Source organism: Lentzea sp. NPDC036955 (assembly GCF_055608005.1).
Window position 1 is genome coordinate 446478 of record NZ_JBVJRC010000005.1, and the last position, 115343, is coordinate 561820.

The window sequence follows — 115343 nt, forward strand, 5'->3', positions numbered from 1 at the left end:
TGGTGCCGGAGCTGATCGAGCGCCGCACCGCGTTCTCCAACGAGCTGTTCGTGCCGCTGCCACCGAGGCTCATGTTCACCACGGCCGGCTTCTTCGCGTTCTGCGTGACCCAGTCGATCGCGCGGATGATGCCGTCCCACGGGCCGCTGCCCGCGCAGTCGAGCACCCGCACGCCGACGAGCTTCACCTGCTTGGCAACGCCGTAGGACTTACCGCCGACGGTGCCCGCGACATGTGTTCCGTGGCCGTTGCAGTCCTGCGCCACTGAATCGTTGTCGATGAAGTCGTAACCGTCCGAGGCGCGGTTCTCGAAATCGACGTGCGTTTTGCGGATGCCGGTGTCGAGAATGTACGCCGTCACGTTCCCGGCGGTGTTCGGGTAGGTGTAGGAGCGGTTCAGCGGCAGGCTCGCCTGGTCGATCCGGTCGAGTCCCCAGGTCGGGTTGGCCTGGGTGCCCTGGATCGTCGCGAACGTGTTGCGCTCGACGAAGTCGACGGCGGGGTCGGCCGCCAGCCTGCGGGCCTGCTGCTCGGACAGACCGGCCACGGAGAAGCCGTTCAGCGCGGTCGTGAAGGTGTGCCGGACCGTGCCGCGGTAGCGGGAGGCCAGCGTCGCGGCAGGGGTGTGCGCGCCGTCCTTCAGCACCACGATGTAGCTGCCCTCGACGGCCTTCTCGCCGGCACCGGGCAGCACGGCCTGCTCAGCGACCGCGGTGGGCGCCCAGATCGCCGTGGAAGCGATGCCGAGTGCCGCCGCAACCGCCACACGACCTCGTTGTCGTGCCATTGGTTCCTCCTGGCAGGGAATGAACTTGGGGAACGTGACGAACTTAACCGCACCAACGGGTGAAATGGGAGGTTCGAAAATTCAGCCGGCAATACTGTCAAAACTGTGGCCGAGCTGTGGCGGCTGTGAAAGGCCGCGCCGGGCGCACCTGGAGCAGCTCCACGTGGCCAAGCACTGCCGGGAGGGGCAGGGTTGAGCCATGGACTACACGAACCTCGGCCGCAGCGGCCTCTCTGTCTCCCGCCTGTGCCTCGGCACCATGAACTTCGGCCCCGAGACGACCGAGGCCGACAGCCACGCGATCATGGACCGCGCCCACGAGCACGGCTTGAACTTCTTCGACACCGCCAACGTCTACGGCTGGAAGATGGGCGAGGGCGTCACCGAGCAGATCATCGGCCGGTGGTTCGCGCAGGGCGGTGGCCGGCGCGAGAAGACCGTCATCGCCACCAAGCTCTACGGCAGCATGGGCGAGTGGCCGAACGAGACGAAGCTGTCGGCGTTGAACATCCGCCGCGCCGCCGACGCCTCGTTGAAGCGCCTGCAGACCGACTACATCGACCTGTACCAGATGCACCACGTCGACCGGGACACGCCGTGGGACGAGATCTGGGAGGCCTTCTCGGTCCTGCGCCAGCAGGGCAAGGTCATCTACTTCGGCTCGTCGAACTTCGCCGGCTGGCACCTCGCCCAGGCGCAGGAGGCCGCGCGCACCCGCAGGTTCCTCGGCCTGGTGTCCGAGCAGTCGATCTACAACCTGATGACCCGCTGGATCGAGCTGGAGGTGCTGCCGGCCGCGCGCCACTACGGCCTCGGCGTCATCCCGTGGTCACCGCTGCACGGCGGCCTGCTCGGCGGCGTGCTGCGCAAGCAGCGCGAGGGCGGCGCCTCCCGCAGCGCCTCCGGCCGTTCCTCGGACGCGCTGGAGAAGCACCGCGACGCCATCGACGCCTACGAGAAGCTCTGCGCGGAGATCGGTGAGGACCCGGCGAACGTCGGTCTCGCGTGGCTGCTGCACCAGGAGGGCGTGACCGCGCCGATCATCGGCCCGCGCACCGGCGAGCAGCTCGACAGCTCACTGCGAGCGGCGGAGCTGAAGCTCGACGCGGACGTTCTCTCGAAGCTCGACGAACTCTTCCCCGCCCCCGCTCCCAACGGCTCCAAGCCGGCCCCAGAGGCCTACGCCTGGTGATGCCGATCAGTCAGTAGCCAGGAGGATCGTCTCGTTCGCGGGGAGCCTGCCGTCGGCGCGTCGTTGCATGACCGACACGCCGACGGCGATCCACCAGAAATCTGATTCGTTTCTAGCGGTTTCTTCCGACAGGCAGATCGCGGCGATCCGCAACTCGGCCGCTAGTGTCGGTGTGAGCGGAGTGGCTCGAGAGAGCGCCTTCTCCGCTACAGCGGCGAAGTTCATGACTGAGCGTTTTCCCCAACGGCTCATCGGTGCAGTCCGTACCGCTGTGATTGAGGCGGCTATCAAGCTGGGGATCGCCAGGTAGTTGCCGCTTCCCTTGCGACGGATCACGTCGACGAAAGCCCGTGGGAAACTTTCCGCGAAAGCGGCTCTTGATTGGGCGTCCGAGCGTTTGAGCGCTTCATTGATCGTGCGGCCCACCGCAGCTGCGTAGTCGGTGGTTGGAGGGTGTTCAAAATTCAGGGTTTCAAGCTCGAGGTAGGGGAGGTAAAGATTTTGGGCGCCGTCGTGCGCAATTCTTGCTCGGTATGCGCAATCTGTCACGTCAGGTAACAGGCTGAAATCTTTTTGTAAATCAGCATGTAGCTCTGCCAGTGTGATCCCGAACTGGGTGGACCGGCGAAGGACCCAATCTTCAGTTGTCGCCCCGTTGTCTTCTGCGGTCCATGGAAGCAGTGGACCTAGCTTTGTTGCCAGCGGTGACGACTTCAGCTCACTGTCGCTTGGCAGGCGAAAGGTCGTCTCGCTGGCGGTCTTGCTGTTGAGCCATGCGGCGAAGTCGAGTGCATCCTCAAGCCTTACTCCGCGAACGGGCTGGTCAGGAGCGTCCAAGGGCGCATCGGGCACGCATTGCGGGTGGGACTCGAGGAACAACTTGTAAATGTGCACGGGTACTGGACTGGCGCACAGGCGTGTTCCCTGCTCTGCGCGGACGAAGTTGTGCAAGTTCCGTTGCAATACGACAAAAATCATGAGCTCGCGTAGTTGGGTGTCGGCCTCCGGATCGGTCACGGTGTCCAGCATCCGGTCAAGTTCGGCTCGTAGTTCCGGTGCCAGTTCACTGCCTTGCTCGGCGCAGTCGAACGCCAGCGACAACGCGCGGATCGATCCCGAGTCCAAGCACGCCTGAACTATCGGATCGGCGCTCGTGCGCGCCACGTACAACAGAATCGTCTCACGCCACCACACGTCATCGACCTTGTCGACCAGTACACGGGTCAACTGCTTCTCCCGCACGTGATGAGCGGCAAGATATTCCTGAAAGGTCATGTGCGCGAAAGCGAAGGAATCCCGCTCACGTTCCAAAAGGAGTCCGTTGGACGTCATGTCGGCGAGGAAGCCGATCTCGTCCATGTCGCGTGCCATTCGCTTGAGGGACGTGCGGAACTCCGTCTCGATTTGTTCTCGGCTGATGTCGCGAAGCTTGCGGCTCATCATTGAAAAGGCGAGCCCGCTCAGGAGTGTCATCTTCTGTTCGCCATTCAGCTCTGACGAGAGCTTCTTGGCTTCCTGGCGCCGCCACAGCAGCACCTGGCAGATCTCACTGTAGAGATCAACGCGACTGCCGGGTAGCGCGCCCCGGAACTTGTGCACATTAGCGATCATGGTGAGCAACAAGGGGTTCACGGTCAGCTCGTAGAGTGCGGGGGTCTCGTGCAGTCGTTTAAGGAGGTCGGCCGCCTCGCTTTCGGCTCGGCGGGCCACCTCGGAGGACTTCTTGCCGGTGCTGCGCTGTTCGAACGCCAGGTACCAGCTCCGCGCGAACGTTGTGACTTGCTTGTCGGTGAAGCCGCGTACCTGCACGATGGCGGCGCCCGAGATTGGCGCCGATTGGTACCCGTGTGGACGAGACGTGATCACGAAGTCATTCGAGGGGTAGCGGTTTACCTGGCGCTCCACCCAGTCGGACACCTCGTGCCTGTTGTTCTGGTCCGCTACCTCGTCGAGCCCGTCGAGGAGAATTACGCATGAACCGGCGCGCAGCTTTCGCTCGAACCATCCAGTCGGGGCAGCCTTGTCGATCAGATCCGGTAGTGGAGTGCCATCTGTGATGGCCTGGAGGTGGTCGCGCAGGTAGAGCAGCACCGGAATCCTGCGGCGGCGGTGCCGTTGGCGGCACATGCGCAACGCGGTGTGGCGGAGCAACGTCGTCTTGCCGCAGCCGGGTGGGCCGATCACAGCGAGCACTGCAGGCTTCGACTGGTCAACAAGATCACCGATGAAATGCCTGTCCGGGTGGACTTGCGATCGTCCCAAGACGTCGGACGGGATCGTCGAGGGATCGCTGTACACGAGGCTTACGTCAACGAAGACCTCATCAAGTTCTGGCGTGTAGAAGCCTATTGTTGCAAGGCCTTTGAGGTCGATGTACCTCAAGTTGCCGAAGACGAAATCGCGGTAACGGCGCTCATAGCGCGACAGTCGTCGGCGAGCGCCCTCGTCGATCGTCTTCGCGAGGGGGTCTTTCCAGCGCTTGTTCAGCTCATCCGCAGTTCCGCCGACGAGCTTGCTCACGAAGCCGATACCGAGGATCACGGCCTCGTAGCCCACCAAAGCCGCGAGAGCCAGCGCTGGGTGCGTCTTCGCCCAAGTCTGCAGCGCTTGTAAGAAGGTGAACGCGGCGACCGGTGGAGCGATGGCCGCACCAAGCAGACCAAGGATCTTTCCCATGCCTTCTATTCGTTCTGAAGGCATGGGACGTCACCTTATTCGCCTCGGGTGGGACTAGTCCTCGAAGTCGTCGTCGTCGCGCGCCAGGAACGTGGCGAAGCGCTCGATCGGCGTCTCGAAGTCGGGGTTGGCGTCGACGAACTCCCGCAGCTTGTCGGCGAGCCACGCGAACGTGACCTCCTCCTCGCCGCGCCGCTTCTCGAGCTCCTCGATGCCGCGATCGGTGTGGTACATGGCCTGAACTCCTGTGAGGGCTGGAAAAACGAGCCGCCGGACCCAGTCGGATCCGGCGGCTCGTTCGGGCGTACCCGGGTTTACTCGAACGCGCGGTTGATGATCTCGCGCTGCTCGACCTCGTGCACCTTGCTCGAACCGGCCGACGGCGCGGCCATCGGGCGGCGCGACACCCGCTTCACACCGGACAGGTGCGCGGGCAGCAGCTCCGGCAGGGCGAGACCGTAGAACGGCCACGCACCCTGGTTCGCCGGCTCCTCCTGCACCCAGCGGATGTCCTTCGCGTTCGGGTAGCTCTCCAGGGTCTCGGTCAGCTTGCGGGCCGGGACCGGGTAGAGCTGCTCGACGCGCACGATCGCCACGTCGCTCGCCGCGCGCTTCTCCCGCTCCGAGTGGAGCTCGTAGGAGATCTTGCCGCTGCACAGCAGGACCTTCGTGACCGCGTTGCGGTCCTTGACGGTCGGGTCGTCCATCACCGACTGGAAGCGGTCGTTGATGAACTCGTCCGTGCCGCTGACGGCCGCCTTGAGGCGCAGCATCGACTTCGGCGTGAAGACGATCAGCGGCCGGTCGACGCCGTCGAGGGCGTGGCGGCGCAGCAGGTGGAAGTAGTTCGCCGGCGTCGACGGCACCGCGACGGTCATGGAGCCCTCGGCGCACAGCTGCAGCCAGCGCTCGATGCGGCCCGACGTGTGGTCGGGGCCCTGGCCCTCGTGGCCGTGCGGCAGCAGGATCACGACGTCGGAACGCTGACCCCACTTGGCCTCACCGGACGAGATGAACTCGTCGATGATCGGCTGCGCGCCGTTGACGAAGTCGCCGAACTGCGCCTCCCACAGCACCAGCGCCTGCGGGTTCGCCACCGAGTAGCCGTACTCGAAGCCGACCGCCGCGAACTCCGACAGCACCGAGTCGTAGACCATGAACTTGCCCTGGTCCGGCGACAGGTTCTGCAGCGGCGTGTACTCCTCGCCGGTCTTGCGGTCGATCAGGGTCGCGTGGCGCTGCACGAACGTGCCGCGGCGCGAGTCCTGGCCCGCCAGGCGGACCTTGCGGCCCTCCAGGGCGAGCGAGCCGAACGCGAGCAGCTCCGCGAACGCCCAGTCGATGCCGCCCTCGCGCGCCATCTTGGCGCGGCGGTCGAGCACCGGCTTGACGCGGGCGTGCGGCGTGAAGCCCTCCGGGAGGTTCACGTGCGCGTCGGCGATGTGCTCCAGCACCTCACGGGTGATGCCCGTGGGCAGCTTCGCCGGGACCTGCTGCTCGGACTCGACCGACGGGCTCGCGACGATCGGGTGCTTCTCGAGCTCGCGGACCTCGTTGAAGACGTGCTCCAGCTGGCTGGAGAAGTCCTGCAGCGCCTTCTCGGCCTCCTCGACCGTGATGTCGCCGCGGCCGATCAGGGACTCGGTGTAGGTCTTGCGCACCGAGCGCTTCTGGTCGATCACGTCGTACATCGCCGGCTGGGTCATCGAGGGGTCGTCGCCCTCGTTGTGACCGCGGCGGCGGTAGCAGACCATGTCGATCACGACGTCCTTGCGGAACCGCTGGCGGTAGTCGACAGCGAGCTTCGCGACCCAGTAGCAGGCCTCGGGGTCGTCACCGTTCACGTGGAAGATCGGCGAGCCGATCATCTTCGCGACGTCGGTCGAGTACTTCGACGACCGCGAGTGCTCCGGCGCGGTGGTGAAGCCGACCTGGTTGTTCACGACGATGTGGACCGTGCCACCGGTGCGGTAACCGCGCACCAGGGCCAGGTTCAGCGTCTCGGCCACGACGCCCTGACCGGCGAACGCCGCGTCACCGTGCATGGCGACCGGCAGCACCGGGAAGGTGTCGCCGCCGATGCCGATGAGGTCCTGCTTGGCGCGCACGATGCCCTCGAGCACCGGGTCGACCGCCTCCAGGTGCGACGGGTTCGCCGTCAGCGACACCTTGGTCTCGCCGTCGCCGAACATCCGGAAGTACTTGCCCTCGGCACCGAGGTGGTACTTCACGTCGCCGGAGCCGTGCGCCTGACCGGGGTCGAGGTTGCCCTCGAACTCGCGGAAGATCTGCGAGATCGGCTTGCCGACGATGTTCGCGAGGACGTTCAGGCGGCCGCGGTGCGGCATCGCGATGACGACCTCGTCGAGCTCGTGCTCGGCTGCCTTGTCCAGCACCGCGTCGAGCAGCGGGATGACGGTCTCGCCGCCCTCCAGCGAGAAGCGCTTCTGCCCGACGTACTTGGTCTGCAGGAACGTCTCGAACGCCTCAGCCGCGTTGAGCTTGCTGAGGATGTACTTCTGCACGGTGGCCGGGGGCTTCTCGTGCGGGACCTCGACGCGCTCCTGGATCCACTGCCGCTCCTCCGGCTCCAGGATGTGCATGTACTCGACGCCGACCGTGCGGCAGTACGAGTTGCGCAGCACACCGAGGATGTCGCGGAGCTTCATCCGCTCCTGGCCGGCGAACCCGCCGACCGGGAACTCCCGGTCGAGGTCCCACAGCGTCAGGCCGTGGCTCAGGACGTCGAGGTCCTGGTGGCTGCGCTGGCGGTAGTTCAACGGGTCCGTGTCGGCCATCAGGTGGCCGCGGGTGCGGAACGCGTCGATCAGCTCGATCACGCGGGCGGTCTTGTCGACGGCGCCCTCGGGGATGTCGGCGACCCAGCGGATGGGCTCGTACGGCAGCCGCAGCGACGCGAAGATGTCGTCGTAGAAGCCGTCCTCGCCGAGCAGCAGCTGGTGGATCCGCTTGAGGAACTCACCGGACTCCGCACCCTGGATGATGCGGTGGTCGTAGGTGCTGGTCAGCGTGATGATCTTGCTGACGCCCATGTCGGTGAGCGCCTGCTCGCTGGTGCCCTGGAAGTGCGCGGGGTACTCCATCGCGCCGACGCCGACGATCGTGCCCTGACCCGCGGTCAGCCGCGGCACCGAGTGGTTCGTGCCGATCGTGCCGGGGTTGGTCAGCGAGATCGTGGTGCCGGAGAAGTCCTCCGACGTGAGCGACCCACCGCGGGCCTTGCGGATCAGGTCCTCGTAGGCCTGCCAGAACTGCGTGAACGTCATGTTCTCGCAGCCCTTGACCGAGGCGACGACCAGCGTGCGCTGCCCGTCCTTGCCGGGCAGGTCGATCGCCAGGCCGAAGTTCACGTGCTCCGGCGTGACGACGAACGGCTTGCCGTCCACCTCGGCGTAGTGGCGGTTCATGTTCGGGAACGCCTGCAGCGCCCGCACGACCGCGTAGCCGATGACGTGGGTGAAGGAGACCTTCCCGCCACGCGTCCGCTTCAGGTGGTTGTTGATGACGATGCGGTTGTCGGCCAGCAGCTTGGCGGGCACGGCGCGCACGCTGGTCGCGGTCGGAACGGTGAGCGACAGCTCCATGTTCTTCGCGATGGCGGCGGCGGCACCGCGCAGCTGCTTCTGCTCGGGCTGCGCGCTCGGCGTGACCGGGGCGGCCTTCGCGGCCTGCTGCGGCGCCGGCTTGGCAGCCGCGGGCTTGGCGGCGGCGGCGGGCTTCGCGGCGGCGGGCTTGGCGGCCGCCGGCTTCGCGGCCGCGGGCTGCGGCGCGGCCTTGACCTCGGCCTTGGGTGCGGCCTGGGCTTTGCCGGTGTCAGCGGCAGGTGGCGTCACGGTCGTGGTGGTCGTCGTGCCACCCGCGCTCGCCGAGGCGGCGTTCCCGTTCCCGCCCGATCGCTTGTAGTCGGCAAAGAAGTCATGCCATGCCGGGTCTACGGATGACGGGTCCGCGAGGAACTGCTCGTACATCTCCTCGACGAGCCACTCGTTCGGCCCGAACTGTGACGCAGGACTGCTGCTGGACACGGCTGGCGCTCGCCTCTATCCATCTCGCTCTTGGTGGTGACTCATGCGGTAGTCAGGTTAGTCCCCTCAGCGTGGCCCTTCACACGCTGGAGGCACCTGGCAAGGAGTGCTCCGTCACAGGATCGATCAGGACGGCCTTCGCGTCACCCGCAGTTGAGCATCCCTTGAGGTGAAACTCGCTGTGAAGCATCCCATCGTGCTTTTCCACCGCGCTCCCGGACTGGGACGGGCACCGAACGCAGTGATCAGATCACGACGGGTACGACGACTTCGCTCAGAGGAATGATCCCGCTCTTCCGGTCAGCCGGCCGAACCGGTGATCGACTTGACCACGGCCTCGACGAACCGGTCCCTCGTCCGCTCAGGTACCCGGTCCAGCGACAGGTACGGGTTGAGGTCCTCCAGCTCGACCAGCAACAGCTCCCCGTCCCGCGTCCGGCACGCGTCGACCCGCTGGATGCCGTGCTCCAGCCCGTTCCACTCGACGAACCTCTCCGCGAACGCGAGGTCCGCACCGGTCGGCCGGTACTCGACCAGCTCCCAGCGCTGAGTGGGATCGGGTGCGTTCAACGCGTACTGGAACTCGCGGTCGACGTAGTAGAACGACACCTCGTATTCGAAGTCGACCTTCGGCTGGATCAGCATGTCGCTCTCGTCCCGGATTTTCTCGCGCGGGACGATTTCCAGCCCGTGAGAATCCGCTCCCGCTTTCGGCTTCACGACGTACAGCTCCGCCTCCGGCAACCGCCCGACGTCCGCGACCCGCTCCACCGTGGGAATGACCGGGAACCCCAGCGTGGTCAGGTCGACCAGGTACTGCTTGCCCGCCATGTCGCCCTTGCCGGTGAGCGGGTTGTAGACGGTGATGCCACTCGCCAGTGCCGCCTCCCTGAACTCCCGGTACGCCTCCGGGTAGTCGATCACCGGCCCGCTGTTGCGCACGACCACGACGTCGAACCCGCCACCGAGCAACGCGGCGGCGTCCCGGGGGTTGCACAGCGCGATGTCGAAGTGCTCGCGCAGGCGGGACGTCAGGTGGATGTCCTCGTCGCAGTACCGGCGGCCGCGGGCGGGGTAGGAGAGGTCGGTGACGTAGAGGACCTTGAGGCGACCGGGCACGGCGAGCTCCTGGGGGTGGGGGTGTTCGCTTTGTACGTGAGGACGGGGCCGATCACGAGGGTTTCGTGGGGGGCGCCACGGGCGGGGTTGGTGTTGTGGGGCGGGTGGCGGTCGGGGCGGAGGTTGCCGCGGAGCGGCGATGGACCCCGAACGCATGGTCCGTGGCTGTTCGACCTGGGTGCCGATGTGGCGGGCGACGTGCCCGGCCCGCATGCCGACGTGGCGGGTGACGTGGCCGACCGCTGTGCCGGCGTGACAGGCAACGTGCCCAGCCCGCGTGCCGGCACAGCGGTCGACGTGGCCGACCGCTGTGCCGACGTGACAGAGAACGTGCCTGGCCCCTGGCGCCAAGACTGCGGGCGACGTGCCCATTCGCGGTGCGAAGGCGCAAGCGAGCGCCTTGCGCGATCACCCCTCCCGAGGTGACCGGCAGCGTGCTCGCCTGAACCCGGTGCCGCCCGCATCCGGCGCGCGCCTACCTCACCGCGGTGCGAGGCGCAGGTGAACGCTTTGCGTGACCACCCCTCCCGAGGTGACCGGCAGCGTGCTCGCCTCAACCCGGTGCCGCCCGCATCCGGCGCGCGCCTACCTCACCGCGGTGCGAGGCGCAGGTGAACGCTTTGCGTGACCACCCCTCCCGAGGTGACCGGCAGCGTGTCCGGCTCAACCCGGTGCCGACCGCAAACGGCACGCGCCCGCCTACCGCGGTGCGAAGGCGCGGGCGAGTGCCTGCGCGGCCGACCTCGCGGGCGAGCGGCAGCGTGTACGCGTTGGCCGCCCCAAGCGGTGGGCGGCGGGAGCAGGGGCGAGGGGTCAGGGGGTTGAGGTGCCGTGGCGCCAGAGGCGGGCGTAGGCGCCGTTGGCGGCCAGGAGGGTGTCGTGTGTGCCGACTTCGGCGACGCGGCCTGCTTCCAGCACCACGATGCGGTCCGCGCGGGCCGCGGTGGCCAGGCGGTGGGCGACCACGAAGGTCGTGCGGGAGCCGGCCAGGTGGTCGCTGGCCGCGAGGACCGCGGACTCGGTGGCCGGGTCCAGGGCTGCGGTTGCCTCGTCCAGGAGCAGGAGGTCGGGGTGCACGAGCTCGGCGCGGGCGAGGGCGACCAGTTGGCGTTGGCCGGCGGACAGGCGGTTGCCGCGTTCGCCGACGGGCTGGTGGAAGCCCGAGGGGAGGGTGGCGACCATCGGCAGGGCGCCGACCGAGGTCACGGCCTGCTCGATCTCGTCGTGGGTGGCGGTCGGGCGGCCGTAGGCCACGTTCTCCGCCACGTCGCCGCCGAACAGGTGGGCTTCCTGCGGGACGACGCCGAGGCGTTGGCGGTAGGCCTGGAGGTCGTAGGTGCGGATGTCGACGCCATCGACCAGGACGGTGCCCGCGGTGGCGTCGTAGAAGCGGGCCACCAGCTTGACGAGGGTCGACTTGCCGGCGCCGGTCTCGCCGACCAGTGCCACGGTCTCGCCGGGGCGGACGTGCAGGGAGACGTCGGCGAGGGCCGGCTGGTCGGTGCCGGGGTAGGCGAAGGAGACGCCGCGCAGCTCCACCTCGCCGCGCAGGTGCGCCGGGACCGGCACCGGGGACGCCGGTGGGGAGACGGTGGTCGGGGTGCGCAGCAGGTCGCCGATGCGGCGCAGGCCCACGCGGGCCTGCTGGTAGCCGTCGAAGACACCGGACAGCTGCTGCAACGGGCTGAAGAACATGCCGAGGTACAGCAGGAACGCCAGCAGCACGCCGGGGCTGAGGCTGCCCGTGGCGACGCGGTGGGCGCCGGCGGCGAGGGCGATGGCCTGGGCCACGCCGGACAGCATGGCGACGAACGGGAAGTACGTCGCGATGTACCGCTGCGCGCGCAGGCGGGTGCGGCGGTAGGCGTCGCTGCGTTCGGCGAAGGCCTCCGCGGAACGGCGTTCGCGGGTGTAGGCCTGGGCGACGCGCAGGCCGGAGACGTTCTCCTGCAGGTCGGCGTTGACGGCGCTCACGCGTTCGCGGGCCTCCGCGTAGGCCGCCGAGGACAGGCGCTGGAAGACGATCGTCGCGACCACCAGCAGCGGCAGCACGGCCAGCGCGATCAGGGCCAGCGACGGGTCGGTCACCACCAGGGCGACGGTCACGCCGACGACGGTCAGCAGGCTGATCACGGCGGTGACCAGGCCGGTCTGCAGGAACGTCGACAGGGCGTCCACGTCCGTCGTCATCCTGGTCATGATCCGGCCGGCCATCTCGCGCTCGTAGTAGTCGAGCCCGAGCCGCTGCAGGTGGGCGTAGCTGCGGACGCGCAGCAGGTACAGCAGCCGCTCGCCGAGCCGGGCGGCGAGCACGGTGCTGCCGGCCGTCGTCAGCCAGCCGGCCACTACGAGCCCCACGCCCAGTGCGACCGCGAGCCACAGCGACGACGTCTCGCCGCCCACCACACCGCCGTCCACGCCGAGCCGGACCAGCGCGGGCAGACCCATGCCGACCAGCGCGTCCAGGACCACCAGCGCGCCCACGCCGAACAACGCCCACCGCACCGGCCGCACCAGGCGGGCCAGCCGGAAGCCGGGGTCGGGTGTGGTCGGGTCCTCGGTCAGCACCGGCTCCTCCGTCGCGGGCGGCAACGCGCGCACCTGTGCCAGCAGCTCCGGCGTCGGCGGGCCACCGGCCAGCGCGGACGCGGCGCCCCCGCCACCACCGCGGCGACCGGACAGCGCGGCGGCACCGGAGCCACCGGCCGGCCGGGCGTCCTCGACCAGGCGCTGGTCGAGCTCCTCCTGCGACACCTCCGGCCACAGGTCACCGGTGGGTGCCGGGGCCGCCGACTCGATCGCCTCGCCGGGACCGGCCAGCAGGTCGCGGTACAGCGCGCACCGCTCGGTCAGCTCCTCGTGCGTGCCCACGTCGACCACCCGGCCCGCGTCCAGCACGGCGATCCGGTCGGCCAGCGAGAGCGTGGAACGGCGGTGCGCCACCAGCAACGTCGTGCGGGAGGCCGTGACCGACGCCAGCGTCGCGTGGATCGCGGCCTCGGTCGCGTTGTCCACCGCCGACGTCGCGTCGTCCAGCACCAGGATCCGCGGGTCCGACAGCAGCGCCCGCGCCAGCGCCACCCGCTGGCGCTGACCACCGGACAACGTCAGCCCGCGTTCGCCGACCACCGTGTCGTACCCGTCCGGCAGCGCCTGGATGAAGTCGTGCGCCTCCGCGGCCTTCGCCGCCCGCTCGACCTCCTCGCGCGAGGCGTCGGGACTGCCGTAGGCGATGTTCGAGAACACGCTGGAGGAGAACAGGAAGGCCTCCTCGAACACCACGCCCACCGCGCCGCGCAACGACTCCAGCCGCAACGTCCGCACGTCCGCGCCGCCCACCGCGACCGCACCCGAGTGCACGTCGTAGAACCGGGGCAGCAGCAGCGACACCGTCGACTTGCCCGACCCGGCGGTGCCGACCAGCGCCAGCGTCTCGCCCGGCTCCACCGAGATCGAGAAGTCCGTCAGCACCGGCTCGCTGCGCGTGTAGCCGAACGTGACGCCCGAGAACGACACCCCGAGTGGACCCGGCGGCACCTCGTCGGGCCCGTCGGTGACGTCCGGCTGCGAGTCGATCAGCTCGTAGACCCGCTCCACGCCGGCCCGCGCGAGCTGCGCGGACACCACCAGGCTCGACAGCAGCCTGGTCGGTCCGACCAGGTTCGCCACGTACGCCGAGAACGCCAGGAACGTGCCCAGCGTGACCTGCCCGTGCAACGCGAGCCAGCCGCCCAGCCCGAGCACGCCGACCTGCCCCAGCAGCGGCAGCGCCGTGACGGTCGCCAGTGGCCGCGACGACAGCTTCGCGGCCCGCATCCGCTCGGCGAACAGCCACCGCGCGTGCTTCTCCAGCCGGGCGACCTCGCGCGCCTCCTGGCCGAAGCCCTTCACGACGCGCACGCCGGTGACGGTCTCCTCGACGTGCTGCGCGAGGTCGGCTGCGCGCTGCTGGGCCGACCAGGTGGCCGGGAACAGCGTGAGCCGGGTCCGCCCGGCCAGCCACGCCACCAGCGGCAGCACGACCAGCGCGACGATCGTGAGCGGCACCGACAGGTAGAGCATCGCGGCGAGCGCGGCCAGCGCGAACACGACGGTGCCCACCGCCAGCGGCACCATCATCAGCAGCGACTGCACCAGCTGCAGGTCGGTGATCGACCGGGACACGATCTGCCCGGTGCGCAGCTCGTCCTGCTTCGCGCCGTCCAGCCGCTGCACCGAGGAGAACACCGACCGCCGCAGGTCGTGCTGCACGTCGAGCGCCAGCCGTCCGCCGACGTAGCGCCGCACGAAGGCCGACGCGAACGTCAGCACCTCCAGCACGACCAGGGCGACGACCAGCATCACCAACCGGTCCGTGCGCCCCGCCGTCGAGTCGTCGACCGCGACCTTGAGCAGCAACGGCCCGGCCGCCTGCAGACCCACACCGAGGACGGCGGCGACCACCGACAGCACCACCAGCCGCGGGTGCTGCCAACACGCCGCCACCAGTCGGCGGACCCAGCCCTGTTTCACACGGATGAGGCTACGGACCGGGTCTGACAATCGTGATAACCGCAGGTCAGGTGATGTCCTTGGACTGGGTCGCCGCCCAGCCGCCCGCGAAGACCACGCCGGCCCACGCCACGAACACCAGTCCCGACCACCACCAGTCGAGCGCGCCGGACGCACCCGCGATGGCGCGCAGCACGTCCTCGATCTCCGGCGGCACGACACCGGCCGTGGACAGGAAGAGGTCGACCGCGACCGACCCGGTCAACCCGTTGATCGACCCGTTCGGCAGGAACCCGATCACCGACGGCACCTCGAGGTAGGCGAGCACGAAGTGCAGCACGTTCTCGATCACCAGGAAGTACAGGATCAGGATCACGACCGAGCCCGCGACGTTCGGGATCAACGCCCCGACGCCGACGCCGAACATCGTCATCAGGATCGACGACAGCACGCAGACCAGCGTGAGCATCGCCCAGCCACCCGCGTCCGGCAGCTGCCCGGAGTTCGAGGTGAGCACCACGCCCAGCGCGATGAAGGCCATGATCGCGAGGCCGTAGATCGCGCCCCACAGGACGTAGACCAGCATCTTGGCCAGCATCGCCTGCATCCGCGACGGCGCGGTCAGGAACGTCGTGGTGATCGTCCGCCGCTGGATCTCACCGGACACGGCCAGCGCACCGAAGATCAACGGGAAGATCGTCGACACGTTGATCGCCCGCGCGATGCCGAAGAGCGAGATCTTCCACTGGTCCGGCGTCACGCCGAGGAAGTCCGACACCTCGTCCACGTCCGACGACGACGCGAGGTCGACGAAGAACTGCCCGAGCAGACCGGTCGCGAGCCCCCAGCCCAGCGCCAGCACGGCGGTCGGGATCAGCAGCCCCCACCACAGCCCGGTCGTGGTCGTCTTGCGGAGCTCCGCCTGTACGAGGTTGCCCATCAGGCCCAACCACCCTGTTGCTGTTGCTGCTGCTGGTACGGCGCCGGCGCGTACCCGGCGTACTGGCCACTGGTGAGCTGGAAGAACAGCTGTTCGAGGTCGACCTGCTCCTCCTGGATGCCGTAGATCGACACGTTCGCCTGCAACGCCGTGTCCGCCACGTACTTGGCGTCCACACCGGACACCGCGAGCCGCCCGTCCGGCAGCTGCTCGACGTGCACGCCGGCCGTGCGCAGGGCGGTCGCCAGCGAGTTGACGTCCGACGGCTGCACGAGGACGCGCTTGCGCTGCGACTGCCGCAGCTGGTCCAGCGGGCCGTAGAACATCGTCTGCCCGCGCGAGATGATCACCACCTGGTCGACGGTCTGCTCGACCTCCGCCAGCAGGTGGCTGGAGATCAGCACCGTGCGCCCCATGCGCGCGTAGGACTGCAGGAACGTCCGCAGCCACGCGATGCCCTCGGGGTCCAGGCCGTTCGCGGGTTCGTCGAGCACGAGCACCTGCGGGTCGCCGAGCAGCGCGGTGGCCAGCGCCAGCCGCTGCTTCATGCCCAGCGAGAACCCGCCGACGTTGCGGTCCGCCGCGGACGCGAGGCCGACGAGTCCGAGGACCTGGTCGGCCTGCGCGTCCGGCACGCCGATCGCCGCCGCGTACACGCGCAGGTGGTTGCGGGCCGTGCGCGCCGGGTGGAAGCCCTGCGCCTCCAGCACCGCGCCCACCACGCGGCCGGGCTGGCCGAGCTGGTGGAACGGCCTGCCGTTGATCGTCGCGATGCCACTGGTCGGCTTCACCAGTCCCAGCAACATGCGCAGGGTCGTCGTCTTCCCCGCGCCGTTCGGGCCGAGGAAGCCCGTCACGCTGCCGGGTGACACGGTGAAGCTCAGGTTCTGCACCGCGGCGACCGAACCGAACTGCTTGGTCAGGTTCTGCACCGCGATGAGGCCGCTGCCGTCATGCATGCGGCCCATCCTGCCTGATGGTCAGTCGGGCAACGCGTGCTTTGGCCGCGACACGACCGGCGCGCGGTGCACCACCTGCGGTGCGTCGGTCAAGATCGGCAGCTCGGGCGTGGGCTCGGCGGGGGTCCGCGGGGGCACTTCGGCGATCGCACCGGATCGGGTGAACGGGTTGCGCAGCGGCCCGCGGCGTTCCCGGTGCGGCAGCCCCTCTCCGATCAGGTGCCGGTGTGCCGTGTTCCAGACCTGGCACGGCCAGCGCCGCCTCCACCGCAGCCGGCTCGGGCACGTCCGGCACCGGCCGTCCTCGTCGGGCTGGTGCAGCGTGAGCAGCAACCGCCAGCCGTCCGCCAGGCGGTGGATCTCGGTGCGGGCCAACGGGACCAGCGCCTCGGCCGCGCCCTGCTCGGCCACCTCCTCCAGCAGCGCCAACCGGTGCAGCACCGCGTCGCGCAGGACCTCGTCCATCACATCTTCGCCGAGGCCTGGTCGAGCAGGGAGCCGAGCCGGCGCGTCTGGGTGGCGGACATCACAGCGGCCTCGCCCGGTGGTGCGACCAGCAGAACCCGGTCGTTCTCCACCAGAACGGTCATCGACCTGTCTCGACCGAACGGGTCGTGGCAGTGGATCCAGCCCTGTGGTTCAGCCATGGAATCTCCCTTCGAGGGACACCCGACTCCTGCTTCATCGGCCGTCGGCCCTGCTCGGCGCACCGGCAGCGGGGGATTTCACTCGTTTGCCGGATGAGCGGGACACGGGCGGTGGTCTGGTCGAGGCAACTTTTGGGTCGCGTTTCGGCGGGGGTGCTGGGCGCCACCGCCGAAGAGCCGCTATATTTGGTCCCGGCGGCCCCGCTCCCAGTGACCCCCAGGCTGGTTGAGCGCGGCCGCCCTTTATTTTTCCCACTTCTTCCCTCTTGTTCAGAAAAACCCCCTTGCGCCCTGCAGTCTCGTACGCTGTAAGTTGATCGTACACCGTAAGGGGGAGGTTTTCATGAGTGCGACCACGACAGAAACCGTCGGCGTGCAGCCACATCCGCAGCGCTGGGCCGTGCTCGGCGTGCTCTGCCTGTCCGTGATGGTCGTGGTGCTGGACAACACCGTGCTGAACGTGGCGATCCCGTCCATCTCCACCGGTCTGGGCGCGAGCACCGCCGACATCCAGTGGATGATCAACGCCTACTCGCTGGCGCTGGCGGGCCTGCTGCTCACGACCGGCTCGCTGAGCGACCGGTTCGGCCGCAAGCGGGCGTTGCTGGGAGGGCTGGCGCTGTTCGGCGCGGGCAGTGCCGTGGCGGCCTGCGCGGACTCGTCCGAGGCGCTGATCGCGGCGCGGGGGTTCATGGGCGTCGGGGCGGCGTTGCTGATGCCCGGCACGCTGGCCGTGCTGATGCAGCTGTTCGACGAGGAGGAACGCCCGAAGGCCATCGGCATCTGGGCCGCGGTCACCAGCCTCGGCTTCGCGGCCGGTCCGGTGATCGGCGGCGCGCTGATCAAGCACTTCTGGTGGGGCTCGGTGTTCCTGATCAACGTGCCGGTGGCGCTGCTCGCGATCGCGGCGGTGGCGTTCCTGGTGCCGGAGTCGAAGGACCCGGCCGTGCGCAGGCCGGACGTGCTCGGCTCGGTCCTGTCGATCATCGGCATGGTCTCGCTCGTGTACGCGGTGATCTCGGTGCCGGAGAACGGGTTCGGCTCGCCGCAGTTCGGCGTGCCGCTCGCACTGGGGCTGGTCGCGATGGCCGTGTTCGCGTGGTGGGAGCGGCGCACCACCGACCCGATGCTCGACCTCGGGTTCTTCGCCGACCGCCGGTTCACCGGTGCCGTGGCGTCGGGCGTGCTGGCGGCGTTCGGCATGGCCGGCTCGCTCTTCCTGCTGACGCAACACCTCCAGGGCGTGCTCGGCTACAGCCCGCTGGAGGCGGGCCTGCGCGTCGCGCCGATGGCGATCGCGTTGCTCGTCACCAGCAACACCCTCGGTCAGCTCGTGCTGAAACTGGGTGCCGCCAAGGCGATGCTGCTCGGCATGACGGTCGTCGCGGGCGGCGTGGTGCTGCTCTCGATCGGCACCACCTACCCGCCGACGCTGGCCGGGCTGGTGCTGATCGGCGTCGGTGTCGGTGTGGCCCAACCGGTTGCCGTCAACGCACTGATGGGCGCGATCCCGCCGGAACGCGCCGGCATCGCCTCCGGCCTGTCGTCCACGCTGACCGAGCTGGGCTCGTCGTTCGGCATCGCGATCCTCGGCGCGCTGCTGTCCGCGCGGTTCGTCGCCGCGCTGCCCGACGGAGTGCCGGGACGGTCGCTGTCGGAGGCGCTGCACAGCGGCGCGGACCTGACCGTGGTGCGCGAGGCGTTCTCGTCGGGCATGAGCGTCAGCCTGGTGGCCGGCGCCGTGTCCGTGTTCCTGGGAGGTGTTGTGGCGAGCGTGCTGCTGCGGCGTGCCTAGTATCGAGCCGTGGACAGCGTGTGGTTCGGCAAACCCAGGCCGGCGAGCGGCCAGCACCTCGGCCTGAGCCGGGAGGCCATCGTCCGCAAGGCGATGGAGGTGCTGGACGAGCACGGCCTGGCGAAGCTGTCCATGCGCAAGCTCGCCGCCGAGCTGGGCGCGGCCCCGATGTCGCTGTACTGGCACGTGCCCACCAAGGACGCGCTCATCGAGCTGTGCCTCGACGAGATCTACGGCGAGTTCCCGCGCCCGGCCCCCGGCGCCGCGTGGGAACCTGCGCTGCGCGAGATGATGCACGCGTTCCGCCGCCTCGCGCTCGCACACCCGTGGTGGGTGCGCGGCATCGGCGAGTTCACCACCATCGGTCCCAACGCCGTCGCCATGGCCGACGCGATGCTCGAACCCATGCGGGCGGCCGGCCTGACGATGGTCCAGGCGTCGCAGGCGATGTCGGCGGTGTCGAGCTTCGTCGTCGGGTACACGACGGCGGAGGCGAACTTCCGCAGCCGCGGCGGCCACGACGAACCGCCACCGGACCTCGGCCGGATCGCGGACCTGTACCGGGAGAAGCACCCCCGCTACGTCGAGATGCTGGACCAGCAGGAGCTGTGGTCGCTGGAGGGGCAGTTCGAGTTCGGGCTGGACTGCGTGATCGACGGGGTCAAGGCGCGGGTGGCCGCGCTGCGGTGACCGCGAGGAGGCGCGCCCGTGAAAGGCGAAACCCCCGCAGCGTGCTCCGCGTGCGGGGGCTCCTCCATCCGACTGGCTCTCAGACCACGGACTCCAGCGGCGTGTGCACCAGGCCGGTCGCCTCGGCCACCGGGCCGTTGGTCAGCTGACCGGCGTGCGCGTTGAGGCCCAGGGCGAGCGAACGGTCGTCCTTCAGCGCCTTCTCCCAGCCCTTGCCGGCCAGCGCGACCGCGTAGGGCAGCGTCACGTTGGTGAGCGCGTAGGTGGAGGTGCGGGGGACGGCGCCGGGCATGTTGGCGACGCAGTAGAACACCGAGTTGTGGACCTCGTAGGTCGGCTCGGCGTGCGTGGTGGCGCGCGAGTCCTCGAAGCAGCCGCCCTGGTCGATGGCGATGTCGACGAGCACCGAACCCGGCTTCATCTCCGCGACCAGCGCGTTCGAGACGAGCTTCGGGGCCGCGGCACCCGGCACCAGGACGGCGCCGATGACCAGGTCGGCCTCGCGGACGGCCTGCTCGATCGCGAACGAGTTGGACGCGAGCGTGCGCAGGCGGCCCTGGAACTGGGCGTCGATCTGGCGCAGGCGGTCGACGTTGGTGTCGAGGATCTGCACGTCGGCGCCCATGCCGACGGCGATGGTGGCGGCGTTGACACCGGCCACACCGCCGCCGATCACGACAACGCGGGCAGGGGCGACACCGGGGACGCCGCCGGGCAGCACGCCGCGGCCACCGGAGGGCTTCATCAGGCTGAACGCGCCCACCTGCGGGGCGAGGCGGCCCGCGACCTCGGACATCGGGGCGAGCAGCGGCAGCGAGCGGTTCGGCAGCTGCACCGTCTCGTAGGCGATGGCCGTGGTGCCGGAGGCCAGCAGGGCCTCGGTCAGCGGCTTGTCGGCGGCGAGGTGCAGGTAGGTGAAGAGGGTCTGGCCGGAGCGCAGGCGGGGGTACTCCTCCGCGATCGGCTCCTTGACCTTGAGGACCAGGTCGCCCTCGGCCCAGACGTCGTCGGCGGTCGGGAGGACCTTCGCACCCGCGGCGAGGTACTCCTCGTCGGTGATCGCGGAGCCCAGACCGGCGCCCTGCTCGACGTACACGTCGTGGCCCCGGCTGGTCAGCTCGTGGGCCCCGGCCGGCGTGAGGGCGACGCGGTACTCGTGGTTCTTGATCTCGCGAGGAACGGCGATCCGCACGATGACTCCTCCGTTTCGGCTGGCTGCTATCTCACAATGTGGGGCAGCCGGGAGGTCATGTCACTGTGCGGGTTGCACTGTTCGGGACCAGGCCGGTTGTGCTGCTGGGACAAAGCGACCTGCGCCACGCCTGTACCGGTCCCGCGTTGACACCCGGTGGCGGGCCCACATAGCGTTCCCACCGGAACTGAATAACGGCCGCGGTGCCCCTGACGGGCACCAGAACCCGGGTGGGAGAGACCTCGACGAGCTGGTCGGGGCGCCGAAGGGGCAAGCTCCCGCACACTCTCAGGCAGCAAGACCACTCGGGGTAGGCAACTCTGCACGGCGGAGGGGGCGCACGTTTCCTGCCCGTCATCTGCCAGAGGAGTCGCCGTGGAGTTCCCCGAGAACCTGCTCTACACCGCCGAACACGAGTGGGTCGACTGGACGCCGGGCACCCAGGACCCGTTGACCTGCGGGATCACCGAGTACGCCGCGGACGCGCTGGGTGACATCGTCTTCGTCCAGCTCCCCGAGGTCGGGGCCGAGGTCGTCTCCAACCAGGTCTGCGGCGAGCTGGAGTCCACCAAGTCCGTCAGCGACCTGTTCTCCCCGGTCACCGGCGAGGTCCTCGAGGTCAACACCGCCGTCGTCGACGACCCGGCGATCATCAACACCGACCCGTACGGCGCCGGCTGGCTGTTCAAGGTGCGCGTGGACTCCGCGGAGGACCTGCTCACCGCGGCCAAGTACGCCGAGCTCACCTCGGACTGACCCGCTCGCACCCACCACGAAGGACTGATCAGTGGCGATCAGCGTTTTCGACCTGTTCTCCGTCGGCATCGGGCCGTCCAGCTCGCACACCGTCGGCCCGATGCGCGCCGCCGCCATGTTCGTCGAGAAGCTCGGCGCCCGCGCGTCCGAAGTGGACCGCGTGCACGTCGAGCTGTTCGGCTCGCTCGGCGCCACCGGGCACGGCCACGGCAGCCCCAAGGCCGTGTTCCTCGGCCTGGAGGGCAACCTCCCGGAGGAGGTGGACCCCGCGGCCGCCGCCCACCGCGTCGAGGAGATCGTCGCGAGTGGACGGCTGCGGCTCGGCGGCACGCACGAGATCGGCTTCGCGCACGACCGCGACCTCGTCATGCACCGCCGCAAGTCGCTCCCGTTGCACCCCAACGGCATGAGCTTCGAGGCGTTCCGCGGTGACGAGCCGGTCGAGCACGCCGTCTACTACTCGATCGGCGGCGGCTTCGTCGTCGACGAGAACGCGTCCGGCAGCGACCGCATCAAACCCGACTCGACCCCGCTGCCGCACCCGTTCCTGACCGGCGACGAGCTGCTCGCGCGCTGCCGAGAGACCGGCCTGTCGATCAGCGAGATCATGATGGCCAACGAGCTGTCGTGGCGCTCGGAGGAGGAGGTGCGGGCCGGGCTCCTGCACATCTGGCACGTGATGCAGGAGTGCGTCGAACGCGGCTGCACCGAGCAGGGCATCCTGCCCGGCGGTCTCAAGGTCCGCCGCCGCGCCGCCGAGATGCGCAAACGGCTGGAGGGCGAGCACTTCGTCACCGACCCGCTGCGCGTCATGGACTGGGTCACGCTCTTCGCGCTGGCCGTCAACGAGGAGAACGCGGCCGGCGGCCGGGTCGTCACCGCACCGACGAACGGCGCGGCCGGCATCGTGCCCGCGGTCCTGCACTACTACACCAGGTTCGTGCCCGGTGCGAACGACGACGGCGTGGTGAGGTTCCTGCTCACCGCAGGCGCCATCGGCGTGCTGTTCAAGGAGAACGCCTCGATCTCCGGCGCCGAGGTCGGCTGCCAGGGCGAGGTCGGCTCCGCGTGCTCGATGGCCGCCGGTGGTCTCGCCGAGGTCCTCGGCGGCACCCCGGAGCAGGTCGAGAACGCCGCCGAGATCGCCATGGAGCACAACCTCGGCCTCACGTGCGACCCGATCGGCGGCCTGGTGCAGATCCCGTGCATCGAACGCAACGCCGTCGCGTCCGTCAAGGCGATCACCGCGGTGCGCATGGCGTTGCGCGGCGACGGCTCGCACTTCGTGTCGCTGGACAAGGTCATCAAGACCATGCGGGACACCGGCAAGGACATGTCGGTGAAGTACAAGGAGACGGCGCGCGGCGGTCTCGCCGTCAACGTCATCGAGTGCTGAGGCCGGTCAGGGCCTGGCGTCGTACCGGCGCTGGGCCTCGATCACGTCCGGCATCCGCGACTCCAGCAGCACGATCAACGCCATCAGCTTCTCCGCCGTCTCGCGCCCGAGCGGCGTGAGGCTGTAGTCGACCCGCGGCGGGTTCGTCGGCTGCGCGTCGCGGTGCACGAGCCCGTCGCGCTCCAGCGCGTGCAACGTCTGGGACAGCATCTTCTCGCTGACGCCGTCGACCCGGCGGCGCAGCTCGTTGAACCGCAGCGACCCGTCGACCAGCGCGCTCAGCGTCAGGCTGCCCCACCGGCCGGTGACGTGCTCCAGCGTGGGACGTGACGGGCACGCCTTCGCGAACACGGTGAACTCCATGTCCGCGAGGGTACCCCATTGCACTTACGAAAAGTTAGTGCTCGCTCGGACGGCAGGCCCGCACACAGCGCGTGTGCGGGCCTGCCTGCTCAGAACGGCCAGTCGGCGTCGCGCCCCGCCTCGATCAGCGGAACCGCGCGGAACGTCGCGTCCGTCAGGCCGCCGAACTCGTGCCGGTTCCCCGTGCCCGACGCGAACGCCCCCTGCCGGTACCCGCCCAGGTTGAACCCGTAGACCGGCACGTGCCGCGGCACGACGTCGTCGACCCCGGCACCGCCCGGCCCGGCGACCGTCTGCATGTCCGAGATGATGAACACCCGGTCGTGCCCTCGGTACGAGCTCTTCAGCGCACCGATGACGTCGGTGCCGTGCCCGACCTCACCGACCCTGCCCAGGAACCGGTCGACCTCGCTGATGACCGACGCCCCTCGCCGCAGCTCGTGGCGGAACACGCCGGTCGCGAACCCGTGGACGTCGACCTGCTCGCCCTTGGCCCCGAGCGCCACGCCGAACACGGCCGCGGCCTTGGCCGGCGTGACCTTCGAACGCGCCGAGTAGCCCGTGCAGGTCATCGACCCCGAGGTGTCGATCAGCACGAGCGACCGGCCCGGCAGCGCCGGCAGGTTGCCCAGCGACGCCTGCAGCGCCCGGTCGAGCGCGTGGCCCCAGCGCAGGCTCGGCGCCGCCTCGTACGCCGAGAGGAAGCGGAACGGGAACTGCCGCGACCGCGCCACCTGGCCGGGGTCGGCCAGCCGGGCCGCGACCTGCGCCGCGACCTCGTCCGACACGCCCGCCTCGTCAAAATTCCTGAGGTTGCGGATCGCGGCCATGAAACCCATCGACGGTGCCAGTGCCTCCCACACCTGCGCCGTCATCGGACCCTGCAACCACCCGGCCACCGACTCCCACGTCATCCCGGCCCGCCGCAGCACGTCCGCCGCGTCCGGTCGCCCGAACAACGCCCGGCGCTGCTCGACCGGCCACGCCATCAGCTCCCGCCGTGCCGCGACGGTCCGCAGCGACTCGGGAACGGTGACGTCCGGGTCGCGGCGGCGGTCGAGCACGTACTGGAACAGGTCGCCCTGCCAGGCCGCGCTCGGCGACGGGTGCACGAGGTTCAGCACGTCGGCCACGCGGAAGCCGCGCGCCTCGCTGTCCCACTTGAGCACCGACCGCTCGTCGTAGAGCCGCCGCACCGCGTCCGCGATGCCGCGCTTGACGGGCTTCGGCACGGCCCGGCCGTGGACCGCGGTCCAGTAGGCCAGCAGCTCGCCCGGCTCGTCCGCGCGCTGCAGCACCGACGCCACGACCGCGCGGTTCGTCACGCCCGCGTCGGCACCGGCCTCGAGCCGCGCCTTCACGAACTCGGCGGCGCCGACCAGTGCCGCGGTCCGCATGTTCGCCTCGCCGCGCAGCCACGCCAGCATCCGCGCCGTCCACTCGGGATCCTGCAACGCCGCCGTGCGCACCAACTGCGCGTAGCGCTCGTCGCGGGTGCCGCCGCTCTCGTAGAACGTCTGCTCGCCGCCCATGTTCGACACGGCCAGCAGGAACAGCTCGCCCAGCGCGGTGCGCTCGTAGCCGGCGCCGCCCTCGTGGGTGCGGCCGGACCGCTTCGACCCGATGGGGCTCTTCCCGAACGGACGCGCCTTCAGGACGTTGAACTTCGACATGGCTCTTCCCCCTCGGGAGGCGAGACGGGGGAGCGCACAGCGGACAGGAATCCGGCTGACGGGATTCAAACCCGCGACCGCCCCATTTGCGGTGAAAGGTTTCGCACCGGGTGCACGTACAGACAACCACGCCACGCCACCGAATTGTTCTCAGGAACTCGGTGGCGTGGCAGAAGGGTGGCCCGAGGTCAAGGCGCAGAAGGTGACTGCCCACCGGGGTGGGCGAAGAGCCGGACTGGCCGGCCTTCAGGAGTCGAACCTGAGATACCGAAGTAACCCTCTGCTGCGCACCGGGCCTGACTACAGGAAACCACACCGCGCAAGCGGTTTACGGTGTTTTCACGAGACGCCGCAGGAGGTAGAACAACCCGGCGGTGGCCAGGAAACCGAATGCGCTGATCATGACGATCTGCTCGACGGTGTCCGCCCGTGACCCGGCAAAGACGTAGGCCGCGCAGATCGGGACGGTTCCCAGCAGGGTGGACGTCATGAAGGTTCCGAACGACACCCGCGACACCCCGGCCGACACGGACACCGTCTCCGCCATCATCGGGATTCCGCGTGCGACCCCGAAGAACCAGGGCCCGAACTGCCGTCCCCACCGCCGCATCTCCCGCAGCTCCTCGATGGTCACGACGCGCCGCACCAGCCACGGGCGTGCGAAGCGGCCCAGTGCGTAGCCCGCCGCGGAGGAGCCCAGGGAGCCCACGACCGCGAGCACCAGGCCGAACGGCAGGCCCAACGCGGTTCCGGCGAGGACGATGAGCGGAGTGGACGGCACGGGCAGGAGGACGTCGACGACGAGCAGGGCGAAGATCACGGCCGCGGCCCACACGGGGTCGATGCCGCGCACCCAGGTGACGACCCCCTCGAAGTCGATCAGGTTCAGCGCCTCGAACACGATCCAGCTCAGCAGCACGAAGCCGAGCACGACGAACGGTATCCACTTCCACCGCACGCCCGTCTCACAACTCATCGGGTGATGGTCGCCCACCGCGGTGCGCCGGACAATCCGCCAGTGGCGCGGGTTCAGCGACTGGAACCCGAACGTGTGTCGTCTCGACGCACCGGGTGCCGCTCCGGTGCTCAGCGCTCACGCCGTGGCTGGTGCACAAAGGACCTAGGCGCGGCGCGGGCGGAACACGGCCACGACGACGCGCAGGCCCAGCAGCACCGAGATGATCAGCAGGTTGTAGCCGAGCACCTGGTGCAGGCCCAGGTCCGGCACGACCTGCGGGCCGCCGTCGGCGCCGAGCAGCAGCACGGCCATCACGCCCGCGGTCGCGCCGAGGACGGTCAGCATCACCTGGTGCAGCAGGCCGGTCACGTAGGCGCGGTCGCGTTCGTCGGCGAACAGGCGCATCGACATGCTCAGGCGGCCCTGTTCCACGGCGCCGGTGATGCGGTCGACGCGCCGCGGCAGCCTGCGCAGCACGGGCAGGACGGCCTGCAGCTCCTCGGTGAGGGTGCGCTGGACCGACTCGGGGGTGAGGCGTTCGGAGATCTGCTCGGCGGCGAACGCGCGTGACTCCACGACGATGTCGAAACCTGGGGAGAGCACGCCGAGGGTGCCCTCCAGGGTCGCCAGGGCGCGGAACACGGCCGCGACCTCCGGCGGGATGCTCAGGCCGAAGCGGGACACGATCAGGAACAGGTCGCCGAACATCTCCACGTCCGGGCGCATGCCGGCGCCGAGGTGGCGGGCCATGAACTGGCCGAGCGAGCGTTCCAGGCGCTGTTCGTCGATGTCCTCGGGGCGGGAGGTCAGCTCCAGCACCGCGTCGGTGAGGCCGGCCGGGTCACCGCGGTCAATGGCGAGCAGCAGCCGTTGCAACGCCGAGCGCAGCGCCGAGTCGATGCGGCCGACCGAGCCGAAGTCGAGCAGGCCCAGGCGGCCGTCGGCGAGCAGCAGGACGTTGCCGGGGTGCGGGTCCGCGTGGAAGACGCCGTCGAGCACGACCTGGCGCAGCACGAACCGCAGCAACGTGCGCGCGAGGCCCTCGTCCGCCGCGGCACGGCGGACCGGCACGCCGTCGAGGCGGTCCATCACCAGCACGCGCTCGGTCGACAGGTGCACGTGCGGCAGGCCGACGGAGGCGTCCGCGACGGCGGAGACGGCCGCGATGTTGCGCGCCTCCACCCGGAAGTCCAGCTCCTCGCGCAACGCCGCCGCGAACCCGTTCGCGAGGTCCCGCACGCCCAGCGCCGCACCCCACCGCGTGCGCTGCAACGTCTCGGCCAGCCGGCCCACGATGTCCAGGTCGCCCTCGGCGACCGCCCGCACGTCCGGGCGCTGCACCTTCACCACGACCTCGGCACCGGTCCTCAGCACCGCCCGGTGCACCTGCGCGATGGACGCCGCCGCCAGCGGTTCGGGATCGACCGAGGTGAACGCGTCCACGCCCACCTCGGCGTCGAGCACCGCGCGCACCGACTCCCAGGACGCGGCGGACACCTCGTCCTGCAGCAGGCTGAGCTCGGCGACGAAGTCGGCGGGCAGCAGGTCGGAGCGGGTCGACAGCACCTGGCCGAGCTTCACGAACGTCACCCCGGCGTCCTGCAGCGCGAGCCGCAGCGACCGGGCGAGGCCGGTGGCGGTGCGTTCCCGGCCGCGCAGGTAGGGGCCGAGGCCGTGGCGGAACGCGATGGCGGTGATGCGCGAGTACCGGCGGGTGCGGGCGATCCGGCGGCGGAGCAGGCCCCACCACTCGGTGACCGGCGGGATCGAGCCGGTCGGCACCAGCACCTCGGCGAGCGCCAGCAGCCCGATCACGACGAGCAGCGACAGTCCGAGCTGGACGCTCACCAGCGCGGGCGAGGGCTCCGCGGTGGTGGTGCCGAAGAGGCCGGAGGCGATCGACATGGCCAGCAGGCACATGAGCGCGGTGCGGACCAGGCCGACGCGCAGGCCGAGGATGCGGCGCGCGGCCAGCGCCATTCCCAGCACCAGCAGCAGGAAGGTGGCCGGGAAGCCGACCGCGTAGACCAGGAAGTCCCCCATGGCCGCAGCCTAGGCGGAGCGAGCTGAACGCCACCGGTGCTCCAGCACGACGGCGGTGCGCTGGAACACCGGTGGCGCGGTCAGGGGGTCAGAAGTCGAAGACCTTGCCGGTGTGGGCGCGCACGGCGCACGGGTTCGAGTACACCTGCTGGAAGTCGATCCTCTTGCCGCGCCACTTGCCGCGCAGCATCGCCTTCGTCGGGTTCAGCTCCATCGTGCACATCGCGCCGGTGTCCTCCAGCCTGCGGAAGTCGCCGTCGACCGGCGTGAGCTGGTCGCACGCCTGCTGGGCGTGCTTGTGCAGCCCGCCGGCGGGGTCGCACTGCAGCTGCGTGGTGCTGAGGGCGCCCATCTCCGGCTGCACCGTCAGCACCAGGCCGGATGCGGGGAGGAAGGGCGCTGCCTGTGCGGTCGCGGGAACCAGGGGAACGGCGAGCGCGAGGCAGGCGAGCAGAAGTCGGGTCCTTGCCATGCCACCACCATGGCGTGGCGAGGACCCGGAACTCCATTCAACTCAGCGGTAACACCGGATCGTGTAAACCGCCCTCACGGCGTGCAACTAGACGCCCGCGAGCTCCGTCCCGGCGAGCGCGCCGGCGACCTGGTCACCGACCGCCGCCATGCCCTTGGCGTTCGGGTGAACGGGGAACGCGATGCTCGTCGGGATGATGCCCTCGACCCACTTGTCCCACGGAGCGGCGCACGTGTCGCGGCCCGCGCTGATGTCGTAGGGGTTCACGAACGTGGCACCGGCGGCCTGGGCCTGCGCGCCGAGCATGGCGTTGAGCTGCTGCTGCACGCCGTCGAGGTACGGCACGTCGCCGCGCGAGATCGGCACGACCGGCCAGCAGCCGCCGGAGGACGGCAGGATGCGCAGGTAGCCGACCACGACGACCTTCGCGGCGGGCGAGCGCTGCTTGATCCCGGCGAGCACGGCGGCCACCTCGGGGGCGGTCGCGGCGACGCGCTGGGCGAGCTGGTCGCCGTAGGTCGCCTTGCAGGGCGCGCCGTTCGGGTCGAGCACGCTCTTCGCGGCGCACGTGAGGATGATGTCGGAGAAGCCGATGTCGTTGCCGCCGATGGACACCGTGACGAGGTCGGTGGTGGCCTTGAGCGCGGAGAACTGCGGCACGGACTGGCCGGGGACGCCGGACTGCACGCCCAGCATGTCCTTGGTCTGCGCGCCACCGCAGGAGATGTCGGTGAAGCTCGCGACGTTCAGCCGCCGGGCCAGCACCGACGGATAGTTCTGCGTGGACTTGAAGCAGCTGAGCGGGTCGAGCCGTTGCAGCGGGATGAACGGTCCGGAGACGAACGAGTCGCCCAGCGAGACGTACTCGCGGTACTGCGGCGCGGCGGAGGCCGCGGGCGCCAGGAACGCGGCGACCAGGGCGGTGAGCACGGAGACAACAGTCACTCGGCGCGTCATTGCTACCTCGTTACTGAACAGTAGGAACGTAGGACGAAGGGTGACCGGGCCATTGCGCACTGTCAATCCCTCCACCAGGCTGGAACGATGACGGGGGTACGCAGGGCAGCGTTCGCATCGGCGGTCGGCAACACGATCGAGCTGTACGACTTCCTCTTGTACGGCACGGCTTCCGCGCTCGTGTTCGACAAGATCTTCTTCCCGCAGTTCGACCCGCGCATCGGCGTGCTGCTCGCCTTCGCCACGTTCGGCGCGGGCTTCCTCGCCCGGCCGCTGGGCGGCGCGGTGATCGGGCACCTCGGTGACCGCGTCGGGCGACGCTCGATGCTCGTGGTCACCCTCTCGGTGACAGGACTGTCGACGGCGTTGATCGGGCTGTTGCCGACCTACGCGCAGGTGGGCATTCTCGCGCCGTTGCTGCTCGTGCTGCTGCGGCTCGTGCAGGGCTTCTTCATGGGCGGTGAACAGGGCGGCGCGTCGCTGATGGCGGTCGAACACGCGCCGCCGGGCCGGTGGGGCTGGTACGGCAGCTGGGTGTTCATCGGGTCGCCTGCGGGTGTGCTGCTGGCGAACCTCGCGATGTACGCGTCGTCGAAGGCGTCCGGGACGGCGTTCCTGGAGTGGGGCTGGCGGTTGCCGTTCCTGTTCTCGGTCGTGCTGGTCGGGATCGGCCTGTACATCCGGCTGCGGGTGGCGGAGAGCCCGCGGTTCGAGCGCGCGGAGAAGTCGCGGCTGCCGATCGCCGAGGTGCTGCGGACGCGGTGGCGGGTCGTGCTGCTGGGCGCGGGCGTCAACCTGGGCTTCACGATCTTCATCTACCTGCTGAGCGTGTTCATGATCGGCTACGGCCGCACGGCGCTGAAGATCACGGCGGACGACCTGCTGGTGGCGACCGTGATCGGGTCGCTCGCGCAGGTGGTCGCGGTGCCGGCGTTCGCGCTGCTGTCGGACCGGATCGGCCGGCTGCCGGTGATGTTCGGCGGCGCGGTCTTCCAGGCCGCGTTCGCGTTCCCGCTGTTCTGGCTCACGGACGCGGGCTGGTTCACCTTCGCGATGGTGCTCGGGTTCATCGGCTCGGCGGCGTTGTTCGGCCCGTCCGCCGCCTACTTCGCCGAGCTGTTCCACACCCGCGTGCGCTACAGCGGTGTGGCGTTGAGCTTCCAGCTCGGTGCCGTGCTGGGCGGTGGTCTCGCACCGCTGGTCGCGCAGTCGTTGCTGCGCACCGGGACCTGGGCGATCTCGCTCTACCTGGTCGCCGGCGCGGTGCTGTCCGGGGTGTGCCTGCTGGTGATCGGCTCAGCGCACGAGGCGGAGCCGGCGGGCGGCGAGACCGACGGAAAGCCGCTGGCCCCAGCCGAGGCGTAGCGCGTCGCTCTCGATGCCGTCGCCGAACGCCACCAGCCCGTCGGACTCGACGTCGACGTGCAGCGGCCCGTCGGTGATCTCGCCCTCGGTGTGCTCGACACCGGTGCCCGGCGACGGCCACGCCTCGCGCACGAACCACACGAGCCTGCGTTCGGTGGGGGTGGGGAGGGTGAGGGTGCTCCCGCGTTCGCGGTGGGCGGAGGAGCACCAGCCCGTGGCGCCGGTGCCGCTGCCGACGAGGATGCCCGACGAGGCCTGACGTTCGCCGTGCACGCGGTAGCGGCTGGTCTGGTGGCCCGGGTGGCCGACGTAGACCTCGTTGAGCGCCAACAGGACCTGGCCGTCGTCCGACCGCGCCTCGACCATCGTGCGGTCCTCGGTGTTCCCGGTGCCGCGCAGGAGCTCCGCGGCGTCCTTCGGGGCGTGCGTGGCGAGCACGCCCCTGTCGGGGTTGATGCCGATCACGGGCTGGCCGTCGAGGTACTTCGCGACGTTCGCGACCAGCCCGTCCTGCCCGACGATGACGACTACGTCCTCGGGCGCGAACAGGAACCGCGACAGGTCTTCCCTCTCGACCACGCCGCGGCGCCAGTCCAGCGGGATCGCGGCGCCGACCTCTCCCAGCGCCCGCCGGGTCTGCTGGTCACGATCCACCACCTCGTCCAGGGTTCGGTTGCGGGACTTCAGGAAGAACTCGACCTGGCCCCGTGTGCCGTGTCGTGCCAGCAACTCTGTCAGCTCGGTGCGCCGGTGCACCACCACAATTCGGGGAGCGAGGCTCATCGCGCGAGCCGCTGCAGGATCGGCTGGACCAGGTCGGGGGTGAGGGTGATGCTGCCGATCTCGGGCAGGTTGCCGGCCAACTCCTTGGCGGCCAACGCGAACAGCGTCTCCTGCGGCACGTCGCGGTAGGCCTCCAGCCGCGCCTTCTCGCCGGCGGCCTCCGCCTCGGCGAGCTTGCGGATGCCCTCGGCCTTGACGTCGTCGGCGATCCGGGCGGCCCGCGCGTTGTCCTCCGCCTTCTTCAGCGCGTTGGCACCGCGCTGCACGACGAGCAGCTCCTCCCGCTTCGCGAGCTCGATCTGGTTCTGCAGCTCGTTCTCGCTGATCGCGCGCTCGCGCTCGACGGCCACCGCACGGCGCTGGTAGGTCGCCTTGTCCGCCTCCTGCTGCACCTGCTCGCGCACGGTGGTCTGCAGCGCCTTCTCCATGTCCGCGTCCGGCCGGATCGCCACGACGCGCACGTCGATGACCTCCAGGCCGATGTGGGCGGCGGTCAGGTTGGCGGCCACGGCCTGCTTGACGCGCTCCACGCCGGTGCGGATCGCGGTCTGCAGGTCGAGCGTGCCGAGGATCTTCAGCGCGTGCTGCTGGGTGCTCTCGGTGAGCGTGTTCGCGATCTGGCTCAACGGGTCCTGCCGCCAGGTGCCGGTGTCCGGGTCGATCGAGAAGTCGATGCGCGCGGTCGCCGTCTCCGGGTCGGTGCAGCGGTACGTGACGGTCAGCTGCACGGTCACGTCCTGGTAGTCCTGCGTGCGGGCGTGGAAGAGCATCGGCAGCTCGCGGTCGTCGACCGGGACCTCGCTCAGCACGGCGGTCCTGGGCCGGAACCAGAAGCTCAGCCCGGTGCCGTCGTGGACCAGCTCGCCGTTGCGGACGTGTCTGATGTGGACCGTCGGGGTGCCGCGCAGGTGGCGGAGTCCGGGGTAGCGGCTGATGTCGGCCATGGGTTCGTCTCCTTGTCGTCAATCTGACGATAACCCTATACTCGCTGTCGTGTACACGCCAAGTGATTTCCCTCCCTTCGCCGTCACGGTCGACCTGGTGGTGCTGACCGTGCGGTCGGACGCGCTGTGCGCCCTGCTGGTGCGGCGGGGAGAGGCACCGTTCCGGGGGCGGTGGGCGTTGCCGGGCGGGTTCGTGCGCGTGGCCGAGTCGGTGGACGCGGCGGCCGCGCGGGAGCTGCGGGAGGAGACCGGGGTGTCCGGGCTGCACCTGGAGCAGCTCGCGACCTACGGGGAACCCCGGCGGGACCCGCGGATGCGGGTGGTGTCCGTCGCCTACCTGGCCCTCGCACCGGACCTGCCGGTGCCCGTCGCGGGGACGGACGCCGCCGCCGCGTCCTGGGTGCCGGTGGCGGAGGTGTCGTCGCTGGCGTTCGACCACGCGCGGATCTTGGGCGACGGGGTGGAGCGGGCGCGGGCCAAGCTGGAGTACACGCCGCTGGGGACCGCGTTCTGCCCGGCCGAGTTCACGGTCGCCGAGCTGCGGCGGGTGTACGAGATCGTGTGGGGGGTGACGTTGGACCCGCGGAACTTCCACCGGAAGGTGACCGGGGTCCAGGGGATGCTGGAGGCGACGGGGGAGAGCACCGGGCGGGACGGGGGGAGGCCTGCGGCGTTGTTCCGGCGTGGGGTGGCGGAGGTGTTGTACCCGCCGTTGGTGCGGGGGTGAGGCCACGGGGTGAGCGCAGGCCTTCGGCCGGGAGGGACGGCCGGGCCTTCGGTCCTCGACATCGAGAACATCTGAGTCTGTGACCCCCGACATCGGGACAGCCGGACCTTCGCCCTCGATGCCGGGACTACCCACCGGCCTCCCTCCGGGAAGGACGGCTCGGGCCTTCGGCCCGCGGGTCAGAGGCGGACCGAGGTGCCCGTCGCCGCCGACTGCTTCGCAGCCTCGATGACCTCCAGGCCCGTCACGGCGTCGAGCGGCGACACAGGAGCGGTGCCGGCTGCGACGGCCGCGTAGAAGTCCTGGTACGCGCCGGGTTCCGTGCGGTGCGGGGTGCCGCCGAGCGTGCCCCACGCGGACTCCGGTTCCTCGCCCCAGCCGGGGCCGCCGGGGGTCTCGCCCGCCTTCAGGCGGTCCTCCTGGGGGTCCATGCCGTGCTTCACGTACGCGGCGTCGTGGCCGAGGACGCGGAAGCGCGGGCCGAGGTCCGCGGCGAGTGCGCTCATCCAGAGGTGCGAGTGGACGCCGCCCTCGTGGGTCAGTGCGAGGAACACGTCGTCGTCGGTGCGGGCGCCGGGGCGGACGGTCGCGATCTCCGCGTGGACCGAGGACGGGCGGCCGAACAGGGCCACGGACTGGTCGATCAGGTGGGTGCCCAGGTCGAAGAGGATGGAGCCGAGGTCGGCGGGGTCGCCGGACTCCTTCCAGGACGACTTGACCTCCGGGCGGTAGCGCTCGAAGCGCGACTCGAAGCGGTGCACCTTGCCGAGGGCGTCGGTGGCCAGCAGGGACTGGACGGTGCGGAAGTCGCCGTCCCAGCGGCGGTTGTGGAACGGGACCAGCAGCAGGCCGCGGGCCGCCGCGATGGAGGCCAGGGCGCGGGCCTCTGCCGCCGAGGCGGCGAAGGGCTTGTCGACGACCACGTTCAGGCCGTGGTCGAGGACCTGGCGGGCGTGGGTCGCGTGGAAGCGGTTCGGGGTGGTGATGACGACCAGGTCGAAGCCGCCGGACCACACCTCGTCGAGGGAGGACAGCACGCGGGTGGAGGGGTAGCGGGAGCGCACCTCGGACTGGCGGCGGGGGTTGGCGGTGACCACGGCCGAGAGCTCGAGACCGGGGGTCGTCGAGATGAACGGGGCGTGGAAGGCGGCCCCACCGAGTCCGTAGCCGACCAGAGCTGTGCGCATGTGATCAGAGTAAGCGGTCCCACCTGGTGGACGGGGTGTCCCTGCGGCTGTTCGGCCCCCTACGGTTTGCAACCATGACCGTGCTGCTCGTGAGCCGACGCCACGTGGACTACGTGCGCGTCACCAGCATGGCCTGTCGCAGCTCCCGTTGATCCCGACCCCCGTCAACACTCTTTCGGAGCACAGCCATGTCCTGGTCCTTTGAGACGACGCAGATCCACGCGGGCGCAGCGCCCGACCCGGCGACCGGTGCGCGCGCCACGCCTATCTACCAGACCACCTCCTACGTCTTCCGGGACACGCAGCACGGGGCGGACCTGTTCGCACTCGCTGAGCCCGGCAACATCTACACGCGCATCAACAACCCCACGCAGGACGTGCTGGAGCAGCGCGTCGCCGCGCTCGAAGGCGGGGTCGCGGCCGTCGCGTTCGCCTCGGGGCAGGCCGCGGAGACCGCCGCCATCCTCAACCTCGCCAAGGCCGGCGACCACCTCGTGTCCAGCGCGTCGCTCTACGGCGGCACGTACAACCTGTTCCGCTACACGCTGCCCAAGCTGGGCATCGAGGTGTCGTTCGTGCAGGACCCGGACGACCTCGACGAGTGGCGGGCGAAGGTCCAGCCGAACACCAAGCTGCTGTTCGGCGAGTCGCTGGCCAACCCGCGCAGCCACGTGCTCGACATCGAGGGCGTCGCCGCGGTCGCGCACGAGAACGGCATCCCGCTCGTCGTCGACAACACGGTGCCCACGCCGTACCTGCTCAAGCCGCTGGAGCACGGCGCCGACATCGTCGTCCACTCCGCGACCAAGTACCTGGGCGGACACGGCACGGCCATCGCCGGCGTCGTGGTCGACGGCGGGAAGTTCGAGTACGGGCCGGAGAAGTTCCCCGACTTCCACGAGCCGGACCCCAGCTACCACGGTCTGCGGTACTGGCCGGCGCTCGGGCACGGCGCGTTCGCGGCGAAGCTGCGGGTGCAGGGGCTGCGCGACACCGGAGCGGCCATCGCCCCGCTGACGAGCTTCCTGGTGATCCAGGGCATCGAGACGCTGTCGCTGCGGGTCGAGCGGCACGTCCAGAACGCGCAAGCGCTTGCCGAGTGGCTGGAGGGGCGCGACGAGGTGGCGAAGGTCCACTACGCGGGCCTGCCGTCGTCGCCGTTCCACGCCAACGCGCAGAAGTACCTGCCCGGGGGTGCCGGCGCGGTGGTGAGCTTCGAGCTGCGCGGCGGCGTCGAGGCGGGCCGGGCGTTCGTGGACGGGACGTCGTTGTTCAGCCAGCTGGTCAACATCGGTGACGTGCGGTCGCTGATCGTGCACCCGGCCTCCACGACGCACAGCCAGCTCACGCCGGAGGAGCAGCTCGTCGCGGGCGTCACGCCGGGGCTGGTGCGGCTGAGCGTCGGACTGGAGGGCCTGGAGGACCTCAAGGCCGACCTGGAGGCGGGCTTCACCGCGGCGAAGTCCGAGTTGTAGTGGGCGGCTGGCGCTTCGGCGACCCGAACGGGCGGCGGAAGTGGTTCAGCCACACCGAACCGTTCGCCGGGTTGCCGGGTTTCCAGCTCGCGTACGAGACGTGGGGGACCTTGAACGCGGAGGCCTCCAACGCGGTGCTCGTGCTCCACGCCCTCACCGGTGACAGCCACGTCGCCGGGGGCGTGGAGCCGGGTCACCCCACGCCGGGCTGGTGGGACGCGCTCGTCGGTCCCGGGCCGCTGGACGGGTGCTTCGTGGTGGCGCCCAACGTGCTCGGCGGGTGCCAGGGCAGCACCGGGCCGTGGCAGCACCCGGTGTTCCCCACGCTCACCATCCGCGACCAGGTCGCGGCGGAGGTGCTCCTGGCCGACGACCTGGGCATCGAGCGGTGGGCCGCGGTGCTCGGCGGGTCGATGGGCGGCATGCGGGCGGTCGAGTGGGCCGTGAGCGAGCCGGAGCGGGTGGAGTCGCTGCTCCTGCTGGCCACGACGGCGGCCGCGTCCGCGGAGCAGATCGCGCTCGCGTCGGCGCAGCTGCACGCGATCAGGGCCGACCCGCTGGAAGGTCTCGGTGTGGCACGGCGGATCGCGCACATCAGCTACCGCAGCGAGCAGGAGCTGCAGGCGCGGTTCGGCCGGCAGGTGCAGGAGGACGGCCGGTTCGAGGTCGAGTCCTATTTGGACCACCACGCGGCCAAGCTCGCCCGGCGGTTCGACGCCGCCAGCTACGTCACGCTCACCGAGGCGATGAACTCGCACGACGTGGGCCGCGACCGCGGTGGTGTGCGGGCCGCGCTGCGCAGGGTGACGGCGCGGACGCTGGTGGCCGGAGTGGACTCCGACCGGCTGTACCCGTTGGGGCAGCAGCAGGAGCTGGCGGCGGGCATCCCCGGCGCCGACGACCTGCGGGTGATCACCTCGCCGTACGGGCACGACGCGTTCCTGATCGAGAGCGAGCAGGTCGGGGCGCTGGTCAGCGAGCTGCTGCCCGCGCACTCAGGTAGTCGTTGAGCCGCGCGGAGGCGGCGAGCACCGCCAGCCCCCGCGCGGTCAGCCTGCGCCGCCAGTCGGCCAGCGCGGCGGTCAGCGTCTCGGTGCCGCCCGCCGTGCGGACCTGCTGCACCACCACCGCGATCCGCGCCAGCGGGTAGCCGCCGCGGCGCAGCAGGTGCGCCAGCTCGGCGTCGCGGACGTCGGCGGCGGCGAACACCCGGTAGCCGGTCGCCGCGCGTTCGGGTGCGAGGACACCCGCCTCCTCCCACGCCCGCAGCGTCGCCGGGGTGACGCCGAGCCGGCGCGCGAGCTCGCCGATCGAGTGCGGCACCACGACCGGTTCCACCTCGGTCAGGTCGGCGACCGCGCGGCTCACCGAGTCGAGCGTCTCGCGGTCGCGCAGCAGCCGGTGGTGGCCGCGGTCGATGGTCACCAGCATGTCTTCGACGGACCCGGCGTGCACCGCGTTCATGATCTGCCCCGCCACCGCGTGCCCGAACGCGGGTATCAGCGCGATGAACGCCCTCAACGCCGACGCGTGCACCTCGGTGTAGACGCGGTAACCGGACTCGGTGCGGTCGGCGGCCGGGATGAACCCGTCCCGCTCGTAGTTGCGCACCGCCTGCGTCGACAGGCCGTGTTCACGTGCTAGGTCGGCTGGACGCACGGTTGAGACTTTAACGCCTGCCTACAGCGACTATGGCGGAAAAGTCTCAACGGAGGTTTCAAAGATACGATTGAGCCACATGAGCCAGGACATCCGCGAGTTCCTCCACCCCTTCACCGAGCTCCTCGCCTTCGGCGAACCGACCCACCTCGAACACGCCCACACGTGGATCCGCAACGAGCTGTTCGAGCAGCTGGCCGCCGCGGGCTTCCGCTCGATCGCGCTGGAGACCTGCCGGGTCAGGGGCCTGCTGGTCGACGACTACGTCAAGGGCGGCCCCGGTGACCTCGACACGGTGCTGGAGGAGGGCTTCAGCCACCGCTTCGGCCAGTGGCCCGCCAACCGCGAGCTGGTCGCCTGGATGCGCGAGTACAACCGGGACCGGCCGGCCGCCGAGCAGCTCGCGTTCCACGGCGCCGACTTCCAGACCGAGACCACCAGCGCGCCCAGCCCGCGCCCGTACCTCGAACACGCCCGCGACTACCTCGGCCTCGACGTCGACCTGAGCACCGACGACGAGAAGTGGAGCCGCGACGAGGCCGTCCTGGACGTGACGAAGTCACCCGGACAGTCCGAAGAGGCCGTCCGGTTCCGCGCGATCGGGCAGGAGATGCTTGCGCGGTTGCACGCCCGGCCGCGCGACGAGGGCTGGGAGCGGGCGGAGACCCACCTGAGCGCCGCGCTGAGCCTCCTGCGCTACCACCGGGAGTGCGCGGAGCCGAACCCGCTCGGCGTGCGCCTGAACCGCCTCTGCCAGCTGCGCGACGGCGTGATGGCCCGCAACCTGCTGGAGATCCGCCGGATCGAGGCGAGCCGCGGGCCGACGTTCGTGTTCATGCACAACGCCCACCTGCAACGCACGAACAGCTCGATGGAGATGGGCGGCGAGCGCATCGAGTGGTCCTCCGCCGGCGCGCTCGTCGCCCCGATCCTCGGCGACCAGTACACGGTCATCGCGGGCACCCTCGGCCGCAACGACAGCTTCGGGCTCGGTGAACCGGACGAAGGCACCTTCGAAGGGTCTCTGCAGGACCGTTTCACCACCTGGGGGCTCGCTGAGAAGCCGACCGGGACCGTGCGCACCGACACGAAGCTGGAGATGGGCTACTTCCCCGTCGACCAGCACCTGCTCGACGGGGTGGACGCCGTGCTGCACGTCAGGGCTGGTCGTCCAGTGACGCGGTGATCCAGGTCGCGACGGGCAGGTCGCGCGTCTCGCACTCGATCGCCAGCTTCAACGTCCACCGCAGGGCTTGCAGCACCACGGTCGCGAGCTCCTGCGGCTGGCCGTTGGCCAGGGCGATCTCGATCTGCTCGGAGGCCGCGTCCTGGTCGCCGTGCACCTCGGCCAGCAACGCGCGGATGGCCGTGCGGACCGGCGGGTCGGCGTCGTCGATCTGGACCTCACGGCCCTCCTCGTCGAAGACCTGCATCTTCACCGGTGTCGCGCCGCCGGAGCCGAGCGAACCGACCATCGAGCTGCACTCGGCGAACAGCAGCAGCACGAGCTCGCGGATCTCCTCGTTGCCCTCGGGCGACCCGCTGAGATAGCCGGTCACGAGGTCCACCGCCACAGCGTCCTCACCGGCCCTGGCAGCCGCCAGCGCCTCGCCGGCCACGGCGGTCAGCCGCGCCCAGCGATCCGGGTCCTGTGGTGGTCTCACAGGTACTGCCTACCGGCGGCCCAACACAATCGCAATGCCCCATCTTGATCAGAGTGCTACCGGGGTATGTCACTCCGCAGGTCAATGTGCGGATGAGGGCGTGCACCTAGTCTCGGGTGGTGTTCCGCACGTTGTACTGGACCCTGCTGGGCGTCGACCGCACCCGCGTGCTCGAACGGGCACTGGGGCGGTTCCGCAAGCCGTTCCACGCCGCGCTGCTGGTCTACGCGCTGGTGTTCGCCATCGTCGGCTCCGCCCGGTTCGTCTCGCTGCAAGATCCGGACGGCTGGTGGCCGGCCCTGTTCGCGTCGGTGTTCCTGCCGTACGTGCTGCTGATCTGGTCGCCGCTCTACGCCTGGCGGGTGGCCGCCCTCGCGCTGTACCCGGTCGCCTCGCTGATCAGCTGGACCGGTGTCGCGGACTTCCAGTACTGGACCCTGCTGCCGCTGGTGGCGGGCGTGGCCGCGTTCTACTCGGGCGGGGTCACCCTGACCGCCACCGTGCTCACCATGGCGGTGGTCGGCTTCTCCGAGTCGCAGCACCACGACGCGATCATGGCCGTGCCGGTCATCACCGGCGTGATCTACCTGTTCGGCGCGCGCGGCCGGGTCGAGCGCGAGCTGGAGGAACAACGCGGCGAGAAGGCGGCGCTGGAGGAACGCGCGCGCATCGCGAGGGAAATGCACGACGTCGTGGCGCACCACATGTCGATGGTGGTCGTCCGGTGCGAGACCGCGCCCTACCGCCTGCCGGGGCTGAACGAGGCCGCGCAGAAGGAGTTCGAGGAGGTCGGGCAGGCCGCGCGGGAGGCCATCACCGACATGCAACGGCTGCTGGGCGTGCTCAGGGCGAACGGCGAGACGCCGGCGAAGGAGCCGCAGCCGGGCATCAGCCGCATCCCCGAGCTGGCACGGCCCGGTGACGAGGCCGAGGTCGACGTGGACGACGTGCCGGAGGCGGTCGGGCTGACCGCGTACCGGATCGTGCAGGAGGCGCTCACGAACGCGACCAGGCACGCGCCCGGTTCGAAGGCGTCCGTGCACGTCCACAAGCGAGATGGCCAGCTGGACGTGCTGGTGCGCAACACCGCGGGTGGACCGTCCAGGGGCGGTGGCAGCGGTCAGGGCCTGATAGGCATGCACGAGCGTGTGGCGGTTCATGGCGGCACGTTGACCGTGAAGTCGACCGAGGACGGCGGCTTCCTGGTGCGGGCGCGGATTCCGTTGGGGGACAAGTGATCAGGGTGGTCGTGGTGGACGACCAGGAGATGGTGCGCGAGGGGTTCTCCGCGCTGCTCGACGCTCAGGAGGACATCGAGGTGATCGGCTCGGCGGGCAACGGCGTGGAGGGCGTCGCGCTGGCCCGCCGCACGGAACCGGACGTCGTGCTGATGGACATCCGCATGCCCGAGATGGACGGTCTGCACGCCACCCGGCTCCTGATCGACGGCGGCAGCGAGTCCAAAGTGCTCGTGCTGACCACGTTCGACCTCGACGACTACGTGTACGAGGCGTTGCAGTCCGGTGCGAGCGGGTTCCTGCTCAAGCACGCGCCCGCCCGTGAGCTGCTGAACGCCGTGCGCGTCGTGGCCGCCGGTGAGGCGCTGCTGGCGCCCTCGATCACGAAACGCCTGATCGAGGACTTCGTGAAGGCCCGCCGCAGCGAACGCGTCCGGCCTGCGCAGCTCGCGGCGCTGACCGAGCGCGAGACCGAGATCCTCGTGCTGGTCGCGCAGGGCCTGTCCAACGCCGAGATCGCCGCGAACCTCGTGCTGGCCGAGCAGACGGTCAAGACGCACGTGAGCCGGGTGCTCACGAAACTCGGTCTGCGCGACCGGGCGCAGGCGGTCATCGCGGCCTACGAGAGCGGGCTCGTGGTACCGGGGTAGCACCGGAGAACAGCACGTCAGCGTGATGATCACGGGCGGGTCGCCTCCCTAGCTTTCCGGTCATGCGCCGAACCCTGCTGGTCCTCGTGCTGATCGTGCTGCCGTCCGTCGCGCCGTCGATGGGCGAGTGGCGCTCCGACGCCGCGCGCCGGGTCGCCGTCGTCGGCGACCTGAGCACCGCCCGCGACGTCGTGGTCATCGTTCCGGGGTCCGACGTGGACGTCGACCGGTTCGACCGGACCGTCGGCAAGAACGCCACCGACCTGTACGAGGCCGTGGGCCGTGACGACCTCGCGGTGATCGCCTGGCTCGGCTACGCGACGCCGCAGGGCCTCGGCGTGGACGCGGCGACCGGCCGGCTCGCCAGAGCGGGTGCGGCGGCACTCGTCGACTTCGTGCGCGCGTTGCAGACCAACGCGCGCATCCGCATCTTCGGCCACAGCTACGGCTCGGTGGTCGTCGCACTCGCGGCACCCGAGCTCGACGTCGCCGACATCGTGTTCAACGGCAGCCCCGGCGTGCGGGCGGCATCGGTCGCCGACCTGCGGACGAAGGCCAAGGTGTGGGCGCTGCGCAACGCCGGTGACTGGGCGCGGTTCATCCCCGGCCTGCGGCTGTTCGACCTCGGGCACGGCACCGACCCGGTGTCGGCCCGCTTCGGCGCCACCGTGCTGCGGTTCCCCGGCGGCACCCACGCGAGCTACTACGAACCGGGCACCGACACGCTGGCCGCGCTGGCCCGCATCGCCGTGGGGGAGCAGCCGTGACCAGGAACGTCCTCGTGGGCACCGCGTTGTGCGCGGTCGTGGCGGGCCATTGGCTCACGACCACCCTGGTCGACACGCCGGCCGGGATGGTGCCGGGCCCGCAGCGGCCGTTCTGGGTGGGCCTGGTGCTGAACGCCCTGGTGCTGCCGGTGGTCGTGGCCGGTGCGACCGTGCCGGTGCGGCGGCTGGTGGGGCAGGCGCTGGTGCTGCTCGGCTGCTGGGCGGCCGTCCTCTTCGGACTCGTGCTGCGCGGGGTCGACCAGGGCACCGCCTGCAACGTCGCCGTCCTGGTGGTGGAGCCGCTGTGGTTCGTCGGTGCCTACCTGGTCGTGAAACCGTTGCTGCGCAGGCAGGTTCCGCGTGATGACTGGCTGAGCCGCACCGCGCTCGGCGTCCTGCTGGTGCACCAGAGCGCGCTCGTCACGGTGTCGCTGGTGTTCAGCGCGTGGGGGCCGCTGCCGGGACTGCAGCAGGAACCAGGTCCGGGCTGGGTGTGGCAGCGGCTGCTGTGGCTGCCGGTGTGCGCGGCCGTGACCTGGGGATGGCTGCGAGCACTGCGCACCCGATCGCCACGGCGTGCAGCACCACGACCTGCGGCGCCGGCTGCAACGCCAGCAGTGGTGGCACACACGCCAGTGCCGTGAGCAGCCACGGCAACCGGGTGTCGCAGCTGCCGGTGCGGGCGGTGTGGATCAGGTACCAGCCGAGCAGCAGGTGCAGGACGTTCTGCAGCGGATCGACCGGCAGCAGCACCAGCACCCCGGCGCCGAGGAACCCGGCCACGACGAACCCGAGCACCCCGAGCGTCCCGAAGCTCACGCCCAGCGCCGTGGCGAGCCGGGTCCGGTGCGACTCGTGCGCGAGCCGCGGGAACCGGACCCCCTTGCGCTCGAACCGGTGGAACAGCAACGTCAGCGGCAGCAACAGCCCCGCGAACCAGCTCGGCGCCGCCGTGAGGCCGAGCAGTCCCACGACCGCGCCGACCCCGGCCAGGTACGCCAGGTAGACGGTCATCGGCGCCCGCCGCGCGAAGCTCACGACGTGCCAGGCCCGGCCCTCGAGCCACGCCGACACGTGCCCGCGGGCCAGCAGCGCGAGGCAGACCTGCGCGACCCCGAGCACCAGCGTCGACCGCGGGTAGTCGCTGAAGAACACCAGCGCCGGCAGGGTGACCGCGCCCAGCGCCGCGAGCACCTTGCGCGGGATGCGCTGCACCGTGCCGTCGGCGTAGAAGAACCCGGCCTGCTGCATCAGCAGCGCGCCGACGACCAGGTTCGCGTACCCGCCGGTCCGCCAGTCCGTGGACGTGCGCGCGACCTCGACCGCCAGCGTGAGCAGCGCGAGGACGACCGGCGTGGCACGGCGGTGGTGGCGGTGCAGCCAGGCCGCGGCCGGTGTCGCCGCCACCGCGAGCAGGTAGACCCCGAGGAACCACAACGGGTGCGTGATCAGCCGGCTGTACGCGTCGACCCGGACGTCCAGCAGGTTCAGCGCGGTGAACAGCACCACCCACAGCAGCACGAACCCGAGCACCGGCCGCAGCAGCCACGACGTCCGGCTCGACACCCAGCACCCGAACCCGCCCTGGTGGGCCTGCCAGCTGCGCAGGTTCGCGTGCCCGCCCGCGAAGAAGAACAACGGCACCGCCTGCAACGCCCACAGCCACGACGTGCCGGAACCGCGCAGATGTGCCACCGTGGCAACGGTTTCGCCGAGCACCAGCAACGCGAGGCTGAACAACCGCAGGAACGTCGCGTACCGGTCCTGCTCGACGCGGGTGGTGACCGCGACCTCCTCGCGGCGTGGCCGGTGCAGCCGGGCCAGCAGCAGGAACACCACGACCGCGCTGCCGAACGCCCACGCCACGACCGGTTCGTGCCCCGGTGGTCCCCAGCGCTGCCGCCACGAGTTGAACTGCAGCCCCAGCGCGTAGGTCTCGGCGACCGCGTGGCAGGTGTGCCGGGCCCCGCGCGGGTTCAGCTCGCACTGCAGGTGCAGGTCCGCCGCGAGCCGGTCGTCGAGCCCCCTGCGGGCCTGCGGTCCCAGCGCGTGGCCCTTGCGTTCGGCGTACCGCAGCAGGTCGTAGCCCATGTCGTGCGCACGGCAGGCGACGCTGAAGTCCCACTCCGTGTCACCGGCCGGCCCGGAGCACCCGCCGGCGACGTCGACCACGCGCAACGTCCCGTCCGGCGCCCGCACGGTCTTGGGGTCGCGCACGATCTCCGCCGCGAAGTCGGCGGGCAGGTCGAGCTGCGGGTCGTGGGTCGCCGACGGCGTGGTGAACGCCTGCACCGCCTTGGCCGCCGCCAGCACGTCACCGCTGGGTGTGCCGTTGTCGCCGGTCGCGGGTCGTGAGGCGACCACCCCCACGACGAACACGGCGAGGGTGATCACCGTGAACCGGAACCAGACCGGGAGGCGGAGGAGGAGCTGACGGGCACCCATGGTCGCGCCAGGTTACGGAACGGTCTCGGCTGATCGCCAGTCCGCCACCCACCGACAACTAGCCGCCTTCACCCACACGTGCCCCACCAGCCTCACTTTTGCGCACGCGGGGAGCTTTCGTACTCCAGGAAAGGACGAAAGGCCCCCGCGTGCGGAAAGCAAGGGGGTGGGGGTGACTCTCGGTGAGGGGTCAGGAGGAGACCGCGGCTGGGGTGAGCGAGGCGAGGGCCATGCGCGTCAGCAGGGCCGCCATCTGGTCGCGGTCGAGGTGCGCGCTGTGCGGGGTCGAGTTGATCAGCCCGAACACCGCGTGCGCCGCGGCTCGCGCGGTCGGTTCGTCGAACTCCGGCACGGTCCGGCGGATCGTCTCCACCCACACCTCGACGTAGCGGCGCTGCAGGGCGCGCACCCGCCGGCGGTCCGGGTCGGTGAGGTTGGCGAGGTTGCGCATCTGCACGGTGATGAGCGCCGGGTCGTCGAGCGCGAAGTCGACGTGCCAGCCGACCAGCTCGCGCAACGCCTCGTCGGCGTTCGACGCCGCGTCGACCCGCGATTGACCGCCGTCGAGCAGGCGTTCCGAGATCGACGTCAGCATCTCGCCGAGCATCGCGTCCTTGCTGCGGAAGTGCCGGTACAGCGCGGGCCCGGAGATGCCGACCGCCGCGCCGATGTCGTCGATGCCCACGCCGTGGAAGCCGTGCCGCGCGAACAGTTCCGCGGCGGCGGTGAGGATCTGGTCCCGACGTGAGGGTTTCTCGGCCACGCCGGAAGGTTAGCAGTCGTTCACTTTCAATCTGATGGGTGAAATTTTCGCAGCCGCAAGCCCCAGTCGTTGACTATTGACCAATGCTTCACACGGGTCTTACTCGTAAGTGACCATGGCCGTGCACTGCATCACACCCCTGCGGCCCCTTCGGGAGTCTTCGATGCGTCCTGCTCACCTCATCGCCTCGGTGGTCACCGCCGCCGCGGCAGTCATCGCGCTCGCGAACCCCGCGAGCGCCGCCGCCGTCAACTACGTGGCGCTCGGCGACTCCTACGCCTCCGGCCTCGGCACCGGCAGCTACGACGGCACGAGCGGCAGCTGCAAGCGCGGCCCGCTCGCCTACCCGGCACTGTGGGCCGCCGCGACAGCACCGGCGTCGTTCCGCTCGGTGGCCTGCTCCGGCGCCCGGACGGGCGACGTCGTCACCCAGGCGGCGGCCGTCACCTCGGCCACCAACCTGGTCACCGTGCAGGTCGGCGGCAACGACGCCGGCTTCACCGATGTCATCACCACCTGCACGTTCGGCTCCGACAACGACTGCATCAACCGGGTGAACACGGCCAAGGCCTACGCCGCGAACACGCTTCCCGGCCTGCTCACCAACGTCTACGGCACCATCCGCTCGAAGTCCCCGTCCGCGCGCGTCGTCGTCCTCGGCTACCCGCGCATGTACAAGGTGCCCGGCACCTGCAACGTCGGCCTGAGCGACACCAAGCGCGCCGCCATCAACTCCGGTTCCGACGCGCTGCACGCGACGATCAGCGCACGGGCCGCCGCGGCCGGGTTCAGCTACGTCGACGTGCGCGGGGCGTTCACCGGGCACGAGATCTGCTCGTCGAGCTGGTGGCTCAACAGCCTGAGCTGGCCGGTCGAGGAGTCCTACCACCCGAACCGGGCCGGTCACGCGAGCGGCTACCTGTCCGCTCTGCGGTCGGTCATCGGGTAACGGAATTCCGGTGCGTGGGAGTGTCGTAAGAGCACCTTGACCTGCGACCTGGGTGCTCTCGAACGGCACTGGTGGACCGCCAGGTGAGCGGGCGTTAACATGGCCTTGTTAACGCCCGCTAACCTGAGGTCTGGGGAGCATGGACGCACCGGTCCTGCGCAGCGCAGCCGAGCCATCGGACCGCTACGCCAAGGAGCACACCGCGCTCGTCGAGGAGCTGCGGAGCAAGCTGGCCACCGCCGCGCGAGGCGGGCCCGAGAAGGCGCGGCAGCGCCACGTCGACCGCGGCAAGCTGTTGCCGCGCGAGCGCGTGGACACGCTGGTCGACCCCGGCTCGCCGTTCCTGGAGCTGTCGCCGCTGGCCGCGAACGGCATGTACGGCGACGAGGCCCCGGCCGCGGGCATCATCACCGGCGTCGGGCGGGTGTCCGGGCGCGAGTGCGTGATCGTCGCCAACGACGCCACGGTCAAGGGCGGCACCTACTACCCGGTCACGGTCAAGAAGCACCTGCGTGCGCAGGAAGTCGCGCTGCAGAACAACCTGCCGTGCATCTACCTGGTCGACTCCGGCGGCGCGTTCCTGCCGAAGCAGGACGACGTGTTCCCCGACCGCGAGCACTTCGGCCGCATCTTCTACAACCAGGCCACGATGTCCGCGAAGGGCATCCCGCAGATCGCCGCGGTCCTGGGCTCGTGCACCGCCGGTGGCGCGTACGTGCCGGCGATGTCCGACGAGGCGGTCATCGTCCGCAACCAGGGCACGATCTTCCTCGGTGGCCCGCCGCTGGTGAAGGCCGCGACCGGTGAGGTCGTGAGCGCCGAGGACCTCGGCGGCGGCGACCTGCACTCGCGCACGTCCGGCGTCACCGACCACCTGGCCGAGAACGACGCGCACGCGCTGCGGATGGTCCGCTCGATCATCTCCACGCTCGGCCCGCGCGCCCGACGGCCCTGGGACGTCACCCAGGTCGAAGCGCCGAAGGTCAACCCGGACGACCTGTACGGCGTCGTGCCGACCGACTCCCGGACGCCCTACGACGTTCGCGAGGTGATCGCGCGGATCGTCGACGGGTCGAAGTTCCAGGAGTTCAAGAAGGAGTACGGCGCCACGCTCGTCACCGGGTTCGCGCGCATCCACGGCCACCCGGTCGGCATCGTCGCGAACAACGGCATCCTGTTCGGCGAGTCCGCCGTCAAGGGCGCGCACTTCATCCAGCTGTGCGACAAGCGGTCCATCCCGCTGGTGTTCCTGCAGAACATCACCGGGTTCATGGTCGGCCGCGAGTACGAGGCCGGCGGCATCGCCAAGCACGGCGCCAAGATGGTGACCGCGGTGGCGTGCGCGCGGGTCCCGAAGTTCACCGTGATCATCGGTGGCTCGTTCGGCGCCGGCAACTACTCGATGTGCGGCCGGGCGTACTCGCCGCGGTTCCTGTGGATGTGGCCGAACGCGCGGATCTCCGTGATGGGCGGTGAACAGGCGGCCTCGGTGCTCGCGACCGTCCGGCGCGACCAGCTCGGTGACGAGTGGTCCGCCGAGGACGAGGAGGCGTTCAAGGCGCCGATCCGCCAGCAGTACGAGGACCAGGGCAACCCGTACTACTCGACCGCGCGGCTGTGGGACGACGGCGTGATCGACCCGCGGGACACCCGCACGGTGCTCGGCCTCGCGTTGTCCAGCGCGGCCAACGCCCCCATCGACGATGTTTCCTACGGCGTCTTCCGGATGTGATCATGTTCGACAGCGTTCTGGTGGCGAACCGCGGGGAGATCGCGGTCAGGGTGATCCGTGCGCTCAAGGCGCTCGGAATCCGTTCCGTCGCCGTCTACTCCGACGCGGACGCCGACGCGCTGCACGTCCGCCTGGCCGACGAGGCCGTGCGGATCGGGCCCGCGGCGGCCCGTGAGAGCTACCTGTCCATCGAGAAGATCGTCCAGGCCGCCGTGTCCACCGGCGCGCAGGCGATCCACCCCGGCTACGGCTTCCTCGCCGAGAACACGGCGTTCGCGAAAGCCTGCGACGACGCCGGAATAGTGTTCGTCGGACCGCCCGCGGCGGCCATCGACGCGATGGGTGACAAGATCCGCGCGAAGCTCACGGTGTCGGCGGCGGGGGTTCCCGTCGTGCCGGGCCGCACCCGCGAGGGCATGTCGGACGACGAGATCGTCGACGCGGCGGTGGAGATCGGTTTCCCGGTGCTGCTCAAGCCCTCCGCGGGCGGTGGCGGCAAGGGCATGCGGCTCGTGCACGAGGAGTCCGCGCTGCGCGAGGCGATCGAGTCGGCCCGGCGGGAGGCGCGCGGGTCGTTCGGCGACGACACGCTGCTGATCGAGCGGTTCGTCACGAACCCGCGGCACATCGAGATCCAGGTCCTCGCCGACACGCACGGCAACGTGATCCACCTCGGTGAGCGCGAGTGCAGCCTCCAGCGGCGGCACCAGAAGATCATCGAGGAGGCGCCGTCGCCGTTCCTCACACCCGAGGTGCGCGAGGCGATGGGCGCCGCGGCGGTCGACGCGGCGAAGTCCTGCGGTTACGTCGGCGCGGGCACCGTCGAGTTCATCGTGGACGGTGCGACCGGCGACTACTACTTCATGGAGATGAACACCCGGCTGCAGGTCGAGCACCCGGTGACCGAGGAGGTCACGGGCGTCGACCTGGTCGAGTGGCAGCTCCGGGTCGCCTCCGGTGAGGTGCTGGACCTCGACGTCGAGATGCGCGGCCACTCGGTCGAAGCGCGCGTCTACGCGGAGGACCCGGCGCGCGGCTTCCTGCCGACCGGTGGCCGGGTGCTGGCGTTGCGCGAACCCACGTCCGTGCGCGTCGACTCCGGGCTGTACGAGGGACTTGTCGTCGGCTCGGACTACGACCCGATGCTCGCCAAGGTGATCGCGCACGGCCGCACGCGCGAAGAGGCGTTGCGGCGCCTGGACCACGCGCTGGGGCAGGTGGTGCTGCTCGGCGTCACGACGAACATCCCGTTCCTGCGGGCACTGCTGCGCGACCCCGACGTCCGTTCCGGCGCGCTGGACACCGGCCTGGTCGAACGCAAGCTGGACGCGTTGACGTCGCAGGACGTCCCGGACGACGTGTACGTGGCGGCCGGCCTGGAGCGCTCGCTCGACCCGCGTGGCGACGACCCGTGGGACCAGCTGTCCGGCTGGCGCGTCGGTGAGCACGCGTGGACGACGTGGCGGATCAACGACGTCGACGTGCGGGTGCGCGGTGACGAGGTCGTCGTGGGCGCCGGAGAACCGGTCAGGGCCCGTGCTCGCCGGGAGAGCGGCGACCTGCTCGTCGGGTCGCGCCGGTACGCGGTCGCCCGTGACGGCGACGTGCTGTGGCTGGGCCACGACGGCGCGTCCTGGGCGTTGACCGAGGCCGAGTTCCTGGTCGGCGCGTCCGGTGGCGCGGCGGCCTCCGGGGGTCCGGTGAAGTCGCCGATGCCCGGCACCGTGCTGGTGGTCCGCGCGCAGCAGGGCGAGGACGTGACCGCCGGTCAAGCGTTGTTCGTGGTCGAGGCCATGAAGATGGAGCACACCGTCACCGCACCGGTCGACGGCGTGCTCGCCGAGGTGAACGTGCAAGCAGGTCAGCAGGTCGCACTCGACCAGGTGCTGGCCACCGTCGTCTCTCACGAGGAGTGACAGCAATGTTGGACTTCAGGCTCCCGAGCGAGTACGAGGACCTGCGCAAGACTGTCGAGGAGTTCGCGCGCGACGAGGTCGCCCCGGTCATCGGCGACTACTACGAGCGCGGCGAGTTCCCGTACCCGGTCGTCGCGAAGATGGGGCAGATGGGCCTGCTCGGCCTGCCGTTCCCCGAGGAGCACGGCGGCATGGGCGGCGACTACTTCGCCCTGTGCCTGACGCTGGAGGAGCTCGCCCGCGTCGACTCGTCCGTCGCGATCACGGTCGAGGCGGCCACGTCGCTGGGCGCCATGCCGATCTACCGGTTCGGCACCGACGAGCAGAAGGCGGAGTGGCTGCCGTCGCTGACCTCCGGCCGGAAGCTGGGCGCGTTCGGTCTCACCGAGCCCGGTTCCGGGTCCGACGCGGGGGCGCTGGCGACCACCGCGCGCCTCGACGGTGACGAGTGGGTCATCAACGGCACCAAGGCGTTCATCACGAACTCCGGCACGGACATCACCGGCCTGGTGACGGTCGCCGCCGTGACGGGCACGCTGCCCGACGGCCGCAAGGAGATCTCGTCGATCATCGTCCCGTCCGGCACGCCGGGCTTCACGGTGTCGAAGAAGTACTCGAAGGTCGGCTGGTGCGCCTCGGACACCCGCGAGCTGTCGTTCGCCGACTGCCGGGTGCCCGCCGCGAACCTGCTGGGGGAGCGTGGCCGCGGCTTCGCCCAGTTCCTGCGGACGCTCGACGAGGGCCGTGTGGCCATCGCCGCGCTGTCGGTGGGCTTGGCGCAGGGCTGTGTCGACGAGTCGGTGCGCTACGCCCACGAGCGTGAGACGTTCGGTGCGAAGATCGGCACCTACCAGGCGATCCAGTTCAAGATCGCCGAGATGGAGGCGCGCGTGCACACGGCGCGGCTGGCCTACTACGAGGCGGCGTCGCGGATGTTGCGCGGTGAGCCGTTCAAGAAGCAGGCGGCCATCGCGAAGCTCGTGTCGTCGGAGGCGGCGATGGACAACGCCCGTGACGCCACGCAGATCTTCGGCGGCTACGGGTTCATGAACGAGTACCCGGTGGGCCGGTTCTACCGCGACGCCAAGATCCTGGAGATCGGCGAGGGCACCTCCGAGGTGCAGAAGATGCTGATCGCCCGCGAACTGGGCCTCTGACCCCTGCTCTTCCGGCATCTGCAAGTACTGCCAACCGGCCGGTTGGCAGTACTTGCAGATGCGCCGACAGTCAGGGCTTGGGGACGGCGCGGGCGATGATGGTCGCGAAGTCGGTGGACCTGGGGAGCGTGCCGAAAGCGACGCCCCAGTCCCCGCCGAGCCGGGAGGCCACGAACGCGTCGGCGACCGCGGGGTGTCCGTGCTTGACCAGCAGGGCGCCCTGCAGCACCAGGGCCATCCGCTCGACGACCCGGCGGGCCTGCGACTGGTCCACATCGGACAACGTGCCGCCCAGCTCGTTCAGCGCCTTGTCGATGCGCGGGTCCACCCCGCTCACGACGCCCAGGAACTCCTGCACCGACTCGGGTTCCTTCGCCATCGCGCGCAGCACGTCGAGCGCGGCGACGTTGCCGGAACCCTCCCAGATCGACATCAGCGGCGACTCCCTGAACAGCCGCGGCATCCCGCTGTCCTCGATGTAACCGTTGCCGCCCAGGCACTCCAGTGCTTCCGCCGCGTGCACCGGCCCGCGCTTGCACACCCAGTACTTGGTCACCGCGAGCCCGAGCCGCGACCGGTGCTCCGCGAGCCACATGGCCGCCGTGGTCGCCGCCTCCGACTCGACCGCGAGGTCCGCCAGCACGTTGCGCATCGCCGGCTGGTCGACGAGGTACTGCCCGAACGCCTTGCGGTGCGCCGCGTGGTGCGCCGCCTGCCGCAACCCGGCCCGCATCCCGGCCGCCGACCCGAGCACGCAGTCCAGGCGGGTCGTGTTGACCATCTCGATGATCGTCCGCACGCCCCGGCCCTCGTCGCCGACGCGCACCGCGAACGCCTCGTCGTACTCGACCTCCGCCGACGCGTTGGACCTGTTGCCCAGCTTGTCCTTGAGCCGCTGGAGGAAGAACCGGTTGCGCGTGCCGTCCGGCAGCACCCGCGGCACCAGGAAGCACGTCAGCCCGCCCGGTGCCTGCGCGAGCGTCAGGAACACGTCCGACATCGGCGCCGACGTGAACCACTTGTGCCCGGTGAGCACGTACCCGTCGTCCACCGGCCGCGCGACCGTGGTGTTGGCGCGGACGTCCGAGCCGCCCTGCTTCTCGGTCATCGACATGCCGGCGATCAGGCCGCGCTTGGTGAGCGGTGCCCGCAGCCCGAAGTCGTACTCACGGGCGGTGAGCAGCGGTTCGTACTCGGCCACCAATTCGGGTGACACACGCAAAGCGGGCACAGCGGAGTACGTCATCGAGATCGGGCAGCCGTGGCCGGCCTCGACCTGCGACCAGACGTAGAACTTGGCCGCACGCTCCAAGTGCTCACCGTCGACATAAGCGTGCAATCCGTGCGAAACAGCCACATTCATCAGTTCGTGCCACGCCGGGTGGAACTCGACCTCGTCGATCCGGTGGCCGAACCGGTCGTGGGTGTGCAGCACGGGCGGGTGGGCGTTCGCCAGGCGACCGCGCTCCTGCCACTCGTGGCTGCCGGCGAGGCGGCCGAGCTCGTGCAGCTCCGCGGTGTCTGCCCAGCTGAGCAGTGCCGGGTCGGCGGCCAAGTCGTGACCGGCAAGTGGCGGAACCTGGTTGGTCACCTCGTGCGTAGCCATGCCCAGCACGCTACTACTCGGTAGTAACTTTCGGCAGGGTTCGTTGCGGACATCCGGCCCATTGGTGAAATTGGGCGTGCCAACGGCGCTGACGAGGAATAACGTCGCTCTCGTGAGTGACCATGGGCACAGCTCGGCCGTGGCTGCGCTGACCGCGCAGTACGCCGCGATGCGCGAAGGTGCGCCGGTGCGGCTCGCGAAGAAGACGTCGAACCTGTTCCGGTTCCGCGCGGAGCAGTCCGGTGGGCTGGACGTCGGCAGGTTCGACCGGGTGCTGTCGGTGGACCCGGTCGGACGCACCGCACAGGTGCAGGGCATGACCACCTACGAGAACCTCGTCGCCGCGACCCTGCGGCACGGCCTGATGCCGCTGGTCGTGCCGCAGCTCAAGACCATCACGATCGGCGGGGCCGTGGCGGGCCTCGGCATCGAGTCCACGTCCTTCCGCAACGGGCTGCCGCACGAGTCCGTGCGGGAGCTGGAGATCCTCACCGGTGACGGCGAGGTCGTGGTCGCGAAACCGGACGACGACCTGTTCCGGGCGTTCCCGAACTCCTACGGCACGCTCGGGTACGCGTTGCGGCTGGAGGTCGAGCTCGAACCGGTGCGGCAGTACGTGCGGCTGCGGCACGTGCCGTTCGGGTCGTTCGAGGAGTGCGCGGCGGTCATCGAGGAGGTCTGCGCGGACGGCTCGGCGGACTTCGTCGACGGCACCGTGTTCTCGCGCGGCGAGATGTACCTGACGCTGGGGCACTTCGCCGACATCGCGCCCTACACCTCGGACTACACCGGCAACCGGATCTACTACCGCTCCATCCAGCAGCGGCGCACCGACCACCTGACGATCCACGACTACCTGTGGCGCTGGGACACCGACTGGTTCTGGTGCTCGCGGGCGTTCGGCGCGCAGAACCCGGTGGTGCGGCGGCTGTGGCCGAAGCGGTACCTGCGGTCGGACGTGTACCGCAGGCTGGTGGCCAAGCACCGGCAGCTGCGGCCGCGCACGGACGTGGAACCGGTGATCCAGGACGTGGAGATCCCGGTGTCCACGCTGCCGCAGTTCCTCGACTTCTTCGACCGGGAGATCGGCATCTCGCCGGTCTGGCTGTGCCCGGTGCGCCTGCGCGACACCACGGGCTGGCCGCTGTACCCGATGGACCCGGACGTGCTGTACGTCAACGTCGGGTTCTGGTCGGAGGTCCCGGTCCGGCCGGGAGAACGGATGGGTGACCGCAACCGGCTCATCGAGCGCGAGGTGGCGCGGCTGGGCGGCCACAAGTCGCTGTACTCCGACTCCTACTACGAGGAGGACGAGTTCTGGCGGCACTACAACGGTTCGCACTACCGGTCCGTTAAGGCACGGTACGACCAGACGAACCGCCTGCCTGATCTGTACGCCAAGTGTGTCAGGGGACGATGAATGCGGTTGGCCTCTCTCTTTCAGCGCATCACCGGTGGCAACGACGTCCGCTTCCAGGCCTACGACGGCAGCACCGCCGGCCCGGCGTCCGCCCCGGTGTCCATCGACGTGAAAACCCCGGAAGCCCTGTCCTACCTGGCTTCCGCGCCGGGTGAGCTCGGTCTGGCCCGCGCCTACGTGACCGGTCACCTGGAGATACTCGGCGACGTGCACGCGGGTCTGTCGCAGCTCTCGGAGCTCTCGCTGCGGGAGGTCCCCTGGTTGCAGCGCGTCGAGCTGCTGAGGCTGCTCGGCCGCGTCCGGCTGAACCACCGGGTGGTTCCGCCGCCGCAGGAGACCCGGCTGCACGGGCTGCGCCACTCCAAGGCCCGCGACCAGCAGGCCATCGCCCACCACTACGACGTCTCGAACCAGTTCTACGAGTGGATCCTCGGCCCGTCGATGGCCTACACCTGCGCCGTCTACCCGACGGCCGAGTCCACTGTGGAGGAAGCGCAGTTCGCCAAGCACGACCTGGTGGCCCGCAAGCTGGGCCTGAAGCCGGGCATGCGGCTGCTCGACGTCGGCTGCGGCTGGGGCGGCATGGTCATGCACGCCGCCCGCGAGTACGGCGTGCGCGCCATCGGTGTGACGCTGTCGCGCAACCAGGCCGAGTGGGCGCAGAAGGCCATCGTCGAGGCCGGTCTGTCCGACCTGGCCGAGGTGCGCCACCTCGACTACCGCGACGTGCGCGAGTCCGGTTTCGACGCGGTGTCGTCGATCGGCCTGACCGAGCACATCGGCAAGGCCAAGCTGCCCGCCTACTTCGAGTCGCTGTACCGCAAGCTCCGGCCGGGCGGCCGGCTGCTGAACCACTGCATCACCCGGCCGGACAACAAGCAGCGCGCCCTGTCCGGGCCGTTCATCAACCGGTACGTGTTCCCCGACGGCGAGCTGGTCGGGCCGGGTCACCTCGTGTCGCTCATGCACGACACCGGCTTCGAGGTGCGCCACGAGGAGAACCTGCGCGAGCACTACGCGCTGACCCTCGCCGCCTGGAGCCGCAACCTCGACGAGCACTGGGCCGAGGCCGTGGACGAGGTGGGCGAGGCCCGCGCACGGGTGTGGCGGCTGTACCTGGCGGCGTCACGGCTGGGGTTCGACCGGAACAACATCCAGCTGCACCAGGTGCTCGGGGTGAAGCTGGACGGGACGACCTCGCACATGCCGTTGCGCCCCGACTGGCTGTCCTGACCGTCAGGAGGCCGCGGGAGCACTGTTCCCGCGGCCCTGGGGGTTTTGCTGTTCGTCAGCTCAGCTTGTCCACGATCGTCTTGGCCGTGTTCGACGGGATCGCGAACCCGATGCCGACGCTGCCCGCCTCACCGCTGCTCGACGCCGGTGAGTAGATCGCCGAGTTGATGCCGACCAGCTCACCGGCGGCGTTCACCAGCGCACCACCGGAGTTGCCGGGGTTGATCGACGCATCGGTCTGGATCGCCTGGTACGACACGGAAGCCGAGCGCCGGGTCTCGCCGGGGACGGTCACCTTGCGGTCCAGCGCGGACACGATGCCGGTGGTCACGGTGCCCTGCAGGCCCGACGGCGAGCCGATGGCCATCACACCGTCACCGATCTTCACGTCGTCCGAGTTCGCCCACGTGATCGGCGTCAGGCCGGACACCCCGGAGGCCTGCAGCACGGCGAGGTCGGAGGACGGGTCGGTCGAGACCACGGTGGCGGGCACCTCGCGGCCGTCGTTCAGCGTCACCGTGACCGAGCCGCCGGCGGAGGCGACGACGTGGTTGTTGGTGAGGATCCGGCCGTCGGCGGAGAGGACCACGCCGGAGCCGAGGCCGTTGCCGACGTTGACCTGCACGACGGACGGCAGGACCTTCGCGGCCACGGAGCTCCAGTCCGTCGTGGACTGGTTGGAGACCGTCTGCGCCACGACGGAGGACGGTGTCTGCGCACCGTCCGGGGAGGCGATCACCGCTCCGGTGACACCTCCGAACAACCCGGCGACGAGTGCCGCCGCGGTCAGCACCGGAGCCATGCGGCGCCAGAACTTCGGCGCGGGCGCAACGGCTGGCTGCGGTGGAACCAGTGTCCCGCTCATCGCGGGGAAGCTCTGCTCGGTCATGGACCAAGGATGGGCCGCGTTCATGTGAGCAACCTGTGCGGGAAGCCGTGCAATCCCTGATAAGAATCACGTGAGGAGGAGCCGGTCCACCTCGTCCGCGGTCAGCACGGCACCGAAGTGCGGTCCCTGCCCGCCGGTCACGCCCAGCGCCGCCAGCCGCTCCGCCTGCACCGCCGTGCGCACCCCGTCGGCGTGCAGCGGCACCCGCAGGATCGACGCCCAGCGCAGCAGCGTCACGGCAGCGCTCTCCTCGACCCGGTTCGCGCCCTCTGCCAGGCCCTGCACCACCGAGCCGGTGAACTTCACGCCGCTCAACGGGAGCAGCCGCAGCCGGTCGACGCCGACGTTGCCGCCGTTCACCTGGTCGAGCACCAGCCCGATGCCGCGTTCGGCGAGGATGGTCAGCTCCTCCAGCTGCACATCGGTCAGCGACGCGTACATGCGCTCGTTCAGCTCGAACCGCAGCCGCGTCGCGGGCAGGCCGGTGCGCTCCAGCACCCGTGCGACCTCGGCCACGAGCTCCGGTTCCTGGCACAGCCGCAGCGGCAGGTCGATCGACAGCACCGGCGCCGCGTCGCCGAGCTCGGCGTACCACCGGCCGGCCTGACCGCAGGCCTCCTCCAGCGCCCAGCGCACGAGCCGCACGACCATGCCGTTCGCGGAGCTCTGGTCGAGGAACGCGTCCGGGCACAGCACGCCGTGCACCGGGTGGTCCCAGACGATCTTCGCCTCCAGCGCGGGCACGGAGGAGTCGGTGAGCGAGTGGACCGGCAGGTAGCCGACCCGGAACTGCCCCTCCTCCAGCGCGCCGGGGATGGACGCGGCCAGCGCGTAGCTCTCCCGGTCGCGCAGGTCGCGCTCCCGGTCGTACAGCGCCCACTGCGCCTTGCCGTCGCGCTTGGCCCAGCCGACCGTCACGTCCGCCGCGCGCAGCAGGTCCCCCGCGTCACCGCCGCGGGCCGCCCGTGCCACCACGCCGGCGCTGCACGTGACGCCGACGCCGTTGCCGCCGATCCAGGTCGGTTCCTCCAGCCGCCGGGAGAACTCCTCGACCAGCGCGACCACGCCCGCCACGTCCCGCGGGTCCTTGATCAGCACGCCGAACTCGTCCTCGCCGATCCTGGCGACCTTGCCGACCCCGTCGAACACCGCCCGCAGGTGGCCGGCGACGCCCATCAGCACCCGGTTGCCCACCTCGTGGCCGAACGCGTCGTTCACACCGCGGAACCCGTCGACGTCGACCTGCACGAGCGCGAGCGCCTCCGGGCCCTTCGTGCCGACCGCGCCCTCCAGCCAGCCGAGGAACTGCGCCCGGTTGGGCAGGCCGGTCTGCATGTCGTTGAGGCTCTGCCGCACGAGCTGCGTCTGCAACGCGCGCATCTCGTTCATGTTCTCGATCATGGTGACGAAGTACGGCGGCGACTCGTCGTCCTCGCGCACCAGCGAGATGGCCATGTGCGTCTGGATGGTCTCGCCGTCGCTGCGGACCATCCGCTTCTCGACCACCACGTGGTCGAGGTCGGAGTGGATCAGCCGCTCGCCGATCTCGCGCAGCGCGGCGCGGTCGTCGGGGTGCGCGAGATCGCGGCCGGCCATCCCGACCAGCTCGTCGCGCCGGTAGCCGAGCATCGTCTGCGCGGCCTCGTTCACGTCCGCGACGAGGCCGTCGAGACCCACCACCACGATCGGGAACGCGGAGCCCTGGAAGATCGCGCGGAACTTCGCCTCGCTCGCCCGCACCGCGTTCTCCGCGCGGCGCATCGCGTTGATCGCGGCCGTGCGGCTGAGCTCCTGCTGGTCGAGGGTGCGGTCGCGCAGGCCCTCCGCGAAGCCGGCCGCGAGCGCGCCGAGCTGGGCCGCGCTGACCGGCGCGTGCTCGCCGAGGTGGGTGAGGGTCAGCTCCAGCGTGGCCGAGGAGATGAGGTCGTGCGCGACCATGGACCGGCCGACCCGGCGGGCCTCGTCGACGTCACCGGTGAGCAACCGCTCGACGTAGCCGCCGAGCAGCTGTTCGAGCTTCTCGCGGGTGAGGTTGGCGAGGAGGGTGGTGGAGATCGCCGCCGCCCAGCGGACGGCGGGCTCTCTGCTGTCGACCGTGTTCATTCGGCTCAGGTGGCCATTCGTGGGGACCGGTGTGATCTGGTGATCGATCGTCGGGCGCCAATCGATACGCCCCGCAACCCACTTCCGCCAGATTCGGTCGAACGGGTGACAGCTCCGTTCCGCACCACCACCGGGCGTGGGTCCAACGCTCAAGCTTACTGATCACTTGGAACCTGTCCAACCGAACCGGGAGATTCGGTCCGAGCGCCACAATTTCACTCTTCCGGGCTGTTGAAAATCGGCTGCTGTGCATTTCGGACCGCACGCGGGGCCCTTTCGTGCGCTCCTGGTGCACGAAAGCTCCCCGCGTGCACTTCAAGCGCGTCCGGGTCCTACCGCCGCGCCGCCGCTGTCCGTGTCCACCGCCGATCCGCCATCACCCGATCAGGTGTGTTCGGCGGGATTGAGCTCTGACCGCGGGATCGCTGACGGCTCGACGCCCCACCGCCGCAGGATGCGCTGGTAGGTGCCGTCGGAGATCAGCCGGTCGACCGCCTGCCGCAACGCGGGCGCCAGGTCGGAGCCCTTGGGCAGCGCGAAACCGACGTCGAGCCTGCGGAACTCGCCGAGGAACCGGAAGTCCGGCTGGTTCGCGGTGAGGTGGCGCAGCCCGTTGATGGTGCTCATGATCACGTCCACGTGGCCCTGCTTGAGCGCGAGCTGCGTGGCGCCGGTGTCGGAGAACACCTGCACCTCGTAGGCGGGCTTGCCGGCGTCCGCGCAGACCTCCTTGTTGCGCTCCAGAGTGGTCTGGAACGTCGTGCCGGTGCCGGTGCCGATCTTCAGCCCGCACAGCTGGTCGAGCTTCTTCACGTCCTGCAGCGCACTGTCCTTGCGCGCCGCGAAGCCCTGCCCGTCGTTGACGTAGGTGACGAAGTCGATCGTCTTCTTGCGCTCCTCGGTCACGCCGAAGTTGCCGGTGCCCGCGTCGTACTTGCCGCTGGTCAGCGCGGGCAGGATCGCCTCGAACGACGCGGCCTGGCGCTCGACCTCCAGGCCGAGCAGCTTCGCGGCGGCGTCGGCGACGTCGATGTCCACGCCCTGCGCGGTCTTGCCGTCATCGGCGTAGAACGCGCTGGGCGGCGTGCCGCCGATGCTGGAGGCGATCCGCAGCTTGCCGTTGAGGCGTTGCGGCACGAGCTTCGCGAGCTCGGCGTCCTTCGCCACCCCGCTCGCGATGCCGGGCTCCGGTGCCGCCTGCGGTTGCCCGCACGCGGCGGTCAGCGCGAGCAGACCGGTGAGCAGGACGAGTCTTGAGCGGTGCACGGTCACCCCAGGTGTTTCTCGAAAGCCAGGTGGTCGAGGGTCAGCGGGTCGGCGGTCACGTCGAAGAGCGGCGTGTACCCCGTCGCCAGGTAGAGGTGCTTGGCCTCGGGCTGCCGCGGCCCGGTGGTCAGGAAGATGCGCCGGTAGCCGAACGCCACCGCCTCGCCCTCCAGCTCCACCAGCACCCGCCGCGCGAGCCCGCGCCTGCGGTGCCGCGCGTGCGTCCAGATGCGCTTGAGCTCGGCGGTCTCGTCGTCGAACCGCATGAACGCACCACCCGCCACCGCCTCACCGGCCTCGACGAGCAGCAGGAACTGCCCGTGCGGCGGCTCGAAGACGTGCGCGGCCCGTTTCATCTCACGCGCACCGGAGGCGCCGTAGCGGGTCGTGTACTCCTCGGTGAGGCCGGCCACCAACGGCGCCGCGTCCGCGTCCCACTGCCGGACGCGGCGCACTTCGAGGGTGGTCATGCGGCGCGGGCCCGGTCCCGCTTGGCGACCTCCTCCCGCACCAGCGGGATCACGTACCGGCCGAAGTCGATGGCGTCGTCGAGCAGGTCGTAGCCGCGGGCGGACAGGATGTCCACGCCCAGGTCGTAGTAGTCCAGCAGCGCCTGCGCCACCGTCTCCGGCGTGCCGACCAGCGCGTTGGAGTTGCCCGCTCCGCCGGTCGCCCGCGCCGTGGGTGTCCACAGTGCACGGTCGAAGCGCTCACCGCGGTCCGCCACCGCCAGGAGCCGTTGCGAGCCGGTGTTCTCCGGGCTGGTCAGCGAGTGCCTGCGGCTGAGCGGGCCGGTGGCCTTGCGCGCCTCGATCCGGTCGACCGTGCGGTGCGCCTTCTCCCAGGCCAGCTCCTCGGTCGGGGCGATGATCGGCCGGAACGCGACCTGGATGCGCGGCACGTCGGTGCGGCCCGCCTCCTTCGCCGCCTGCTTGACCGCCTCGATCTGCTGCGCGGTGTCGGCGAGCGGCTCGCCCCACAGGCAGAAGATGTCCGCCTCCGCGCCACCGGCGGCGTACGCGGCGGGGGAGGAGCCGCCGAACGAGACGTTCGGACGTGGTTGCTGCACCGGGAAGACGTCGCTCACGAAGTCCGCGAACCGGTAGTGCTCCCCCTCGTGGTCGAACGCCTCGCGGGACGTCCAGGCCTTCTTCACGATCTGGATGTACTCGCGGGTGCGGCCGTAGCGCTCGTCCTTGGTCAGGTAGTCGCCCTCGCGCTGCTGCTCGTGGTCGGTGCCGCCGGTGATGAAGTGCACGGTCAGCCGGCCGTCGCTGATCTGGTCGAGCGTCGCGAACGTCTTGGCGGCGAACGTCGGGTACGACACGTTCGGCCGGTGCGCCAGCAGGATCTCCAGCCGGTCGAGCTTGCTCGCCAGGTACGCGGCGGCGGACGCGGGTTCCGGGGCACCGGAGCCGTAGGCGAACAGCACCCGGTCCCAGCCGTGGTCCTCGTGCGCGCGGGCGAGCCTGATCGTGTAGTCCTTGTCGAACGCACCGCCGGACCGCGGCGTCGTCTCCGAGCCGTTGTTGGTCGCGGCGATCCCGAGAAACTCGACTGGCATGGCGGATCCCCAGATCGTGGTGGGTGGGTGGCGGAAGCGCGTTGAGGGGAACGCCTTTCGAGTGCAACACCGGCGGCAGGAGCGGTCAACGACGTCCACAGAGCGGGATCTGCTTGCACACGCGGGGTACCGTGGTGGTGTTCGCGTTGAGGGGCGCGGCTTGCTTCCTGTTGCCCTTCAACGGAAAGACTCCGCCCATGAGCGTCCTGGGGGACGTGCGCACGCGTCCCGTTGCTGAGATCGTCCCCGCGCGCAAGCCGGGCCGGGTGGTCACCGCGGTGCTCGCGCTGGCCGCGCTCGGCTGGCTCGTGCACGCCGCCGCCACCGGCCTCGACTGGGGTGTCGTCGCGCGCTACTTCACCGCGTCCGCCGTGGTCGACGGTCTGGTCACCACGCTGTGGCTGACCGCGGTCACGCTGGTGCTCGGCTTCCTGCTCGGTGTCGTGCTGGCCACGTTCCGGCTGTCCGGCAACCCGGTGCTGTCCGCGCTGGGGTGGGGGTACGTCTGGCTCTTCCGGTCCGTGCCGCTGATCGTGCAGCTGCTGTTCTGGTTCAACTTCGGCGCCGGGATCAGCCCGCTGCTCGCCGCGGTGATCGGCCTCACGCTGCACGAGGCGGCCTACGCAGCGGAGATCGTGCGCGGCGGCATCCTGTCGGTCGGCGCCGGTCAGGTCGAGGCCGCGCGGGCGCTGGGCTTCGGCCGGGTCCGCGTCCTGCGCAGGATCGTGCTGCCGCAGGCGATGCGCGCCATCGTGCCGGCCGCGGGCAACCTGCTGATCGGCACGCTGAAGGGCACGTCGATCGTGTCCGTGCTGGCCGTGCAGGACCTGCTGCACTCGGTGCAGCTGATCTACGCCCGCACCTACGAGGTCATCCCGCTGCTCGTCGTCGCCACGGTCTGGTACGTGATCGTCACCAGCCTGCTCAGCCTCGCGCAGCACCACGTCGAGCGGTACTTCGCGCGAGGAGTGCGGTCGTGATCGAGATCAGGGACGTGCACAAGTCGTTCGGCACCACCGAGGTGCTGCGCGGGGTCGACCTGTCGGTGCCCGCCGGGTCCGTGACGTGCGTGATCGGGCCGTCCGGGTCGGGCAAGTCCACGTTGCTGCGGGTGCTGAACCACCTGGAGCGGCTCGACGCGGGCGAGGTGGAGATCGACGGCGAGCTGATCGGCTACCGGCGCCACCGCGGCAAGCTGCACGAGCTGCCGGACCGGGTGGTGCAGCGGCAGCGCGCGGCGATCGGGTTCGTGTTCCAGAACTTCAACCTGTTCGGCCACCTGACGGCGCTGGAGAACGTGGCCGAGGCGCCGATCGGGGTGCTCGGCGTGCCGAAGGACGTTGCGCTGCAACGGGGTCGCGCGCTGATCGCCCGCGTCGGCCTGGCCGGGCGCGAGGGCGCGTACCCGTCGGAGCTGTCCGGCGGGCAGCAGCAGCGGATCGCCATCGCCCGCGCCCTCGCGATGGAGCCCAAGGTCCTGCTCTTCGACGAACCGACCTCCGCGCTCGACCCGGAGCTGGTCGGCGAGGTGCTGGACGTGCTGCGCGACCTCGCCGCGGCCGGTCAGACGATGGTCGTGGTGACGCACGAGATCGGCTTCGCCCGCGAGGTCGCCGACACCGTGGTGTTCCTGGACGCGGGGCAGGTCGTCGAGTCGGGCCCGCCGTCGACCGTGCTGGTGGCACCGTCGCACCCGCGCACGAGGGAGTTCCTGGCCCGTGTCCTCTGACCTCGTCGTCATCGGCGGCGGCCCGCGCGCGGCCGGGCTGCTGGAACGCATCGCCGCGCTGGCACCGGCGCTGGACCTGGTCGTGCACGTCGTCGACCCGTTCCCCGCCGGCGCCGGCCGGGTGTGGCGGCACGCGCAGTCACCGTTGCTGCGCATGAACTCCATGGCCGAGGACGTCACGGTGTTCACCGACTCCAGCTTCACCGGTCTCGGCCCGGTGCGCGAAGGCCCGTCGCTGGCGCAGTGGGGTGACGTCGACCCGACGTCGTTCCCGTCGCGGCAGGTGCAGAGCGGGTACCTGGAGTGGTTCTTCGAGCACGTCGTCTCCTCGATGCCGCCGAACGTCACCGTGCGGGTGCACCGGGCGCGCGCGGTGAAGGCCGTCGGCAACCGGGTGCACCTCGACGACGGCACCTCGCTGGTCGCCGACGTGCTGGTGCTGGCCCTCGGCCACCTCGACGCCGAACCGGAGCCGGAACACCGCAAGCTCGCCGACCACGCCGCCGCGCACGGCCTGGTCTACGTGCCGCCGCTCTACTCGGCGGACGCGGACCTCTCGCAGGTGACCGGCGACGTGGTGCTGCGCGGCTTCGGGCTGGCGTTCATCGACCTGATGGTGCTGCTGACCCAGGGCCGCGGCGGCCGGTTCGAAGGCTCCGGTGCCGACATGCGTTACGTGCCATCGGGTTCCGAGCCGCGGCTGTTCGTCGGTTCGCGGCGCGGCGTGCCGTACCACTCGAAGACCGGCTACCGGTTGCAGGGCGAACGCCCGGTGCTGCCGCGCTTCTTCACCGCGGAGGCGCTGCGGGGCCACCGCTGGGACTTCCGCGCCGACGTGTGGCCGTTGATCGCCAAGGAGGTCGCCTGGGGCCACTACCACGAGCTGTTCACCGGCCACCCCGACCGGGTGCGGGTGCCGTTCGCCGAGTTCACCGCCGCGTTCGCCGCGGTGCCCTGGTACAGCGGGGAGATGCGCGCGCTGGAGGCCCGCGCCGTTCCCGACCCGGCCGACCGCATCGACTTCGAACGCCTGGACCGCCCGCTGGACGGCCGCACGTTCGAGACCGGCGAGGAGTTCCAGGAGCACCTGCGCGAGTACATAGCCGCCGATGTCGCCCGCCGGTCGGACCCGCGGCACAGCGCCGACCTGGGCGCGTTCCTCGCACTGCTGTCGGTCTACGGCCAGCTGCCGGAGGTGCGGCTGCGCGAGACCGACGGCTGGTGGCACGGCTACTTCAGCTACCTCGCGTCCGGCCCGCCACCGGACCGCCTGGAGGAGCTGCTCGCCCTGTCGCGGGCGGGGGTCGTGCGGTTCCTCGGCGCGGACATGTGGGTCGAGGCGGTCGACGGCGCGTTCCTCGCGGGCAGCGCCACCACCCCGGAGGTCGTGCGCGCCAACGGGTTGGTCGAGGCCCGCCTGCCCGCGCACGTCCTGTCGCGCACGGCGGACCCGGTGCTGAAGTCGTTGCGGGCGGTCGGCGACGTCTCCGAGGACACGGCCGGGCAGGTGCGCGTGTCAGCGGAGGGCCGGTTGGTCAACGAGCGCGGCGAGGAGGACCCGGTCCGGTTCGCCGTCGGCCCGTACACGACCGGGAAGGCGTTCGCCGCGTTCTCCCGGCCGCAGACGAACGCCCCGGCCTTCCGCCAGAACGACGCGATGGCCAGGGCGGTCCTGCGGCAGCTGGGCGAGGCGTCAGGCGACTGAGGTGTAGCGCCCCTGGTGCCGCACCAGGGGTGCCGCGAGGTCGGAGTGCGTGATGTCCAGCGGTTCCCCGACCAGCGCGACGTGGTCGCCGACCGCGATCCGCCGCACCGTCCGGCACCGCAGCCGCACCGGCGCGTCCAGCAGGTGCGGCACCCCGTCGGCGTCGGACTCCCAGCGGGTGCCGGCGCCGAACCGGTCGACCCCCTTGGTGGCGAACAGGTCCGCGAGGCCCGTCTGCGCCGTGCCCAGCAGGTGCACGGCGAACAGCGGTGCCGTCCGCAGCACCGGCCACACCGACGCGCCCTCGCCGATCCACACCACCACGAGCGGTGGTTCGAAGGACACCGAGGTGAACGAGCTGACGGTCGTGCCCACCGGGCCGTCCTGGCCGGTGGCGGTGACGATGGTGACGGCCTGGGCGTGGTGGCGCAGGGCGGTGCGCAGCTGGTCCTTCACCGGACCAGCGCCTTCAGGACACCGGCGTGCAGCGCGAAGTCGGTGGCGTGTGCGGGGAGCGCGCTCTCGTTCAGGAACAACGCCTGCGGCACCACGGCCCCGAGCTCGGTCAGCACCGGCCGCAGGTGCACCTCCACGGCCAGCGCGTGCTTGTCCGCGGCCGCGATCTGCAGCGGCACCACGACCTTGCCGCTCAACCACCCCGGTGGTGCCTGGTCCAGCACCGCTTTCAGCAGGCCGGTGTAGGCGGCCTTGTAGGTCGGGGTCGCCACCACGAGCACCTCGGCCGCACCCAGCGCCGCCAGCGCCGCCTTGACGGTCTCCGGCCGGGTGAACACGTCGGCGGCGATCGTCGCCGCGTCCACCACCGGTCCGTCGCCGGGCACGCCCAGTGCCGCCGCGATGGCCTCGCGCAGGGCGAGCGCCGCCTGCAGGGTGCGCGAGGCGGGCCGCGGGTTGCCGACCAGAACACCGATCTGCGTCATGCCTCCAGCACAGCCGCAAGCCGGGGGACCGTCAACCCGCGTCCACCACGCGGGAGCCCCTTGCCCTTCCTAGGAAACCGCGTCAGCGGCGGCGCGTCCGGCGACCCGCCCGGAGAACAGGCAGCCGCCGAGGAACGTGCCCTCCAGCGCCCGGTACCCGTGCACGCCACCACCGCCGAACCCGGCCGCCTCGCCCGCCGCGTACAGGCCGGGCAACGGCCGGCCGTCGTTGTCGAGCACCCGCGAGGACAGGTCGGTGTGCAGGCCGCCCAGCGTCTTGCGGGTTATCACCGACAGCCGCACGGCGATCAGCGGGCCCGCCTTCGGGTCCAGCAGCCGGTGCGGTTCGACGACGCGGATCAGCTTGTCGGTCAGGAAGTGCCGGGACTCGCGGATCGCGTTGACCTGCATGTCCTTGCCCAGGCCCGAGGTGACCTGCCGGTCGCGCTCGACGATGATCTTCTCCAGCGCCGCCGCGTCGATGCGCGTGTCGCCGGTGAGCGCGTTCATGCCGCGGGCGAGGTCCGCGACCGTGCGGGCCTGGATGAACTCCTTGGAGCGCTTGGCGAACTCCTCGACCGGCGCCACCGCACCCGGCAGCGCGCGCTTGAGCACGGCGCGGGTGTCCTTGCCGGTGAGGTCGGGGTTCTGCTCGGAGCCCGAGAGCGCGAACTCCTTGCCGATGATCCTCTTGTTCAGCACGAACCACGAGTGCCCGTGGCCGTTCGAGGTGATGTGCTGCAACGCACCCAGCGCGTCGAAACCGGGGAACAGCGGGATCGGCAACCGGTTGCCGTCCGCGTCGAGCCACAGCGGCGACGGGCCGGGCAGGATGCGGATGCCGTGGTTCGACCACACCGGGGCGTAGTTCGCGATGCCCTCGGGGTAGTGCCACATGCGGTCGGCGTTGATGATCGCGCCGCCGGCCTTCTGGGTGATCTCCAGCATGTGCCCGTCCACGAAGTCCGGCACACCCGCGAGCATGAACTCCGGCGGCGTGCCCATCCGCTCGGGCCAGTTGCGGCGCACCAGGTCGTGGTTGCCGCCGATGCCGCCGGACGTGACGACGACGGCCTGTGCGCTCAGCGAGAAGTCTCCGGCGACCGTCCGCGACGACGGCTGGGAGCGCTCCACCGACGACGGCTCCAGCACCTCGCCGGACACGCCGTCGCACACGCCGTTCGTGACGTTGAGCGCGGTGACGCGGTGCCGGAACCGGAGCGTCACGAGCCCCTTGGCGACACCCTCGCGCACCCGGCGCTCGAACGGCTCCACCACGCCCGGCCCGGTGCCCCACGTCACGTGGAAGCGCGGCACCGAGTTGCCGTGCCCGTTCGCCAGGTAGCCGCCGCGTTCGGCCCACTGCACGAACGGGAACCAGCGCACCCCCATGTTGTGCAGCCACGGGCGCTTCTCGCCGGCGGCGAAGTCCACATAGGCCTGCGCCCACAGCCGCGGCCAGTGGTCGCTGTCCCGGTCGAACGCCGCAGAGCCCATCCAGTCCTGCAGTGCGAGGTCGTACGAGTCCTTGACCCGCAACCGGCGCTGCTCGGGCGTGTCCACCAGGAACAACCCGCCGAACGACCACCACGCCTGACCGCCGATCGACGCCTCCGGCTCCTGGTCGAGCAGGATGACCCTGCGCCCCGCGTCGGCGAGCTCCGCTGTCGCGACGAGACCTGCGAGGCCCGCGCCGACGACGATGACATCCGCGTCATGTGCCATCGGGTGAGTCTAGATCCACCGCTGGTGGGCCACGAGACCTGAATCAAGTTCACTTTCTGCGGAGGGGCTGCGACCGCATCGGCGAGTTTGTGAAGTGCGGTGCCCTGGGGGGAATGGGCACCGCACTTTCCGGTGCCGCCGACCGCCACCACCGGTGAGGGGGGTTTCCGGTGTGCTGGTCGACGGCGGGTTGACCGCGGCGCGAGTGCACAACGCCTGCGGAAGGGCTTTTCCGGCCTGGGGGTGCCGGATCGCCCTGGCGCGGACTCGAGCGTCCGCGGCCAACCACATTGTTGAACGTACAACCGGCGGCCCGTGTTCCGGTCGGCTTTCGATGTGACCGGGCTCAAATCCTTCAGGTTCTCTTCAGGAACGCACGCCTAGGTCGGCTTTTCCCGGGTACGTGAGCAGGTGTGACCGATGAGCTTCCGACGATCACGGAACTCGCCGAGCTGGTCGCCCTGCTCGGCGACGACGTCTACGTGCGCTGGTCGAAGGGACCGGCCGCCGACTCCGCAGCCACGTCCCGCGACTCGCTGACCGGCGTGGAGCTGCCCGGCCTGTCCGCGAGCCCGCTGCACGTCGAACCCTGGTGGGACGACCGCTCGCGCGAGCTGTGGGTGGCCCGCCGCCTGTACGACTACCGCCACCTGCGCGACCTGCGCGGGCCCGACGTGCGCGCCTGGGTGCTGCGCGGCGAGGAGGTGGGCCGGGGTCCCGACAACGAGCCGCTGGTCCGCTGCGTGACACCGCTGGCGTGGGTCGACGACGACCTGCTGAACACCTGCGAGGACCTCGTCGCGGCCCAGCGCTCCCCGGAGTGGGGCCCGCTGGACCGCTCTACGACAGGTCACCCAGGCGCTTCTCCGCCGCCTTCCGCGCCTTCTCCGCCGCCGCCGTGACCCGTTTGGCGTCCTCCAGCCGCTCGGCGGCCCGGTCGAACGCCCGCTGGGCCGCCAGCTGGTCTGCCTGCGCCTCCCCGAGCGCCTGCTCCGCCTCGTCCAACGCCTGCTGCGCCTCGGCCCGCTTGCGCTCCTGCCGTTCCCGCCGCTTGCGGGCCAGCGCGTCCTCACCGTCGTCCCCGGCGGGTTCGGGCACCGGCGGGGCGAACCCGAACCCCGAGTACTCCAGGCCCCTGGTCAGGTGCCCCGCGCGCACCAGCTCCGCCGACTCGGGGTCCGACATCGCCGCGGTCAGCGTGTTGCGCACCTGCGTGACCGCGTCGTCGGTGATCGGCCCGGTCAGCTCCAGCGTGCGGTAGACCAGCGCCTCCAGCAGCTCCTTGCGCTTGTGCCCCAGCTCCCGCATGGTCAGCCGGGCCGTGGACAGCCCCAGCGCCTCCTGAAGGCCCGGTGGCGCGTCCCGCACGAGCCGGTTGACCGCCCACGCGCCCACCGTCGGCTTGCGCAGCTCGGAGATGGCCTTGGCCAGGTCCTGGTCGTCCGCCTGCTTGGCCGCGGCGTTCCTCGCCGCGGTGAACTCCTTCGGGGTCAGCCCGTAGAGCTCGTCGGCGACCGGCGTGAGGTCCATGGGCGCAAGGTAGCGCCTGATCAGCCGTCAGTCGTGTCGAACGACCCGGTCGCGTTCGTCGGAACGGGACGAATCCGGTACACCTGGAGGGGAGATGCACACCAGGTGGAGATGGGTTCTCTTCGGGCTCGGCGCCGCGGTCGCCGCTGCCGGACCGGTCGCGGCCGCGGGTGGCCCCTGGTACGGCTACCTCTTCGGCGGCCTGTGGTTCCTGATGGGCGCGACCGTCGCGTGGCGCAGCTTCCGGCTGGGCACGAAGCTCACCCCCGACGCCATCGAGTCGACCAGCCTCGACCACACCAGCGCCATCCAGTGGTGCGACGTGCGGGCCATCGAGCCCGACCGCAGGCGCAGCCTGATCGTGTTCCACGCCATCGCGCCGGCCGTGCACGCGGCGGGCAGGAAGCGGCCGCTGACCGAGCTCTCGCTGCTCTCGGTCAAGAAGGACGTCGTGCCCGCGCGGACCCTGAAGCAGGTCGCCGAGCTCCAGCAGGCGTTGGCGCGGCACCGGGAAACCTGCACCGCGTGCGGCGCGCAGCCGAAAGCGCAAAAACAGGCGCGGCTGTGGACCCGGCTGCGCCGCGCGATTTCTCGGAAATAACATCGCTCTGGACGGGGATGCCGTTACGCCGCAAGCACGTTCACCGTTGACACACCTCTTGACATTCCCCTCCATCAGCCCTTGACTGGAAGGCACCTGCTCGTTCCACTGCGAAGAAGAAACGCGCAGCACTTCAAGCGCGCCTTTTCAAGCGGCTGAACAGTCCAATGTGGAACTCGGCAATGCTCCGTTGAACCTATTGCCACTCGTCGTGGGAAGAGATGTGCTTCCACACACTCTTTACCCCACGAAGGGCACACGCGCCGTGAAGAACTGGAGACGCCGCACCGGAACGGTCTTGTTGACCGCGGTGCTGGGCACTGCCGGGCTCGGCTTCGCCGCCACCCCCGCTGCCACCGCGCAGCAGCAGAACCCCGCGAACGAGGCTCCCAAGCAGCTCGACAAGGTCGACCGCGAGCTGGTCGACAAGGCAGCCGCCGAAGGCAAGGCCACCGTCGACCTGCTGGTCGCGGCCGAGAAGGGCAAGACCGACGCCGCGGTCAACGACCTGAAGGCGCTCGGCGCCACGGTCCAGAAGACCGAGAAGGACGTCGACTACGTCAAGGTCACCATCCCGCGTGACAACGCGGCGAAGGCCGCCAAGCTCGCCTCCGTCAGCACGGTGGACGTCGACGGGCTGATCCAGCTCGACGACCCGCGTCCGCAGGGCATGGAGCAGCCGGCCCCGCAGAAGGCGCCGGACGCGAAGACCCCGCGCACCAACCCGTACATGCCGACGCAGGACACGCAGGCGGCGCAGTTCGCCACCGCGCACCCGAAGTGGGACGGCCGCGGCACCACGATCGCCGTGATCGACTCCGGCATCGACCTGGAGAACCCGGCGCTGCAGACCACCAGCACCGGTGAGCGCAAGATCATCGACTGGTACAACGCGAACGCCACCAACTCCGGTGACGGCACCTGGGTCGCCATGACCAAGACCGGCCGCGTCGGCAAGTTCACCGAGGGCGGCCGCGAGTGGACCGCTCCGGCGACCGGTGGCCCCTACTCGTTCGGCCTCTTCAGCGAGACCGCGGGCGACCTCTCCCTGAGCAACAGCGAGACCGGCGGTGACATCAACCGAGACGGCGACCGCGTCGACTCGTTCGGTGTCATCCAGGACATCACCACGAAGGAAGTCTTCGTCGACACCGACGGCGACGGCAACTTCACCAACAACGCCCGCATGATCGACTACAAGGTCAAGAAGGACGTCGGCTTCTTCGGCACCGACAACCCCGCGACCGACGTCGTCGACCGCGTCGCGTTCGTCGTGCAGACCGACCGCTCGGTCTACGACAACCAGGGCACGCCGTACGTGAACCTGGGCATCGCGGGCGCCGCGCACGGCACCCACGTCGCCGGCATCACCGCGGCGCACAAGATGTTCGACGGCAAGATGGCCGGTGCCGCACCCGGTGCGAAGCTGATGGCCATCAAGGCCTGCCTGTCCACGCCGTCCTGCACCAGCTCCGGCCTGATCGACGGTGTCCTCTACGCCGCGCGCAACGGCGCCGACGTCGTGAACATCTCCATCGGTGGCCTCCCGGCGCTCAACGACGGCAACAACGCCCGCGCCGAGCTCTACAACCGCACCATCAACGAGTACAACGTCCAGCTGTTCATCTCGGCGGGCAACTCGGGTGCGGGTGCGAACACGGTCGGCGACCCGTCGGTCGCCACGGACGCGGTCAGCGTCGGTTCGTACATCACCAAGGAGACCTGGCTCTCCAACTACGGCTCGAAGACCGAGCAGAAGCAGAGCCTGCACGGCTTCTCGTCGCGCGGTCCCGCCGAGGACGGCGGCTTCAAGCCGAACATCATCGCGCCCGGCTCGGCGATCTCCACCACGCCGCGCTGGCAGGCCCCCGGTCCCGTGGCGGGCACCTACGCCCTCCCGCCCGGCTACGCCATGTTCAACGGCACCTCGATGGCCGCCCCGCAGGCGACCGGTGCCGCCGCGCTGCTCGTGAGCGCGTACAAGGCCGAGCACAACGGTGAGCGTCCGACCAGCGCCGAGCTGCGGTACGCGATCCAGCGCAGCGCGAACTACGTGAAGACCCTCGGTGCCTACGAGCAGGGCGCCGGTCTGTTCAACACGAACGCCGCGTGGTCGCTGCTGGACAAGCACGCCAAGCCGAACAAGCTGAACGTCTCGGTCCCGGTCAACACGGTCCTGAGCGGCCTGCTGGCCACCCCGAACGTCGGTGTCGGCATCCACGACCGCGAGGGCGTCACCGTGGGCCAGGAGTACACCCGCGTGTACACCCTGACCCGCACCACCGGTGAGGACCACGTCGAGGGCTGGCGGGTCACCTGGAAGGGCGACGACGGCACGTTCCGCGCCGACGGCTGGGTCTTCCTGCCGCTGAACACCCCGGTCCAGTTCCCGGTCACGGTCAAGGCGAAGACGCCCGGCGTGCACAGCGCCGTGCTGCAGCTCGACGACGTCGAGACCCCCGGTGTCGACGTGCAGACCCTGAACACCGTGTTCGCGGCGCAGAAGTTCACCGCCGCCAACAAGTTCTCGGTCACCAAGTCGGGCACCATCGCGCGCAACCAGTCGACCAGCCTCTTCGTGGACGTCCCCAAGGGCACGACCGCGCTGAAGGTCGACATGGCCGCCGGTGGCGCCGAGGCCGGCAAGGGCCAGGTCCGCTTCCTGCGCTACACCCCGCAGGGCGTCGGTGCCGACTCGAACACCTCGACCAACTGCTACAACCCGGACGCGGGCGCCGGCTGTGCCGGTGGCACCCCGACCAGCCGCACGGTCACCAACCCGATGGCCGGTGTCTGGGAGATCGTCGTCGAGGCGCGCCGCACCTCCGACGCCGACGTGGCGCCGTACTCGGTGACCGCCTCGGTGCTCGGCACCTCGATCAGCCCGAACCCGGACGTCATCGCCTCGGCGGCGGCGGGCACCCCGGTCGAGCGGAGCTACACCGTCACGAACACGCAGGCCGCGTTCACCGGCCGGCTCGCGGCGGGTGCGGTCGGCAGCGCCAAGACGGCCCGCCCGACGATCGAGAACCTCGCGTCGCAGCAGTACCAGGTCGTCGTCGGTGCCGGCGCGTCGAAGCTGACCGCCACGATCGGCAACACCGCTGACCAGGCTGCCGACCTCGACCTGTCCGTCTACAACTGCACGACGGGCAGCTGCGTCCTCGCCGGTCAGTCGGCCGACGCGGACTCCGAGGAGTCGGTGACGATCGCCAACCCGGCCGCCGGTACGTGGATCGTCCTGGTCGACGGCTACGCGGTGCCCGCGGGCACCACCGCCTACGACTACTTCGACGTCTACACCTCGGCCGCGCTGGGCACGCTCAGCGTGACCGACGCCAACGCCGACCGCGCCGCCGGTGCGTCGTGGAACGCCACAGGCGTCATCACCCCGCTGGGCCAGCCGGGTGCCGGCCGCGTCCTGCGCGGTGAGCTCGAGGTGCGCACGGCGGACGAGAACGTCGTCGGCCGCGGCGCGGTGATCGTCCAGGCAGTCAGCTAGTCAGGACAGCACCAGCCAGAAACCGCAGAAGCCCCGGGGTCCACGTGATCCCGGGGCTTCTCACGGTTCCGGGAGCCGGTTGTGCAGCGGCTCGTCCACATCCACTTTGGACACACCGGCGACCCGGTAGGCGTCCTCCACCTTGTCGACCGGCATCTCGGCCCGCAGGTAACCGATCCTGGGATCGCGCGCCTCGACGGCCGCGCCCAGCGCCACCAGCGCCCGCTCGACCTCCTCGTCGCGTCCCGGCTGCACGGAGATCATCAGTGGCACGGTGGGGTGGCCGTCGCGCTTCGCCTGCTCGATCCGGTTCTGGTCCGGCTTCGCTGAGGACACGGTCGGCACCTCCGCCATCGGAACGGCTGGAGCCCCGTTCGCACCACAGCTGCTGAGCGCCAGCGCGCAAAACGCGACGGCGAGCGGTCTTCTCCCAAGCCGCGGTCGTCTCATGAGCCTAGGACGGAACGGCCTCCGCGAGCGGTTGCATCCGCGTTTCGGGCACCACGAACATCATCACGACCACGGCTGCCACCACCAGTGCGCCGATGACCGCGAAAGTCCAGGCCAGGCCCAGCACCGGCCACAGCAGCGCTCCGAACAGGACGGGCACGAAACCCGCGCCGACCCGGCTGACCGTGGACGCCCAGCCGAACCCGCTGGCCCGCAGGTGCGTCGGGTAGAGCTCCGGCGCGAACGCGTACAGCGCGGGGATCGTGACCTGGATCAGCACCCCGTACACGGTGATCCACGTCTTCGCGGCACCGCCGACGTCGAGCTGCACCGCGAACAGCACCAGCGCCACCGCCGCGAGGGGCGCGCTGATCGCGATGACCCACTTGCGCCCGAACACGTCCACGAGCCACGCGCTGACCAGCGCGCTCACGATGCCCACCGCCACCGTGAGCGTCGTGACCATGAACGCCGCGTACGTGCCGTAGCCCTGCGCCTTCAGGATGCTCGGCAGCCACGTGACGGCGCCGTAGTACAGCAGGAACACCGCGAGGAACAGCACCCACAGCGCCGCCGTGCGCCGCGGGTCGTACCGCCAGATGTCCTTGAGCTGCGCGAACATCACCCTGGGGGAGAGGCGTTGCAGCTGCTGCGGCGCGGGCAGCCGCCAGTCCTCGTGCGGTGCGCCGGTCTTGGCGACCAGGTCGTCGATGACCTTCTTGGCCTCGTGCGTGCGTCCCTTCGCGACCAGGAACATCGGTGACTCGGGCACCGAGCGCCGGATCCAGAACAGCAGCAGCGCCGGCAGCACCATCGTGAGCATCAGCAGCCGCCAGCTGCCCAGGCCGGCCAGGTGGGCGGCGGTCAGCCCGCACAGCGTCGCCCCGAGCGGCCAGAACGCGTCCATCGCCGCCAGCACCCGCCCGCGCACCTTCGCCGGCGTGAACTCGCCGACCAGCGCGTAGTCGACCGGGATGCACCCGCCGAGCCCCACGCCGGCCAGGAACCGGAACACGCAGAACGTGACGAAGTCCGGTGACGCCGCGCCCGCGACCGTGAACACCGAGAACATCAGGATCGTGAGGCTGAACGCCTTCTTGCGCCCGATGGTGTCCGCGATCGCGCCCCACGCGAACGCCCCGACCGCCATGCCGATCAGGTTCGCCGTGCCGACCCAGCCGCGCTGGCCGAGGCTCAGCCCCCACTCGGCGCCGACCAGCGGGATCAGGAACGCGTTGAGCGTGACGTCCCACGCGTCGAACAGGAACCCGAGGCCGCCGATGACGAAGATCGTGCCCTGCGCACGCCACCGCCACGGCAGGCCCTGCACGACCTGGTCACCGGTTCTCATGGGTCCAGTGTGGTGGATCAACCCTCCCGCGGTCGCGGCGAGCGGCACCCGATCCGCGACATGCGCTCTACTTGGGCCCCGCAAACGCTTGCTCGCGCTGCGCCCCGTCCGCGCTCTCGCCGAACACCCGTGCGTCGGTGTGCTGGTCGGTCTGCGGCTGCACCCGCCTGACGGTGCTGACCGCGCGCGTCCTGATCTGCGGCAACGCGCCGTCGTGCTGGCGCTGCACCCAGTCGACCAGGTGCTCGCGCACGAGACACCGCAGGTCCCACAGCTTGCCGGCGTCCGCCGCGCTGACCAGTGCCCTGACCCGCACGAACCCCTGCGTCGCCTGCGTCACCTGCAGCACGGACACCCGCCCGTCCCACAGGTCGCTGCCCTCCAGCATGGACCGCAGCTCGTGCCGCATCGCCTCGACCGGCACCGTCCAGTCCAGGTCCAGCTCCACCGTGCCGAGCAGCGCCGACTGCGTGCGCGTCCAGTTCTCGAACGGCGTCTTCAGGAAGTACGAGGTCGGCAGCACCAGCCGCCGGTCGTCCCACAGGTGCAGCACCACGTACGTCAGCGTGATGTCCTCGACCCGGCCCCACTCGCCCTCGACGACCACGACGTCGTCGAGCCGCACCGCGTCGCTGAACGCGATCTGCAGCCCGGAGATCAGGTTGCCCAGCAACGACTGCGCCGAGAACGCCGCGACCGCGCCGATCACCGCCGCCGAGGCGAGCACCGTCGACCCGACCGCCCGCGCACCGGGGAACGTCATCAGGATCGCGCCGACCGCCAGCACGCCGATGACCACCAGCACCAGCCGCCGCACCAGCGTGACCTGCGTGTGCACCCGCCGCGCGTGCCGGTTGTCCGTGACGTCCGTGCGGATGCGCGCCAGTGACACGTCCACGAGCGTGCTGATGAGCGCGGCCAGCAACCACGCTCCGGCGAGGATCAGCGCTATGCCGAGGACGTGCTGCGTGACCGGCGCGTCGACCGGGTACACGCTGAGGCTTATCTGAGTGGCCAGCACCGCCGCGAACGCCTGCCCGGGACGGTACATCCGCCCGCTGTGGGTGAAGCGCCGCACCAGCCGGTGCACCACCTCCACCACCAGCAACGAGAAGACCACCGAACACCCGAGCACCACGAACAGCACCTGTTTCCTCCTTCCGTTCCGGACCGGTTACCCGTGGTCCCGACGGCGGAACACCATGAGCCGCCTCACTCGTACAGGGGAAGGTCGTCCGGATCACACCGGTCACCCGGCCGTTGCAATCCGAGTTTGAGTCTCTTAGACTCAAACCATGCTCACGACGACCGAGGCCCTGGACCAGGTGGAAGGTGCCGCGACCCCCGAAGCCCTCTTCGGCCCGCGGACCACCGACCCGGCCGGCCGCAGGCAGGCCAAGCGCCGGTACCACGCCCTGGCCTCGGTCCTGCACCCCGACGTGGTGGGCCCGCACCACCCGCGGGCCCACGCCGCGGCGGCGAAGCTGACCGGCCTGCACCACGACTGGGCGCACGGCACCCGCGTCGAGCTCAGGACCAGGACGGGCCTCTACCGCATCGGGGAGCCGTTCGCGCGGGGCAGCATCGCCAACCTGTACGAGTCGGACGGCCCGCACGTGGTGAAGGTCGTGCGCAACCCGGCGCTCAACCCGCTGCTGCACGGCGAGTGGCAGGCGCTGCGGCGGCTGGAGCGGTTCACCGACCACAACCAGTGGCTGCGGCCGTTCTACCCGCGGCTGCTCGACACCTCCGGCGACGTCGCCAAGGGGTCGCGCGCCTTCACCGTGCTCGACCCGCTGCGGGACGGGTTCGTGACGCTCGCCGAGGTCAGGAAGGCCTTCCCGGCGGGCCTCGACGGCCGCGACTACGCGTGGATGCACCGCAGGCTGCTCAAAGCGCTGGCCGGCGCGCACCAGGCCGGTCTCGTGCACGGCGCCGTCACCGCGGACAACGTCCTGGTCCACCCGCGGCAGCACGGCATCGTGCTGGCCGGCTGGTCGTTCGCCGTCGAGGAGGGCCAGCGGCTCCTCGCCACCAGCCGCACGACCACCTACCCGCCGGAGATCGGCCTGGGCCACCCGGCCACGGCGGCCACCGACGTCCACATGGCACACCTGCTGATGCGGGAGGTGCTGCGGCCGGACGAGGAACGCCAGCTCGCGTTCGCCGGCGGGTGCCTGCAGGACCAGCCGCGGCGCCGCCCGGACGCCGTCGACCTGCTCGGCGAGTACGACGACCTGCTCGAAGACCTCTACGGGCCACGGGTGTTCCGCCCGTTCGCCCTCCCCGAGACTGGAGAATGACCATGGGACACGGCAAGTGGGACGACAACGCCTACGCGGCGGCCAAGACCTTCCGCGCCGCCAAGGGGATCGCAGACTTCGGCTACACCGCGTCGGTCCGGTCGCGGCCGCGGGACGACTGGAAGGCCGCACCCGCGCTCGACCCGTTCAAGGTCGCGGTCCGCGAGTGCCGCGACTCGCCCGACCACGCCGACTCGACACCCATCGCGGTGCTGTTCGACGTGACCGGGTCGATGGGCAGCGTGCCGCGGATCATGCAGGGCAAGCTCGGCAAGCTGCACGGGTTGTTGCAGCGCAAGGGGTACCTCACCGACCCGCAGCTGATGTTCGGCGGCATCGGCGACGCCGACAGCGACCGGGTCCCGCTGCAGGTCGGGCAGTTCGAGTCGGACAACCGCATGGACGAGCAGCTGCGCGACATCTTCCTCGAAGGCAACGGCGGCGGGCAGAAGAGCGAGTCGTACGAGCTGGCCGCGTACTTCATCGCGCGGCACGTGGTCACCGACGCCTGGCAGAAGCGCGGACGCAAGGGCTACCTGTTCATCATCGGCGACGAGCTGAACAAGCGGCGGCTGAAGGCCGAGCACATCCGCCGGGTCATCGGCGACGACGTCCATCAGGACATCGACCCCGTGTCGGTGTACCGGGAGCTCGCCCGCAGGTGGAACGTCTACTTCATCCTGCCCAACCAGTCGTCGTACTTCAACGACGACAGCATCGCCGAGCACTGGCGGTCGATCCTCGGGCAGAACTTCCTCAAGCTCGACGACCCCGGCGCGGTGTGCGAGCTGATCGCCGCCACGATCGGCATGGAGGAGCAGGTCGTCGACCTCGACCAGGCGCTCGTCGACCTCGCCGAGATCGGGTCGGTCGCCGAGAGCAGGTCGGTCGGCAAGGCGCTGGTCGCCGTCGGTGCCACCGCCCGCCCGGTCACCGCCGCGCCGCTCGCCATCGACGGCCCCGACGACGTGACGCTGACGTGACCGGCCACGTGGTCGTCGTCGGGCTCGGGTTCGGCGACGAGGGCAAGGGCGCCGTGGTCGACGCCCTGTGCGCGGACGGGTCGGTGTCGAAGGTCGTGCGGTTCAACGGGGGAGCGCAGGCCGCGCACAACGTCGTCGTCGGCGACCGGCACCACACGTTCAGCCAGTTCGGGTCGGGCACGCTCGCGGGCGTGCCGACCTGGCTGTCGCGCCACGTGCTCGTCGAACCGATCGCGCTCGCCACCGAGTCGCGCGAGCTGGAAGCCATCGGTGTCGCGGACCCGCTGTCGCTGATGTCGGTCGACGCGCGGGCACTGCTCACCACGCCGGTCCACGTCGCCGCGAACCGGGCCAGGGAGAGGGCCAGGGGCGCCGACCGGCACGGCTCGTGCGGCAAGGGCATCGGCGAGACCGCCTGGTACGGGCTGCTCGCCGGGAGGAACGCGTGGGAGGTGGTCGAGGGGCAGCGGGTGCTCGGCGAACCGGGCCCCGCCCCCACCGTCGGCGACTGCCTGGACCCGAGGGCGTTGCGGCACAAGCTGGACGCGCTCGCCCGGTTCTACGAGCCGCTGACCGGCGCCACCGCCGACGTCGACGGGCTCGTCGCGCTCTACCGGTCCTTCGCCGACGCCGTGCGCATCACGACCGGTGACGAGCTCGACGGTGCCGGCCGGGTCGTCTTCGAAGGCGCCCAAGGCGTTCTGCTCGACGAGACCCACGGGTTCCACCCGCACACGACGTGGTCGACCGTGACGCCGCGCAACGCCAGGGAGCTGCTGAACGGCCGCCCGGCCCGGGTGATCGGCGTGACCAGGACCTACCAGACCAGGCACGGCGCCGGCCCGCTGCCGACGGAGGACCCGGCCGTTCTCGCCCGGTTCCCGGAGCGGCACAACGGCACGGGGGAGTTCCAGGGCGCCTGGCGGGCCGGTCACCTCGACGCCCGGCTGCTCCAGTACTCGGTGCGGTGCTGCGGTGGCGTCGACGGGCTGGCCGTGACGCACCTGGACGCCGACGGCCTCCAGGTCGCCACCCACGAGGGCCTGGAGGAGATGCCGGACCCGGTGGCGTACCTGGAACACCTGCTCGACGTCGAGGTGCTGGTCACCGGGGCGGGCCCGGCCAGGGCGGACTACGCGGTGCGGGAGAATCCACGCCATGATCGAGTCGACGCTGGTGTCGGTGGACGTGATCGCACTCCGGTTCGACCCGGACGCGCGCGCGGTGCTCCTGGGGGTGGCACCGCGGGCGCACGACCCGTTCGCCGGTGAGCTCGCCCTGCCCGGTGTGCTGCTGGGCAAGGGCGAACGCCTGCGGGACGCGACCACCAGGGCCGTCACCGGGAAGCTGGGCCTGGCCGAGGAGTCCGTGACCGCCACCGGCCAGCTCGCGATGTTCGACGAGCCGTCCCGCGACCCGCGCGGCCCGACGCTGTCGATCGCGCTGTGGGCCACGCTCACCCGCCCCGGCCGGAACGACCTGACCTGGACCACGCTGGACGCCGTGCCCGCGCTGGCCTTCGACCACAACCGGATCGTCGCCGACTGCCGCCCGCTGCTCGCCGACAAGCTCTGGCGCGACGTGGCGTTCACCGCGGGCCTGCTCGGACCGGAGTTCACGACGGCACAGGCGCTCGACGTGACCGAGTCGCTGACCGGCGACCGCCCCTACCCGGCCAACCTGGGCCGCACGATGGACCGCGTACCCGGTCTGGAACGCACCACCCAGCACGCGTCGGCACTGCCCAAGGGCGGCCGTCCACCGCTGGTGTGGCGCTTCACCGCCTGATCCCCCTGCTTCCCGGGCATCTGCAAGTACCGAGCCTTTTCCATCCTGGTTCCGCTGGTGGTGGCGAGGTGTGACCGACGGGTCTGCCGCAAGCGGCTCGAGTCGGCGGTGCTGGGTCGTTGCGATCAGGAGTCATCGTTTCCCTGACGTTCGCAATCTTGATGGTCGCGCTCTCACCGGTGTCCACCGACCAGTTGGCGGTAGTTGAGGTGATCTGACAACGTTGTCTTCTGCCTGTAACTACAACCAACTCAGCGCGGTAGCGGCGTGAGAGCGGTTCCACACGTCGATGACGCGCAGAGCTTTCGCGACAGCGCCCTGACCTGCCAGAACAAGTTGGAAAAGGCTCACCACCAACTCAACATCAACAAGCACTTTTCCACTACCAACTGCGGCACCGAGGTCTCAGCGCGGTAGCTCCGGCTTGAACAACCACCGGGTCAGCAGGTCCCGGTGCCCGGCCAGCGCCAGGAAGTCCTCCGTCGTCACCACGCCGTGCCGGTGGCGCGCGCACCACTCCCGCAGCAACGCGAAGAACGAGTCGTCGCCCATCTCCCGGCGCAGCGCGTGCAACGTCAACGCCCCGCGCTTGTAGACCCGGTCGTCAAACCAGTCGGCCCGGTCCGGCCGGCCGATCACGACGTCCTGCGGCAGCCGTCGCAGCAGGTCACGAGCCCCGGTCGCGCACGCGTCCGCCGACCGGCCGCCCGAGGCCTCCGACCACAGCCACTCCGAGTAGCAGGCGAAGCCCTCGTTCAGCCAGATGTGCTCCCACTCCGCGACACCCACGGAGTTGCCGAACCACTGGTGCGCCAGCTCGTGCGCCACCAGCCGCTCCGAGCCGCGACGGCCGTCCACGTGGTTCGCACCGAACGTCGACAACCCCTGCGCCTCAACGGGAACGTCCAGCGCGTCATCGGTCACCACGACCGCGTACCTGGCGAACGGGTACGGCCCGAACAGCGACGAGAACAGCTCGACCATCTGGTTCTGCCGCCCGAAGTCGTGTGCCACCAGGCGCTTCAGCCGCGCCGGCGCCCACACGCCGGGCAGCGCCTCCACGTACTGTCCGATCTGGACGGTCGCGAGGTAGGTGGCCATCGGCGCGGCCATCGAGTAGGTCCACTTCGTCGTGCTGCCGGAGACCTTGCCGTCCACCAGCACCCCGTTGCACACCACGGTGTACGGCGAGGGCGCGGTGACCTCCAGGTGGTAGGAGGCCTTGGACGAGGGGTGGTCGAGGCACGGGAACCACGACGGCGCCCCGATCGGCTGCGAGGCCACGATCGAGCCGTCGGTGAGCTCGTCCCAGCCGAGGTCGCCCCACTCCGGTGTCGAGATCGGCGTCGGCGTGCCCGAGTAGCGGACCTCGACCGAGAACGACCCGCGCACGGCGGCACGCACGTTCAGCACCCCGCCGGCGTGCCCGTAGCGCGCCGGCCTGCCGTTCACCAGGACCTTCGAGATCCGCAGCGAGCCGAAGGACAGCGAGAACGACGACAGCGGCGACGCGCAGGAAGCCTGCAGCACCGCGCGCCCGGACAGGCGCGCGGAGTGCGGCTTGTAGTCAAGCTCCAGTGCGTAATGGTGTACGGAGAAGGTCATGTCCACGCGGAGATCGGGTTGCCCAGCCAACGGGTTCCCGACGGTACATCTTCTCCGCGCATGACCAGCGAGGCGGGTCCGATCGTCGTGTGGTCGCCCACGGACGCGCCGGGCAGCACGATCCCGTGCGGGCCCAGGGTGGACCCGGCGCCCAGCTCCACGCGGTCCATCCGCAGGATGCGATCGTGGAACAGGTGCGTCTGCACGACGCAGCCGCGGTTCACGGTGGCACCGGCGCCCAGCGACACCAGGTCCGCCTCGGGCAGCCAGTACGACTCGCACCACACGCCCCTGCCCACCGACGCGCCCAGCGAGCGCAGCCAGAGGTTCATGACCGGCGTGCCACCGGAGAACCCGATGAGCCACGGCACCGCGAGCACCTCGACGAACGTGTCCGCCAGCTCGTTGCGCCACACGAACGCCGACCACAGCGGGTACTCGCGGACCTTGAACCGCCCGACCAGCACCCACTTCGCGACCGCGGCCACCACGCACGCGGCGACACCGGCGGCGAGCAGCACCACACCGGCCCACCACAGGCCGAACGCCTTCAGCGCGAAGAACACCAGCACGACCAGCGCGACGTTCAGCATCACCGGCACGAACCGGAACAGCTCCACGACGGCCCGCGCCCACAGCAGGTGCGCCGGCGGGTCGTAGGTGCGCGAGTCGTCCGACGCTGCCGCGGTGCGCGGCAGCTTCATCGGCGGCATGCCCAGGTACGACGAACCGGCCTTGGCCCGCTTCGGCGCCGCGGACAGCACGCCGACGAGCCCGCCCTTGGGCACCGCGCGACCGGGTGCGGTCATGCCCGAGTTGCCCAGGAACGCCCGCTTGCCCACACGGGCCGTGGCGATCCGCAGCCAGCCGCCGCCGAGCTCGTAGGAGGCGACCATCGTGTCGTCGGCCAGGAACGCACCGTCACCGACGCGCGTCATCTTCGGCAGCGCCACGACCGTGGACGCCTCGACCCGGCGCCCGACCTTCATGCCGAGCAGCCGCAGCCACACCGGCGTGAACAGCGACGCGTACAGCGGGAACAGCGCCGAACGGGCGATGTTCATCAGCCGCTCGGTCGTCCACGCCTGCCAGGCCACGCGGCTGTGCACGGGGTAGTGGCCCTCGCGCATGCCGATGCCCAGCAACCGCACGGCCATGAGCACCAGCAGGGCGTAGGAGCCGAACCAGATCGCCGAGGCCACCGGCACGTCCCACAGCGCCGACGTGAGCGTCACCGGGCGGCGCAGCACGTACAGCACCGCCGGGGCCGCCGCGAGCAGCGGCAGCGCGCCCAGCAGACCGGACGAGACGCCGTACATGAGGTTCCAGAACCGCGACCGCTCCGGCCGGCGCGACGGGAACGAGCGCGCCGCCTTGCCCTCGCGGATCGCGGGCACACCGGCCCAGCGCTGACCGGTCGGCACCGAGCCGCGCACGCCCGAACCGGGCGCCACCTCGGCCTTCTTGCCGATCCGCGCACCGGGGAACAGCGTGCTGCGGGCACCGACGGTCGCGCCAGCGCCGATCCGGATGCGGCCGATGCGCAGCCGGTCGCCGTCGAGCCACCAGCCGGACAGGTCCACCTCGGGTTCGACGGCGGCACCGCGCCCGACCTTCAGCATGCCCGTGACCGGCGGCAACGAGTGCAGGTCGACACCGGGGCCGATCTTCGCGCCGAGCGCCCGCGCGTAGTGCGTGACCCAGGAGCCGGACAGCTCGGTGGCACGTGACTGCTGAGCCAGCATCTCGGCGGTCCACAGCCGCAGGTGGACGGACCCGCCGCGCGGGTACTCGCCGGGCTTCACGCCGCGCAGCAGCAGCCGGGCGCCGCCCGCGGAGATCGCGAGCCGTCCGGCGGGGCTCAGGAACACCACGAACCCCGCGGCGACCCACCACCACGACACGGAGGTCCAGCCCAGGACGTTCGACAGCGCCGTCAGGGCCACGACCCAGCGCGCGCCGGCGACGGTGAGCAGCGGGATCATCAGCAGCGTCTGCACGACACCGGTCCAGCGCGGCGTCGGCACGACCTCGCGCACCTCGGCCGTCTGACCGTAGGACTCCAGGCGCCGCGCGAGCTTGTAGAGCGTCGGGTGCTGGTAGACGTCCTGCACGGACGTGCTCGGGTAGCGCGTGCGGATCAGGGAGACCAGCTGTGCGGCGCCCAGCGAGCTGCCGCCGGAGGCGAAGAAGTTCGCGCCCTCGGAGGCGGGACCGGACCCGAGGACGGCGGCCCACTGCTCCGCGAGCCAGCCTTCGAGACCGGAGAACACGACACCCGCGGTGTCCATCGACTCCAGCGGCCACGGCAGCGCGGCCCGGTCGACCTTGCCGGACGTGCGCGTCGGCAGCGTGTCGACCACCGCGACCAGCGGCACCAGCGCCGCGGGCAGCTCGGTGCGCAGCTGCTCGACCGCGGCCTCCTGGTCGAACCCGTCGTCGACGACGACGTAGCCGACGAGGACCTGGTTGCCACCGCGCGTGGTGCGCACGGCGGCGGCGGCACCGGCGACACCGGGCAGCGCCGCGAGCGCCGCGTCGACCTCGCCGAGCTCGATCCGGCGGCCGCCGAGCTTGATCTGCTCGTCCGCGCGGCCGAGGAAGACGAGGCCCTCCGGCTCGGCGCGGACCACGTCACCGCTGCGGTAGGCGCGGTCCCAGCCCATCGACGGCAGCGGCGCGTACTTCTGCGCGTCCTTCTCGACGTCGAGGTAGCGGGCCAGGCCGACGCCGCCGATGACCAGCTCACCGGACTCACCCATCGGCACGACCTCGCCCCGCTGGTCGACGACGACGAGCTCCCAGCCGTCCAGCGGCAGGCCGATGCGGACCGGGCCCTGGCCGGTCAGCTGGGCGGCGCAGGCGACGACGGTCGCCTCCGTCGGCCCGTAGGTGTTCCACACCTCGCGGCCGGGCACGGCGAGCCGCTCGGCCAGCTCCGGCGGGCACGCCTCGCCGCCGAAGATCAGCAGCCGCACGTCGTCCAGCGCCTCGACCGGCCACAGCGCGGCCAGCGTCGGCACCGTGGACACGACGGTGATCTCCTGCTCGACCAGCCACGGGCCGAGGTCCATGCCGGTGCGCACCAACGACCGCGGTGCCGGCACCAGGCAGGCGCCGTAGCGCCACGCGAGCCACATCTCCTCGCAGGAGGCGTCGAACGCGACCGACAGCCCCGCGAGCACGCGGTCGTCCGGCCCGATCGGCTCGTCCCGCAGGAACAGCCGCGCCTCGGCGTCCACGAACGCGGCGGCGCTGCGGTGGGTGACCGCGACGCCCTTGGGCTTGCCGGTGGAACCGGACGTGAAGATGATCCACGCGTCGTTGCCGAGACCGGGCTCGCCGGGCACGCCCAGCGGAGTTCCGCGCAGTGCAACGGATCGGCCTTCACCGAGCACCGCACTCACTTGCGCTTCACCGAAAACGAGCTCGGCGCGCTCGTCCGGGTCCTCGAAGTCGACCGGCACGTAGGCGGCGCCGGCCGCGAGGGTGGCGAGGATCGACACGTAGAGGTCGACGGTGCCGGACGGCACGCGGATGCCGACCCGGTCGCCGACCCCGATGCCCTCGGCGGCCAGCTTCTCCTTCAGCTCGAAGACTTCCGCGAGCAGCGCGCGGTACGTGAGCGCGGTGGTGCCGTCGTCGACGGCCGGCGCGTCCGGGTGCTGTTCGGCACTCGCGCGCAGGATGTCCAGCAGTGTGCGCGGTGCGGGCGCATCCCCTGCCGTGAACATCGATCGAAGGACAACGGGTTCGGCCGCAAGCGTCACGACAGCGTCACTTCTCACCCTCTCGGCAACTGGTGGACCCGCAACTTTACCTCCGCCCAACAACTACCGTTCGGTGTAGTAAGGCGACTCACAGACGCGTTCGCTCACCTTCACGCCTTCGAGTGACTCACGAGCGTTGTGGCGCGCCAGGTTCCACTCCCGCCAATCAGCCTCGGCACCCGGCATCCGCAGGCGCAGCAGGGCGCAGTCCCGTTTGTCCGCGGGAAGTCGCAGCAACGCGGGCACCGCGTCCTCCGACAGCGTCGACAGGTAGTACGTGTCGATCTTCTGCGTGGCCTCGAACCTCGTCACGTTGTACTCGGCCACCACGCGTTCCGGGTCCGCCACCGCGACGGCGAGCAGGAACGCCGCACCCGTCCCGGCCACGGCCCGCGGCAACCAGTTGGCGCGCAACGTGATCCCGCTCGCGATCACCATCAGGTACACCACGCCGAGCCAGATCTCGCACGACGCGACGAGCAGCCGCAGCACCGTCCACCCGTACGCCTGCTGGTAGAACCACATGCGGCTCAACGCACTCGACACGATCACCAGCGTCAGCACCGCCAGCGCCCCGAGCAGGACGCGCAGCCACAGCTGGTCCCGCGCGGTCTGCTTCGCCGCGAACCGCGCCACCCCGGCGATGACCGCGAGCGTCAGGATCGTCACCCACAGCAGCTGCCAGAACCCGGACCGCGCGTACTCGGCGAACGTGACCCCCGCCGTCCGCATCACGTAGGCCTCACCCCCGAACAGCACCGCGACCTGCGTCGCCACGAACCCCGCGAACAGCACCACGAGCGCCCCGACCGGCAGCCCGTAGTCCTTGAGCCGCAACGTCCCCGGCTTGGTCTCCGCGCCCTCGTCGATCTGCGCGGGCGCCGCGACCAGGTAGCACGCACCGACCGCGCCGAACGCCGCCACGGCCCCGTAGAACCCCATGCGCACGTACTCGCCGACCTCCCAGTCCGGCACCAGGCCCTCGAGGAAGTCGTTGAACGCCTTGTCCGCACCCGCGAGCAGTGACCCGAAGACCAGCAACAGCACCAACGCCACACCGGCCGAGATGAACGGCCGCAGGCTCTTCGGCCCGCGCCGGCTCAGGCTGCGCGCCACCCACGGGATCGACCGGAACCCGGCCAGCCCGACCCCGAGCACGCCGAACACCAGTCCCCGCACCGTCTTCCCGCCCGCCATGGCGATCGAACCGCACACCATCGACGCGAGAACGGCCATCGGGAACAACCACTCGGCGGCCCGCAGGAACCCCATGGCGAGGAACGCGAGCGCCGCGGCGAGCCACAACGCCCGTTCGACGGTCGGCTTGCCCGCGTGGAACACCACGGCGCCGACGCCGAACACCCCGGCGAGGAACCAGCCGACGCCGTTGTTCGGCGGGGCGAGCAGGGCGGCGGCGAGACCAGCGACCGCCATGACGCCGAGCACCTTCGCCGGTGCCGCGTCGGTGGGCGGGCGCCACCACGGGAGGACCGGGTTGGGGGAGGGGACGATGACGGGGCCCGCGAGGCGTGGCGCGGGTGGGCCGCCCCAGGGGGACGGTGGCGGCACAGTGGCGGCCGGAGGCTGCTCGACCTGCGGCTTCTCGCTCGGCTCCGGATCTTGTCGGACCTCGTGAGTACGTTGAAACGCAGGGGTTCCCGGTTCGGGGGTACCCCTGCGCGAGCCTGCGTCGGGGCTCTTCGCGACGGGTTCCGGAGCCTGTTTCTCCGCGACGGGTTCCGGAGCCGGTTCCTCCGCTGCGGGTTTCGGAGCCCGTTCCTCCGCAGCCCGTTCCTCCGCCGCGGGTTTCGAAACCGGTTCCTCCGCAGCCCGTTCCTCCGCCGCGGGTTTCGAAACCGGTTCCTCCGCAGCCCGTTCCTCCGCTGCGGTTTCCGCAGCCGGTTCCGCCGCAGCAGGTTCCGGAGTCGGTTCCGCCGCAGCAGTTTCCGCAGCCCGTTCCTCCGCCGCGCGAACCCGCGGCCGGTAGGCCGCCTTGCGCAGGTGCCGGTACCGCGGCCCGGCACCCCCCGGCTTCTCCGAAGGCTCCAACGGCTCAGAAGAACCGGGCGAACGCGTCGAGTCAGTCATATCCCTCTCCAAGCCCAGAAAAAGGGCGCACTCCACCGGCGCACCGGCCAGCGGTGCGCACGGAAGCCAGAAAAAGTGGTTCAGCTGGGCAACGTCACCCGGATGCACGACCCGGGGTCGACCACGGCGATGGTGCCGCCGTGCAGGTCCACCACCCACCGGGCGATGGCGAGACCGAGCCCGGTCCCACCACCGCCCGCGCGTTCCCCGCGGGTGAACCGCTCGAAGATCCGCGACCGGTCGGCCAGGGCGATCCCCGGCCCCTCGTCGCGCACCTCCAGCACCACCGACCCGCCGGACGCGTACCCGGACACGGTCACCAACCCCCCGGTGGGACCGTGCCGGGCCGCGTTGTCCACCAGGTTCACCAGCACCTGGTGCAGCCGTTCCCCGTCGGCCAGGACCGTCAGCCCGTCGGCGACCGACACCTCGAAGGACGCCGTGGGGGCGGCGACCGACGCCTCCGCCACCACGTCCGCCACCAGCGCCGCCACCGACAGCGGCTCCCGGTTCAGCGACAGCACCCCGGCGTCGATCTTCGACAGGTCCAGCAGCTCCGTGACCAGCCGGCCCAGCCGTTCGGTCTGGGCCAGCGCGGTCCGCATCGTCGCCGCGTCGGGCTGGGCGACGCCGTCGACGACGTTCTCCAGCACGGCCTGCAACGCCGAGATCGGCGTCCGCAGCTCGTGCGACACGTTGGCGATGAGCTCGCGCCGCTGCTGGTCGGCGGCGGCCAGGTCCGAGGCCATCACCGAGAACGCCTCCGCGAGCTGCCCGACCTCGTCGACCGAGGTCGCGCGCACCCGCAGCGAGTAGTCGCCGGAGGCCATCGACCGGGCCGCCGAGGTCATCTCCCGCAACGGCGAGGTCATGCCGTGCGCCAGCAGCTGCGAGGTGATGAGCCCCAGCACCAGCGCCATCAGCGTGGTGCGCGGCGGCAGCCACCCGGTCGCGTACCGGAAGTAGGCGAACGACACGCACCCGGACACCACGATCACGATCCCGAGCTTCAGCTTGATGGACCGCACCGAGTCCAGCGGACGCGGCAGCAGGTCCAGCAGAGCCAGGACCCTCCTCACCGGGGCACCTCCAGCGCGTACCCGATGCCGTGCACGGTGCGGATGAGGTCGGCCCCGAGCTTGCGCCGCAACGCCTTCACGTGGCTGTCCACCGTCCGCGACGACGCGCCGTCGTGCCACCCGCACGCCTCGGACAGCAACCGGTCGCGGCCCTGCACCGCGGACGGCCGTTCGGCCAGGAACACCAGCAGGTCGTACTCGGTCGGCGTCAGGTGCGCCTCGGTGCCGCCCCGGTGCACGCGCCGTGCCGCGAGGTCGATCGACAGGTCCCCCAGCTCCAGCGTGCGCGACACCGCCGCCCGCGAGACCCGCCGCAGCAGCACGTGCACCCGAGCGGCCAGCTCGCGCATCGAGAACGGCTTGGTCAGGTAGTCGTCCGCCCCCACGGCGAGCCCGACCAGCAGGTCCGTCTCGTCCCCGCGAGCAGTCAGCATCAGCACCGGCACCGTGCGCGCCGCCTGGATGCGGCGGCACACCTCCAGCCCGTCGAACCCCGGCAGCATCACGTCCAGGACCACCAGGTCCGGGACGAACGACGCCGCGGCGGCCACCCCCGACGGACCGTCGTGGGCCACGGACACCTCGAAGCCCTCCGCCCGCAGCCGCGCGGCCACGGACTCGGCGATCGTGATGTCGTCCTCGACCACGAGCACCCGGCGCTGACCTGTCATGACGGCGACTCTATGACCCGCTCGTGGAGGACGCCGGGACAAGTTGTGAAGATCGTGTGCAGAGCGCTGTAGGTTCACGTCATGAACGTCCTCGAAGCGGTCCTGGAGAGGATCACCTACGCCAACGAGGACAACGGCTACACCGTCGCGAAGGTCGACACCGGCCGCGGTGACCTGGTCACGGTCGTCGGCGCGCTGCTCGGCGCCCAGCCCGGCGAGTCGATCAGGATGCGCGGCCGCTGGGGTTCGCACCCGCAGTACGGCAAGCAGTTCCACGTCGACGACTACACGACCGTCCTGCCCGCCACGATCCAGGGCATCCGCCGCTACCTGGGCTCCGGGCTGATCAAGGGCATCGGCCCGGTCCTCGCCGACAAGATCGTCACGCACTTCGGCGTCGACGCGCTCGACGTCATCGAGCACACGCCCGAGCGCCTCATCGAGGTGCCGAAGCTCGGCCCCAAGCGCACGAAGGCCATCGCGGACGCCTGGGAGGAGCAGAAGGCCATCAAGGAGGTCATGGTCTTCCTCCAGGGCGTCGGCGTCTCCACGTCGCTGGCCGTCCGCATCTACAAGCAGTACACCGACAAGGCCGTCGACGTCGTGCGCGAGGAGCCGTACCGGCTGGCGAGCGACGTGTGGGGCATCGGCTTCAAGACCGCCGACGTGATCGCCAAGGCCGTCGGCATCCCCCACGACAGCCCGCAGCGGGTCAAGGCCGGCCTGCAGTTCACGCTCTCCGAGGCCACCACCGACGGCAACTGCTACCTGCCGGAGCAGGCGCTCATCGCGGAGGCCATCAAGATCCTCCAGGTCGACACCGGGCTCGTCATCGACTGCCTCGCCGAGCTCGTCGAGGAGGAGGGCGTGGTCCGCGAGGAGCTGCCCGACGACGAGATCGCGATCTACCTGGTGCCGTTCCACCGCGCGGAGATCTCACTGGCGGCCCAGCTCAGGCGCCTGCTGCACAGCGACACCGACCGCATGCCGAGCTTCCAGGGCGTGAACTGGGACAGGGCGCTCGCCTGGCTCGGCACCGAGCTGGAGCAGCACCAGCGGGAGGCCGTGCAGCTCGCCCTCACCCGCAAGGTCGCGGTGCTCACCGGCGGACCGGGCTGTGGCAAGAGCTTCACCGTGCGCTCGATCGTCCGGCTGGCGCTGGCCAAGCGCGCGAAGGTCGTCCTGGCCGCCCCGACCGGCCGCGCCGCGAAGCGCCTCACCGAGCTGACCGGCCACGAGGCCCGCACCGTGCACCGGTTGCTGGAGCTCAAGCCCGGCGGTGACGCCGCCTACGACCGCGACCACCCGCTCGACGCCGACCTGGTCGTGGTGGACGAGGCGTCGATGCTGGACCTGCTGCTCGCCAACAAGCTCGTGAAGGCCGTGCCGCCGGGCGCGCACCTGCTGCTGGTGGGCGACGTCGACCAGCTGCCGTCCGTCGGGGCGGGCGAGGTGCTCAGGGACGTGCTGGCCCACGGCAGCCCGGTCCCGAACGTCCGGCTCACGCACATCTTCCGGCAGGCGCAGGAGTCGGGCGTCGTCACGAACGCCCACCGCATCAACAGCGGCGAGTACCCGGTGGTGCAGGGCCTGCCGGACTTCTTCCTCTTCGCCGCCGACGAGGCCGAGGACGCCGCCACCCTCACGGTCGACGTCGTGGCGAACCGCATCCCGCGCAGGTTCCGGCTCGACCCGCGCAAGGACATCCAGGTGCTCGCCCCCATGCACCGCGGTCCTGCCGGTGCCGGCTCGCTGAACGCGGTGCTGCAGGAGGCGCTGACGCCGTCGCGCGAGAACCTGCCGGAGAAGCGCTTCGGCGGCCGGGTGTTCAAGGTGGGGGACAAGGTCACCCAGATCCGCAACAACTACGACAAGGGCCGCAACGGCGTCTTCAACGGCACCCTGGGCGTCGTCACCGCGCTGGACCCGGTCGAGCAGAAGCTCACCATCCGCACCGACGAGGACGAGGACGTCGACTACGAGTTCTCCGAGCTGGACGAGCTCAGCCACGCCTACGCCATGACCATCCACCGGTCGCAGGGCAGCGAGTACCCGTGCGTGGTCATCCCGATCACGACCAGCGCGTGGATGATGTTGCAGCGCAACCTGCTCTACACCGCCGTCACGCGCGCGAAGAAGCTCGTCGTCCTCGTGGGCTCGAAACGCGCCATCGGCCAGGCCGTGCGCACGGTGGGGGCCGGCCGCCGCCACACCGCGCTGGCCCACCGCCTGCGCACCGGCTGACCCGCCCGATCCCCGGCGAGCTCAGTCCAGGCTGCGGACGATCGTGGGCTCCAGCCCCTCGTCGTCGTCGGTGAGGGAGCCGCGCCAGGGGAAGTACAGGTGGTCCGGCAAGCCGAGGTAGGAGATCTCAGCGACGTTGGTGTCGAGGTGGAGATGATCCATGGCTGACGCTCCCGTTGGGTTCCCGTGGGCTGTGTGCGGACCTCGCTGTCGTCGAGTCGGTTTCGGCGTGGAGCACAATAACCGCTGCGATGCTGGGACCGATCTTATTGATTTTCGTCACAGCTCGCCAAGCGGCAGTTTGCGGGTCCCACTGACCGGACGGTAGTCATCCGTCCGGTCGAACGGACTGGCGCGGCTCACCCGGACGGCCGATCATCGGTGGTCATGCGGACCGCCCTCGCCCTGCTCGCCGGCCTGACCCTGCTGCTCAGCCCGGCACCGGCGCCGGCGGACGGTCCACAGGCGACGTACGTGCTGCGGGTCCCGGCCCCGCTGGGGGAATCGGCCGAACGGCTGCTCGGCCTCGGCTATGACGTCGCGGAACACCGCGACGGCGCGGACCTCTTCGTCATCGGGAACGCGCACACCGCCGACGACCTCCGCGTCGACGGTTTCCAGTCCACTGTCGAGTCGGCGCTGCCCGCGTCTCAACAGGTGCCGCGGTCGCCCGACGCCACGACCTACTACGGCGGCTACCGCACGGTCACCGCGCACCTCGCCCACCTCGACGAGGTCGCCGCACAGCACCCGGACCTCGCGACCGTCGTCGACTACGGCGACTCCTGGCGCAAGACCCAGGGCGACGGCGGCCACGACCTGAAAGCCGTCTGCATCACCAGGATGGCGCCCGGCGACTGCGCGCTGACGCCGGCCGCGCCGAAGCCGCGGCTGTTCGTGATGGGGCAGCTGCACGCCCGCGAGATCACCACCGGTGACCTGGCGTGGCGGTTCGTCGACGACCTGGTCGGCTCCGACCTGACCGCGCTGCTCGACGACCTGGAGGTCTGGGTCGTGCCGATCGCGAACCCCGACGGCGTGGACATCGTCGAGTCCGGCGGCGACACCCCCGTGCCGCACCGCAAGAACGCGCAGGGCACCTGCTCCAGCGGTCCGCGCGGCGTCGACCTCAACCGCAACGCCGGCTCGCACTGGGGTGAGGTCGGCAGCTCCGCGAACAGGTGCAGCGAGGTCTACCGCGGCCCGCGCGCCGACTCCGAGGTGGAGACCCAGGCGCTGCAAGCGTTGTGGCGCAGCCTCTACCGCGACACCCGCGCGCCCGGTGACACCGCGGCGGCCACACCGGACACGACCGGTGCCGTGATCTCCATGCACAGCTACGGCAACTACGTGCTCTTCCCGTGGGGCTGGAGCACGCAGAAGTCCGGCAACGACGAGGCGCTGCGCAGGATCGCGAACGAGATGGCCGCGCTGTCCGGGTTCCGCGCGGGCCAGCCGGGCGAGCTGCTCTACAACGCCTCCGGTGCCACCGACGACTGGGTGTACGACGACCTGGGTGTGCCGAGTTTCGTCTGGGAGATCGGTGCCTCGTCGGGCACCTGCGGCGGGTTCCTGCCGCCTTTCTCCTGTCAGCAGGACGTGCATTGGCCGAAAGTGCGCGCAATGCTCGTCTCGGCCATGAAAGCGGCGCACAAGCCCTATTGATCCGGCCCGATCAGCCGTCGTTCGCCCCCAAGGGCAGATCACGCCACCTGGAACCGCCGGTCTCCGCCCGGTCGGTGGCGGTCGATCTCGTTGCCGTGCAGGCGATTCCACGCCAGGACGCACCCCGGGTCAGGGTCACCCCTAGGGAGGCCCGTCCGCCTTGAGGTGGATGCGGCGGTCCCCGCGCCTCGACAAGGTGGTGGACATGGGGATTCGACTGAGAGTTCGACTCGTGGCCGGCATCACGACGGCCGGACTGCTCGCCGCCACCACCGGCACCGCGCTCGCGGCCGACACCACGGCCGACGCCACCGGCGGCGCGATCGACCGCGGGGTCGTGCAGGGGGCGCTCGACCAGATCACGGCGAGCGGGGGAGCGCTCGGCGTCCAGGTCAGGGTGACCGACGGGCGCCACCGCCTCACCGCCCGGTCCGGCAAGGCCGAGCTCGACCGCAACCGCCCGGTGCCGGAGAACGGCCGGTTCCGCATCGGCAGCATCACCAAGACGTTCGTGTCGACGGTGCTGCTGCAGCTCGCCGGCGAGGGCAAGCTCGACCTGGACGCGCCCGTCGTGCGCTACCTGCCCGGTTCGATCGACACCCGCATCACCGTGCGGCAGGTGTTGCAGCACACCAGCGGGCTCTACGACTACACCAGCGCGCTGCCGCTCGACCCGGACGGCTTCGAGCAGATCCGCTACAAGCACTGGTCACCGCAGGAGATGCTCAAGACCTCCACGGACCGGCCGCTCGACTTCGAGCCCGGCACGCAGTGGAGCTACTCCAACACCAACTACGTCGTTGCCGGCCTGCTGGTCGAGAAGATCACCGGCCGCCCGTACGAGAAGGCCGTCGAGCAGCGCATCCTCAAGCCGCTGCGGCTGGCCGACACCGAGGTGCCCGGCGACGACCTCGACATCAGGGGCCCGCACGCGCACGGCTACTCGACCGTGAAGGGCAAGCCGACCGACGTCACCCGCCTCAACCCGTCGGTCGCGTGGGCCGCCGGTGAGATGATCTCCACGACGAAGGACCTCGACACGTTCGTCGTCGCGCTGGCGAGCGGCAAGCTGCTCAAGCCCGCGCAGCAGCAGGAGATCAGCAGGACGACCGCGGTCAGCCCCGCCTACGGCCTGGGCCTGCAGGTGCAGACCCTGCCGTGCGGCACGAAGGTGTGGGGCCACGGCGGCGGCATCCCCGGCTACTCCTCGGAGCTGCTGACCACGCCGGACACCCGGAAGCGCCTGGAGCTGTCGGCGACCAGCGCGCCGACCAGCGGCAACCCCACCGACGCCTACCTGAAGCTGCTCACCGAAGCGTTCTGCTGACCCGCCTGTTTCCGGGCAAACGAAAGGGGAGCTGGGCTGACCAGCTCCCCTCCCGGCGTTGTCGAAGGACTACCCGAGGGCGTTCTTCATCGCGGTGATCAACTCTCCGTTCGCGGTGTCACCCGTGAGCTCCCAGAAGAACGCGCCGCCCAGACCCTGGCCGCGTGCCCACTGGATCTTGCTGGTGATCGTCTGCGGGGTGTCGTAGCTCCACCACTGGCCGTTGCAGAACGCGTAGGCCGTGCCGGCGATCGTGCCGGTGGTGGGGCACTTGGTCTTCAGGACCTTGTAGTCCTCGATGCCCGCCTCGAACGTGCCGGGAGCCGGGCCGGTCGCCGTGCCACCGGGGGTGGCCTGCGTGACGCCCGTCCAGCCGCGGCCGTAGAAGCCGATGCCGAGCAGGAGCTTGCTGGCCGGAACGCCCTTCGAGCGCAGCTTCGAGATCGCGGCCTCGGAGTTGAACCCGGCGGTCGGGATGCCGTTGTACGACGTGAGCGGGGAGTGCGGAGCCGTCGGGCCCTGGGCCGCCCACGCACCGAAGTAGTCGTACGTCATGACGTTGTACCAGTTCAGGTACTGCGCCGCGCCGCCGTAGTCGGCCGCGTCGATCTTGCCGCCGGCGGAGCCGTCAGCCGTGATCGCAGCGGTCACCAGGAAGTTCTGGCCGAACTTGGTGCGCAGCGCCTGCGACATGTTCTTGAACGCCGCCGCACCGCTCGTGTCGCACGACAGGCCACACGCGTTCGGGTACTCCCAGTCGATGTCGATGCCGTCGAACAGACCGGCCCAGCGCGGGTCCTTCAGCAGGTTGTAGCAGGAGTCGACGAACGCGGGCAGGTTCCGCGACGCCTCACCGAAGCCGCCGGACCAGGTCCAGCCGCCGAACGAGTACAGCACCTTGAGGTGCGGGTACTTCTTCTTCAGCTTCATCAGCTGGTTGAAGTTGCCGCGCACCGGCTGGTCCCACGTGTCGGCCACGCCGTCGACGGCTTCCGCCGCGGTCATCGCCTTCTCGATCGCGGGGAAGGCCTCACCGATGGTGCACTTGCCGCCGACCACGTTGCCGAACGAGTAGTTGATGTGCGTGAGCTTCGACGCCGAACCCGAGGTGTCGATGTTCTTCACCTGGTAGTTGCGGGCCGGGTACACACCCCACTCCGTGAAGTAGCCCAGGTTGATCTTCCCGGGAGGCGGCGGCGGACCGGTGGTCGTCGTCGTGGTGGTCGTGGTGGTGGTCGTCGTGCTCGTGGTGGTGCTGGTCGTGGTCGTGGTGGTCGGGTTCGTCCCGCCCGCCTCGCACGAGCCGCCGTTGAGCTTGCAGTTCGTCGGCGCACCGAACGTGCCGGTGTACGAGCCGTTGAAGCCGAAGCTCACCGACCCGCCGGCACCGATGTTGCCGTTCCAGGTGTTCTTGACCGTGACGTTCTGACCGCTCGTCGTGTACGAGCCGTCCCACAGCGAGGTCACGCGGTGGTTGGCCGGGAGCGTGAACTCCACGGTCCACGACGTCAGGGCCGCCGCGCTGTTGTTCGTGATCGTGTACTTGCCCTCGAAGCCCGTTCCCCAGTCCGAACCCTTGGAGAACGTGGCGGAAACGCCACCGGCACCGCTCGCGGCGGGCACGACGACGATTCCGAGGACCATCGCGGCTACTGCCGCGAAGAGAGCAGCTAGATGCCATCGGAACTTGGACATCGGTCTCCTCAGTCGCAGGGGGTGCCTGAACGATGTGGTTTAGACCACTTGAAGGTCAAGGTCTAGACCTCTGCCGTCACTCGAACGGACTAGTGCTGATGCGGTTCAGAAGCCTTTTCCGCCGCCACGCCCTACTGTCGGTCGATGCGCGCAAACCTTTGCGCAGCCCGGTGGCCGGTCAGCCGATGGCGCGTTCCGCGCCCCACGCCGCGATGTCCTCGCGGCTGCTCAGCCCGAGCTTGTCCCGCAGGCGCTGCAACCGGGCCGCCACGGTGCGGACGGACACGTTGAGCCGGTTCGCGATCTGCTGGTTCGTCAGTCCGGCCGACAGCAGCGCGACGACACGCCGTTCGTGGTCGTCCAGCTCGCCGTGCGCGGCCTCCGTGCGGTCGAGCCACACCTCGTCCTGGATGAACGCCTCGATCTCGGTCGGGCTCAAAGGGGTTGCGGCCTCATCGGCCCGCTGGGTGGGCAGCATCAGCCGCGCGGTGTTCATCGCACCGGCGACCTTCTCGGCCCAGAACGGGTCCGGCACAACGCCGACCGACCGGCGCATCGCACGCCCGGTCGCTTCCAACCGCAGCGCACGCTCAGCCTGACCGCGCAGCATCGCCGCTATGGCGAGGCCTTCCAACGCGTCCGGGGCGCTCAGCGGGTTCACGCCGTCCATCCGCAGCGCCTCCCGGAAGGCGTGCGCCGCCTCGTCCAGATCGCCCTGCACCAACGCCACGGCACCCCGCGTGGTGAGGGCACCGGCGATGCGCGCGGGCACACCCGACGTGCGCGAGATCGGCAACGCCTTCATGACCGCCTTCTCGGCGCGTTCGTGCTTGCCCAGCGACAACGCCGTGCGCGCCAGGTCGACCAGGCACGTCGCGCGCGCAAGGGGTTCACCGAGCAGCTCCGCGACGCGCAGGCACTCGGTGTTGTTCTCGTCCGACGCCTCCCAGTCGCCGCTCGACTGCTGCACCGCCGCGAGCGTGCTGCGGCAGCTCATCACCAGCGCCGGGTGACCGATGCCGCGCACCAGCCGCGACGCCTCACCGGACAGCTCGACGGCCTCGTCGCGGTCACCCTGCTCGGCGGCGAACCTGGCCGCGTGGTTGAGCGCCACACACCGGTAGTCGTCCCTTGTGGACGGTCGCCGCAACGCGTCCCGCAGCAGCGCCCTGGCCTGGCCGAGCCGCCCCCGCCGGGCAGCGCAGTCGGCGAGCGCCGCGGTGAGCAGCAACAACCGCTCGTCAGCGCGGTCCGCGGCCCACTCGACGGTGCCGAGCAGGCTGTCGACGTGGTTGTCGAGCCGGTCCTGCACCTCCGCCGGCATCGACAGCGGCGCCGTGATCAGCACGTCCGACAGGTCGGTGAACCACCGCGCCAGCGCCTCGAACGCGACGTCCAGCTCACCCGCCACGGCCAGCTTCTCCCTGGCGTGCAGGCGAACCGGCTCCAGCTGCCGGAACCGCGTCGTGCCCGGCACCGCGGTCAGCAACGACTTGGCCTGCAACCGGGACAGCACGTCCAGCACCGGTTCCGCCGACCGTTCCGTCGAACACACCTCGGTGGCCGCCGCCAGGTCGAACCCGCCGTCGAACACGCTCAGCCTGCGCAGCACGAACTGCTCGTCCGGCTGCAGCAACCGGTAGCTCCAGTCGATCGCCTCCCGCAACGACCGCTGCCGCGCGGGCGACTTGCGGCAGCCCAGCGTCAGCAGCTCCAGCGGCTCGTCCACGCGGTCGCAGATGTCCGCCACCGGCAGCAGCTGCACCCAGCGCGCGGCCAGCTCGATCGCCAGCGGCATGCCCTCCAGCCGCGCGCACAGCAGCGCGACCGCCGCCGTGTTCTCCGGCGTGAGGCGGAAGTCCGGCTTGCGCTCGCGTGCGCGTTCGACGAACAGCTTCACCGCCTCCGACCGCGGCGCCGCCGTCGTGACCAGGTCGCGGTCCGTCGACGGCACCGGCAGACCCTCCACGTGGAAGCTCACCTCACCGCTGATCCACAGCGCCTCCCGGCTCGTCGCGAGCACCCGCACACCGGGACAGCGGTTCAGCAGCAGGTCGGCCAGCTCCGCGCACGTGTCGAGCAGGTGCTCGCAGTTGTCGAGGACGACGACCACCCTCATGTTCACGAGCGTTTCCAGCACCGTGTCCCGCAACGGCTCGTCCGACTGCTCGACCCCCAGGGCGTGCGCGACGGCCGGCAGCACGGCACCACCGTCGGTCACCTGACCCAGCTCGACCAGCAGCACCCGGTCCGTGCGCCCGCGCCGCAACCGCCCCGCCACCTCCAGCGCGAGCCGCGTCTTGCCCGCACCCGCACTGCCCACGAGCGTAACGAGACGGTGCCGGCGCAGGAGCTGGTCGAGCTTCGTCAGCTCCTGCTGCCGCCCGACGAACGCGTCCCTCGCCGCGGGCAGGTTCGCCAGCACCCGCGGCTTCTGCCTGGTGGCGGGCGCCCGCACGGCCGAGCTCACCCGCCGCCGGTAAGCCCGTTGGCGGCAGGCGTTGGAGCAGTAGGACCTGCGCTGCTCCGAGGTCGAGGGAGGCAGCGCGCCGGCGCACAGGGCACACCGTCCGGTGCTGGTCATGAGCGCCTCTCCTCCAGCCGTAACGGCAGCCCGGTGCCGTCTCGCGGCGGTGTTCCCGCAGGTGGCGGTGGTTGTTCGAGTGCATGCACCCCGTTACGCCCCGGCCTGCGCGAGACGGTGCGCACCGCGCTCGTTATGCCTGCCTTCCCCCGACCCTCGTTCGGCAACAAACTGGTGGCTGGTCCGGTCTGACGGGGAGAACGCATGACGGTGACGACGAGTGCTTCGCGGACGAACGGTGGGCTGCAACTGGTGAACAAGCCGCGCACGACCACCGTCGGTATCGCCGACGACGAGGTGCTGATCCGCACCGGCGTCCGCGGCGTGCTGGAACGCTCCGGCACCATCGCCGTGGTCGGCGAGGCGAGCGACGGCACCGGCGCACTCGAACTGGCCCGCCGCCACCGCCCGCAGGTCCTGCTGCTGGACGCCGCCCTGCCCGGCATGGAGGGTCTCGCCGCCGTCCGCATGATCCGCAGGCACGCCCCCGGCACCCAGGTGATCATGCTCTGCACCCCGCCCACGGAGGAGCTGCTGTTCCCCGCACTGCGCGCCGGAGCAGCGGGCTTCCTGCCCAGGAACGGCGACCCCGACACCCTCGTGACCGCCGTCCGCGCCGTGGCCGCGGGCGAAGCCGTCCTCTCCCCGTCCGCCACCCGCGCCCTCGTGGACCACTTCACCGGCGCCGACTCGGACCGCCGCGACGCCGCCCGCAGCCGCATCGGCCTGCTCACCCGCCGCGAACAGGAGGTGCTGGTGTACCTGGCCCAGGGCATGGCCAACGCCCGCATCGCCCGGCTGATGTACCTGTCGGAAGGGGCGATCAAGGCCCACGTCAGCCGACTGCTGACGAAACTCCGCTGCGACAACCGCGTCCAAGCCGCCCTCATCGCACGCGACGCCGCCCTTCCCTGCTGAAGTCCACCCCTGTCGCAACGGCGCGACAACCAGCCTATCCAGGCCTGATCGCATCGCGAAGCAGGTCACCCGGTTGGCCCCGTCGCGGTGATGTCCCTTTCCCGCCAGCATTCGACGGCGCACACGGGCACTATTGAGGACATGCACCACTCCGCGCCCTCGGCCCGCGCGTCCATCGTCGAGCGCGCAACACTTCTGCTCGCCGACGGTTTCGTCGACCGCTCCGGCGTCCGCGCACTGGCGTCCCACCTGGGTTGCACCACAAGCCATCTGCGCACCCAACTGGTCGACTCCCTGGGCGCCGACGCCCGAACCCTCTCCGCCGCGTTCGCCGCCGGCCGCGCCCTGCCCGCCATCACCGCACTCCCGCACCAGATCCCGCTCCGCCTGCCGTTCCACACCCCGCTGTTCCCCGACAACCTCTTCGGACACCTCATCGCCACCGCCGTCCCCGGCGTGGAGGAGTGGCGCGACAACACCTACCGCCGCACCCTCCGCCTCCCGCACGGCCCGGGAATCGCCGCACTCAGCCCCCGCCCCGACCACGTGGCAGCGGTGTTCGCCTTGACCGACGTCCGCGACCTGCCCGCAGCGGTGGCCCTGTGCCGCTTCCTGCTGGACCTCGACGCCGACCCGTCCGCCATCGACACGGCACTGGCCGCGGACCCGGTCCTCGAACCGTTGGTGCACAAGGCCCCCGGCCGCCGCGTCCCCCGCACCGTCGACGGCGCCGAGTTCGCCGTCCGAGCAGTCCTCGGCCAACAGGTCTCCACCGCCGCAGCTCGCACCCACGCCGCCCGCCTGGTCCAGCGCTTCGGCACCCCGGTCGCCGACCTCCACCTGTTCCCCCTGTCGTTCGACCCGGCGACCCTGGCCGTGCCGACCTCCCGCCGCACGACCATGGCCGCGCTGCTCGGTGCCCTGGAGTCCGGTTTGGACCTGTCGATGTCCGCGGACCCCACCGTCGTCCGGGAGGCTCTGCACGCTTTGCCCGGCTTCGGGCCGTGGACCGTGGAGTCCATCGCGATGCGCGCCCTGGGAGACCCGGACGCCTTCTTGCCGACCGATCTCGGGATCAAGCTGGCGGCTGCGTCACTCGGGTTGCCGGTGACTCCGGCGGCGTTGAGCCGGCGGGCTGCGGAGTGGCGGCCTTGGCGGTCCTATGCGGTGCAGCACCTGTGGGCCACCGGGGAGCACGAGGTGAACCGCATTCCGTCGTGATCCGGCCATGGCTCGCACCGCCGGAGTGCGGCTTCCGCGCGCACGTCATGGCTTCCGCCGCTCACGGCGTGATCGCTTCCACCGCGCGGCTTCCGCCTACGACTTGGCTTCTGTGCCCACGGCCTGGCTCGCACCGTCCGCACCGCTTGTGGCGCGGTTCCGCCACCCCTACCGCGTGCCCGCCTACTGCCTGACCCCCGCCACCCGAGGCGCGCCCCCGCCATCCACCGCACGGTTCCCGTACCGCCGCTGCACGTTGGCGTACATCGTCCCCGTCGACCCCTCCGCCACGAACCCCGGCAACGCCGGCACATCCCTCGAAACCCCTTGCAGCGCCTCGAAAACCTCCCGCGCCGACCCCGGCCGCCCGTCCGGCTCCTTGGCCAGCAACCGCTGCACCACCCCGTTGAGCCCGCCCGCGACGGCTCGCGGCACCTCGCGCACGTGCCGTTCGAACACCGCGTACGCCGTCGGGCCGGTGAACAGCTGTGCGCCGGTCAGCATCTCGTGCAGCACGCACCCCAGCGCGTACAGGTCGCTGCGCGGCTCGGCGACTCCGCGCTGGATCTGCTCGGGCGCCATGTACGAGGGGGTGCCCAGGATCTGGCCGGCGCGGCTGAACGGGGCCACGTCGCTCTCCCGCAGCAGGGCCAGGCCGAAGTCGAGGACCTTCACGGCGCCGTCGGGGCAGAGCATCAGGTTCGTGGGCTTGAGGTCGCGGTGGCAGATGCCGCGGTCGTGGGCCGCGGCCAGCACGGCGGCGGTCTGGGCGGCGATGTTGGCGGCCCACGGTTCGGGCAGGGGGCCGAACTCGTCGACCAGGTCGGCGATGGTGACGCCGTCAACGAACTGCATCACCTGGAACAGGCGCTGGTCATACGTGCCGAAGTCGTAGAGCACCGGGACGCCGGGGTGTTCGAGCTTCGCCACGATGCGCGCTTCGCGTGCGAAGCGCTGCTGGACCTCCTCGTCGCTCCCGGGCAGTTGCAGGAGCTTGACCGCCACGCGGCGATCCAGGCGCAGGTCGCGGCCGCGGTGCACGGCGCCCATGCCTCCCCGGCCCAGCGGCAGGTCGTCGATCTCGTAGCGGTCGGCGATCAGCACCGGCGCAGCCTAACCGCCGCCGGCGACGGGCTGTTCCGGTTCGCGTGCGGGTCCCAGTCGCCTGTCCCGCGCGCTTCCTCGTCAGCGAGGCGGGCGAGACCGCGAATCCGGACATCTCGATCGGGTGAATTGGGGTCACGGTGCGTGCTCATCGCCGTGCGCCCTACGCAGGTCCGATCTGGCCGCCGAGCAACCCGTTGTATCCCAAACGGACCAGCTCCGCAGCGCCCTCCAGGCTGTCCTCCAGGTCCCTGAGCTGCACGAACGCGCGGCCATAGCGTCGTTGTTCGTCCAGCGGCAGCGACGGGACCTGGGTGCGGCGGACGTCCAGGCGCGTCGAGCCGGTGGGGGTGCGGGCGAGCGCGGCGCGGAGCAGGCCGGTCAGGTAGTCCGGGTCGAGGCGGGCCGGGTCGATCTCGTAGGTCGCGCCGGTCGGGGACGTGACGACGTGCGGGCCGGGGGCCGCCCGGAGCAGGTCGCCGATGGTCGTCATCGGCGGCAGGACGCGGTCGTGCAGTTCCGGCGGCTCGGGCATCGAGTACTTCGCGCGGGTCTCCACGTAGGCGCGGCCGTGCTGGCCGCGCAGGCGGCCGGGGCTCAGGTCGACGTCGTCGTCGAGGAGGTCGAGCACGCGCGTGTTCGGATCGAGCGACTCCGGGCGGTCGACCGAGTCGGGGGAGTCGAGCAGCGTCACGTGCTCGGGTGCGCGGTCGCTCGGGTGCGGGTGGCGCAGCAGCCACAGGTCGCGGCCCGGCTGGACGGTGATCACCGCGGTCACGGCGCCGGCGCGCAGGAGGTTGCCGCGCACGCGTTTGCCGGCCCGGCGGGAAGCCGCGGCGGACGGCATCAGGATCGCGACGGGCGCGCCCGGCCTGGCCAGCGACAGGCAGTGCTGCGCCCAGGCCAGCTCGGGTTCGCCGCGCGGCGGCTGGCCGTGCGTCCAGCGCGGGTCACCGATCAGCTCCTCGTGGCCCCACGCGCGGTCGTGCCACGGCGGGTCGCACAGCACGGCATCCGCCTTCTCGACGATCCCGTTGTGGCGCAACGAGTCGCCGTCCACGACGTAGGCGTCCGGCAGGCGGCGGCGCGCGATCGCGGCCAGCACCGGGTCGAGCTCCTGGCCCACCTTGCGGCGCGCACCGGCCAGCTTCAGCAACGAACCGGTGCCGCACGCCGGGTCGGTCACCGTGCCGTCGTGGGCTTCGGTCAGCGAGACCATCAGCCGCGCGACCTCCGGCGGCGTCGGGTTCAGCAGGCGGGAGTGGGCGGCCGCGTACCGCTCGTGCAGGTACTCGAACGTCGCCGCGTCCGCCTCCACGGCCAGCAGCGCCGAACCGAGCTTCAGGTCGTCGACGGTGCGCAGCTGGGTCCAGAGGCGCTCGGCAGGGGAGACGCGGAACGGCTTGCCGTTGCGCCGCAGCCATGCTTCCACGTCGCGCAGCAGGTACAACGGACTGGAGGCCGTGCCACCGACCGGCGCCGGGAAGTCGTCGAACCGGCGCCGCCAGTTCGACACGGCCGCGCGGCCCACGTCTGCCAGGCGCGCGATGTCACCGGCGTTGACCGTCTCATCCATGTTCACAACCGTATTGCTTGTGAAGTGACTTCACAAGTGATCTACTGGTGGCATGACACACGAGCTGCGCATCGCCGTGGCCACCGATCCGGGGCTGGTCCGTGAGCAGAACGAGGACTCGGTGTACGTCCGCGCGGACCTGCAGGCGGTGGCCGACGGGATGGGCGGCCACGAGCACGGCGAGCTCGCCAGTGCGATCGCGGTGGACGTTCTGGCGCACTGGCAGGGCGACCTCGGCCCGGCCGTCAGCGAGATCGCGCGCCGGCTCGACGAGGAGGCTCCGCAGGGCACCGGCACCACGCTGACGGCGATCCGCTGGGAGGGGCTCGCGTTCCAGCTGGCCCACATCGGCGACTCCCGCGCGTACGTGCTGAGGGAGGGCGAGCTGCGCCAGCTCTCCCACGACCACACCATGGTGCAGGCCCTCGTCGACGCCGGCCGGCTGACGCCGGAGGAGGCCGCCGGGCACCCGCGCCGCGCGTTCGTGCTGCGGGCGCTGCAGTCCGGCAACTCGCACGACCCGGACCTGTCCTGGCACCAGGCGCACCTCGACGACCGCTACCTGCTGTGCAGCGACGGTCTCACCGACTACACCGACCTGGGCGACGTGCACGAGATCCTGCAGTCCACAGAGGACGGCACGGAGGCCGCCTGGCAGCTCGTCGCGCTGGCCAACGGCAACGGCGGCCCGGACAACATCTCGTGCGTCATCGTCGACGTCGTCCGCAAGAAGTGGTGGCAACGCTAGAAGGCAAGCGCCGAGGACCAAGCGCCGCAAAGCAGAAGTGGCCCCCGGGAAGCTTTCCCGGGGGCCACGACCGCAGCTCAGACCGTCAGAGGTTCGACGGCATGCCCGACTCGTCCGCCTGCGCGGTGGACGACGAGCTCAGCAGGTCCTTCACGATCTTGTTGGCCTTCTTCACGGCCGGCGTGATCATCTTGATCTTCACCTTGCCGTTGGAGAGCGTGCCGCCCACCTGGAACGTCTCGGTCTCCCCCGGCAGCGGCAGCGCCTGGCAGCCCGTGAACTGCTTGCGCGGCGTGGCACCGGTCTGGAAGTAGAACGTGATCGGGTCGTCGACGCAGTCCGTGTTGTACGGGAACAGGCCGTGCGAGCCCTCGTTGTCGACGCTGATCAGCTTCGCGCCCGGCAGCGCCTTCGTGGTGGACACGCCACCCTCGTACGGCGTCGCCGCGTCCAGCTCGCTCTGCGCCAGCAGCACGCGCGGGAAGGTCTTCTTGTCCGGCGCGGGCTTCGAGTTCTTGGTCTGCCAGTACGCGCACAGCGGCGTGCTCATGAACGGCGCGATGAACGGCGCGTTCACGGTCAGGTCGGCCTTCCAGTAGTTCCAGTACTGCAGGTTCTGGTTCCACTGGCCGTCCTGGCAGCGGATCGCCTCGAACGTCGCGTCCCAGGTCTCGACCTCGGCGGCGGCCGTCGTGGACTTGACCGCGACGCGCTCCTTCTTCTCGATGGCCGCGAGCGCGTTCGCCTTGGCCTTCGCGATGAACTCGGCGTTCTCCGGCGACAGACCCGGACGCGCCAGCATCTTCGCGACGAGCGCCTCGACGCGCTGGGCGGTGGTGCCCTCGGTCACCGTGCCGGCCACGGTCGCCACCGCGGAGGCCGCGACCTCGTACTGGCTGGTGTCGTACATCGCCGGGATGATGAACCAGGCGGTGAACAGCTGGCCGAGGAAGTCGCGCGTGCCGCCCGCCTTCTCCCAGTTCTTGCGGATCTCGAACGGGTCGGTGCCCGCCTCGTAGATCGCGTTGTTGCGCGCCACGTACGGCAGCAGCGCCTCCTGGAACTGCCGGTCACGGCTGCGCGGCTGCAGGTCCCACGTCTTCTCGAGCGTGGTCTGCGAGGCGTCGACGGCCGAGTCGAGCAGGAAGCGGTGCACCTTGCCCGGGAACACCGTGGCGTACCAGGTGCCCAGCCACGTGCCGTAGGAGTAGCCGATGTACGAGGTCTTCTTCTCCCCGAGCAGCACCCGGATGAAGTCCATGTCGTACGCGGTCTGCTCGGTGGTGATGAACTGCGTGAGCGGGTTCTCCAGGCAGCCGGCGACCTTCGCGCGGTTCAGCACGTCCTCGTCGGTCGAGCTCGGGACCGTGTAGGAGCACTTGAGCGGCGTGGACAGGCCGACGCCGCGCGGGTCGAACCCGATGAAGTCGTACTGGCTCGCCAGAACCGGTGCGCGCAGGGCCATCGCCGCACCCCACGGCAGGCCGGAGCCGCCGGGGCCACCGGGGTTGACCAGCGCGATGCCCTGGCGGGCGGTGCCCTTGTAGGCGGTCTCGGTCTTCGAGACCCTCAGGTCGATCGTGTTGCCGTCCTGCGGGTTGTGCCAGTCACGCGGCACCTTGACCGTGGCGCACGCGAGCCCCTTGACGGTCTTGAACCGCGCGACCGTCTCCTCCGCGACGCCGGGGAAGGTGCACTCCTCCCACTTGATCGTCTGGGTGGTCAGCGCGCCCGCGAGCGCCGCCGTGTCCGGGTCCGCCTTCGGTGCGGCCTGCGCCCCCGGTGAGAGCGCGAGGCTCGAGACGGCGAGCGCCCCGGCCAACGCGACTCTGAGAGTCTTCGTCACTGTCGATCCCTTCCTGCCCCCGCACGGCCTGATGAGCCCGTGCCTTCAGAGGAGGAGAAAGGTTTTCAACGCCGTTTAACACGTCTGGGTGATGGCAGAAAGTCGCCATGTCTGGAATCCGTCACCAAAGAGTGCCACAGAGTGATGAACGACTGCCGCACGCTAACCCGTTGTGATCAAAGCCAGCCGCGCCGTGACGCCTGCACCCCGAGCTGGAACCGCGTCTGCGCCCCCAGCAACTGCTGCAGCCGGCTCACGCGCCGGTGCACCGTCCGGTCGCTGACGCCGAGCTCCCGCGCGATCGACTCGTCCGTCAGGCCCGCGCTGAGCAGTGACAACAACCGGTGCGTCGCCAGCGTCGGCTCGCCACCGACGCTGTCCTGCCCGCCGGCCGTGACCGGCACGCCCATCCGCCAGAACGCCTCGAACAGCTCGATCAGCGCGCTCAGCAGCACGGACGGGTGAATGAGCAGGGCGACGACGTTCGCGCCCGTCACCGTCGGCACGGCGATCAACGCCCGGTCCGAGTCCGCCACGACGAGCTTCAACGGCACCCCGGGGAACGCCCGCGCCTGCTCGCCGACCGCGATGCTCTCCTGCACCGACGCGAACCCCTGCGGGTCCTGCAAGAGCGACGAGTCGTAGACCACCCGGTAGGAGACCCCGCGGGCCAGCGCCGGCGGCTGCGCGGGACTCGCCTCCGGCTGCGGGCTCAGGTACGAACCGGGGTCGAGCGCCCGCACCTCGGTCTTGGCCTGGCTCTGCATCTCCTCGAACGCGGTGATCACCTCGTCCGCGTCCCTGAGCACCTCGACGAAGTCCGCGTCCAGCCCGCCCCGCCCGGCGTAGGCCCGCGCCAGCACCTCCGCGGTCTCCCTGGCCCGCTGGGCGGCGACCTCGTGCTCGGAGGCGATCGCCGTCAACGCCGACCGCGGCGGCCGCACGTGCCCACCGCGGGTGAGCCCGAGCCGTTCGAGCTCCTCCAGCGCCGCACCGGGATCCGCCCTGCCGCCGCGCAACAACGCCAGGTACAGCCGTTCGGCCTCCGCCGACAAACCCCCGCGCACACCGCTCCCTCCGGTCTGAACCGAAGGTACCTGCTGCGATCAGGCGGCGGCCCGGTTGAGCGCACCGAGGAAGAGCGCGTCGAACGCCCGGTCGGACAACACCCTGCGGGCGAACAGGATCGGCCGCGCACCGAACCCCGCCGCGTACCGGGTCCTGGGCCTGCGCGCCCGAGCGGCCCTGACGATGACGTCCGCGATCACCTCCGGTTCCGACCCGCGTTCGACCTGTGAGAAGAACGCCGCGAGCGCCTCGGCCTGCTTGCGGTAGGCCCCCTGCCCGGACGTCCTGCGGAGGTTGTCCACCGCGATGCCGCCCCACTCGGTCTTGATCGCACCCGGCTGGATCACCACGACGTCGATCCCGAACGGCTTGAGCTCCAGCCGCAGCGAGTCGCTCAACCCCTCCACCGCGAACTTCGTCGAGTGGTACCACCCGCCCAGTGGCTCGTAGATCCGCCCGCCGATCGACGACACGTTCACGATCCGCCCGCTGCCCGCCTCCCGCATGTGCGGCACGACCAGCTGCACCAACCGCGCCAGCCCGAACACGTTGACCTCGAACTGGTACCGCCCCTCGGCGAGCGGCACGTCCTCGAACGCCCCGTACGACCCGTAGCCGGCGTTGTTGACGAGCAGGTCGATCCGCCCGGTCTCCGCGACCACCCGCTCGACCCCGGCGACCATCGACGCGTCCTCGGTGACGTCCATCCGCACCACCTCGATGCCGCGCTCGGCAAGCCCGTCCATCCGCTCGACCCGTCGTGCCGCGGCGTAAACCGCGTAGCCCGCCTCGTGCAATGCCAGCGCCGTCGCCTCGCCGATGCCCGACGACGCGCCCGTGACCAGTGCGACCTTCATGTCCGCGCTCCTAACTAACCGGTTGGTTGCTAACTCCAGGCAACCACGGTCGCGGTCGACTGTCAACCAACTGGTTGGTTAGAATCGGTCCGTGGTGAGGGACAGGGAAGCAACCAAGGCGAAGCTGCTGGCGGCGGCGCTGACCGAGTTCGCGGCGCACGGCATCGCCGGCGCGCGCGTCGACCGCATCGCCGCCGGTGCCGGGTGCAACAAGGCGATGATCTACGCCTACTTCGGCAGCAAGGAGGACCTGTTCGAGGAGGTCCTGAAGATCCAGATCGCGGCCGTGGTCGAGGCCGTCCCCATCACGCCGGACGACCTGCCGGGGTACGCGGGGCGGTTGTTCGAGACGTACGCGCGTCGGCCCGAGCTGCTCAGCCTCGCCGGGTACCACCGGCTGGAGAACGGGTTCGAGGCGATCTCCCGGGCCGAGGGGGAGGCGCACGTGGCGAAGGTGGCCGCGATCGCCGAGGCGCAGGAGCGCGGGGTGCTGCCGGGGGAGTTCGAGGCCGAGGAGCTGCTCGCGCTGACCGTGCACATGTCGATCCTGGCGTTCTCCACGCCGGTGGCGAGCAGGGAGCTGGTCGAGCGGGCGGTCGCGAAGCTGATCGCCGGCTAGCCCCTGCGCAGCAGGTAGGTGTCCATGATCCACCCCTTGCGCGCACGGGCTTCCTCCCGCACCGCACGGATCTCGGCAGCCACGTCCCCGACCCGCCCGGACACCAGGACCTCGTCGGGCATCCCCAGGTACGCCCCCCAGTAGATCCACGTGTCGGGGTCGACGCCCTCGAAGGAGTACTTCGCGTCCAGCATCACGGCCACGTCGTCGACGTCGGCGGGCCAACCCTCGGACAGGCGGCGGCCGGTGGTGATCTGCACGGGGCGGCCGACCTGGTTCAGCGCCACGCGGTGGCCGGCGGTCAGCGCGGCCACGGAGGTGACGCCGGGGACGACCTCGACGGTGAACTCCAGGCCGCGGGCCAGGAGGTCGTCGAGGATCGCGAGGGTCGAGTCGTACAGGGAGGGGTCGCCCCACACGAGGAACGCGCCGACCTCGTCGTCGCCGAGCTGGTCGAGGAGGGCGGCGCAGACGTCGGCGCGGTCGCGGCGCCAGGCCTCGATCGTCTGCACGTAGTTGTCGGGGGTGCGGTCGCGGTCGGGGTCGCGGCCTTCGAGGACGCGGTAGGGGCCCGTCGCGTGTTCGGCCACAATGGACTGGCGGAGGTCGACCAGCTCCTGTTTGACGGCGCCCTTGTCGAGCACGAAGAACACGTCGACCGTCCGCAGGGCCTTCACGGCCTGCAGGGTGAGGTGGTCGGGGTTGCCCGCGCCGATGCCGATGACCAGGATCTTTCGCACCACGACACCCTAGACCAGAGGTGGGATCATCCGCGCCGGTCGACGACCGCGACGAGTTTGCCGCGGGTGCGGGTGAAGTCGGCCAGGCCGACGTTCTCCACGCGCACGGTGAGCGGGCGGTCCTGTTCCACGGCGGCCGCCACCTCTGCGTAGCGGGCGAGCAGGGTGCGCCGGCTCGTGGCCGGGTCGGGTGCGCGGCCCTCTTCCAGGCGCACCACCAGTTTCTCGCCTGACGCGGACTCGTCGAGCACGAGCTGCAGTGCGCCGGAGTAGCCGAGCTCGTCCTCGACGATCATCAGGAAACGGCGGTAGTCCAACGTCTGCGCGGCGGTGCGGAACGCGTCACCGGTGCGGTCGAACTCGGTGAGCACTCCGCGGCTCCTCCGTTGCTGGGCGAATGGTTGTACCAATCGGACGTTACCGATCGGTACAACCGCCGTTCAGTCGAGCGAACGGGCCCAGCAGGGATTTTCGGTCCGCAGGGCGACCGGGATCACAGGCAGGGGAACGAGGTTGACCGTTGACCCCGATCGCGAAACGCGGTCAGGCGGCCACGTGGATGATCCGCACCGGCTTCTTCGGTGCGCCGTCGAGCGTTCCGTCCGGCTGCGGCACGATCCCGGCCGCCACGATCCGGTCCAGGGTGTCCATGCCGGACACGACGTGGCCCAGCACCGTGTAGACCGGCTTGATGTTCGCGAAAGAGTGCACGATGAAGAACTCGCTGCCGTTGGTGCCCGGCCCCTGGTTGCCGTACGCGATGGTGCCGCGCGGGTAGGTCTCCGCACCGCTGACCTCGTCGGCGAACCGGTAGCCGGGACCGCCCTCCTCCGCCCGGTGGATGTCACCGCATTGCAGCACGCCCAGCCGCGCGGTGTCCGTCAGCCGCCAGCACTGCGTCATCGTGTAGAACCAGCTCCGCGCCAGGTGCGCGAAGTTCGCCACCCCGCACGGCGCGGTGGCGCGGTCCAGCTTCGCGACCACGACGCCGTAGTTCGTCACGATGGTGACCTTCACGGTGCCGCGGGCCGGGACCGTCGACGGCGGTGGCTGCACCGGGCGGGCGGCCGGGTTCTCCGGCGTGGGGATGAACTCGCAGCGCGCGGTCGGCGGTGCCGCGTGTGCGGTGGCGGGGGCGAGGACGACCATCATCAGGACGGCGAGCAGTAGCCTCATGGCCGCCGACCGTAGTCCCGGCTCCACGCCTTGTCAGCACCTCGACGGCGCCTTGGGCAGCTCCCGCGGCACCGCTGCCCGGTGCGTCCATAGCACTGTTGCGAGCCGCTCCCCGCACGCACTGGCCGAAGAGGCAGAAACCCGGAGCCGTGCAGGTGAAGGGCTGCCCCGATAACGATATCGCGCTACTGCCGCGGTAACCGGATTTCAAAACCCAGCAACGGTCAACGACGAAGGTTCCGGAACTCGCGCGAAACGCCGTGCGTCAAGTCAGGTGGAAAGTCGTGACGGCACCGGGCGCGGGAGACCCCCGTTGCGCCCCTCGGGTGTCCGCCAACAGGTGGAGGGCACGGGCACAGCGCGTGGTCGAACGGGGAAAGGTGCCCGAATCCCCGCCGAGCAGCCAAAAGTCGTGCGAAAATCGGCGCGGTCCACCCGTGGGCGGGAACCGGCGACGGACCGGAACCGCCGTCGTCACGCTGTCGGACGAACTCGTGGGGCGGATTGGGTGAGCCGGCTCGCCGGCTGCCGCGACGGTGCTGGGATTTCATTCGCGCGGAAAACAGAACAGTGATTTGCGGTAACGTCGGACTCGTATTGGTTGGTCACCTCATCGGAGTAACGGCGGTGCCGCGGTCATGAGGAGTCGGGCATCATCACCTGGCCCGACCAAGTCGCAGAACGAGGGGTCTCGTGTGACCATCTTCCGTGCCGGCCGGACCGGAGCGTGGTGGATGTACCTGGTGGCAGGTCACCTGCTGCTGGGGGTCTACTACCTCATCCCGGTGAGCCCGGCTGGCACAACGGGGCAGACGGTGCGCGTGGTGCTGTACTGCACGATCTCCGCCTCGGCCGCGATCGCCATGTTCGCCGGCGTCCGCCGCAACCGGCCGCAGTGGCGGCGCCCGTGGGTGCTCCTCGCACTGAGCCAGGTCGTCTACGCGCTGGCCGACCTCACGTTCTACGCCTCGCACTACATCTTCCGGTACACGCTCTACCCGTCGTACGCGGACGTCCTCTACCTGGGCCACTACCCGCTGATGGTGGCCGGCGTGATCATGCTGATCCGCCGCCGCACACCGGGGCTGGACCTGCCGAGCCTGCTCGACGCCGCCGTGCTCGCCGTGGTGGCCGGCATGGCGTCCTGGCTCTACGTCATCGGCCCGCAGGCCCGGCTCACCTCGCCGGCGCTGGTCAAGCTCGCCTCGCTCGGCTACCCGATGATGGACCTCGCGCTGTTCGTCGTGGCCCTGCGGCTGATCTTCGGTGCCGGACCGCGGCCGCGCGCGTTCGTGCTGCTGACGGCGAACCTGCTGGGCATCCTCACCGCGGACACGATCTACGTGCTGCAACGCCTCGACGGCAGCTACCACGCGGGCAACTTCCTCGACGCCATCTGGCTCTCGGCGAACCTGTGCATCGGTGCCGCCGCTCTGCACCCGACGATGGCGCGGCTCGTGGACCGCGCGCACATGAAGGACGTCGGCCTGAGCCGCGGCCGGATCATCGCGCTGTCGTCGGCCGCGCTGGCCGCGCCGGTGCTGATGCTGGTGCACGACGTCGGCGAGTCGTCGCAGGACGTGGTGGTGATCGCGGCGGGCAGCGCGCTGCTGTCGCTGCTGATCATCGCGCGGCTCGCGGGCCTGGTCGCCGACCAGCGCAAGCTCGCGATCACCGACAGCCTCACCGGCCTGCACACCCGCCGGTTCTTCGAGGCGCAGCTGCCGCTGGAGATCTCGCGGGCACGTCGCAACGACGGGTCGGTCGCGGTGTTCATCATCGACGTCGACCGGTTCAAGTCGATCAACGACAACTACGGCCACCCGGCCGGTGACGACGTGCTGATGGAGGTCGCCGCCCGGTTGCGCGCGGCGTCGAGGTCGGGGGAGGTGCTCGCGCGCTACGGCGGTGAGGAGTTCGCCCTGCTCGTCCCGGACGCGGGCCCCAACCGGCTCTCGGTGATCGCGAACCGGCTGCGCGAACGCGTTGCGGAGAAACCCATCCCGGTCAACGCGGGCAACGACGACATCCCGCTGTCGGTCACGGTGTCGGTGGGCTCGGCGAGCTTCCCGACGCACGGCGACGGCCCCGACGACATCGTGGTGATCGCCGACCGCGCGCTGTACGCGGCGAAGGCCGCAGGCCGCAACCGGATCGCGGTCGGCCCCGAGCCGCTGCCCGCCGTCGACCCGGACACCGACGGCGCGATGGCGGAGTTCCTCTGCCAGGTCGCCGACCGCGTGGACGGCTGGCTGCACCGCTACGACCACAGCCGGTCCGTGTCGCGCTGGGCCGGGGTGGCCGCCGGGGAGTTCGGCCTCGACGCACCCACGACCAGGGTCGCCCAGCTGGCCGGCCGGCTGCACGACATCGGCAAGATCATCATTCCGGAGGTCGTGCTGACCAAGCCGGGCGCGTTGTCGGAGGAGGAGTGGCGGCTGCTGCGCCAGCACCCGGACTTCGGCTACCGGCTCGCGCGGATGGTGCCGGGGTTCGCGGGCGTCGCGCACGTGATCCGCCAGCAGCACGAGCGCTACGACGGCACCGGCTACCCCGACGGCCTGAAGGGCGCGGACATCCGGGCCGAGGCGCGCATCCTCTCGGTGTGCGTCGCCTGGGCCGCAATGCGGTCGAACCGTCCACACCAGACCGCGCTGGACGAGAACCGTGCGCGGCGGGAACTCTGGGCAGGGCGCGGCGAACAGTTCGACCCGGACGTCGTGGACATGTTCCTCGACCTGCACACGCAGGGCAGCATCGGAACGTTGCGCCCCTCCGGTCTGTCCGTGCAGGAGGCCGGCTTCCCCGCCGACTTCCGGCCCTGACCCGCGGCGGTTCGTGCGCGAGATCATCCGTTCGGCCGAGCCGGATCCTGCCCAACACCTCCGGAACCACACCGGACAGGTGCGAGACTTCACCTGGTTCGAACCAGGGGGAAGATCGCATGGTCCGCAAGTCGCTGGCGGCACTCGTCGCCGTGCTCACGGTCGTGGCGGGAACGATGCCCGCCGCCTCGTCGTCGGGCGGACCGACCCGGCCGGTGCGGTCGTGCGCGGCGCTGGTGCGCTCGTACCCGGTGCCGGACGCGCGGACGCGGGTCGAGTCGGCCGTGGTCGTGCCGGCCGCGGGCAGGGTGCCGGAGTTCTGCGACGTGCGGGGCACGATCGAACCGGACGTCCGGTTCCAGCTGAAGCTGCCCACCCGGACCTACCGCGGCCGGTACGTCCAGTACGGGTGCGGCGGGTTCTGCGGGTTCCTGGAGCCGGCGAAGTTCCCCCAGTGCGGTCCGGCGTTCGGCGACGCGGCGGTCGCGACCACCGACGCGGGCCACCGGACGCCGCCGGAGGACCCCACGGACACGACGTGGGCGCGGTCGGACCAGCAGGCGCGCGACGACTTCTTCTTCCGCGCACCGCACGTGCTGGCACGGGTGTCGAAGGTGCTCGTGCGGAGCTTCTACGGCGTCGCACCGGCGAAGTCGTACTTCACCGGCTGCTCGAACGGCGGCCGCCAGGCGTTGCAGCTCGCCCAGCGCTACCCGCACGACTTCGACGGCATCGTGGCCGGCGCGCCGGCCGGCTACTTCGGGGCGCTCGTGGGCTACCAGGCGTGGATCACCCGCAACGCCATCCCGAACGACAAGATCGACCTGCTGCACGCCGCCGTGCTGCGCGCGTGCGACGGTCTCGACGGGCTGGTGGACGGCCAGCTCGACGAGCCGCGGCTGTGCCGCTTCGACCCGGCCGTGCTCGCCGGTCAGCTGACCGAAGACGAGATCGCCCGCGCCCGCCGGCTCTACGCGGGCCCGTCCGACGGCGGTGTCCGGCTCTACCCCGGTGGTCAGTCGTACGGCTCGGAGCTGGGCTGGAAGTACTGGACCAACCCGGTCGACGGCCACTCGATCTCCGGTCAGCTCGCCGACGACGCGCTGAAGAACCTCGTCTACCCCATCGGACAGCCACACTCCTCTGTGGACTCGTTCGAGTTCACCGTGCGCGAGCTGCACCGCGTGGCACGGGAGGCGGTGAAGGCGAACGCGATGTCGCTGGACCTGCGGGAGTTCCGGCGTGCGGGCGGCAAGCTGGTCGTCTGGCACGGTGCCGCAGACCCCGGCATCCCGGTGCAGGGCACGCTGGACTACTGGCAGCGGCTGACCGGCGGCCGGACGCAGGACTGGGCCCGCCTGTTCGTCGTGCCCTCGCTGCACCACTGCGCGCGCGGTGACGAGCTGACCGACTTCGACCCGTTCCCCGCGCTGGTGCGGTGGGTGGAGGGTGGTGCGGCACCGGCGAAGGTGGTCGCGGAGGGACGGGACGGCTCCGGTGCCGTGACCCGCACCCGTCCCGTGTTCCCCTATCCGGCCCGCGCCGTGTACGACGGCACCGGCAGCACCGACGACGCCGCGAACTTCGTGCCGGCGCCGGGCCCCGTGCTGCGCGACCGCATCCTGTGGGCCGGCGAGGGCCTCTACCGCTCCGGCCCCGTCGCCCCCTGACCCCCGCTGCTGGCAAGGCATCTGCAAGTACGACCAACTTGCAGATGCCGGCGGAAGCAGGGTTGGAGGAACTTTGCGATGGCGGCCGTCAACGCGGCGTCCGTGCTGCGCGTGGACTGGTGGCCCGCGTCGCCGACGAACACGAGCTCGGCGTCGGGCCACCGCTGGGCGACCTCCCAGGCGTTCTCCGGCGGACCGCCGAAGTCGTACCGGCCGTGGATGAGCACGCCCGGGATGCCGTGCAGGCGATGGAGGTTGTCCAGGACGTGGTCCGGTTCGAGGAACGCCTCGTTGCCCCAGTAGTGCGTGATGATCCGGGCGAGCGTGTACGACGTCAGCGGGTCCTCGTACCGCGTGCCGGCGAAGTCCGTCGCACCACCGGCCATGAGCGCGAGGTCCCACCTGTTCCAGTCGTGGGCGGCTTTCGCGCGGGTATCGGGATCGTCGGAGTTGAGGAGCCTGTTGTAGGCGACGGCCAGGTTGCCGTCCCGTTCCTCCTCCGGCACCCCGCGCTGGAACTCCGCGAACAGGTCGGGGAAGAACAACCGGGCCCCGCGGGTGAGCCACGCGTGCTCCTGCGGCCGGGACGTGGTGACCGCGCTGATGATGAGCTCGCTGACCCGGTGCGGGTGCTGGATCGCGTACGCCAGCGCGAGCGTCGACCCCCAGGAGGCCCCGGCGATCAGCCACTTGTCGATGCCGAGGTGGTCGCGGAGCTTCTCGGCGTCGTCGATGAGGTGCTGGGTGGTGTTGTGCTCCATGCTCGTGGCGGGGTCACCGGCGTGCGGGGTGCTCTTGCCGCAGCCCCGCTGGTCCCACAGCACCAGCAGCCAGTGCTCGGGGTCGAAGTCCTCGCGCCACCGCCGGTTCAGCCCGCTGCCGGGACCGCCGTGGAACACGACCGCGGGCTTGCCCGCCGGGTTTCCGCTGACCTCGTAGTGAATTCGCTGCCCGTCACCGACGTCCAGCCAGTCCTCGGTCACCG

The 115343-nt window shown here is 70.6% G+C and carries 93 protein-coding genes and 1 riboswitch (2 of these 94 cut by a window edge); of the genes, 38 read left to right on the forward strand and 55 right to left on the reverse strand.

From position 1 onward, the window contains the following. Window positions 1–787: the 5' portion of a S8 family peptidase gene (locus tag ACZ7CF_RS19460; RefSeq protein ID WP_360395206.1), read on the reverse strand. The gene continues 389 nt to the left of window position 1, outside the view; 787 of the gene's 1176 nt are visible here — the first part of the coding sequence; its start codon is at window positions 785–787; its stop codon lies beyond the left edge, outside the window. A gap of 199 nt (window positions 788–986) precedes the next feature. Between ACZ7CF_RS19460 and ACZ7CF_RS19465 the strand changes: the two genes are divergently transcribed. Then, the gene (locus ACZ7CF_RS19465) at window positions 987–1979 is read left to right on the forward strand and encodes an aldo/keto reductase (RefSeq protein WP_470370182.1); all 993 of its coding nucleotides are present in this window, start codon (window positions 987–989) and stop codon (window positions 1977–1979) included. Between the two features lie 6 nt (window positions 1980–1985). On the opposite strand, the gene ACZ7CF_RS19470 is transcribed toward ACZ7CF_RS19465, so the two are convergent. The 9 genes from ACZ7CF_RS19470 to ACZ7CF_RS19510 form a co-directional block, all read right to left on the reverse strand. Beyond that, entirely contained in the window at window positions 1986–4679 is a 2694-nt protein-coding gene (locus ACZ7CF_RS19470; RefSeq protein WP_470370183.1) for an NACHT domain-containing protein, read from the reverse strand. Window positions 4680–4709: 30 nt separating this feature from the next. Then, the gene (locus tag ACZ7CF_RS19475; protein WP_030471325.1) at window positions 4710–4889 is read right to left on the reverse strand and encodes a DUF6104 family protein; all 180 of its coding nucleotides are present in this window, start codon (window positions 4887–4889) and stop codon (window positions 4710–4712) included. An 80-nt stretch (window positions 4890–4969) separates the two neighbouring features. Then, window positions 4970–8701, reverse strand: a complete 3732-nt coding sequence (locus ACZ7CF_RS19480) for a multifunctional oxoglutarate decarboxylase/oxoglutarate dehydrogenase thiamine pyrophosphate-binding subunit/dihydrolipoyllysine-residue succinyltransferase subunit (RefSeq protein WP_470370184.1) — start codon at window positions 8699–8701, stop codon at window positions 4970–4972. A gap of 300 nt (window positions 8702–9001) precedes the next feature. Next, complete coding sequence (locus tag ACZ7CF_RS19485) at window positions 9002–9820, reverse strand: hypothetical protein (protein ID WP_470370185.1); 819 nt, start codon at window positions 9818–9820, stop codon at window positions 9002–9004. A gap of 813 nt (window positions 9821–10633) precedes the next feature. Further along, complete coding sequence (locus ACZ7CF_RS19490; protein ID WP_458430387.1) at window positions 10634–14332, reverse strand: ABC transporter ATP-binding protein; 3699 nt, start codon at window positions 14330–14332, stop codon at window positions 10634–10636. A gap of 46 nt (window positions 14333–14378) precedes the next feature. Next, window positions 14379–15251 carry an ABC-2 transporter permease gene (locus ACZ7CF_RS19495; protein ID WP_458430388.1) on the reverse strand — a complete coding sequence of 291 codons (873 nt, stop codon included), beginning with the start codon at window positions 15249–15251 and terminating at the stop codon, window positions 14379–14381. Beyond that, window positions 15251–16210, reverse strand: coding sequence for an ABC transporter ATP-binding protein (locus ACZ7CF_RS19500; protein WP_360395224.1), 960 nt, complete (start codon window positions 16208–16210; stop codon window positions 15251–15253). The genes ACZ7CF_RS19495 and ACZ7CF_RS19500 overlap by 1 nt, the downstream gene beginning before the upstream one ends. A gap of 21 nt (window positions 16211–16231) precedes the next feature. Beyond that, window positions 16232–16675 carry a hypothetical protein gene (locus tag ACZ7CF_RS19505; protein WP_360395227.1) on the reverse strand — a complete coding sequence of 148 codons (444 nt, stop codon included), beginning with the start codon at window positions 16673–16675 and terminating at the stop codon, window positions 16232–16234. After that, window positions 16675–16857 (reverse strand): hypothetical protein, encoded by a 183-nt coding sequence (locus tag ACZ7CF_RS19510; RefSeq protein WP_360395230.1) that lies wholly within the window; start codon window positions 16855–16857, stop codon window positions 16675–16677. Before ACZ7CF_RS19510 ends, ACZ7CF_RS19505 begins: the two co-directional genes overlap by 1 nt. Window positions 16858–17200: 343 nt before the next feature. Between ACZ7CF_RS19510 and ACZ7CF_RS19515 the strand changes: the two genes are divergently transcribed. After that, the gene (locus ACZ7CF_RS19515) at window positions 17201–18652 is read left to right on the forward strand and encodes an MFS transporter (RefSeq protein ID WP_470370186.1); all 1452 of its coding nucleotides are present in this window, start codon (window positions 17201–17203) and stop codon (window positions 18650–18652) included. A gap of 9 nt (window positions 18653–18661) precedes the next feature. After that, the gene (locus tag ACZ7CF_RS19520) at window positions 18662–19342 is read left to right on the forward strand and encodes a TetR/AcrR family transcriptional regulator C-terminal domain-containing protein (RefSeq protein WP_360395235.1); all 681 of its coding nucleotides are present in this window, start codon (window positions 18662–18664) and stop codon (window positions 19340–19342) included. A gap of 79 nt (window positions 19343–19421) precedes the next feature. Here ACZ7CF_RS19520 and ald read toward each other — a convergent pair whose 3' ends face one another. Next, window positions 19422–20534, reverse strand: a complete 1113-nt coding sequence (ald, locus tag ACZ7CF_RS19525) for an alanine dehydrogenase (protein WP_360395237.1) — start codon at window positions 20532–20534, stop codon at window positions 19422–19424. Between the two features lie 221 nt (window positions 20535–20755). Then, window positions 20756–20848, forward strand: a riboswitch (glycine riboswitch). A gap of 61 nt (window positions 20849–20909) precedes the next feature. Between ald and gcvH the strand changes: the two genes are divergently transcribed. Continuing rightward, on the forward strand, window positions 20910–21290 hold the full coding sequence (gcvH, locus tag ACZ7CF_RS19530; RefSeq protein WP_360395239.1) for a glycine cleavage system protein GcvH: 381 nt from the start codon (window positions 20910–20912) through the stop codon (window positions 21288–21290). A gap of 31 nt (window positions 21291–21321) precedes the next feature. Beyond that, window positions 21322–22686: an L-serine ammonia-lyase gene (locus tag ACZ7CF_RS19535; RefSeq protein WP_360395241.1), complete on the forward strand. Its 1365-nt coding sequence runs from the start codon at window positions 21322–21324 to the stop codon at window positions 22684–22686. A 6-nt stretch (window positions 22687–22692) separates the two neighbouring features. Here ACZ7CF_RS19535 and ACZ7CF_RS19540 read toward each other — a convergent pair whose 3' ends face one another. The 6 genes from ACZ7CF_RS19540 to ACZ7CF_RS19565 all read right to left on the reverse strand — a co-directional run bounded on the left by ACZ7CF_RS19540 (window position 22693) and on the right by ACZ7CF_RS19565 (window position 29152). Continuing rightward, window positions 22693–23049: a winged helix-turn-helix transcriptional regulator gene (locus ACZ7CF_RS19540; protein ID WP_360395243.1), complete on the reverse strand. Its 357-nt coding sequence runs from the start codon at window positions 23047–23049 to the stop codon at window positions 22693–22695. Between the two features lie 89 nt (window positions 23050–23138). Further along, the gene (locus ACZ7CF_RS19545) at window positions 23139–24722 is read right to left on the reverse strand and encodes a TROVE domain-containing protein (protein ID WP_470370187.1); all 1584 of its coding nucleotides are present in this window, start codon (window positions 24720–24722) and stop codon (window positions 23139–23141) included. Window positions 24723–25050: 328 nt separating this feature from the next. Then, the gene (locus ACZ7CF_RS19550; protein WP_470370188.1) at window positions 25051–25698 is read right to left on the reverse strand and encodes a TVP38/TMEM64 family protein; all 648 of its coding nucleotides are present in this window, start codon (window positions 25696–25698) and stop codon (window positions 25051–25053) included. 144 nt (window positions 25699–25842) lie between these two features. Next, window positions 25843–27723 carry an ABC1 kinase family protein gene (locus ACZ7CF_RS19555; protein ID WP_470370189.1) on the reverse strand — a complete coding sequence of 627 codons (1881 nt, stop codon included), beginning with the start codon at window positions 27721–27723 and terminating at the stop codon, window positions 25843–25845. Between the two features lie 88 nt (window positions 27724–27811). Further along, window positions 27812–28195, reverse strand: a complete 384-nt coding sequence (locus tag ACZ7CF_RS19560) for an SSI family serine proteinase inhibitor (RefSeq protein WP_360395251.1) — start codon at window positions 28193–28195, stop codon at window positions 27812–27814. Between the two features lie 87 nt (window positions 28196–28282). Continuing rightward, window positions 28283–29152, reverse strand: a complete 870-nt coding sequence (locus tag ACZ7CF_RS19565) for an SGNH/GDSL hydrolase family protein (RefSeq protein ID WP_470370190.1) — start codon at window positions 29150–29152, stop codon at window positions 28283–28285. Between the two features lie 87 nt (window positions 29153–29239). On the opposite strand from ACZ7CF_RS19565, the gene ACZ7CF_RS19570 reads away from it, so the two are divergent. Then, on the forward strand, window positions 29240–30517 hold the full coding sequence (locus tag ACZ7CF_RS19570; RefSeq protein WP_458430396.1) for an MFS transporter: 1278 nt from the start codon (window positions 29240–29242) through the stop codon (window positions 30515–30517). Here the strand turns inward: ACZ7CF_RS19570 and ACZ7CF_RS19575 are convergent. Together ACZ7CF_RS19575 and ACZ7CF_RS19580 are read right to left on the reverse strand one after the other, a co-directional pair. Further along, on the reverse strand, window positions 30449–31300 hold the full coding sequence (locus ACZ7CF_RS19575; RefSeq protein ID WP_470370191.1) for an NAD(+)/NADH kinase: 852 nt from the start codon (window positions 31298–31300) through the stop codon (window positions 30449–30451). The two genes, ACZ7CF_RS19570 and ACZ7CF_RS19575, sit on opposite strands and share 69 nt — an antisense overlap. Then, window positions 31297–32244 (reverse strand): SPFH domain-containing protein, encoded by a 948-nt coding sequence (locus ACZ7CF_RS19580; protein WP_470370192.1) that lies wholly within the window; start codon window positions 32242–32244, stop codon window positions 31297–31299. The genes ACZ7CF_RS19575 and ACZ7CF_RS19580 overlap by 4 nt, the downstream gene beginning before the upstream one ends. 49 nt (window positions 32245–32293) lie before the next feature. On the opposite strand from ACZ7CF_RS19580, the gene ACZ7CF_RS19585 reads away from it, so the two are divergent. Further along, complete coding sequence (locus tag ACZ7CF_RS19585; RefSeq protein WP_470370193.1) at window positions 32294–32971, forward strand: NUDIX hydrolase; 678 nt, start codon at window positions 32294–32296, stop codon at window positions 32969–32971. Between the two features lie 179 nt (window positions 32972–33150). On the opposite strand, the gene ACZ7CF_RS19590 is transcribed toward ACZ7CF_RS19585, so the two are convergent. After that, window positions 33151–34158: a Gfo/Idh/MocA family protein gene (locus ACZ7CF_RS19590; protein WP_360395261.1), complete on the reverse strand. Its 1008-nt coding sequence runs from the start codon at window positions 34156–34158 to the stop codon at window positions 33151–33153. Window positions 34159–34346: 188 nt separating this feature from the next. On the opposite strand from ACZ7CF_RS19590, the gene ACZ7CF_RS19595 reads away from it, so the two are divergent. Both ACZ7CF_RS19595 and metX read left to right on the forward strand, forming a co-directional pair. Then, complete coding sequence (locus ACZ7CF_RS19595; RefSeq protein WP_360395262.1) at window positions 34347–35633, forward strand: bifunctional o-acetylhomoserine/o-acetylserine sulfhydrylase; 1287 nt, start codon at window positions 34347–34349, stop codon at window positions 35631–35633. Then, window positions 35633–36643 (forward strand): homoserine O-acetyltransferase MetX, encoded by a 1011-nt coding sequence (gene metX / locus ACZ7CF_RS19600; RefSeq protein WP_470370194.1) that lies wholly within the window; start codon window positions 35633–35635, stop codon window positions 36641–36643. The genes ACZ7CF_RS19595 and metX overlap by 1 nt, the downstream gene beginning before the upstream one ends. On the opposite strand, the gene ACZ7CF_RS19605 is transcribed toward metX, so the two are convergent. Further along, a complete protein-coding gene (locus tag ACZ7CF_RS19605) occupies window positions 36606–37292 on the reverse strand; it encodes a TioE family transcriptional regulator (protein WP_470370195.1) in 687 nt (228 codons plus the stop codon). The genes metX and ACZ7CF_RS19605 overlap by 38 nt on opposite strands. 79 nt (window positions 37293–37371) lie before the next feature. Between ACZ7CF_RS19605 and ACZ7CF_RS19610 the strand changes: the two genes are divergently transcribed. After that, on the forward strand, window positions 37372–38478 hold the full coding sequence (locus tag ACZ7CF_RS19610; RefSeq protein ID WP_458430401.1) for an erythromycin esterase family protein: 1107 nt from the start codon (window positions 37372–37374) through the stop codon (window positions 38476–38478). Here the strand turns inward: ACZ7CF_RS19610 and ACZ7CF_RS19615 are convergent. Continuing rightward, a complete protein-coding gene (locus ACZ7CF_RS19615) occupies window positions 38450–38956 on the reverse strand; it encodes a hypothetical protein (protein ID WP_360395269.1) in 507 nt (168 codons plus the stop codon). The two genes, ACZ7CF_RS19610 and ACZ7CF_RS19615, sit on opposite strands and share 29 nt — an antisense overlap. 119 nt (window positions 38957–39075) lie before the next feature. Between ACZ7CF_RS19615 and ACZ7CF_RS19620 the strand changes: the two genes are divergently transcribed. The 3 genes from ACZ7CF_RS19620 (at window position 39076) to ACZ7CF_RS19630 (ending at window position 41611) form a co-directional block, all read left to right on the forward strand. Then, window positions 39076–40194: a sensor histidine kinase gene (locus tag ACZ7CF_RS19620; RefSeq protein WP_360395270.1), complete on the forward strand. Its 1119-nt coding sequence runs from the start codon at window positions 39076–39078 to the stop codon at window positions 40192–40194. After that, entirely contained in the window at window positions 40191–40844 is a 654-nt protein-coding gene (locus ACZ7CF_RS19625; protein WP_360395272.1) for a response regulator transcription factor, read from the forward strand. The genes ACZ7CF_RS19620 and ACZ7CF_RS19625 overlap by 4 nt, the downstream gene beginning before the upstream one ends. 62 nt (window positions 40845–40906) lie before the next feature. Continuing rightward, entirely contained in the window at window positions 40907–41611 is a 705-nt protein-coding gene (locus ACZ7CF_RS19630; protein ID WP_360395274.1) for an alpha/beta hydrolase, read from the forward strand. Window positions 41612–42049: 438 nt separating this feature from the next. On the opposite strand, the gene ACZ7CF_RS19635 is transcribed toward ACZ7CF_RS19630, so the two are convergent. Both ACZ7CF_RS19635 and ACZ7CF_RS19640 read right to left on the reverse strand, forming a co-directional pair. After that, window positions 42050–44056, reverse strand: coding sequence for a phospholipase A2 (locus tag ACZ7CF_RS19635; protein WP_470370196.1), 2007 nt, complete (start codon window positions 44054–44056; stop codon window positions 42050–42052). Between the two features lie 190 nt (window positions 44057–44246). After that, the gene (locus tag ACZ7CF_RS19640) at window positions 44247–44819 is read right to left on the reverse strand and encodes an SACE_7040 family transcriptional regulator (RefSeq protein ID WP_470370197.1); all 573 of its coding nucleotides are present in this window, start codon (window positions 44817–44819) and stop codon (window positions 44247–44249) included. Between the two features lie 163 nt (window positions 44820–44982). On the opposite strand from ACZ7CF_RS19640, the gene ACZ7CF_RS19645 reads away from it, so the two are divergent. The 4 genes from ACZ7CF_RS19645 (at window position 44983) to ACZ7CF_RS19660 (ending at window position 50573) form a co-directional block, all read left to right on the forward strand. Further along, on the forward strand, window positions 44983–45768 hold the full coding sequence (locus ACZ7CF_RS19645) for an SGNH/GDSL hydrolase family protein (RefSeq protein WP_470370198.1): 786 nt from the start codon (window positions 44983–44985) through the stop codon (window positions 45766–45768). Between the two features lie 139 nt (window positions 45769–45907). Continuing rightward, window positions 45908–47500: a carboxyl transferase domain-containing protein gene (locus ACZ7CF_RS19650; protein ID WP_470370199.1), complete on the forward strand. Its 1593-nt coding sequence runs from the start codon at window positions 45908–45910 to the stop codon at window positions 47498–47500. Between the two features lie 2 nt (window positions 47501–47502). Beyond that, window positions 47503–49416: an acetyl/propionyl/methylcrotonyl-CoA carboxylase subunit alpha gene (locus tag ACZ7CF_RS19655; RefSeq protein ID WP_470370200.1), complete on the forward strand. Its 1914-nt coding sequence runs from the start codon at window positions 47503–47505 to the stop codon at window positions 49414–49416. Window positions 49417–49421: 5 nt separating this feature from the next. Further along, window positions 49422–50573: an acyl-CoA dehydrogenase family protein gene (locus ACZ7CF_RS19660; RefSeq protein ID WP_360395284.1), complete on the forward strand. Its 1152-nt coding sequence runs from the start codon at window positions 49422–49424 to the stop codon at window positions 50571–50573. A 70-nt stretch (window positions 50574–50643) separates the two neighbouring features. Here the strand turns inward: ACZ7CF_RS19660 and ACZ7CF_RS19665 are convergent, their stop codons facing one another. Beyond that, a complete protein-coding gene (locus tag ACZ7CF_RS19665) occupies window positions 50644–52179 on the reverse strand; it encodes an acyl-CoA dehydrogenase family protein (RefSeq protein WP_470370201.1) in 1536 nt (511 codons plus the stop codon). A 169-nt stretch (window positions 52180–52348) separates the two neighbouring features. On the opposite strand from ACZ7CF_RS19665, the gene ACZ7CF_RS19670 reads away from it, so the two are divergent. Then, window positions 52349–53599 (forward strand): FAD-binding oxidoreductase, encoded by a 1251-nt coding sequence (locus tag ACZ7CF_RS19670; RefSeq protein ID WP_360395667.1) that lies wholly within the window; start codon window positions 52349–52351, stop codon window positions 53597–53599. Beyond that, window positions 53600–54832, forward strand: a complete 1233-nt coding sequence (locus ACZ7CF_RS19675) for a class I SAM-dependent methyltransferase (protein ID WP_470370202.1) — start codon at window positions 53600–53602, stop codon at window positions 54830–54832. A gap of 55 nt (window positions 54833–54887) precedes the next feature. On the opposite strand, the gene ACZ7CF_RS19680 is transcribed toward ACZ7CF_RS19675, so the two are convergent. From ACZ7CF_RS19680 to ACZ7CF_RS19700, 5 genes are all read right to left on the reverse strand, one after another. Then, window positions 54888–55721 carry a S1C family serine protease gene (locus ACZ7CF_RS19680; protein WP_470370203.1) on the reverse strand — a complete coding sequence of 278 codons (834 nt, stop codon included), beginning with the start codon at window positions 55719–55721 and terminating at the stop codon, window positions 54888–54890. Window positions 55722–55787: 66 nt separating this feature from the next. Then, window positions 55788–57824, reverse strand: coding sequence for a putative bifunctional diguanylate cyclase/phosphodiesterase (locus ACZ7CF_RS19685; RefSeq protein ID WP_470370204.1), 2037 nt, complete (start codon window positions 57822–57824; stop codon window positions 55788–55790). 384 nt (window positions 57825–58208) lie between these two features. Continuing rightward, window positions 58209–59090 carry an ABC transporter substrate-binding protein gene (locus tag ACZ7CF_RS19690; RefSeq protein ID WP_458430411.1) on the reverse strand — a complete coding sequence of 294 codons (882 nt, stop codon included), beginning with the start codon at window positions 59088–59090 and terminating at the stop codon, window positions 58209–58211. A gap of 2 nt (window positions 59091–59092) precedes the next feature. Next, window positions 59093–59560 (reverse strand): GNAT family N-acetyltransferase, encoded by a 468-nt coding sequence (locus ACZ7CF_RS19695; RefSeq protein WP_470370205.1) that lies wholly within the window; start codon window positions 59558–59560, stop codon window positions 59093–59095. Next, window positions 59557–60654, reverse strand: a complete 1098-nt coding sequence (locus ACZ7CF_RS19700; protein WP_360395296.1) for an LLM class flavin-dependent oxidoreductase — start codon at window positions 60652–60654, stop codon at window positions 59557–59559. The genes ACZ7CF_RS19695 and ACZ7CF_RS19700 overlap by 4 nt, the downstream gene beginning before the upstream one ends. A 197-nt stretch (window positions 60655–60851) precedes the next feature. On the opposite strand from ACZ7CF_RS19700, the gene ACZ7CF_RS19705 reads away from it, so the two are divergent. From ACZ7CF_RS19705 to ACZ7CF_RS19715, 3 genes are read left to right on the forward strand one after another with little or no spacing between them, the layout of a single operon-like run. After that, window positions 60852–61634, forward strand: coding sequence for an amino acid ABC transporter permease (locus tag ACZ7CF_RS19705; protein ID WP_470370206.1), 783 nt, complete (start codon window positions 60852–60854; stop codon window positions 61632–61634). Beyond that, the gene (locus tag ACZ7CF_RS19710; protein WP_458430414.1) at window positions 61631–62383 is read left to right on the forward strand and encodes an amino acid ABC transporter ATP-binding protein; all 753 of its coding nucleotides are present in this window, start codon (window positions 61631–61633) and stop codon (window positions 62381–62383) included. Before ACZ7CF_RS19705 ends, ACZ7CF_RS19710 begins: the two co-directional genes overlap by 4 nt. Then, a complete protein-coding gene (locus ACZ7CF_RS19715; RefSeq protein WP_470370207.1) occupies window positions 62373–64088 on the forward strand; it encodes an FAD/NAD(P)-binding protein in 1716 nt (571 codons plus the stop codon). The genes ACZ7CF_RS19710 and ACZ7CF_RS19715 overlap by 11 nt, the downstream gene beginning before the upstream one ends. Here the strand turns inward: ACZ7CF_RS19715 and ACZ7CF_RS19720 are convergent. The 3 genes from ACZ7CF_RS19720 to ACZ7CF_RS19730 all read right to left on the reverse strand — a co-directional run bounded on the left by ACZ7CF_RS19720 (window position 64077) and on the right by ACZ7CF_RS19730 (window position 66754). Beyond that, window positions 64077–64544, reverse strand: coding sequence for a flavin reductase family protein (locus tag ACZ7CF_RS19720; protein WP_360395304.1), 468 nt, complete (start codon window positions 64542–64544; stop codon window positions 64077–64079). The genes ACZ7CF_RS19715 and ACZ7CF_RS19720 overlap by 12 nt on opposite strands. Next, window positions 64541–65029, reverse strand: a complete 489-nt coding sequence (locus tag ACZ7CF_RS19725) for an NADPH-dependent FMN reductase (RefSeq protein WP_360395306.1) — start codon at window positions 65027–65029, stop codon at window positions 64541–64543. Before ACZ7CF_RS19725 ends, ACZ7CF_RS19720 begins: the two co-directional genes overlap by 4 nt. Window positions 65030–65098: 69 nt before the next feature. After that, on the reverse strand, window positions 65099–66754 hold the full coding sequence (locus ACZ7CF_RS19730) for an FAD-binding dehydrogenase (protein ID WP_458430418.1): 1656 nt from the start codon (window positions 66752–66754) through the stop codon (window positions 65099–65101). 413 nt (window positions 66755–67167) lie between these two features. Here ACZ7CF_RS19730 and ACZ7CF_RS19735 point away from each other — a divergent pair, with 413 nt between their 5' ends. Continuing rightward, complete coding sequence (locus ACZ7CF_RS19735) at window positions 67168–67656, forward strand: DUF6098 family protein (RefSeq protein WP_360395310.1); 489 nt, start codon at window positions 67168–67170, stop codon at window positions 67654–67656. Here the strand turns inward: ACZ7CF_RS19735 and ACZ7CF_RS19740 are convergent. Further along, window positions 67595–68284, reverse strand: a complete 690-nt coding sequence (locus ACZ7CF_RS19740; RefSeq protein ID WP_360395312.1) for a hypothetical protein — start codon at window positions 68282–68284, stop codon at window positions 67595–67597. The genes ACZ7CF_RS19735 and ACZ7CF_RS19740 overlap by 62 nt on opposite strands. A 94-nt stretch (window positions 68285–68378) precedes the next feature. Here ACZ7CF_RS19740 and ACZ7CF_RS19745 point away from each other — a divergent pair, with 94 nt between their 5' ends. Together ACZ7CF_RS19745 and ACZ7CF_RS19750 are read left to right on the forward strand one after the other, a co-directional pair. After that, complete coding sequence (locus ACZ7CF_RS19745) at window positions 68379–68885, forward strand: hypothetical protein (RefSeq protein ID WP_470370208.1); 507 nt, start codon at window positions 68379–68381, stop codon at window positions 68883–68885. Between the two features lie 265 nt (window positions 68886–69150). Continuing rightward, window positions 69151–72387 (forward strand): S8 family serine peptidase, encoded by a 3237-nt coding sequence (locus ACZ7CF_RS19750; protein WP_458430419.1) that lies wholly within the window; start codon window positions 69151–69153, stop codon window positions 72385–72387. Between the two features lie 60 nt (window positions 72388–72447). Here ACZ7CF_RS19750 and ACZ7CF_RS19755 read toward each other — a convergent pair whose 3' ends face one another. The 3 genes from ACZ7CF_RS19755 to ACZ7CF_RS19765 form a co-directional block, all read right to left on the reverse strand. Next, window positions 72448–72723, reverse strand: a complete 276-nt coding sequence (locus ACZ7CF_RS19755) for a hypothetical protein (RefSeq protein ID WP_458430420.1) — start codon at window positions 72721–72723, stop codon at window positions 72448–72450. Window positions 72724–72841: 118 nt separating this feature from the next. After that, complete coding sequence (locus tag ACZ7CF_RS19760) at window positions 72842–74188, reverse strand: MFS transporter (RefSeq protein ID WP_360395320.1); 1347 nt, start codon at window positions 74186–74188, stop codon at window positions 72842–72844. 67 nt (window positions 74189–74255) lie between these two features. Beyond that, a complete protein-coding gene (locus ACZ7CF_RS19765) occupies window positions 74256–75335 on the reverse strand; it encodes a mechanosensitive ion channel family protein (protein WP_360395322.1) in 1080 nt (359 codons plus the stop codon). A gap of 148 nt (window positions 75336–75483) precedes the next feature. On the opposite strand from ACZ7CF_RS19765, the gene ACZ7CF_RS19770 reads away from it, so the two are divergent. From ACZ7CF_RS19770 to ACZ7CF_RS19785, 4 genes are read left to right on the forward strand one after another with little or no spacing between them, the layout of a single operon-like run. Beyond that, on the forward strand, window positions 75484–76491 hold the full coding sequence (locus tag ACZ7CF_RS19770; protein ID WP_458430421.1) for a protein kinase family protein: 1008 nt from the start codon (window positions 75484–75486) through the stop codon (window positions 76489–76491). Window positions 76492–76493: 2 nt separating this feature from the next. Continuing rightward, a complete protein-coding gene (locus tag ACZ7CF_RS19775) occupies window positions 76494–77474 on the forward strand; it encodes a hypothetical protein (protein WP_470370209.1) in 981 nt (326 codons plus the stop codon). Continuing rightward, window positions 77471–78745 carry an adenylosuccinate synthetase gene (locus ACZ7CF_RS19780; protein ID WP_470370210.1) on the forward strand — a complete coding sequence of 425 codons (1275 nt, stop codon included), beginning with the start codon at window positions 77471–77473 and terminating at the stop codon, window positions 78743–78745. Before ACZ7CF_RS19775 ends, ACZ7CF_RS19780 begins: the two co-directional genes overlap by 4 nt. Next, complete coding sequence (locus ACZ7CF_RS19785; protein ID WP_458430424.1) at window positions 78633–79262, forward strand: NUDIX hydrolase; 630 nt, start codon at window positions 78633–78635, stop codon at window positions 79260–79262. The genes ACZ7CF_RS19780 and ACZ7CF_RS19785 overlap by 113 nt, the downstream gene beginning before the upstream one ends. 405 nt (window positions 79263–79667) lie before the next feature. On the opposite strand, the gene ACZ7CF_RS19790 is transcribed toward ACZ7CF_RS19785, so the two are convergent. From ACZ7CF_RS19790 to ACZ7CF_RS19810, 5 genes are all read right to left on the reverse strand, one after another. After that, window positions 79668–80867, reverse strand: coding sequence for a M1 family metallopeptidase (locus ACZ7CF_RS19790; RefSeq protein ID WP_470370211.1), 1200 nt, complete (start codon window positions 80865–80867; stop codon window positions 79668–79670). Continuing rightward, window positions 80864–84601 carry a Pls/PosA family non-ribosomal peptide synthetase gene (locus tag ACZ7CF_RS19795; RefSeq protein ID WP_470370212.1) on the reverse strand — a complete coding sequence of 1246 codons (3738 nt, stop codon included), beginning with the start codon at window positions 84599–84601 and terminating at the stop codon, window positions 80864–80866. Before ACZ7CF_RS19795 ends, ACZ7CF_RS19790 begins: the two co-directional genes overlap by 4 nt. A 99-nt stretch (window positions 84602–84700) precedes the next feature. Further along, on the reverse strand, window positions 84701–86071 hold the full coding sequence (locus tag ACZ7CF_RS19800; RefSeq protein ID WP_470370213.1) for a DUF4153 domain-containing protein: 1371 nt from the start codon (window positions 86069–86071) through the stop codon (window positions 84701–84703). 734 nt (window positions 86072–86805) lie between these two features. Next, window positions 86806–87804 carry a HAMP domain-containing sensor histidine kinase gene (locus ACZ7CF_RS19805; RefSeq protein WP_360395338.1) on the reverse strand — a complete coding sequence of 333 codons (999 nt, stop codon included), beginning with the start codon at window positions 87802–87804 and terminating at the stop codon, window positions 86806–86808. Beyond that, window positions 87801–88475, reverse strand: coding sequence for a response regulator transcription factor (locus tag ACZ7CF_RS19810; RefSeq protein ID WP_360395340.1), 675 nt, complete (start codon window positions 88473–88475; stop codon window positions 87801–87803). The genes ACZ7CF_RS19805 and ACZ7CF_RS19810 overlap by 4 nt, the downstream gene beginning before the upstream one ends. Before the next feature lie 81 nt (window positions 88476–88556). On the opposite strand from ACZ7CF_RS19810, the gene recD2 reads away from it, so the two are divergent. Then, complete coding sequence (gene recD2, locus ACZ7CF_RS19815) at window positions 88557–90719, forward strand: SF1B family DNA helicase RecD2 (protein ID WP_458430428.1); 2163 nt, start codon at window positions 88557–88559, stop codon at window positions 90717–90719. A 21-nt stretch (window positions 90720–90740) separates the two neighbouring features. Here recD2 and ACZ7CF_RS19820 read toward each other — a convergent pair whose 3' ends face one another. Beyond that, on the reverse strand, window positions 90741–90881 hold the full coding sequence (locus ACZ7CF_RS19820; RefSeq protein WP_360395344.1) for a hypothetical protein: 141 nt from the start codon (window positions 90879–90881) through the stop codon (window positions 90741–90743). A 225-nt stretch (window positions 90882–91106) separates the two neighbouring features. Here ACZ7CF_RS19820 and ACZ7CF_RS19825 point away from each other — a divergent pair, with 225 nt between their 5' ends. Both ACZ7CF_RS19825 and ACZ7CF_RS19830 read left to right on the forward strand, forming a co-directional pair. Continuing rightward, window positions 91107–92384 carry a M14 family zinc carboxypeptidase gene (locus ACZ7CF_RS19825; protein ID WP_470370214.1) on the forward strand — a complete coding sequence of 426 codons (1278 nt, stop codon included), beginning with the start codon at window positions 91107–91109 and terminating at the stop codon, window positions 92382–92384. Between the two features lie 205 nt (window positions 92385–92589). After that, a complete protein-coding gene (locus ACZ7CF_RS19830; RefSeq protein ID WP_470370215.1) occupies window positions 92590–93711 on the forward strand; it encodes a serine hydrolase domain-containing protein in 1122 nt (373 codons plus the stop codon). A 69-nt stretch (window positions 93712–93780) separates the two neighbouring features. On the opposite strand, the gene ACZ7CF_RS19835 is transcribed toward ACZ7CF_RS19830, so the two are convergent. Continuing rightward, on the reverse strand, window positions 93781–95406 hold the full coding sequence (locus ACZ7CF_RS19835; protein WP_360395350.1) for a glycosyl hydrolase family 18 protein: 1626 nt from the start codon (window positions 95404–95406) through the stop codon (window positions 93781–93783). A 178-nt stretch (window positions 95407–95584) separates the two neighbouring features. Further along, entirely contained in the window at window positions 95585–97990 is a 2406-nt protein-coding gene (locus ACZ7CF_RS19840; protein WP_470370216.1) for an ATP-binding protein, read from the reverse strand. 204 nt (window positions 97991–98194) lie between these two features. Here ACZ7CF_RS19840 and ACZ7CF_RS19845 point away from each other — a divergent pair, with 204 nt between their 5' ends. Further along, the gene (locus ACZ7CF_RS19845) at window positions 98195–98908 is read left to right on the forward strand and encodes a response regulator (RefSeq protein WP_470370217.1); all 714 of its coding nucleotides are present in this window, start codon (window positions 98195–98197) and stop codon (window positions 98906–98908) included. Window positions 98909–99049: 141 nt separating this feature from the next. Further along, window positions 99050–100129 (forward strand): DNA-3-methyladenine glycosylase family protein, encoded by a 1080-nt coding sequence (locus ACZ7CF_RS19850; protein WP_470370218.1) that lies wholly within the window; start codon window positions 99050–99052, stop codon window positions 100127–100129. A gap of 183 nt (window positions 100130–100312) precedes the next feature. On the opposite strand, the gene ACZ7CF_RS19855 is transcribed toward ACZ7CF_RS19850, so the two are convergent. Further along, entirely contained in the window at window positions 100313–101233 is a 921-nt protein-coding gene (locus ACZ7CF_RS19855; RefSeq protein WP_360395358.1) for a serine/threonine-protein kinase, read from the reverse strand. Between the two features lie 163 nt (window positions 101234–101396). Then, window positions 101397–102809, reverse strand: a complete 1413-nt coding sequence (locus tag ACZ7CF_RS19860) for an HsdM family class I SAM-dependent methyltransferase (protein ID WP_470370219.1) — start codon at window positions 102807–102809, stop codon at window positions 101397–101399. A 52-nt stretch (window positions 102810–102861) separates the two neighbouring features. Between ACZ7CF_RS19860 and ACZ7CF_RS19865 the strand changes: the two genes are divergently transcribed. Continuing rightward, entirely contained in the window at window positions 102862–103557 is a 696-nt protein-coding gene (locus tag ACZ7CF_RS19865) for a PP2C family protein-serine/threonine phosphatase (protein ID WP_360395362.1), read from the forward strand. 85 nt (window positions 103558–103642) lie between these two features. Here ACZ7CF_RS19865 and ACZ7CF_RS19870 read toward each other — a convergent pair whose 3' ends face one another. The 3 genes from ACZ7CF_RS19870 to ACZ7CF_RS19880 form a co-directional block, all read right to left on the reverse strand. Continuing rightward, window positions 103643–105403 (reverse strand): alpha/beta hydrolase, encoded by a 1761-nt coding sequence (locus tag ACZ7CF_RS19870; protein WP_360395364.1) that lies wholly within the window; start codon window positions 105401–105403, stop codon window positions 103643–103645. Window positions 105404–105579: 176 nt separating this feature from the next. After that, a complete protein-coding gene (locus ACZ7CF_RS19875) occupies window positions 105580–106470 on the reverse strand; it encodes a helix-turn-helix transcriptional regulator (RefSeq protein ID WP_360395366.1) in 891 nt (296 codons plus the stop codon). A 39-nt stretch (window positions 106471–106509) separates the two neighbouring features. Then, complete coding sequence (locus tag ACZ7CF_RS19880; protein WP_470370220.1) at window positions 106510–107328, reverse strand: oxidoreductase; 819 nt, start codon at window positions 107326–107328, stop codon at window positions 106510–106512. 91 nt (window positions 107329–107419) lie between these two features. On the opposite strand from ACZ7CF_RS19880, the gene ACZ7CF_RS19885 reads away from it, so the two are divergent. After that, complete coding sequence (locus ACZ7CF_RS19885) at window positions 107420–107947, forward strand: TetR/AcrR family transcriptional regulator (RefSeq protein WP_470370221.1); 528 nt, start codon at window positions 107420–107422, stop codon at window positions 107945–107947. Here the strand turns inward: ACZ7CF_RS19885 and cobF are convergent. The 3 genes from cobF to ACZ7CF_RS19900 all read right to left on the reverse strand — a co-directional run bounded on the left by cobF (window position 107944) and on the right by ACZ7CF_RS19900 (window position 109863). Next, window positions 107944–108687, reverse strand: a complete 744-nt coding sequence (cobF, locus tag ACZ7CF_RS19890) for a precorrin-6A synthase (deacetylating) (protein WP_360395372.1) — start codon at window positions 108685–108687, stop codon at window positions 107944–107946. The two genes, ACZ7CF_RS19885 and cobF, sit on opposite strands and share 4 nt — an antisense overlap. A 26-nt stretch (window positions 108688–108713) precedes the next feature. Then, window positions 108714–109058 (reverse strand): hypothetical protein, encoded by a 345-nt coding sequence (locus ACZ7CF_RS19895; RefSeq protein WP_360395374.1) that lies wholly within the window; start codon window positions 109056–109058, stop codon window positions 108714–108716. Between the two features lie 172 nt (window positions 109059–109230). After that, the gene (locus ACZ7CF_RS19900) at window positions 109231–109863 is read right to left on the reverse strand and encodes a peptidylprolyl isomerase (RefSeq protein ID WP_360395376.1); all 633 of its coding nucleotides are present in this window, start codon (window positions 109861–109863) and stop codon (window positions 109231–109233) included. Window positions 109864–110558: 695 nt separating this feature from the next. Between ACZ7CF_RS19900 and ACZ7CF_RS19905 the strand changes: the two genes are divergently transcribed. Both ACZ7CF_RS19905 and ACZ7CF_RS19910 read left to right on the forward strand, forming a co-directional pair. Beyond that, window positions 110559–112688, forward strand: a complete 2130-nt coding sequence (locus ACZ7CF_RS19905; RefSeq protein ID WP_360395378.1) for a diguanylate cyclase — start codon at window positions 110559–110561, stop codon at window positions 112686–112688. Window positions 112689–112807: 119 nt separating this feature from the next. Then, complete coding sequence (locus ACZ7CF_RS19910) at window positions 112808–114358, forward strand: tannase/feruloyl esterase family alpha/beta hydrolase (RefSeq protein WP_470370222.1); 1551 nt, start codon at window positions 112808–112810, stop codon at window positions 114356–114358. On the opposite strand, the gene pip (ACZ7CF_RS19915) is transcribed toward ACZ7CF_RS19910, so the two are convergent. Continuing rightward, window positions 114331–115341 carry a prolyl aminopeptidase gene (pip, locus tag ACZ7CF_RS19915; protein ID WP_470370223.1) on the reverse strand — a complete coding sequence of 337 codons (1011 nt, stop codon included), beginning with the start codon at window positions 115339–115341 and terminating at the stop codon, window positions 114331–114333. The genes ACZ7CF_RS19910 and pip (ACZ7CF_RS19915) overlap by 28 nt on opposite strands. Then, a protein-coding gene (gene pip / locus ACZ7CF_RS19920; protein WP_470370224.1) for a prolyl aminopeptidase crosses the window boundary here: on the reverse strand, window positions 115338–115343 show its 3' end. The gene runs 945 nt beyond the window's last position; only the last 6 of its 951 coding nucleotides appear in the window; the start codon falls outside the window, past its right edge — the gene reads right to left on this strand; its stop codon occupies window positions 115338–115340. Before pip (ACZ7CF_RS19920) ends, pip (ACZ7CF_RS19915) begins: the two co-directional genes overlap by 4 nt.

What these genes read in the sequence shown, in the direction of transcription:
- ACZ7CF_RS19475 (WP_030471325.1), bottom strand. Translation starts at nt 4,889, where the DNA reads ATGTACCACACCGATCGCGGCATCGAGGAGCTCGAGAAGCGGCGCGGC.
- ACZ7CF_RS19575 (WP_470370191.1), bottom strand. Translation starts at nt 31,300, where the DNA reads ATGAGCCTCGCTCCCCGAATTGTGGTGGTGCACCGGCGCACCGAGCTG.
- ACZ7CF_RS19695 (WP_470370205.1), bottom strand. Translation starts at nt 59,560, where the DNA reads ATGACCACCCTCGAAGTGCGCCGCGTCCGGCAGTGGGACGCGGACGCG.
- ACZ7CF_RS19565 (WP_470370190.1), bottom strand. Translation starts at nt 29,152, where the DNA reads ATGACGCGCCGAGTGACTGTTGTCTCCGTGCTCACCGCCCTGGTCGCC.
- ACZ7CF_RS19545 (WP_470370187.1), bottom strand. Translation starts at nt 24,722, where the DNA reads ATGTCGAAGTTCAACGTCCTGAAGGCGCGTCCGTTCGGGAAGAGCCCC.
- ACZ7CF_RS19790 (WP_470370211.1), bottom strand. Translation starts at nt 80,867, where the DNA reads ATGACCTTCTCCGTACACCATTACGCACTGGAGCTTGACTACAAGCCG.
- ACZ7CF_RS19630 (WP_360395274.1), top strand. Translation starts at nt 40,907, where the DNA reads ATGCGCCGAACCCTGCTGGTCCTCGTGCTGATCGTGCTGCCGTCCGTC.
- ACZ7CF_RS19820 (WP_360395344.1), bottom strand. Translation starts at nt 90,881, where the DNA reads ATGGATCATCTCCACCTCGACACCAACGTCGCTGAGATCTCCTACCTC.
- ACZ7CF_RS19505 (WP_360395227.1), bottom strand. Translation starts at nt 16,675, where the DNA reads ATGGACGAGGTCCTGCGCGACGCGGTGCTGCACCGGTTGGCGCTGCTG.
- ACZ7CF_RS19865 (WP_360395362.1), top strand. Translation starts at nt 102,862, where the DNA reads ATGACACACGAGCTGCGCATCGCCGTGGCCACCGATCCGGGGCTGGTC.
- ACZ7CF_RS19540 (WP_360395243.1), bottom strand. Translation starts at nt 23,049, where the DNA reads ATGGAGTTCACCGTGTTCGCGAAGGCGTGCCCGTCACGTCCCACGCTG.
- ACZ7CF_RS19635 (WP_470370196.1), bottom strand. Translation starts at nt 44,056, where the DNA reads ATGGGTGCCCGTCAGCTCCTCCTCCGCCTCCCGGTCTGGTTCCGGTTC.
- ACZ7CF_RS19610 (WP_458430401.1), top strand. Translation starts at nt 37,372, where the DNA reads ATGAGCCAGGACATCCGCGAGTTCCTCCACCCCTTCACCGAGCTCCTC.
- ACZ7CF_RS19680 (WP_470370203.1), bottom strand. Translation starts at nt 55,721, where the DNA reads ATGACCGAGCAGAGCTTCCCCGCGATGAGCGGGACACTGGTTCCACCG.
- ACZ7CF_RS19840 (WP_470370216.1), bottom strand. Translation starts at nt 97,990, where the DNA reads ATGACCAGCACCGGACGGTGTGCCCTGTGCGCCGGCGCGCTGCCTCCC.
- ACZ7CF_RS19740 (WP_360395312.1), bottom strand. Translation starts at nt 68,284, where the DNA reads ATGGACCTCACGCCGGTCGCCGACGAGCTCTACGGGCTGACCCCGAAG.
- ACZ7CF_RS19900 (WP_360395376.1), bottom strand. Translation starts at nt 109,863, where the DNA reads ATGAGGCTACTGCTCGCCGTCCTGATGATGGTCGTCCTCGCCCCCGCC.
- ACZ7CF_RS19880 (WP_470370220.1), bottom strand. Translation starts at nt 107,328, where the DNA reads ATGAAGGTCGCACTGGTCACGGGCGCGTCGTCGGGCATCGGCGAGGCG.
- ACZ7CF_RS19670 (WP_360395667.1), top strand. Translation starts at nt 52,349, where the DNA reads ATGCGCGAAGGTGCGCCGGTGCGGCTCGCGAAGAAGACGTCGAACCTG.
- ACZ7CF_RS19470 (WP_470370183.1), bottom strand. Translation starts at nt 4,679, where the DNA reads ATGCCTTCAGAACGAATAGAAGGCATGGGAAAGATCCTTGGTCTGCTT.
- ACZ7CF_RS19850 (WP_470370218.1), top strand. Translation starts at nt 99,050, where the DNA reads ATGCACCACTCCGCGCCCTCGGCCCGCGCGTCCATCGTCGAGCGCGCA.
- ACZ7CF_RS19555 (WP_470370189.1), bottom strand. Translation starts at nt 27,723, where the DNA reads ATGGGGGACTTCCTGGTCTACGCGGTCGGCTTCCCGGCCACCTTCCTG.
- ACZ7CF_RS19510 (WP_360395230.1), bottom strand. Translation starts at nt 16,857, where the DNA reads ATGGCTGAACCACAGGGCTGGATCCACTGCCACGACCCGTTCGGTCGA.
- ACZ7CF_RS19785 (WP_458430424.1), top strand. Translation starts at nt 78,633, where the DNA reads ATGATCGAGTCGACGCTGGTGTCGGTGGACGTGATCGCACTCCGGTTC.
- ACZ7CF_RS19590 (WP_360395261.1), bottom strand. Translation starts at nt 34,158, where the DNA reads ATGCGCACAGCTCTGGTCGGCTACGGACTCGGTGGGGCCGCCTTCCAC.
- recD2 (WP_458430428.1), top strand. Translation starts at nt 88,557, where the DNA reads ATGAACGTCCTCGAAGCGGTCCTGGAGAGGATCACCTACGCCAACGAG.
- ACZ7CF_RS19700 (WP_360395296.1), bottom strand. Translation starts at nt 60,654, where the DNA reads ATGCCAGTCGAGTTTCTCGGGATCGCCGCGACCAACAACGGCTCGGAG.
- ACZ7CF_RS19845 (WP_470370217.1), top strand. Translation starts at nt 98,195, where the DNA reads ATGACGGTGACGACGAGTGCTTCGCGGACGAACGGTGGGCTGCAACTG.
- ACZ7CF_RS19665 (WP_470370201.1), bottom strand. Translation starts at nt 52,179, where the DNA reads ATGGCTACGCACGAGGTGACCAACCAGGTTCCGCCACTTGCCGGTCAC.
- ACZ7CF_RS19705 (WP_470370206.1), top strand. Translation starts at nt 60,852, where the DNA reads ATGAGCGTCCTGGGGGACGTGCGCACGCGTCCCGTTGCTGAGATCGTC.
- ACZ7CF_RS19580 (WP_470370192.1), bottom strand. Translation starts at nt 32,244, where the DNA reads ATGGCCGACATCAGCCGCTACCCCGGACTCCGCCACCTGCGCGGCACC.
- ACZ7CF_RS19770 (WP_458430421.1), top strand. Translation starts at nt 75,484, where the DNA reads ATGCTCACGACGACCGAGGCCCTGGACCAGGTGGAAGGTGCCGCGACC.
- ACZ7CF_RS19835 (WP_360395350.1), bottom strand. Translation starts at nt 95,406, where the DNA reads ATGTCCAAGTTCCGATGGCATCTAGCTGCTCTCTTCGCGGCAGTAGCC.
- ACZ7CF_RS19910 (WP_470370222.1), top strand. Translation starts at nt 112,808, where the DNA reads ATGGTCCGCAAGTCGCTGGCGGCACTCGTCGCCGTGCTCACGGTCGTG.
- ACZ7CF_RS19800 (WP_470370213.1), bottom strand. Translation starts at nt 86,071, where the DNA reads ATGGCGGTCGCTGGTCTCGCCGCCGCCCTGCTCGCCCCGCCGAACAAC.
- ACZ7CF_RS19685 (WP_470370204.1), bottom strand. Translation starts at nt 57,824, where the DNA reads ATGAACACGGTCGACAGCAGAGAGCCCGCCGTCCGCTGGGCGGCGGCG.
- ACZ7CF_RS19550 (WP_470370188.1), bottom strand. Translation starts at nt 25,698, where the DNA reads ATGAGTTGTGAGACGGGCGTGCGGTGGAAGTGGATACCGTTCGTCGTG.
- ACZ7CF_RS19650 (WP_470370199.1), top strand. Translation starts at nt 45,908, where the DNA reads ATGGACGCACCGGTCCTGCGCAGCGCAGCCGAGCCATCGGACCGCTAC.
- ACZ7CF_RS19745 (WP_470370208.1), top strand. Translation starts at nt 68,379, where the DNA reads ATGCACACCAGGTGGAGATGGGTTCTCTTCGGGCTCGGCGCCGCGGTC.
- ACZ7CF_RS19560 (WP_360395251.1), bottom strand. Translation starts at nt 28,195, where the DNA reads ATGGCAAGGACCCGACTTCTGCTCGCCTGCCTCGCGCTCGCCGTTCCC.
- ACZ7CF_RS19730 (WP_458430418.1), bottom strand. Translation starts at nt 66,754, where the DNA reads ATGGCACATGACGCGGATGTCATCGTCGTCGGCGCGGGCCTCGCAGGT.
- ACZ7CF_RS19860 (WP_470370219.1), bottom strand. Translation starts at nt 102,809, where the DNA reads ATGGATGAGACGGTCAACGCCGGTGACATCGCGCGCCTGGCAGACGTG.
- ACZ7CF_RS19795 (WP_470370212.1), bottom strand. Translation starts at nt 84,601, where the DNA reads ATGTTCACGGCAGGGGATGCGCCCGCACCGCGCACACTGCTGGACATC.
- ACZ7CF_RS19810 (WP_360395340.1), bottom strand. Translation starts at nt 88,475, where the DNA reads ATGACAGGTCAGCGCCGGGTGCTCGTGGTCGAGGACGACATCACGATC.
- ACZ7CF_RS19465 (WP_470370182.1), top strand. Translation starts at nt 987, where the DNA reads ATGGACTACACGAACCTCGGCCGCAGCGGCCTCTCTGTCTCCCGCCTG.
- ACZ7CF_RS19725 (WP_360395306.1), bottom strand. Translation starts at nt 65,029, where the DNA reads ATGACGCAGATCGGTGTTCTGGTCGGCAACCCGCGGCCCGCCTCGCGC.
- ACZ7CF_RS19500 (WP_360395224.1), bottom strand. Translation starts at nt 16,210, where the DNA reads ATGCATGACGGCAGCGGCCTCATCGCGGTGCAGAACCTGACCAAGCAG.
- ACZ7CF_RS19830 (WP_470370215.1), top strand. Translation starts at nt 92,590, where the DNA reads ATGGGGATTCGACTGAGAGTTCGACTCGTGGCCGGCATCACGACGGCC.
- ACZ7CF_RS19595 (WP_360395262.1), top strand. Translation starts at nt 34,347, where the DNA reads ATGTCCTGGTCCTTTGAGACGACGCAGATCCACGCGGGCGCAGCGCCC.
- ACZ7CF_RS19495 (WP_458430388.1), bottom strand. Translation starts at nt 15,251, where the DNA reads ATGGGCAACCTCGTACAGGCGGAGCTCCGCAAGACGACCACGACCGGG.
- ACZ7CF_RS19675 (WP_470370202.1), top strand. Translation starts at nt 53,600, where the DNA reads ATGCGGTTGGCCTCTCTCTTTCAGCGCATCACCGGTGGCAACGACGTC.
- ACZ7CF_RS19645 (WP_470370198.1), top strand. Translation starts at nt 44,983, where the DNA reads ATGCGTCCTGCTCACCTCATCGCCTCGGTGGTCACCGCCGCCGCGGCA.
- ACZ7CF_RS19515 (WP_470370186.1), top strand. Translation starts at nt 17,201, where the DNA reads ATGAGTGCGACCACGACAGAAACCGTCGGCGTGCAGCCACATCCGCAG.
- ACZ7CF_RS19825 (WP_470370214.1), top strand. Translation starts at nt 91,107, where the DNA reads ATGCGGACCGCCCTCGCCCTGCTCGCCGGCCTGACCCTGCTGCTCAGC.
- ACZ7CF_RS19775 (WP_470370209.1), top strand. Translation starts at nt 76,494, where the DNA reads ATGGGACACGGCAAGTGGGACGACAACGCCTACGCGGCGGCCAAGACC.
- ACZ7CF_RS19570 (WP_458430396.1), top strand. Translation starts at nt 29,240, where the DNA reads ATGACGGGGGTACGCAGGGCAGCGTTCGCATCGGCGGTCGGCAACACG.
- ACZ7CF_RS19760 (WP_360395320.1), bottom strand. Translation starts at nt 74,188, where the DNA reads ATGAGAACCGGTGACCAGGTCGTGCAGGGCCTGCCGTGGCGGTGGCGT.
- ACZ7CF_RS19660 (WP_360395284.1), top strand. Translation starts at nt 49,422, where the DNA reads ATGTTGGACTTCAGGCTCCCGAGCGAGTACGAGGACCTGCGCAAGACT.
- ACZ7CF_RS19655 (WP_470370200.1), top strand. Translation starts at nt 47,503, where the DNA reads ATGTTCGACAGCGTTCTGGTGGCGAACCGCGGGGAGATCGCGGTCAGG.